This window comes from Salibaculum griseiflavum, from assembly GCF_003129565.1.
GTDB classification, from domain to species: domain Bacteria; phylum Pseudomonadota; class Alphaproteobacteria; order Rhodobacterales; family Rhodobacteraceae; genus Salibaculum; species Salibaculum griseiflavum.
The window spans coordinates 112087-227429 of the sequence record NZ_QETF01000003.1 but is presented as its reverse complement, the minus strand read 5'-3'; the positions used below and the strand labels follow the sequence as shown (position 1 = coordinate 227429).

Sequence of the window (115343 nt, the reverse complement as noted above, 5' to 3'; positions counted from 1 at the left end):
TGGTGGTGAGCATCTTGTGCACCAGGCCGCCGAAAACCCCGGTATCGGCATCATCGGGTGCGAGCCCTATATCAACGGGGTCGCCATGCTTCTGGGCAAGATCCGCAAGGCGGGCGTGGAAAACCTGGCCGTGCATCCCGGCGATGTGCGCGACCTGTTCGACGTGCTGCCCGAGGCCTCTATTTCCAAGGCCTTCCTGCTTTATCCCGACCCTTGGCCCAAGAAGCGGCATCACCGTCGCCGTTTCGTGACGCCGGAATACCTGGAAGCGCTGGCACGGGTGGTCAAGCCGGGGGCCGAGTTTCGCGTGGCCACGGACATTCCCGACTACGTGCGGCAGACGCTGGAACAGGTCCCGCGCCATGGCTTCGAGTGGTTGGCCGAGGGGCCGCAGGATTGGCGCGCGCCATGGGATGACTGGCTGTCGACCCGCTACGAGCAGAAGGCCCTGCGCGAGGGCCGGGTGCCGCATTACCTGACCTTTCGCAAGCTCTAACCGGGGCAGGGGGCGCTGCCCCCGACCGCGCGCAGCGCGCGCGGCCTCCCCCGCGGTATTTTCGACCCAAAGAAGCACATGGTGTGGACGCTAACGGCGGGCCGGTTTATCAGGCTGCGGACAGGAATTTCGGAGACTGACATGTCGAGCCATGGTGACCCTATCCCGATGACCTCCCGCAAGGGCGGACCCCTGACAGGCGAGGCGCATGTGCCGGGCGACAAGTCGATCTCTCACCGGTCGCTGATCCTCGGGGCGCTGAGCGTGGGCGAGACCCGGATCACCGGCTTGCTGGAAGGTCAGGACGTTCTGGATACCGGCAAGGCCATGCGGGCCTTCGGCGCCGAAGTGACGGATCACGGCGGTGGCGAATGGACTGTGCATGGTGTCGGGGTCGGCGGCTTTGCCGAGCCGGACCAGGTGATCGATTGCGGCAATTCCGGCACGGGCGTGCGGTTGATCATGGGGGCCATGGCCACCAGCCCGATCACCGCGACCTTTACCGGTGATGCCTCCTTGAATGCGCGGCCGATGGGCCGGGTGACCGACCCGCTGGCGTTGTTCGGGGCGCAGGCGTTCGGGCGCGACGGCGGGCGGCTGCCGATGACCATCGTGGGTGCCTCGGACCCGGTGCCCGTGCGTTATACAGTGCCCGTGCCCTCGGCACAGGTGAAGTCGGCGGTTCTGCTGGCCGGTTTGAACGCGCCTGGTGAAACGGTGGTGATCGAGAAGGAAGCGACCCGCGATCATACGGAGCGGATGCTGGCGGGGTTCGGGGCCGAATTGTCGGTTGAAGAAACCGAAGAGGGTCGGGTTATTACCCTGAACGGTCAGCCGGAGCTGGTGCCGCAGACCATCATCGTTCCGCGCGACCCGTCCTCGGCTGCGTTTCCGGTTTGTGCGGCGCTGCTTGTCGAAGGTTCGGATGTGCTGGTGCCCAATATCGGGTTGAACCCGACCCGCGCCGGCCTTTTCTACACCTTGCAGGAGATGGGGGCCGACCTGACCTTCGAGAACATGCGCGAGGAAGGCGGCGAGCCGGTGGCCGACCTGCGTGCCCGGTTCTCGCCCGAGATGGAAGGCATCGCGGTGCCGCCGGAGCGGGCCGCCAGCATGATCGACGAATATCCGGTGCTGTCGGTCGTGGCGGCCTTTGCCAAGGGCCGGACCGAGATGCGTGGCGTCAAGGAACTGCGCGTCAAGGAATGTGATCGGATCGACGCCATGGCCAAGGGCTTGCGCGCAGCCGGCATCGAGGTCGAAGAGGGCGAAGACTGGTGGGTGGTTCATGGCCGTGGCCATGGTGATGTGCCCGGCGGTGTAACTGTCGAAAGCCGGCTGGACCACCGTATCGCCATGTCCTTTCTGGTGATGGGGTTGGCGACGCAAAGCCCCATGCGTGTGGATGATGGTGGCCCGATCGCGACCTCCTTTCCGATCTTCGAAGAGCTGATGACCGGACTGGGCGCGGGCCTTACCCGGTCGAACTGAATGCGGCTGGCGCTGCGCATAACCGGCGGCCTGGCCCTGGTGAGCTACCTGATCATGGGCATGATGCTGTATTTCACGATCATCCCGGGCGCTCAGGACCATTTCCCTCCGGATTTTCGCCTGCTGGGATATGACGCGGCTGCCATCGCCCCCTTCGTCACGGCGCTCACTGAACCGGCACGCGACAGTTACGCCGCACTTCTGACCATGTGGGACAGGGTCTTTATCGTCGCACTGGCGCTGTGGCTGGCCGTGATGGGGTGGCGCGATGGTCCGTTGCGGTTCGTGATCGCCGGGTTGGCGGTGCTCTATGCGATCATCGACCTGGCCGAGAACGCCGCGATCTATCGGGCGGTATTCGTTGATATACTGGAGCCGGGCGCGGTGGCGGCGGCCTCGTCCCTGACCAAGGCGAAATTTGCATCGCTCTACCTGACCGTGCTTGTCTTGATCGTGCAATGGAGGAGGCGCACCGCATGAGTTTCACCGTCGCCATAGATGGCCCTGCCGCTGCCGGAAAAGGAACGGTGTCGCGTGCGGTGGCCGCGCATTTCGGCCTGGCTCACCTGGATACGGGGCTGCTCTATCGCGCGGTCGGCAAACGCGTGCTGGAGGGCGAAGAGCCGGTCGCGGCCGCGCGGGCATTACGCGCCGAGGACCTGGACGCCCCTGGCCTGCGGACCCCTGCGGTGGCGCAGGCGGCCAGCAGGGTGGCCGTGATCGCGGATGTTCGCGAAGCCTTGGTGGATTTCCAGAGGGCCTTTGCCCGGCGCGCCGGTGGCGCGGTTCTGGACGGGCGCGATATTGGCACGGTGATCTGCCCCGAGGCCGAGGTGAAGCTCTTTGTGACAGCCAGTGCGGAATGTCGCGCCGAGAGGCGGTTCAAGGAGCTGAAAGAGAGCGGGCACGAGGCCGAATTTGAAGGGGTTCTGGCCGATGTTCGGGCGCGGGATGCGCGGGATTCCGAGCGCGCCACAGCCCCGTTGAAGCCGGCGAAGGACGCAGTTCGGATCGATACGTCGGATATGACGATAGACCAGGCCGTTGCCTGTGCGATCTCTGCCGTGGACTCTGCGCGGGCGTAAGTCCAAAAATACGCGTTTGGTATATCCAGCGCCGGGGCGCAACACTGCTTTCCCTTGGGTCAGCACAGTTTTCCCTCGGCATTTTGGGGTTTTGCGCAGTTACGCGGCACTCGTCCGCTCGGCCCCCGCCAAATCGCGATTATCGCATGAAAATCATTGATCGGCGGGGGCGTTCTGGACCACCATTTGATGTGACGGTGCGCGGGTTTGTGTGCGCCATCACCAGAAGACGCGACACATAGAATTCGCGTCCGATAGCAACTGGGAGAAACGATAACATGAAGCTCAAGACAAAACTCGCCGGCGCCGCCGCCGGTATGGCCCTTCTGGCCAGCGCCGGTTCCGCCGTGGCCGAGGCACATCTGGACGAAATCACCGTGGCCTATTTCCTCGAATGGCCGATGCCGTTCCAGTATGCCAAGGTCGAAGGCATGTATGAAGACGCGCTGGGCGTCGATATCAACTGGGTCAGCTTCGACACCGGGACCGCCATGAGCGCCGCCATGGCCTCGGGCGACGTGCAACTGGCGGTCAGCCAGGGTGTGCCGCCTTTCGTGGTCGCCACCAGCGCAGGCCAGGACCTGCAGATGCTCGACGTTGCCGTGTCCTATGCGGATAACGACAACTGTGTCGCCCGGTCCGATCTTGAAATCGACGCCTCCAATGCCGGCGATCTGGCCGGCAAGAAAGCAGCCGTACCGCTCGGCACTGCGGCGCATTATGGCTTCCTGCGCCAGATGGACCATTTCGGCGTGGATATCAGCACCATGGAAATCGTCGACATGGCGCCGCCGGATGGGGCTGCCGCGATCGCACAGGGCTCGGTCGACCTGTTCTGCGGCTGGGGCGGGTCCCTGCGCCGGGCCAAGGAATACGGCAATGTCCTACTGACTGGCGACGAAAAGACCGAACTTGGCATTCTGGTCTTCGACGTGACGTCGGCCCCGGCCGATTTCGTTGCCGAGAACCCGGATCTCGTTTCGGCTTTCCTTGGCGTGACAGCCGAGGCCAACGCCATGTGGAACTCGGGCGAAAACACCGACATGATGTTGCCGGTGATCGCGCAGGATGCCGGTATGGACGAGGACGCCACCGCCGACACGCTCAGCACATTCGTCTTCCCGGATGTGGACACGCAGTTGTCGCAGGCATGGCTTGGCGGCAACGCCACGACTTTCCTCAAGGGCGTCGCGGACGTCTTTGTCGAGGCCGGCTCGATCGACGCCTCGCTCGATACCTACGAAGACAACATCAATACCGGCCCGCTTCAGGCTGCCGCCGAGATGTGATCGCCGATCGGGCCGCCGATCTGGCGGCCCTTTCGACATCCCGGCCCGGCGAGACCGACCGGGATGTCCAATACAAAAAGGCGTGGGGACAGCATGTCGGGACTTCATATCGAAAACATTTCCATGCGTTTCGACCTGCCCAACGGCAGCTCGGTGCAGGCACTCAAGGATGTCAGCCTGGAACTGAAACAGGGCGAATTGATGAGCGTGCTCGGCCCGTCGGGCTGCGGCAAGACCACGCTTCTGAATATCCTCGCCGGGTTCCTTGCCCCGACCGAGGGTCAGACGCGCATGAATGGTCATGTCGTGACCGGCCCCGATGCGGAACGCGGCATGGTGTTTCAGCAGGGCGCCCTGTTCGAATGGATGAGCGTGCGCGAAAACGTCAGCTTTGGCCCCCGCATGGCAGGGCAGAAGCCGTCGCAATACATGGACAATGTCGACCATCTGCTGGACGTGGTCGGACTTCAGGAGTTCAAGGAAAAGGCGATATACGAATTATCAGGCGGCATGCAGCAACGGGTGGCCCTGGCCCGCTGCCTTGCCAATGATCCGGACGTGATCCTGATGGACGAACCGCTGGGGGCGCTTGATGCGCTGACCCGCGAAAAGATGCAGGGGCTGGTGCTCAAGCTGTGGAAGGAAACCGGCAAGACAATCATCCTGATCACCCACTCGGTCGAAGAGGCCTTGTTGCTGGGTGAGCGGCTGATCGTCATGGCGCCGCGACCGGGACGCATTCACAAGGAATACCGCCTGCCATTTGCCGATCTCGGCGTTGGCGCGGACCTGCGCGAGGTCAAGAAACACCCTGAATTCGGCGAACGCCGGGAAGAAATCCTCTCCATGATCTGGGACATGGAAGAGGAAATCATGGGCCGGCAGGAGGCATCGTAATGGAACTGTTTTCCGATCTCGCCGGTGAGCTGGGCAATATACTGGCCACGCTTGCCGCTGCCGTGCCCTTCATCCTCGGCTATGTGCTGCTGATCCTGTTGCTGCTTGTCGTCTGGAAGGCGGTGAAGCGAGGCCTGACCCCGCGGCGCGATTTCGGCTCGCTCAAGACCGTGACCTTCGGGGACGAGAGCGCGGTAAATTCCAACTTTGCCGCCTCGGTCATTTCCGTGGTGCTCATTTTCGTTCTCTGGGGGGCCTTTACAGGCTCAAAACTGCTGCCCGGTTTCATGCATGCGCCGGGGGCCTATACCGGCGAAAGCAGCTTCACCTATACCGCTATGGCCGAAGACGGCAGCACCGATGATGCCACCGTTTCGGTCATCATCCATGCGGTAGGCGAGGATGTCGACGCGCCCGAAATGCCGCTTGGCGACGGGTTCGCCAAGGACGACACGATGGTGGTCGCGGCCTACCGCAGCGAATTGATGCGGTGGGACGACAATGACGAGATCACCCGCGATGACGGGGCGATGATCACCGCCGTGAACGGAACGCCGATCGAGGCGGGCAGCCCCGTTGCGGTCGATTTCGGAGAGGTCTCGCTCACCGGGCGGGGGACATTGAATGTGACGCCTGCGACTGGCTGGCAGATGGAGCCGATCTGGCTTCCGCCGCCGGAAGACGTCTGGTCGCGCCTCATGGAAATCTCGACCGAAGGGTTCCGCAATTCGACCCTGGGCGAACATCTGGGCTATTCGCTCTTCCGTGTCATCGTAGGCTTCGTGATCGGTGCCATGGTCGGCATTCCGCTGGGCTACGCGATGGGCCTGTCGGACTGGTTCCGTGGCTGGTTCGACCCGATTGTCGAATTCATGCGGCCCGTGCCGCCCCTGGCGCTGATCCCGCTGGTGATCATCTGGGCGGGGATCGGCGAAGAGGGCAAGATCATCCTTTTGTTCCTGGCCGCCCTTTGGATCATGGCGATCGGAGCAAGATCTGGGGTCAGCGGTGTGCGGATCTCGAAAGTGCACGCCGCCTATTCGCTGGGCGCAAGCAAGTGGCAGATCATGCGCCACGTCATCATCCCCAATTCCCTGCCGGAAATCTTCACCGCCGCCCGTGTCGCAATGGGCGTCTGCTGGGGCACGGTCGTGGCCGCCGAACTGGTGGCCGCGGAGAAGGGCGCGGGGATGATGATCATGACCGCGTCAAAATTCCAGAACACGGATATCGTCATCATGGGCATCATCCTGATCGGGGTGATCGGCTTCGGCATCGACATGCTGATGCGGCAGGCCGAGAAGTGGCTCGTGCCGTGGAAGGGCAAAGGCTGATCCGACCCAAAGGGTCGGCGAAAGGTCCAGTGGACCTTTCGAAGCCTTTGCGGGCGGAGCCCCGGACTTGGCTGATCCGACCCAAAGGGTCGGCAAAAGGTCCGGCTGTTTTGCGAGCGGGAACACGAAGCGGTCAGGGCGTCCGCCCCCTTGCCTATGCCGCCATAATCCCCTATACGCGCGCCTGTTGAAGCGGCGGGACAGCCGCAAGGCGAGCAGGGTCGGATCATCCGGCCCTCCTTTCGTTTTGATCGTTTCGACCAATTCACCCCAAGACCCGCGGAGACAACCGCGCGGCCGGAATACGACGCTAAAGGAAACAGACGCCACATGGCTCAGAACGCATCCATGGAGGAATTCGAAGCCCTCCTGAACGAAAGCTTCGAAATGGACACCCCCGAAGAGGGCTCTGTCGTCAAAGGCAAGGTCATCGCCATCGAGGCGGGACAAGCCATCATCGATGTCGGCTACAAGATGGAAGGCCGCGTCGAGCTCAAGGAATTCGCAAATCCCGGTGAAGCCCCCGAAATCGCCGTTGGCGACGAGGTCGAGGTTTACCTGCGCGCGTCCGAGAACGCCCGCGGCGAAGCCGTGATTTCCCGCGAGATGGCCCGCCGCGAAGAGGCCTGGGACCGTCTCGAAAAAGCCTATGCCGCGGAAGAGCGTGTCGAAGGCGCCATCTTCGGTCGTGTCAAAGGCGGCTTCACCGTCGATCTTGGCGGCGCCGTGGCCTTCCTGCCTGGCTCTCAGGTCGATGTGCGCCCCGTGCGCGATGCCGGCCCGCTGATGGGTCTCAAGCAGCCCTTCCAGATCCTCAAGATGGACCGTCGCCGTGGCAACATCGTTGTCTCGCGCCGCGCGATCCTCGAAGAGAGCCGCGCCGAACAGCGCGCCGAGGTCATCGGCAAGCTGGCCGAAGGTCAGGCCGTGGACGGTGTCGTCAAGAACATCACCGAATACGGGGCCTTCGTGGACCTGGGCGGTGTCGACGGCCTGCTGCACGTCACCGACATGGCATGGCGCCGTGTGAACCACCCCTCCGAGATCCTGTCGATCGGCGAAACCGTCAAGGTTCAGGTCATCAAGATCAACAAGGAAACCCACCGTATCAGCCTCGGCATGAAGCAGCTTCAGGACGATCCGTGGGATGCCGTCGCCGCCAAGTACCCGCTGGAATCGGTGCATACCGGCCGCGTGACCAACATCACCGACTACGGTGCGTTCGTTGAGCTTGAGCCGGGTGTCGAAGGCCTGGTCCACGTTTCGGAAATGTCCTGGACCAAGAAGAACGTCCATCCGGGCAAGATCGTCTCCACCTCTCAGGAAGTGGAAGTCATGGTTCTGGAGATCGACGAAGCCAAGCGCCGCGTGTCGCTGGGCCTCAAGCAGACCATGCGCAACCCTTGGGAAGTCTTTGCCGAAACCCATCCCGAGGGCACCGAGGTCGAGGGCGAGGTCAAGAACATCACCGAATTCGGTCTGTTCATTGGTCTGGAAGGCGACATCGACGGCATGGTGCACCTGTCCGACCTCAGCTGGGACGAACGTGGCGAGGATGCCATCCAGAACTACCGCAAGGGCGACATGGTCAAAGCCAAGGTCACCGAGGTGGACGTCGAGAAAGAGCGCATCTCGCTCTCGATCAAGGCGCTGGACGGTGACCCCTATGCCGAGGCCATCGGCGGCATCAAGCGCGGCTCTGTCATCACGGTCGAGGTCACCTCGATCGAGGATGGCGGCATCGAGGTCGAATACGAGGGCATGAAATCCTTCATCCGTCGTTCGGACCTGAGCCGCGACCGTGCCGAGCAGCGCCCCGAGCGCTTCCAGGTCGGTGACAAGGTCGATGTGCGTGTCACCAATATCGACAGCAAGTCGCGCCGCCTTGGACTGTCCATCAAGGCGCGCGAGATCGCCGAAGAGAAAGAGGCCGTCCAGCAGTACGGGTCCTCGGATTCGGGTGCGTCGCTGGGCGACATCCTCGGCGCCGCGCTGAAAGGCGACGACGACTGACACGGCCGTCATTGAAACTCGAAAGCCCCCGCCGAGATCACGGCGGGGGCTTTTTTGTTGCGAATCAATCCCTGCGCATACGGTCTCACCGCCCCCACCTGTCATGGCTGCCGGGGTCTGAGACCGTGCAGGGCGGGTCCTAAACCCTCTGTGTTGCGGCGAAATGCACAAAGAATCGCCTTCGCCGCTATTTCACGAAAGCGGCAAGCCACCTATAGTGAGGCCCTGAAAGACATGCCGCTGGAAAACCGGCGCTCCATCCGTAGGGGGGATGACCTGATGATCCGTTCGGAGCTGATCGAGAAGATCGCCGAAGAGAACCCGCATCTATACCAGCGGGATGTCGAGCGCATCGTGAACACCGTTTTCGAAAGTATCATCGACGCCATGGCTGACGGGAACCGGGTAGAGTTGCGCGGCTTCGGGGCCTTTTCGGTCAAGAAGCGCGACGCGCGCGTAGGGCGTAACCCGCGCACCGGCGAAGCCGTGCAGGTGGACGAGAAACACGTTCCGTTCTTCAAGACAGGCAAGCTGCTGCGCGACCGGTTGAACGGATATGAAGGCACTTAAATGAGCTACATCCGCTACACGTTCTGGGGCCTTGTCGCGGTCGCGCTCGTCGTTGTCGGCCTTGCCAATCGCGAGTTGACACAATTGCGCGCCATGCCCGACCAGTTGGCGGCCTTCCTGGGGCTTTCGCCGACCATTGAATTGCCGCTGTTCGTCGTGCTTTTCCTTGGCGTGGCGTTGGGCCTGATCATCGGGTTCCTGTGGGAATGGCTGCGCGAACACCACATTCGCTCGGAGGCACGGTCCAAGTCACGCGAACTGGAACGGCTTCGGCGCGAGGTCGACCGCCTGAAGGATGAAAAGCACGAAGGTCAGGACGAGGTTCTGGCACTGCTCGACAAGGCCAGCTGACATGGCTGACATCCAGGTCAAGATCTGCGGCCTTCGAACCGCAGAGGATGTTGCGGCTGCCGTTTCGGCCGGGGCGCGCTATCTCGGCTTCAACTTTTTCCCGAAATCCCCGCGGTCGGTCGATGCCGAAACAGCCCGCGCCCTTGCGGTCGACGTGCCGGCTGGCGTTGCCAAGGTGGCGTTGCTGGTCAACCCAACGGATGCGGAACTTGACCGGCTGATCGAAACGGTGCCCTTGGACATGCTGCAATTGCACGGCTCCGAGACACCCGAGCGCGTGGCTGAAATCCGCGGGCGCTACGGTTTGCCGGTGATGAAGGTGCTCGGCGTGGCCAGTGCAGAAGACCTTGATGCGATCGACAGTTACAGCGCGGTCGCAGATCAGCTTCTGCTGGACGCAAAGCCGCCAAAAGATGCTGTTCTGCCCGGTGGCAACGGGCTCGCTTTCGATTGGCAATTGCTGGCCGGGCGAAAGTACTGGACCCGGCCCTGGATGCTGGCCGGCGGATTGACGCCGGACAACGTTGCCGAGGCGATCGCACGGACCGGCGCAAAGCAGGTCGATGTGGCATCGGGTGTGGAAAGTGCGCCAGGCGTCAAGGACGCGGGCAAGATGGCCGCCTTCATTCGCGCGGCGCAGTCCTGATTGCGGCTGGTTCATGGGCACCGGCAGGCTAAATCAAATTGCATGCCAAGACGACCCTTCAAACTTTGTCTGCATGCTTTCCTAGCGCGAAGGCTTGGGCTAGAGGGGAGCAACGCAGCAGGGAGCCAGCGATGAACGACCTCTTCAACTCCTTCATGAACGGCCCGGACGAGAACGGCCGGTTCGGTGATTTCGGTGGGCGGTTCGTGTCCGAAACCTTGATGCCTCTGATCCTTGATCTGCAGGCGGAGTATGAAAAGGCCAAGGATGACCAGAACTTTTGGGACGAGATGAACGATCTTTGGACCCACTATGTCGGTCGCCCCAGCCCGCTCTATTTCGCCGAGCGCCTGACCGAGCATCTGGGCGGGGCCAAGATCTATCTCAAGCGGGATGAGCTGAACCATACCGGTGCGCACAAGGTGAATAACGTGCTGGGCCAGATCCTTCTGGCGCGGCGCATGGGCAAGACCCGGATCATCGCCGAAACCGGCGCCGGGCAGCACGGTGTGGCCACCGCCACTGTCTGTGCCAAGTTCGGCCTGCAGTGCGTCGTCTACATGGGTGCCCATGACGTGCGCCGCCAGGCGCCCAACGTGTTCCGCATGCGCTTGCTGGGCGCCGAGGTGATTCCGGTGACGTCCGGTCGTGGCACCCTCAAGGATGCGATGAACGACGCGTTGCGTGATTGGGTCACCAACGTCCGCGACACGTTCTACTGCATCGGCACCGTGGCGGGCCCGCATCCCTATCCGGCCATGGTGCGCGACTTCCAGTCGATCATCGGCAAGGAAGCCAAGGAACAACTGCACAAGGCCGAGGGCCGCCTGCCCGATACGATCATCGCAGCGATCGGTGGTGGGTCCAACGCGATGGGTCTGTTCTACCCGTTCCTTGACGACAAGGAGGTGCGGATCATCGGGGTCGAGGCCGGCGGCAAGGGTGTCGATGACCGGATGGAGCATTGCGCGTCCCTGACCGGTGGCCGCCCCGGCGTGTTGCATGGCAACCGGACTTACCTTTTGCAGGACGACGATGGGCAGATCCTCGAAGGGTTCTCGATCTCGGCAGGGCTGGATTACCCGGGCATCGGGCCAGAGCATTCATGGCTGCATGATACGGGCCGTGCGGAATATGTGTCGATCACCGATACCGAGGCGCTGGAGGCCTTCCAGCTCTGCTGCGCGACCGAGGGTATCATCCCCGCGCTGGAGCCGAGCCATGCCTTGGCCCATGTCATGAAGATCGCCCCGGACCTGCCGCGCGACCATATCATCATCATGAATATGTGTGGCCGTGGCGACAAGGATGTGCAGACCGTGGCCCGGCACCTCGGGTTCGACATGTCAGACACCGAGGAAGGCCGCGACGCGGACTGATCCCCGATTGATCCTGGAAGGCAGGCCATAAACCTGGGTTTATGGCCGACTACCTGCGGTTTATTGCGCCCTGTCTAAACCATTGAACAATGGTGCGCGCTGGCCTTTGCCGGCGATGGTGACCGCACGCCGAATTCGCGGTGCATTGTAACCTATGGAGACAGACCCATGAGAAAGACGCTCTTGACCACGACCGCCCTTGTTGCCCTTGCAACCAGCCCGCTGCATGCCCAGACCGGCCAGACCGCGCAGCAATATCTCGAAGCGCTCCAGGCGGAGGGCTACAACTACATCGAAATCAAGCAGGGGCCGACCCAGATCAAGATCGAGGCGGTCAAGGACGGCGTCAAGATCGAGGAGATCTACCTTTACAATCCTGAGGATGGGACTTTGACCATGCTGCTCAAGCAGGAGACGGAAGCGGCCGACGATGACGACGCGTCCCGCACCGGTGTCGAATTCGAAATGGATGACGAAGACTTCCTCGACGATGATGAAATGGATGATGAAGACGACGACGAGGAAGATGACGACGAAGATGATGATGAAGATGACGACGAAGATGATGACGAGGATGATGACGACGAGGATGATGACGACGAAGACGACGACGAGGATGATGACGACGAAGACGATGACGAGGGTGATGACGAGTCCGACGACGACGAAGACGACGAGGACTGATCTCGCCTGTTGACCGGATCGACCGGCTCATCATCTGGACCGCCCCTCGGTGCCGCACCGGCGGGGCGGTCATTTCTCGAAATTCGAATGCCAGGCCAGAAGACATGCTCGAAACGATCAAGAACGAAAAGCTATTCTCGACCCCGGTTTTGCGGTTCCGCGTACCCGACCACGCCGAGTTCAATGCCGAGCTGCTGGCCGAAGGAAACCGGATGCGCGCCGGGTCTGCCGGAGCATCGAAATCCAACCGGGGCGGCTGGCATTCCGAGGGGAACCTCTTCGACGAAGAGACGGACTGCTTTGCCAAGCTGCGCGATCTTGCGACCGAAGCTGTCTTCGAGGCCAATGAAAAGATCGGGGCACGCACTCCGAGAAGCGCGCTGTCCCTCAAGATGTTCGCCTGGATGAACGCCAATCCCAAGGGGGGCTTCAATGCGCCCCATACCCATCCCGGTGCCCACTGGTCGGGGGTCTACTACGTTGCCCAGCCCGCGATCGAGACCGGCAATTCGGGGATGATCGAATTCATCGACCCTCGGACGGACCTGCCCAACTGGCGCATCCTCAAGGCACCATCGTTCCGGATGAAGAAGAAGCTGCGCCCCGGCCCGGGTGAGATGATCCTGTTCCCGTCATACCTTGTGCATTGGGTCTATCCCAACGAGGCGGACGACGAACGGTGGTCCATCGCCTTCAACGCGACCTTCAAAAAGGCCAAATCATGACCTTGCCCCTGCCCCCTGCCGGGTTCCCATGCTAAAGAGACTTCCATGATCCGAGCTGCCCTGATCACCTTCGCCCTATCTGCTGCTCCGGCCTTTGCGCAAAGCGTCGAAGACCAGGTCCTGTCCCAGCTTCAGGCCCAGGGTTTTGTCGAGATTTCGATACAGCGCACATTGCTGGGTCGTTTGCGAGTGGTCGCCTCCAACGAACGGTATCGTCGCGAGCTTGTGATCGATCCCAACACCGGTGCGATACTGCGCGACTACTGGGTCGAACTTTTCGAGGATGATGACGAAGGCGACAGTATCCGAATCTACATCCCGGAGGACGAATACGAAGACGATTGGGATGACGATGACGATGAAGTCGACGACGATTGGGATGACGATGATGACGATGACGATGACGATGATGACGATGACGATGATGACGATGACAGTGACGATGAAAGTGATGATGACGATGATGACGATGATGAGCCGGATGACGACGATGAGCCGGATGACGACTGACACCGCCTGCTGACCTTTGGATGCAGGTTGACCGTTTCATCCTCGCCGCGTTGGTTGTGCAGGTTCTCTGCGCGGCATTCTTCGTCTGGACGATCCTGGAATCGTTGCTGGGCCTGCCGCCGATAGGCTGGCAAGCCTACGAATTGATCCAGATAGGGGCGGCGATTGGGCTGGCTCTCGGGATCGTCATGGGTGCACTCGCCCTCCGCCGTGCGCATCGCCGGACCACAAGGGCCGAACAGCAGCTGCGCGTGGCGTCCGGCGCCTTCCTTGACTTGATGCAGGACCGATTCGAGGAATGGGGCTTGACCCCCGCCGAGATGGATGTGGCGCTGTTCTCGATAAAGGGCCTGTCGACCGCGGAAATCGCGGCCATGCGTGAAACCTCGGACGGGACCGTCAAGGCGCAGACCAACGCGATTTACCGCAAGGCAGGTGTCAGCGGGCGACCCCAGCTCTTGAGTCTGTTCATCGAAGACCTGATGGATGGTGCGGTCAGTCTGGACCAAGCGCGTATTGACGCAGAACTTCCAGAGGCACGATCTCCAGCGCGCGCCGATGTGTCGCCGCAAGGCTGACATTGGGCGCGCAGCCTTCGTCATGGGCTTGCAGGAAGCGGCTAGCGCACAGGCACCATTGATCGCCCGGCTTTAGCCCGGCAAAGCCGAATTCCGGGCGCGGGCTGCTCAGGTCATTCCCCACATATTTCGAATAGGCCAGGAATTCCGCCGTCATGACGGCGCAGACCGTGTGGCTGCCCTGGTCCTGCGCGCAGGTATTGCAGGCCCCATCGCGGAAGAAGCCGGTCACCGGATCAAGGGAACAGGTCACCAGTTCCTCGCCCAGCACGTTCACCGCCGGATCCATTTCCATCATTCCAATGCCTCCGAAATGCGTCGAAACATTTCCACGTTCTCTTCATTCACGCCCGTCTCGCGAAAGGCCCGGTCGGCCCCGTTGACCGCGATGACGACGCCCCTTGGCCGGTCCACATAGAGGTATTGCCCGTAAATTCCACGCCCCATGAACTGCCCCGGCGCCGCGCCGACCGGAATCCACCACTGGTAGCCATAGCCGATATCGCCCGGATCGGTCGGGGCCGAGGCGCGGGTGCTCTCGGCGAGCCACGAGTCCGAAACGATGCGCCGCCCGAAGGCAATCCCGCCCGAGGCGACCATGTGCCCGAAAAGCGCGTAGTCATGGGTCGTCATGTTCAGCCCGCCGAGCACGAAGGCCACACCGTAACCGTCCGTGACGTAATAGGGCTCGACCGTCAGGCGCAACGGTTGCAGAACCTTTTCGTTCAGCAATTCGGGGACGGGACGACCCGTCGCACCCCGTATCACCATGCCGATCACATGCGTGTCGATCGACACGTATTGCCAGTCGGTGCCCGGTTCCACGAAGGTCTCGTCGAGCGCCGCGGCGAACCGATCCATCGACCGGCCAAGGGCCAGAACCCGGCCCATCCGGTTGATGTCGCTCCAGAAATCCAGGTAATCCTCGTCAAAGACCACGCCCGAGGACATTTGCAGCACGTCGCGGATGCTGGCCCCGTCATAGGCCGTGCCGGCCAGTTCGGGGGCATATTTCGTGACCGGGTCATCGAGGCTGTCGATCGCGCCCTCTTCGTAGACCACGCCGAACAGCACCGAAAGAAAGCTCTTGGCCACTGACCAGCTGATGCGGGTGCGCAGGGCAGGGTCATCGTCGCGCCCTGGTTCGGACAACGGGTAGGCCTCGTGCCGGATGACACCGTCTTTCAGCACCACGATACCGGTGACGGCGCGTTCAGCAGCCCAGGCTTCATAGCCGGCCGGCATGGTCATGGGCGCACCTTTCGGAAGGCGATTGGGCGCGGCGTCAGGCAGGGGCATGGCAACGGTCTCAAAGGCGTCGCCCATGCTGGTGAAGTTGCCCACGATTCGGCCTTCGTCGAACAGGGTAATAACCGTCGAAAGCCTCGCGATGCGTTCACGCTGCCAAAGCGCGAGGACCGCCAGAACGGCGACAAGGACAAGCAGGAGACGAAGCGCATTTTTCATGTTCGAAACAGTGTCACGCGCCTGCGGGACGGGCAAGCGTCAGCCGTTGAACCGAACCCAGCGTCCGTGGAAGTCGATCCGCCCGAGGTCCAGCGTGACATCACCCGGCCATAGCCGCAGAGTCATGACCGCGCCGGGTGAGGTGCCGTCGTTTTCCATGGTGAACCATGCCAGCGGGGACCGGTCCGTCGCGCTGCGGCTGGCTGTCTCGATCAGCGCGGTGCCACGAGCGCGGGCCGCAGCAGGGAAATACTGCCAGGCGACTGTCGAATAGATCATGTGGCAGGTGCCGGCTTGGTGGGGTAAACGGGTTTCCAGCCAATCAACCCCGTCGGCCCGGTCCACGACATGGTCCGACATGGCGATGGCGGCTTCGGTCCAGCGCAGCCGGTCCGGCTGGTCAGGCCACAGATAGGCTCGCAGGCGCAGCCCGTCGCGCAGAGGGTCAAGAGGGTTCAGGTCGACACCGCGCCGTTCGATCACATCCGGCCGGGCCTTGGGCGGCAGAGGCCCGGCCCAGTCCGGCGACAGGATGATCGGGCTGTCGGCCGGCCCCAGAACGGTGTCGTGGATCCGCAGCGCGAAGCGATCCCAGTGCAGGTTCAAGCCAGCGCTGGCACCCAGTTCAGACAAGCGCAGCGGCAGGCCGAACCGGTCTTGGACGATATGCCCCGCCGCGATCAGGGCGGCGCTGCGCCGCACCTCGTTGGTTTGGGGCGGGGTGTCGATGAAGCGATCTATGAATTCTGTCTCGGAGTCCAATGCGTGGGCGATCCCGGCCCAGAGCGTGTCATCATCGACCTTGTGCGGTGGATAGACCCGGTCCAACCCGCCTCGACCCATCAAGCACAGCGCGTGCAGCGCCCCGCAGAGGCGCAAGGGCACACTTTCGGCGCCAGGGCCGAGGTCACCGGGCCAGTCGAACAGGCGGTGTCCAATCGGATTATCCGGCGACAAGCGTTCCGCCAAAACGGTGCAAAGCTGCTCCATGAACGGCGACCCGAGCGCCGCGCAACTCTGGGCCTGCTCAGTAAAGGCCGCGCCGAGCCGTGTCGTCATTTGAACTTGTCTACCAGCTTCTGCAGCGGGCTTCTTTGGTCTTCGGGGTCCGGTTCCGCGGCGGGCTTGGCGGCGGGTTTTGACGGGGTGGTCGAGGACCTCGGCGGTGCAACCCTCAGCGCCACGGCATTGAGGAATTTGGGCCCCTCGTCCTGCGCAAGGTGGGCCGCGCCGTCGGATATGCCGCGCATCTGGTCGTCCAGCCAGTCCTGATCGGCCTTGGCGAAATCCGACAGGACATAGCCTGGCACCTTGTCCTTGTGGCCGGGATGACCCACGCCCAGACGGACGCGGTCGTAATGCGGCCCGATATGCTGATGGATCGAGCGCAGCCCGTTATGGCCCGCATGCCCGCCTCCCGATTTCAGGCGCAGCTTGCCCGGCGCCAGGTCGATCTCGTCATGGAATACCACGACATCGCTGCTGTCGAGCTTGTAGAACCGCATCGCCTCGCCCACGGATTGGCCAGAAAGGTTCATGAAGGTCTGGGGTTTCAGAAGGATCACCTTTTCGGTGCCCAGCCGGCCCTCGCTGACCAGGCCCTGGAACTTGGACCGCCACGGCGCGAAGCCGTGATCCTCGGCGATCCGGTCCAGCGCCATGAAGCCGATATTGTGACGGTTCTGCGCGTATTTCGCGCCGGGATTCCCAAGGCCGACAAAGAGTTTCATGGCCGCTCTATAACGCGGGGCGGGGGGCACGGGCCAGAACGAAAAAGGGCGCCCCGATGGGCGCCCTTGGGATAATTCGCATTGCGAGCGAGGATCATTCCTCGTCGCTGTCCTGCTCGGTGGCGGGAACCTCGTTGGCGGCGGCCTCTTCGCCCTCTTCCTCGTCCTCGGCCGCGGCCAGGCTGGAGGGTGCCTGCACGTTGGCGATCACGAAGTCGCGGTCGATGGTCGGCTTGGTGCCATTGGGCAGGTCGATCGAGGAAATGGTGATCGTGTCGCCGATCTCCAGGCCCTCCAGGGAAGCGGTCAGCTTCTCGGGGATGTCACCGGCAGTGACAACCAGTTCGACCTCGGGGCGCACGACGGTCAGAATGCCGCCCTTGCGCAGGCCGGGGCACTCGTCTTCGCCTTCGAATTCAACCGGGATGAACAGGTTGATCTTGGTGGTCCGCTTCAGACGCATCAGGTCCAGGTGCGTCGGCAGGTCCTTGACCACGTCGCGCTGGACGTTCCGGCAGATGACGCGGACATCTTCGTGGCCCTCGACCTTGAGGTTGAAGAGCGTCGACAGGAAACGACCATCCTTGAGGCGCTTGATCAGCACGTTGTAGGGGATGTTGATGGGAAGCGGATCGGCCTCGCCACCGTAGACGATGCCGGGCACCATGTGGTCGCGGCGGGCCTGACGGGCCGCACCCTTGCCGGTGCCTTTGCGTTCATGTGCGATAAGATCGGGAATCTCACCAGCCATAGGTCTGTCCTTTCAATTCGCGCACCCCGTCTTCTGTTCGGGGCCCACTTTGCCATGAGAGGGACCCCCTGATGGCAGGAGGACCCGGTGAAGCCGCGCGTATAGGACGGTTTCGCCCCGTTGAAAAGGGATTCTTTGACGCCGTCGAGCGCGAGTCGCATTCGGAAGGGTCTTGCCGGGACCGGCGCTCTGTGCTCAGTGCAAGCAATGTCGATTGTGAGCGCTATCAGGATTTCCCGGGTGCCCGGGTCCGCCTTTCTGGCTCTGGGCCTGTTCTGGGGCAGTTTCGCCGCGCAGGTTCCGGTGCTCAAGGCCGGCCTTGGCGCGTCGGACGGTCTGTTCGGGACCTTGCTGCTGGGGTCGGCTTTCGGGTTGGTGACGGCGATGCTGATCGCCCCCAGGGTGGACGCTGCCCTGGGCGCCAGGGGCATGCAGGCGGCGGCGCTGCTGATCGCGCTGGCCATGCTGCTGCCGGGCATCGTGACCGTCCAATGGGGATTCTTCCTTGTCATGATGGTCCTTGGCTTTGCGGCGGGGTTGCTCGACGTTCTGATGAATACCCGTGTCAGCGACCTTGAGGCCGCAACGGGCAAGCCGCTGATGAATGCCAATCATGCGCTGTTCTCGGTCGGTTACGCCGTGGGGGCGGTCCTTGCCGGACTGGGTCGCGAGGCCGGATTGCACTCTTTCACGATCTTCGCCGGCGTTGCGCTGATCATGGGGGCGGTGTTGCTGGGGCTGCGGATGCAACCTGCCGCAGAGGACGGCGAGGATCCGTCGGGAACACGCTCACCGTTCTGGCCCGTCATCCTTTGCGGACTGGTCGTTCTCGTGGCCTTCGGGGCGGAGGCGACGGTCGAGGCCTGGTCGGCCCTGCATATCGAGCGCACCCTGCAGGGCGGCGCGGCCGAGGGCGCTATGGGCCCGGCGACACTGGGGCTGACCATGGCGTTCGGCCGGTTCGCGGGGCAGGCCGTATCGGAAAGATTCCGCGCAACGACAGTGGTCATTGTGGCCGGCTGCGTTTCGGCCAGCGGTGCAGTGATCGCCGCCCTGGCCGCGACGCCCGTGGTGGCCTATCTGGGCTTCGGTATCCTGGGGTTGGGGGTGTCGGTGATTGGCCCCCTGGGTCTGGGAATGGTGGGCAGGCTGGTTACGCCGCGCCAGCGGGCCAGAGCCATTTCCCGTGTGGCGATCGTGGGGTTCTCGGCCTTCTTTTTCGCCCCGGTTCTCATGGGATGGTCGAGTGAGCTTTGGGGTCTGCGCGTGTCCTATGCCGGGGTCGCCGGGGTGCTCTTGCTTTCCGTGCCATTGGGACTCGCCGTGAAGGCCCTTCAAGCCCGCCGTGCGTGATCAGGCCCAGCGCCCCTCGAAATCGTTCGGCACCATCAGGATGTCACGATCCAACGAGTCCACGTTGCGTCTGCCGCACAGGCCCATGGACACGTCCAGTTCCTTGTGAATGACCTCCAGAGCGCGGGTGACGCCCGCTTCGCCCATCGCGCCCAGCCCGTTTATATAGGCGCGGCCGATATAGGTGCCCTTGGCCCCCATGGCGAGCGCCTTGAGCACGTCCTGCCCGGACCGGATGCCGCTATCCAGATGCACCTCGATCTTGTCTCCCACCGCATCCATGATCGCCGGCAGCGCCCTTATGGAGCTGATTGCGCCGTCCAGCTGGCGACCGCCATGATTGGACACGATGATCGCATCGGCCCCTACGTTCAGAGCCTCAAGCGCGTCGCGGGGATCCATGATGCCCTTGATGATCAATGGGCCGTCCCACATCTTGCGGAATTCGCGGATACGGTCCCAGTCCAAAGCCTGGTCAAAGGCCTCGGCGATCCATGTCGCCAGCGACGAGCCATCCGTCACACCCTGCGCGTGGCCGATGACATTGCCGAAAAAGCGCCGCTTTGTGCCCAGCATGCCCAACCCCCAGCGGACCTTGGTCATCATGTTGGCAACGGACTTTGCCGTCAGTTTCGGCGGGGCGGAAAGCCCGTTCTTGATGTCCTTGTGGCGCTGACCCATCAATTGCAGGTCGACGGTGATGACAGCAGCCGAACACTTGGCCGCCTTGGCCCGGTCGAACAGCCGTTGCATGAAATCATCGTCCTTCAGCGTGTAGACCTGCATCCAGAACGGTTCCTCGGTGTTCTCGGCCACGTCCTCGATGGAGCAGATCGACAGCGTGGACAGGGTGAAAGGCACGCCGAACCTTTCGGCCGCCCGTGCCGCCTTTATCTCTCCATCCGCCGATTGCATGCCGGTCATGCCCACCGGCGCCAAGCCAACCGGCATTGACACGTTCTGCCCGATCATTTGACTGGCCGTCGAACGCCCCGTCATGTCGATGGCAACCCGCTGGCGCAGATAGATCTTGTCGAAATCAGAGGTGTTTTCGCGGAAGGTCTGTTCTGTCCAGCTGCCCGACTCCGCGTAGTCATAGAACATCTTGGGCGTGCGGCGCCGGTGCAGGCGTTTCAGATCGTCGATGCAGGTTATGACGGGCATGGCGACGCCTTTTCGCTATATTGGTTAGGTTCCATTACCAATTCGAAACATTTTGCGCAATTGCATAGGAACCCCCGCGGGTCCGGACCCGCGGGCAAAGCTCCTCTTGCTGGCTGTCAAAGAGGCGTCAGGCCGAATGCGCACCGTCGGCGAGGGCTTTGACGAAGGCCAGAACATCGGTGACGCTGTCGCCCTTGGCGATGCGCTCTACGATGGCCGATCCGACGACCGCGCCATCGGCGACCTCGGCAATCGCCTTGGACCGTTCCGGCGTCTTGATGCCAAAGCCCACGATGATGGGCAGATCAGTCTGGGCCTTGATCCGCGCCACTTCCGGGCCGACATCGCCGGCCTCGGCATCCGCCGCGCCGGTGATCCCGGTGATCGAGACGTAATAGACAAAGCCAGAGGTGTTCGTCAGAACCTTGGGCAGGCGTTTGTCATCGGTGGTGGGGGTGGCCAGACGGATGAAATTCAGCCCTGCTTTCTGGGCGGGAATACACAATTCCTCATCCTCCTCGGGCGGCAGGTCGACGACGATCAGCCCATCGATTCCGGCTTCTTTGGCCTGTTCAAGGAAACGGTCGACGCCGCGCGAATAGATGGGGTTGTAATACCCCATCATGACGATCGGGGTGGTGTCATCCTCTTTGCGCAATTCGCGGGCCATCTGTAGCGTCTTGTCGAGGTTCTGCCCACCCTCCAGCGCGCGTTGGCCCGCCAGCTGGATGGTCGGGCCATCGGCCATCGGGTCGGTGAAGGGCAGGCCCAGCTCGATGATGTCCACGCCTGCACCCGGCAATCCCTTCACGATTTTCAATGACGTATCGTAGTCGGGGTCGCCCGCCATGACATAGGCGACGAAAGCCTTGCGATTGGCCGCGCGCAGCTCTGCGAATTTGGCGTCGATCCTTGTCATCTCCGGTCCCCCTGATTCAATCCAATGCGGTTTGCCCCGCGAGGCGCGGAAAATCAATGGGGCTGTGACTTGCAGGTGCAAGCCTTGCTGCGTATGACGCGCCAGGGCCAAGCGAAGGAGCGACGCAATGGGTTTCAAGATGGGTATCGTCGGGCTGCCGAACGTGGGCAAGTCGACGCTGTTCAACGCGCTGACGAGGACGGCGGCGGCGCAGGCGGCGAATTTCCCCTTTTGCACGATCGAACCCAATGTGGGCGAGGTGAACGTGCCCGACGCCCGGCTGGACACTCTGGCCGAGATCGCGAACTCTAAACAGATCATCCCGACCCGCATGACCTTCGTCGACATTGCGGGGCTGGTGAAGGGCGCCTCCAAGGGCGAGGGGCTGGGCAACCAGTTCCTGGCCAATATCCGCGAGGTGGACGCCATCGCCCATGTCCTGCGCTGTTTCGAGGATGGCGACGTGACCCACGTGGAGGGGCGCGTTGATCCGGTGGCCGATGCAGAGGTGATCGAGACCGAATTGATGCTGGCCGATCTCGAAAGCATCGAGAAACGTCGCGCCGGTCTGGTGCGCAAGCTCAAGGGCAACGACAAGGACGCCCAGCAGCAGGACCGCCTGCTCGCCGCCGCCCAGGAGGTGCTGGAAAACGGCCAGCCCGCCCGCGTGGTCGAGGTGGATGCCGAAGATGCCAAGGCCTGGAAGATGCTGCAATTGCTGACCACCAAGCCGGTGCTCTATGTCTGCAATGTCGGGGAGGCCGAGGCGGCCACCGGCAATGCCCATTCCAACGCGGTTGCAGAGATGGCTGCCGCGCAGGGCAATTCCCACGTCATCATCTCGGCCCAGATCGAAGAGGAAATCAGCCAGCTGGACGAGGACGAGGCGGCGATGTTCCTAGAGGAAATGGGTCTGTCCGAAGCGGGCCTGTCGCGGCTGATCAAGGCAGGCTACGAATTGCTGCATCTGGAAACCTACTTCACTGTCGGCCCGAAGGAGGCGCGTGCCTGGACCATCCGCACCGGAACACTTGCCCCGCAGGCCGCGGGTGTCATCCACGGGGATTTCGAAAAGGGCTTCATCCGCGCCGAAACCATTGCCTATGACGACTTTGTCGCCTGCAACGGCGAACAGGGTGCCAAGGAGGCGGGCAAGATGCGCGCCGAAGGCAAGGGCTATGTCGTCAAGGATGGCGACGTGCTGCACTTCCTGTTCAACACCTGATCATCGTGCCGGTGCCGATTCTGCCCTTGCCCCCCATCACGGGTTTGATTAGACGGGTCGGCGGAGACGTGGCCGAGTGGTCGAAGGCGCTCCCCTGCTAAGGGAGTAGGCGGGAAACCGTCTCGAGGGTTCGAATCCCTTCGTCTCCGCCATTAAGGCCCATTAAGTATCTGACAAGAAAAAATAATGTTTTGGGTCGGTTCTGTCTGCCCCCTTTTGTGCCCCCTTTTCATGCCGAGTTGTTCGCAAGAGAGAGCGGACTCACTAGGCTACACCCAACAATATTCTGAGCCATTGACTGCGGAAGTATAACTCTGTTCTGTGTCCTGTGTCCCTCCGACCTACACCGGCGCGGTATGTTTTTCTGACATACCCCACAAGCGCATAGCCGATGTTTTTCGAGCTTTTTGACAAAACAGACAAGCCAAAGCCAGCCATGGACGATTGCCACTCTGCCAGACAATGTTTCCAGTAGATCTGATAGAGACGGCGACCCAAGCCGCTACGGACTTAACATGGAGGAATATTTGCGAATTGCAAATCTCCGGTCCGAATGCCTCCGGAATTCTCGTTAGATCGCTCAGTTGGCAAAGAGCGAAGCTGCGCTGCCTGATAATCAGCTGTGCGCAGCGCCATCGACGTTATGTAACCCGTACAGCGCCACAAGTACAGTTGCGGCAAGTTCAGTCACTGTTGGGTGGTGTGATGACCGGTTCAACTAGTGGGCTGCTCCAAGTGATGGTGTCGAGCAGTTACAGGGGATTGTGACTCCTTGCCAGTTTAGAAGTGCTCTCAATCATCCAAACCGGGCAGTCCTGCGCCCGCATAGGCCATTCAACGGAGAGACGTTTAACTTCAATATTTTCGTCGGACCATGGATCCAGTTAGGGAAAACTTTCGTATCTAGAGTGTAGGCAAAAGAATAACCCATGGTGGCAGGTCTTAACGACGGTTTCTCATTACGTTTATGACTAGTGCGAAATATCAAAGATCCTCGTAGCTCACGCTCACATAGCTCTTCACGCGTCGAATGAGTTGATCGGAAAATCACATATTTGAAATGGCGCCCATGCGCCTAGAAACGGCGGCTCAAGGAACTCAATGACGAATAGCAAGAAGAACTTCGCTTATAAGGCAGAGCCGACACCGGAGCAGATTCACGTTCTCATCGCGGATGACCACCGGATGATTGCAGAAGCCTTGCGTGGCACGCTCCTCGCGCATGGTGGGTTCTTGGTCAGCCTGAGTGAAACGCTTGACGGGACACTCGGCGTGCTGCGTGCGAACAGGAAGGAAAAGATACTTGTTCTGCTCGACATCACCATGCCCGGGATGCAGGGTCTGCGTTCGGTAAAGCAGGTGATTGATGCGGTGCCCAATGGATCGGTCGTTCTTTTTTCGGGTACTAGTGATGCCGATTTCGTCTGGCGCGCGATCGACCTGGGGGCCAAAGGGTTCATCTCGAAATCGCAACAGCTGCGCAGTCTGCCGACAACGTTGCAGTTGATAAATGACGGAAACGAGTTCGTTCCGATGTCATTGTCCCGGCGTGAGACTTCTAATGAAGATTCGGGGGCGTCTTTGAATGACATCGAGCTGTTCATCCTCAGAGCCGTGGCCGACGGTAAAACCAACAAGGAAATTGCTCTGGAGATCAGCCGGAGCGAGGTCGCCGTGAAGATGAAGATGCGCACGATCTGCCAGAAGCTGCATGCACGCAACCGGGCTCATGCCGTGATCGTGGCGTCCAAAGCCAACTTGCTATGAACAGGACTTTGGCAGCTGAGTGATCTCAGTATGCCCTGTTCGAAACGCGCTTTGCTGCACTTGTGCTGACCTACCCCACCACAGACCTGAACGTAGTCAAAAAAGGAAGTGGGGCTCAGAAAACCCGATATCCGGCTTCGTACTACGCGTGCATGTAACCGATTGCCTCGTGCTGTGCGCTTTGGGCCAAGTCAGGCGCTGACGGCACAGCATCGAGGTGCTTGCGCCATTCGAGATTGTTCACCGGGGCCTGTAGAAGTGCGATTTCTAGGGAGGCGTGCAAAACGGGCACCCTCAAGGAGATGTCTCCGAGCATTTTGCGATGAGTGCCGAACTCGTCCGTCTCGAATTCCTCGGAAAGCAAAATGGTGGGGCGGTCGCAATGCGCTACGCGCATACGACTCAGGGATTCGAACTGGGAGATGACGCTATCGAAGCTGTCCAAATCGATGATAACGAAGTTGACTTCCGGATCACACCGTAGAGTACGATCAAGTGCGGTATAGTCGGTTACCTGAACGAGTTCAGCCTCGTTTTGCTCAAGAAGGTCCCGCAGGCTATCCAGTACGAATGGCCGACTGCTGAGTATAATACATTTGGCATCCGGGCCATCAAACACGTTGAACATCGCGGACCGTCCTTCCTCTCTGTCATTGACCAGCAGATGATGCCATCAACAGCGCGCCAATGTGTGCTAACTAAAGTGTCTGCGACATGTTCAGATGATTGGGAGGACCCTTTAGGCCTATGCTCTCAGGCAGGTGCGACGCGTTCGCCTGCAACGGCGAGGAACCTCTTGATATCGGTGTCGAGGACGAGCGTCATGCCGCGAAAGCCTTCTCTGTCATGCAGCCCACAGATGCGCTCCAGTTCCAGCAGCGCATGGCCGAGCCGGGCATGCCCGATGCATAGCAACGCCCCGCCTGCGTGATGCGCCAAGCGGGCCAATTCGTCGATAGAGGGCGCCTCTGCCAGATCGCCGCCCCGCGGAAGCAAGGCCAGAACCTGTTCAAGGTCCTGCGCCGACCGGGCGAGCATTTCGGGATCATTCGTCGCATCTGTCTCGTCCAGAGTGTGATCGCTCAGGGCTCGTTCCTCAAGAGCGTCTGAGATCACGGCCTCGAGTCGCGCGCTGTCGAATGGCTTGAATAGGAGTGCGTCGATGCTTCCGGCGACGATGCTCTCCTGATCGGATTCTGACATTGTCGCGCGCGCGGTCGCCGCAATGATGCAGGTGTCGCCGGCAACGCTGGAATGCCGAAGGCATCTTGCGATGGTCTCGCCGGACAACCCGGGCATGTTCAGGTCGGTCAGAATCAGATCAAAGGGTGTCTCAAGGGCGACCCGAAGTCCATCGAGGCCGTTCTCGGCAGCTGTGACAGTGTAGCCGATACTCCCGAGCATCTCAGTCAGCAGCTGACGGTTGGTCGCATGGTCCTCTACCAATAGTATATTCTTGGCCTGGCTCGGACGATATTCTGACAACAGATCGGCGCCTCGGCCTACGTGGTGCAAGTCCGACGGTGCCGCGTGGATCGTGACCGTCTCCGCAGACAGTGGGACGAGCACCCGAAAGGTTGTCCCCACGCCCGGCGTGCTGTCCACGTCAATCCGACCATTCAGGCTTTGCACCGCTTTGCGAACGATACCTAGCCCGAGCCCCGTTCCGACATTGGACTGTTTGCGAAATCCCGACACATAATCGGTGAAGATGTGACGGGCATGTTTTGCGCTTATTCCAGTTCCGGTATCCGCAACTTCCAAGAGCAGTGCGGGTTTGCTGGAAAGTTCACCCTCCAACGCTCGGATCGTCACGGTGCCACCCTTGGTCGCCTTGACTGCATTCGAGACGAGGTTGTATACGATACGGAACAGATCGCGCGGCACGCCGTGCAGTGTCGCCGGTATGGTCCAGTCAAGAATCAGCTTGTTCCCACGTGCAGCCGCGAGCGGCTGCATCTGCAGGAAAACCGTATGCGTGACAGCTCTTGCGTCGAATGTCTCCAGCGTCGTAGGGCTGACAACTTCGCTGTTCCGGGCCACTTCGAGCACCTCTTCGACCTGTGCCAGAGCGGTCCGAGTGGCGGCTTGAACCTTTGGCAGATAGCTTTTGGCCGCACTTGCAGTATCGGCCTTATCAGCCAAGTCCGCGGCCACCATGATGCTGTGCAAGGGCGTACGCATCTCGTGGCTCATTGTTGAAAGAAATCGCTGCTTGGCGGCGGCGTCGCGTCGAGCCTGCACCAGAGCGCGCCTGGTTCGACGCCGCGCGTTGCGCTCGGGGGAAAGGTCGCGAACGAAGCCGACCAGCACGCGTCGGCGTTCTCGATCTCTGACGCGTACAACGCTCAGTTCAGCAGGGAATAGCGTTCCGTCGCCTCGGCGCCCAATGACCGGCACGCGGCGCATCTCGGCGCTGGTCGCATCGTTTTGATCAAGCAGTGCGTGCAGACGTGCCGCCATCGCCGCGTGCTCACGGCGTGGCGCAAGTTCGGCCATGGCGTCGCGACCTAACACCGCCGCTCGGTCTTGCCGAAAAATCTGTTCTGCAGTGTGATTGAAGTCCGCGACCTTGAGGTTTCGATCAACAACCACAATGCCATCGTTCGATACCTCGATCATCTTTGCAAGGTAACTGGTCAGGTTCCGTTCCGACGCGTTCTTCTTCGCCAGGGACCGCCAAAGATACGATAGAAATCCGCCCAAAATCAGCAGAACGAGGACGAAAACAGACAGTGTCAAGAATGCCGCCCTTAGCGAGGTGTGAACCTGCTCCCGCTCGGCTTCCTGGTCTTCGATGGCTGCCAACATCGCGGCCAGTGCAAAATCTCGAACCGAGGGGCGGCCATCGCGGACCAGCCCTAGGATGTCATGCAACTGTTGCTCGGTGACATAGAGGCCAGCATCGATTTGGTATGTCAAGCCGTCGCGCAGGTGCTGAACCTTCCCGAGCATCTCTTCGACATCGGGGTGCGCCGTGAACTGGTTATAGCGCTCGGCTACGGTGTCCACGCGCGAATAGAATATATTGAACTGTTCCAGTATCTCGGCCTTTATCGACGTCGGCAGCTGACCCTGATCTTGAAGCTCGATCAGTCCGTCCTGAAGAGACAAATGAAACCGGTTATAGGCGACTTCGACTTGCGCAAAGTTCCAAGCGTCGCTGTCGGACCGCGCCAGGGCGAAGTGGTCCACTTTTTCTGACAGTTGATGACCCATTGCCACCAGCACGGCAAAGGCAAGGACAAGCGCAAGACCACCGGCGGCTCGGCGCATCATCTGCATGGTGTGCGGTCTCCGGGATCAGTTTCCGGCATCCGGCCCCTCGCCAGGCTGAACCAACCTGACTTCGGTCAACTGCCAGACCGAAAGACTGTAATGCAGCTCGGTCTTGTATCGGGAGTCTTGGTCGAATGGATACATTACCCAAAGTGGACCCTTTTCACGAATTGAAAAAGTCTCACCATCCAACCTGTTCGCGATGATGGGATAATCGTCGTCGATCATTTCGGGATCGAGTGTCACGGCATAGTCATTGGCGGCAACCAGTCTGACCGGCACGGACGGATCTGCCCCAACCTGTTCCAGGACCTGACGTAGCGACGGCCCGGAAAAGCTGTGTTCCTCTGAGGTCCAGAGCGTCGAGGTCACGAAGGATTTCTGGTCCATCGCCAAGAGGTCGGCATCGGTCAGCCCGATCGGTGGCGTGTCCTGTGAGACCTGAACGGACAGCAAGACAGCCGCGTCATCCGCAAGAGCTCGATCCATCGCCAGAAACGGGGTCGCGACCGTCAGAGCAATCGCGAACAATATCATGAAGCGGCGCTTTTCCATCTGTCTTTCCCTCTCGGTGCGCAAAGACTGATCCCAGATCCAAGGTCGACGTGTCCCTAGCAGGTTTCCGCGGTCTGTTATATAAAACTTTCGTTTCCACAGGGTGGTGCGGGCTTGGTGCTTCATGTCCTTTAAGAGCAGGGCTTTTTGGGGGTGCCGCTGGCTATGAAACTGGGGCAACCAACCCTCCTAGCAGTTGGGCCGTCGATCCAGAAAACCAACGTGCGGATGAAAACTTTCGAGATATTGTAACTGCCCGCCAATCACTGGAAAACTCAGATTTGGTGCTCCGCCGAGTGCCAGCTGATACGCTAGAACACAGTGCTCATGTTCCGCATTGTGGCTCCCCGTGTCGGTACCTTGTCCGGCCAGGTCTCCTTTCCCCATTAGGTTTGATCTGGCCGGATATTTTTTGAACGACACAGATGCTGGTGTTCAAATGTTGTCTTGTTCAATGGCCTTTGTCGGAGCGGACTCCCGTTATGTCCCAATCCGAATCACGCACGTGCGGCAGGATATCACAGAATGATCGAAAGACTTTCACTGAGGGGGCAGGCATGATGCAGAATGACCGCAAGCGCAAACCAGATGAAGAAGCGCTTTTGAGCTTCGTTCAAACGGCGAAACCGCGGGAATCCTATGTCTACGGCTACAGCGAAAGTCGGGCTTCAAGGTCGGTCATGGAACTTGCCCGCTACATGCAAACAAGCGGCTTTGTTAACTTGGTGCAGAAACGAGAGAAAAAAGGCTTCGCATACATGGCAATCCGAACCTCGAAATCCGCCAGAGTCAGGTAGACGCCTCCCTATCGCTTGCGGAGATTACATACAAATATTTGAAATTAAATGTTTATTTTGTGAAATACTCCTCACTTCAGGGATGAAAAGCGGTACAACTTTGCCGATGGTCGGTTCGGTAAAGCCAGCCGAACGCCTGTGCATTTTGGGGCCTCACTCCCGGAGCGCATGGTCAAAAAAGTAGAAGAAAAAAAATTCAGCCCGTTTTGTGTCGTTTCTAGTAAGCGAGTCTCCGTCGCAGGTCCTCCAAACAACGAGACATGGCACGAGTGAGCACGCTCCGGTCAATCCGCCTGATTAGTCGAGCGACTGACCACGTTTTCGCTTGTCGTCGGCCTCGTCTTCGAGCAGCGCATCGGGCGCCACAGGGGCACCCTCTTTTGCGCTCAGGGCCTTGGCTTGATCAACCTCATCAGGCAAGAGCTGCTCAAGCGTCTGTGTCACGGTGATGTAGCACCGGAGCATCTCTTGGAGCATGAGTGCAGGGCGTGACGGCTCCCCATGCTGGAAGTCTATCAAGCTCCAGCTGCCCTCCCTCGTCCGCTCTACGATCCCCAGCTGCTCAAGCTTTGCCATCTTGCGACGTACTGTCGCGCGGCTGATGCCAGTGAAGTTGGCGATCTCGTAGATCGACGTCGTGTAACCCTTGTGGCTGTTGATCATCCCGATCACCGCGTCGGTCAGGCCATGGTGCTGCACGTACTCGAACCAGTCACGCCGGGTGCGCAAGACGACCGCAAAGCCGATTAGGCCCAGCTCCAGATCATTGCCGAGATAGCGGCGCATGGTGGACAGAGAGCCAAAGCTCAGCTTGGCGACGCCAAGGGCAACCAAGTTCATGGTTCTCGGATCTGTGCTGAGCATGGTGACGGTCCCGGGTGATGAAGGGCGAGGTGGGGCGCAGTGATCCTGCCGGTCATAGGTAGTGGCCTCGGTCACCTAAGCCAATGCACACTAAAGATATGCCCATCCTGGCCATGGCCAAACCGCCCATCTGGCGCCCGCTCCGAACTCTTGGCACACCTCCCGGCAAGGAAAAACGCGCATTGGCAGGGGTCGGAATGGTGAAATCTTTCAAATGTGTCTGTTTGTGCGCTCGGCTGGACAAAACCATGCTGGCAAGGACAGCTCATAGCTGTTTGTCAGGCGCTCGAGCCTGCACAGCACTACTGTTCATCCTGGCGACAGGCTTGTTTTTTGCGACTTCAACCAAAGCTGTGGGTGAAGTCGCGGGAAACTATGATTCCTTTATCGAGAGCGGCACAATCTACAGTTCTACTGGATACCAGTATCACGGGTGGTTCATTGATGTTGCAAAGGTCATGGCAAAAGACCGCGACGCCGGAATCCTGACTATCAACTCAAATCGCTACGGTGAAGGGAACAATATCTTCATAGGCTACCGAGGCTACTATACTGCAAACTCGACTGTATGCGGGCAACTGAATGACGGATCCACGCAGTGTTTTTCTTCGGGTAGAGTTTCTGTCAACTCAGAAAAGTCCGAAAATACTAGCCTCGTTCGTGATCTGGATTGGATAGGCAGCTATCCGCTAATCTCTGGCTATAGCTCTGACAGTTTTACAAATTATGGATATGACGATAATTCCCTAAGTGTTCCCAATTGCGCTGGCTTCAATTACAGCACATACTCAGATCCTGTAGCGACCTTCGTATATGACAACGCAACTCGCGTCAATATTCGGGTCGACGATAGAGGTACGAACAGTCAATGTATATCTAATTCGTTTTCGAGTAAAGTCGACTTCTCAGCACGGGCAAGTGGTGTGCTGTACTATTCCTACAGCCCAACCTTCGAAGCGCAGTCTTTTGCACAGTCCGGCATTGATATCACCAATGGCAGTCAGGATGTCAGCGCCCAGGTTGATCTTGACACGGACCTGGCCATTTCGCTGACCTATGATGTCAATCTGGTTACTGGATCGACTGCATCGGACGTAGACGCAATCATAATCGACTTCACTGGCGGTGCTGAGGACCTCAGCAGCTGCTTTCCTTTTCAGACGTCAATTGACGGGACTGCCGCAAGTGCCGCAAGCGTCAGTGGCAAGGACCTTACGGTAACATTGCCGCACGAATGTGTTTATGAAGATACGACATATACAATCGATGTGAAAGACCAGGCACTTAAAGGGAGCGGTGACTATGATGTTGAAACAGTCTCGCTTTCGCAGCAATTTTCGGTTCCTGACGTTACACGGCCTGAGATGGCTTCTGTCTCTCTCCCTACAGATGGGTATTACAAGCTTGGTGACACGCTTAGTTTAGATGTCGTTTTCACGGAAGAGATCGGCCCTGTTGTCGGAACGCCCCGGATTCCTTTGACCATCGGGTCAACCACCGAGTATGCCGAGTATGTGAGTGGTGGTGGCAGCGATACGCTCACTTTCGAGTATACGGTCAAAGCCGGTGATCTTGACGTAGACGGCCTGACCGTTGCGTCCGATCTGGACTTGGACTCGGGAATAATCGAGGACCTCGAAGGCAATAACTTGAACGTTTTTGCCCTGCCTTTCAACGACCCTTCTGGAATTCTGGTTGACGGCATTGCGCCTGCGATCGATCCGGCCTTAGCCGAGGACGCGGATCCCGCCAATGGAGAAGTCGATGCGCTGTTGGGCGATGTGATTACTCTGTTCTTTGACGAGAGTGTGGTTGCTGGGTCCGGTAGCATCGAGATCACAGACGAAGATGCGGGTCAGTCCTTCGAGTCTATTGACGTCGCCCAGGCAACGATCAGCGGGAGCGGAGCCTCGACGGTTGTCGAGATTGACCCTGTGAGCAACTTCGACATCAACACGAACTACTCTGTCGAGATCCCGGAGGGCGCATTTGTTGACGCTGCCGGCAACCCGACCGCGGAGGTTCCGGCGTCTGACTATGTGTTCAAGACAGTAGATGCTCCCGTGGTCACAAATGTGAGCTTTGCCTCGACGGGCCCTTACAAGGCGGGGTCTGTGATTGTTGTAGATCTTCAGTTTTCCGAGTTGCTGAACAGGAGCGGTGGGGGTGGGGTCGGCCCGTCCATCAAGTTGGGGCTTGGCACTAATGCATCTCCACCTCAGGTGACTGCGGCTTTTGCTGGTCAGTCCAACGCCCCCGGCGGTAGCGATACGATGCGCTTCGAGTACACTGTTCAGCCCGGCGATACGGATACGGACGGTGTTGCGGTTATCGCGGATTCGCTTGATTTTGGTGACGCCAGTCTCATTGGTGCTTCGACAATTCAGCAGGCCCTTCCCTTTCATGACGGTCTGGCGGGCACGTCGCCTGCTCAGGAGGTTGACACGACGGCGCCTGTTGCGCCGTCTGTGCCGGATCTTTTGGTGGGGTCTGACAGCGGCGTGTCGGATGCCGACGACATCACAAATGAGACACAGCCGGAGTTTGCCGGGACTTCGGAGGCCGATGCGACGGTCGAGGTTTTTGTCTCGACGACACTGCTCGGGACGACGAGTGCGGACGGTTCTGGCAATTGGAGCGTGACCGCTGACTTTGCTCTGCCGGACGGGACACATGCGATCACGGCGACGGCGACGGACGCGGCGGGGAACGTCTCGCCGGCCTCGTCGGCACTGTCTTTGGAGATCGACACGAGCGTTGAGCTGCCTCTGTTCGGTCTGGAGAACGATACAGGCGCGAGTGACAGTGACCAGATCACGCGCGATGGAGAGGTATCGGTGACGCTGGCCGAGGACGTGGCGAGCTGGGAGTACAGCACCGACGAGGGCAGCACTTGGAGTCCGGGCAGCGGGACGAGCTTCACATTGGCCGAGGCAACCTACGCTTCTCCAAACGTGCAAGTGAGCCAGACGGATGTGGCGGGCAACACGGCCACCTCGGCGTTCGCGGTTGAGATCACGGTTGACGAGACGGCGCCGGGCGTGGCGTCGGTGACGCGGGTGGACACCAACCCGACCAATGCTGACAGCCTGAGCTGGGACGTGGCCTTTGATGAGGCAGTCGCGAATGTGGACGCGGCGGACTTCCGCGTGGCGAACACGAGTGCTGTGCTGAGTGTCGCGGATCAGGGTGGCAATATCTACCGTGTGACGGCCTCGGGGGGCGATTTGGCGGATCTGGAGGATACGATCACGCTGTCCTTCTTCTCGGGGCACAACATCACGGATATCGCGGGCAACGCGCTGGCGCCGACGCCGACGGTGGCGGGAACTGACGAGCCGGACTATCTGGTGGACAACGCGCCGCCTGCGGTGACGCAGACGAGCGTGCCGAGTGATCAGACCTACAGCTTGTCTGCGTCCTCGCGTGTGCTGCGCTTCCAGCTGTCGATGTCGGAAGCGGTGACGGTCTCGGGTGGGGTGCCGCGCATTCCCTTCGCGATGCAAAGCGGGACCAGGTATGCGGATTACAAGGCGGGCGAGAGCAGCGACCAGACGCTGGTCTTCACTTATGCCGTACAGGGCAACGATCTCGACCCTGACGGCATCGAGGTTGAAGATGCGATCGATCTGAACGGGGCGAGCGTTCAGGACGTCGTCGGCAATGACCTCGAGCCAGCGTTGTCGATCGGTACGCTTTCGGGTGTGCAGGTTGAGGCGGTACGCCCGGCGGCGATCAGCGTGACCCGTGTCGCTCCGTCATACATGAAGACGGCGGCCGATACGCTAGTCTGGGACGTGACCTTCTCGGAGCCCGTTCGGAATGTGGGTGGCGCGACGCCGGACTTCACTCTGGCGGGGACAAGTGCGACGATCGCCTCGGCCTTCAAAACGAGCGGTAACACCTGGCGGATCACGGCGAGCGGGGGCGATCTGGCGGGTCTCGACGGGACGGTCACGCTGGGCTTTGCTGCGGGCAATGATATCGTGGATCTTGAGGGCAACCCGTGGAAGACGGCGTCGATGCCTGCGCCCAACGAGGCGGGCTACACGCTGGACAATACCGCGCCGGTGATCACGGGCCCGGATGCGGCGGGCAATGGCACGACAACGGGGGCGACGGCGAATGCGGAGCTGTCAGAGAACACCCTTGGCGTGGCGCGCTTTGTGGCTGACGAGACGGTGCGCTGGTATCTAACGGATATGAGCGGCGCTGCCGGCAGCGGAACAGACCAGAGCGACTTTGAGATCGACCCGGTCTCGGGTCAGCTCTCGTTCAAGAGCGGTGAGGCACCGGACTTTGACGCGCCGCGGGGGGATCACGACGACAACGGCATTTGGCAGGTGGAAGTGTTTGCGCGCGATGTGGACGCTGCGGGCAATGTGACGGGCAACATAACCTCGCAGATGGTGAGCGTGACCGTACTCGAGGTAGACGAGGAAGCGCCGGTGCCGAGCTTCAGCTACACGCCGACGACGCCGGGCGAGCCGGAGGTCGGACCGTTTACGGCTACGATCTCGTTCAACGAGGAGGTGACGGGCTTCACGTTGTCGGACGTCCGGGTGAGCACGCGCAACGCGGCCTTGGGCAACCGGCAAGAACAGACGCCGGACAAGGTCTGGACCTTCGAGGTCACGCCAGTGGCCGATGGGGTGGTGACGCTTGATCTGGCGGCGGGCAAGGTCGCGGACAAGGCCATTGACAACGAAGGCAGACCGGTCCCGAACGACAACATTGCCGCGACCTCCTTCTCGGTTGCGGCCCGGCGTGACACGGACGGGGATGGTACGGCGGATGCGGAAGACGCCTTCCCGAATGACCCGAACGAGGACACCGACAGCGACGGTGATGGAGTTGGTGACAATCAGGAAGGCAAGGACGGTACCAGCCCGACGAGCGAAGACAGTGACGGCGACGGTCTGAGTGACAAGGAAGAGAAGGACCGCGGCACGGACCCCAACGACCCTGACAGTGACGGGGACGGCATCCCGGATGGCCGTGAGGTTGAAGAGGGCTCTGATCCCACGAACGGCGACAGCGACGGCGACGGCGTGCCGGACGGCGAGGACGACCTGCCCAATGATCCCTCGGGCGGCAAGGACAGCGACGGCGACGGCGTGAGCGATGCCGACGAGATTGCTGACGGCACGGACCCGGAGAACCCCGACAGCGACGGCGACGGGGTCTCGGACGGCGACGAGCGGGACGCGGGCACGGACCCGGGCAATTCGGACAGCGACGGGGACGGTACGCCGGACGGTGAAGACGCCTTCCCGCGGGACCCGTCGGAAGATACCGATACCGATGGTGACGGGATCGGCGACCGTGAAGAAGGGTTTGTTGGCACCAAGACAGACGACCCTGATAGCGACGGTGACGGGCTGACTGACGCCGAGGAACGCGCGGCTGGCACGGATCCGGGCAATCCTGACAGCGACGGCGACGGTATCCCGGACGGCACCGAGATTGATGCCGGCACTGATCCAGGCAACTCCGACAGTGACGGGGACGGTGTGCCGGACGGTGAGGATGCGCTCCCAAACAATCCGAATGATGACACCGATAGCGACGGTGACGGTGTTGGCGACAGCCAGGAAGTCGCTGACGGGACGAACCCCAACGATCCCGACAGTGACGGTGATGGCGTCTCTGATGGTGATGAGAAGGACGCGGGCTCCGACCCGACCTCAGGCGATAGCGACGGCGATGGCGTGCCGGACGGCGAGGACGCCTTCCCGAATGACCCGAGCGAGGACGCGGATACGGACGGCGATGGCATGGGCGACAATGAAGAGCGCGACAACGGCACGGACCCGGCGAGTGCAGATACCGACGGCGATGGTCTGAGCGACAAGCGCGAGAAGGAGCTTGGCACGGATCCCAATGATCCTGACAGCGACAATGACGGGATCTCCGACGGGGCCGAAGTGGCGGCGGGTACGGATCCCATGGCGCGGGATAGCGACGGGGACGGTGTAGACGATGCCTATGACGACTATCCCAACGATGCCGGGGCCAGCGATGGCGGCGTGGATAGCGACGGCGATGGTGTGCCGGACGGCGACGAGCGCGCCAATGGCACTGATCCAACGAAAACGGACAGCGACGGTGACGGCGTACCGGACAGTGAGGACGTCTTCCCGAACGACCCGGGCGAGAGCCATGACAGCGACGGTGACGGCGTGGGCGACAATGAAGATGCCTTTCCGTTCAATCCGCGCGAGGACACCGACACCGACGGAGACGGGGTTGGTGACGGCACGGAGACCGCGGCCGGGACGGATCCAAACGATCCTGACAGCGATGGTGACGGTGTGACCGATGCCGAGGAGCGTGCGGCGGGCACCAACCCGCTGGTCACGGATAGTGACGGCGATGGGCTTGATGACGCAACAGAGCTGACCAATGGTACCGATCCGAACAATCCCGATACGACCAAACCGACGGTGACGGTCGAAGGGCCGACCGATGTTGTCGTCGAGGACTTCACGATTACGCTGACCTTCTCGGAAGAGGTGACGGGGTTGGCCGTTGGAGATGTGACTGTGGCCAATGCGCAGGCATCCAACCTGAAGGGCAGCGGTGCGGTTTACACGCTGACCATCTCTCCTGAGTTGGGCAAAACCGTCACGGCACAGGTCCCAGCCGCCTCGGCGCAAGATGTGGCTGGCAACAATAACGTGGCCTCGAACACCTACTCGATCCTTGCGGGTTCTCCGGCTTCGGAGTTTGAGGCGCATCGTGAAGAAATCCGGGACATCGTGACGACGCAGGCGCAAAAGACGTTGCGCAGCCAGGTGGCTGCCAATGTGCGACTGGTCCGTGAGGCCCGGGACCGGTTCATGCTCAGCCGCCGGCAGATGAACAATCCTGAGAGTGGTTCGGGGCTGGCGTCACGCAACAAGATCGGCTTCGATATCGACGGCCGGGCGGAGCTGCGTGGGCAGAGCTTTGTGGCCGAGGGGACGTTCTTTGAGCAGGATGGCAACTATGCGGGGACGCAGCGGCGCCTGTTCTTCGGGGACTTTGATATCCAGCGCGACGAGGATGGCAACACATCCGGCACGCTCTCGGGCAAGATGGCGTGGGAACATATGCTCGATGCGGACCGTATGCTGGGCTATTATGTCGGGGCTGACCTGAGCACGGCCACGCTTGAGGGCAGCTTTGAAGGCACACAGGACAGCTTCGGTGTCAATCTGGGCGGCTACGGGGTCGTGGCGCTCTCAGAGACGGTGTTCGCCAGTGGGTTTGCCTCGGTGGGGCTTGGCATGAACGATCTTGAGCTGAGCAATGGCACGCTTGATCTGCAGAGCGACTACACGACGCGGACGCTGATGCTTGGCGGGTCTGTGACCGGTGTGATCGCGCGCGAGCGCTATGAGATCTGGCCTGAGTTGGCCTTCACGCATGGTTATACCGAGATCGGGGAGATGAATTTCACGGCGGATGCCTATGAGCTGACCGACGAGCTGAGCCTTGATGCCGGGCATGTGAGCCTGACAACGCTGACGCTCACGCCGCAGCTGCGGGTCCCAATGGACGGTCGTCCTATCGCCACGAGCCTCGAGACCGCGACCCTCTCCCCACGGCTGATCTGCGAGCGCACGGTTGCCGATCAGACCACCGAGGAGTGCGGCGGGGGCCTCGAGCTGGGCTTTACCTCGAACTCCGAAGATGGCCTGAGCAGGCTGAACACCATCTTCAGCGTCGACCGGGTGGGCGACACGACCCGCACAGGCGTCCAGTTCAAGATCGAACATCAGTTCTAAGACAAACAGAAAGGGGGGGCAGCCAAAGCGTTGGCCCCCACGCCCTCAGAAAAGAAAAGTCTCGACCGCCTGTCATGGCCGTAACGATCTTGCTTCTACTGTCGACGAACCAGTGGCAAAGCTAATGTGTTATGTTATAACAAGCCATGTAAGGTCTGCCTGCCAACGAGTTGAACTTGTCCGAGCGCTACTCATTCTCTGATGACGAACATGAGCGTGCCTTCGAGATCGGGCGCGCGCGGGTCAAGCGTGGAGGGCCGGACGCGCCGATCTGTGCCGCTCAAACCCGGCAGGGGAGCCTTTGCAAGAATATTCCGATCCGTGAGGGTAAGGGGCGCTGCCTGCGCCACGCGGGACCGCACGCGGCCCGTGGCACCGAGAGCGCCAATTGAAGGGGCTGGAGACAGGACGGGTCAGCCCCGAGGAGTGGAGTCGCTCGGAGGCGCGCCGTGCGGCCAACAGGCTGTCCCGCGCATGGCGCAAGAATCCATGGTTGCCGGGCACCACGATAGACCTGCAGGAGCACGAGGAGAGCTTGCGGGCGGACCTCATAGCACGGGGTGTCCCTGACGACCTGCGGGGGCTCGCTCCGGCCATTGCCGACTGGCTAAGGTGGAGGTTCCGCCGGCTCCAAGTCGACAGAACGGACGTCGCGCGTTGGGAAAGGGTGCTGAGCCACGATTTGCCCCTCCGTGTGAAGAATGCTGGACCGCCCCCAGCGTCACACAAGTTAGAGATGGAGGTTCCAGGTGGAGGCCCGGCGGGGGGCTGCCTATGGACGCCGGGCGATCACGCCGGGACAGCCTTTTCCAAGCGACAGCAGCCGGATAGGCCTAAGGCTCCCCCCAAGGCCCGAGGGAAGGGGTATCTTCGTCCGGGGCGGCCGCGGACGCGGACGGCAGACGTGGATGAGATGGCGGATTTGATGGCAGTTTACCGAAGCTGCCGGGAGACTGTCGCGCCGATGATGGAACGCTGCCGCACGTCCGGGGATCAGGTTGCCCTGTTGCGTGCCCTTCGGGATGTTGTTCGGCAACCTGCTGATCGCGCAGCTCAGGGTCGCTGGCTTGAGGTCGTCGGACGGTTCAGCCCCCGTTGAATGGTGCGGGAGTCTTGCGGGACTTCTTGTCTGCACCCGGTGACATCGCGGAAAGAATTCTAATGTCCGGGCAGGGGGGTATGGTGTTCTTCAAAACCCGATTATTCTTCTGCGGTGCGGGAGCTGCCGCCTAATAGGTAACGGTGGTCCCGCACCCCCCGCGCTTTGAGCGCGCGGGGTCCGTAGGACCTCCCTTCCCCTGTTGCCTGCGTGCGGGACCGCGCGGGAGTTTTGCGGGAGTTTTGCGGGAGTTGCGGTCTGGTATGATCGAGTATGGAACGGCCCCACTGCCGGGTCGTCCCAAGGGTGTTCGCGGCGCGCGCTGCGCCTATTCATCGTCGGCTGCGTCCAGCACGTCGCCCGGGACCGGATCCTCCCCCGCCGCGATGTGCGGGGCGTCTTTGCGGTCAGGTCCCTTTTCTTTGGTCTCGCACAGCCACCCTTCCTGCAATCCCTTGTCGATCACGGCGGACACCTCGCGGCGATTTTGGATGTGATCAGCCTCGCGCTGCTCAACTTTGATGCCATGCAGCCCGAGTTCCAGCCCCAGTTCTTCTGCGATCAAGTACCCAATCCAGCCTTGCGCTGCCGCCCTTGCGCGGCGCTGCGTCGCCGGTGCCGCTGCAACAGCATTGTGGATCTGGAGAGCCTCCTGGTGGGTGACGTTGCCACGCGGACTCGGGGGAACCCACCGTTCGACGGTTTGGACATCGTCGCCCTTCGGATAGTCTTGGGTGCCATTCCGGAGATTGACGGAAGCCAAGTGCAACCACCGCGCGTCGTCAATCGGGGCGAGGTTAGCCTTTCCGTTGTCGACCCGGATATAGAACCTGCGCTCGCCGGTGGGGATACCTAGCGTTTTGGCGTCATTCACCGTAGCAGGGCGTAGCTGGCGCACTACGCGCGCGCCATCAACAAGCGCGGAGGCGCCACGTGCTGCGCCAGCGCCTGCGGCATCCATGTCCCTAGCGGCAGCCTTGCTTGCATGGTGAACAAGACAGATCGCCACTCCAGTCCGCTCTGCGATCTCGCGAAGCGCCCCCATTAGCAGATTTGCGGCTTCGTTCGAATTTTCAGGCAGCGTGTGCATGGCACCGAGCGGATCAAGGATCAGCACCTCGATCCCGACCTTTTCCACCTCCGCTATCAGGGATTCTAAAGCCTCCTGGTTAATCGTGATCCCGTCGCGGCCGTCGCTTGCGAGCTTCAGGGGTAAATCCCGCCCTGAGGTCAGAATAAGCCGCCTGCCGAGGTCCAAATGGGTGATGCCATGATGCTCCATCGTGGCTGCGACACGCCGCAACTGCTCGTTCTTGTCGTCCTCCGCGTTGTGATACCATACGCGCAAAGCATGGTGTGGCGTGTCACCACCAATGAGGGTCTTTCCGGAAGCCATCGCGACAGCCTCTGTCATAGCAAGCGCAGACTTACCCGTTCCGCCAGGTGCGACCAGAACCGAAACATTTCCTGCGAAGTAGGCCCTGCCGTAGAGCCACCGCCTTGGAGGAAGGTTCGAAATCTGGAAGGGCTGGATGGGCTGCAATTGGAAGGCGGAGGGGATGGGCGGAAAAGCGCTTTTGGCCTCCGCTTCTTTGACACGTTTCCGTCCCGCCGGGTTGTGCTGTTCAAGCATGCCCATCAGCGTTCCCCAGCCCGTAGACGGCTGCTTGATACTATCCCACATTTTCTCGTCCGCAGCTGGGTCAACAGCGCCGATCCACTTGTCGCACCATTCCAGCCAGATCTCCCGACCTTCAGCCTCCATTTCTCCGACCCTAGCAGCGCCCTTCACGGCATAGGCGAGAGAGCACCAGTCGCCACGGTCATCAAAAGGGCCGTCGTTGGGCATTTCCTGCATCGCCAGGCGCAAGAGGTCCGCGCTCGGTGCGGCCCACCCGATCTTTGTTCCTGTCCGGTCTACCCCGGCCGCGCCACCTGACTTCCGGCCGGGCAGGGCAAGGCGATGTGCCACGTCCCTGAGGGCATCTGAAATCTCGACAACCGAATGTGGTGCATTGGACAAAGGCTCGCTTTGCTGCACAGGACGCGCCAAAATGGGGATAGCGCCACGAGCGCGTTTGCTCTTAGTGGGCAGGTTCACCGTGTAGGGCAGGCGGGCAATGCGGGGCAGGTCAGAGACGTTGTCTGACCCCAGCGCTGCCATTGCGCCCGCCAGCGGCGCAACGGATGCCTCAAGGACTTCACCGGCGACTTCTTCTACAGCGTAATGAACATGAAACCCGTTGCCAGTCTCTACAAAGAGGATCGGGCCCAGATTTTCCAATTCCGCACGCGTCCGGGTCCAGTCTACGTCGCTGTCGGGAGCGTCCTTCATATCAATGTCCACAAAGGCTGACCGGCGGCGCACGACATCCTTTGCCTGAGCTGCCTGGTTCGTCCCCGCCAGTTCGCTGGAGCGCGGGTTGACGCCGAAATACAGATTGCGGCGGCCGTTATGCGCCTGAATGAACGCGATCAGCTCCCCATGACCCACCTCAGTGAACGGGTCCGCGCAAAGGATGTGTGGCGGCCCGTCTTCGGGATCCAAAGCAGTGAGCTGCACCACGTCACCGGGGCGGAACAAGGGTTTGATTGACGCCAGAACCTTCTCTGCGACCTCTGGGGCAGCAAGCGCGCTGACGATTGCTGTCTGCATCTTGTCAGCGAAGCCAAGCGCCAACCACGCTTTCAAATTGGTGGTCAGACTTTCCGGGACCAGATTGGACTTCACAGCGCCCTGGCCGACCTTCAACCAAGCGCTGGAGTCGTCCTCGGGAAAGGCAATGATGTTGTCGGTTTCGGCAAGGTGGGATTGCATATGCTGATGGGGCATGTTATTGATTTCATTAGACATAGTTTATCTCCACGGCTCGTCTCGTGCAGGAGACGGGCCGTTTCTTTTTGGAGTTGTGAGTTTCAGACCGGGTGGAGCGCGCTCAGGCTCAGAACGGCAACTCGTCGACCGAGATACCGGCCGACTGTGCTGCGACGCGGGTCAGATGGCCGATGATGTCGCTTCCCTTCCAACGCACGGTGCGCGGGCCGATCTTCTGCGGTTTCGGGAAGTTTCCGTCCCGCATCCACGAATAGAGCGTGGAGATATGGACGCCCAGAAGGGCTGTCACTTCGCGGGCGTTGTAGAGACGGTCATGACGGAGTTCGGGAATATTATGCACTTCGTGGGGCACAATGAACCTCGTATTTGGAATACGGCGGGGTGCGCGGAGGCACGGGTTCGCGGGGCAGGCGGTCCCCATCTTTGTCGCCCTAAGGGGAGGCGAGCACCTCATTGTTTTGCGCCTATGTATAGAATACTAGCATGCGCGAAGAAATACGCAAGTATTTGTTTTCGTTGTCTGTTTTGTCAAAGATCCGAGCGTTGCTTCCCGGTTCAGCGGTCCCTTTGTGGGCTTTGACCATTCATGAAGGATTCCCATTCCTCCATCAGTTTGCGCCGCCGGTCGAAAGCGTCGCCGCGTCGGTAGGCGGCATCCACCTTGTCTCCAATCGTGTGTGCAAGGGCGGAGCGGATCGTGCCATAGGCCGCGTCGGTGCAATCTTCGGCCCAATCCCGGAAGGTGGATCTGAAACCGTGAACGGTGATGCCGGTTCGACCCATGCGTTTCAGTACGGCGGCCAGCGTCATGTCCGACATTGGTCGCCCTGCCCGAGCACCTGGAAACACCAGAGCTGCCTCACCTCTCTCGCCCGAGGGGCGGAAGGCCTGCATCTGCCGTAGGATTTCAAGTGCACGGGCCGTCATCGGCACGCGGTGGTCCCGCTTCGCCTTCATCCTGCTGCCGGGGATCGTCCAACGCGCATCGTCCATGTCGATTTCCGACCATGTCGCGCCCCGAACTTCGCCTGACCTGGACGCGTTCAGGATGGTGAACTCCAGGGCCAGCGCCGCGATCCCATAACGCGTCCGCAGGTCTTCGATGAAGGCGGGAAGGTCTTTCCAAGGCAGGGCGTTGTGGTGGCCGCGATTGGACTTGGGCACTCTGGGCAGCAGGTTGGACAGATGACCTTTCCATCTCGCGGGATTGTCCCCCGTTCGCAGTCCGGACGCGGATGCTGCGTCGAGCAATCGCTCGATGCGCCCCCGGACGCGGGTTGCTGTCTCGTGCTTGTCCATCCAGATCGGCCTGAGGATGTTCAGAACGTCTTCGGTGGTGATGTCTGATAGGGCCGTATCCCGGATCGGTGCCGCGTAGGTCGCAATCGTGTTGCGCCATTGCTGGCGGTGTTTGGGGTTGCTGTATTGGCTCAGGTTCGCGTCCAGCCAGGTGTCGGCGAAGTCGCCGAACGTTGTGGGCGCGGCCCGCAGCGCTTCGGCCCGTTGGCGCTCGGCTTCCTCGTCACGATGCTGGATCGGGTCGATCCCTTGCCGCACCAGCCGTCGGGCTGCGTCCGCGGCGTCTCGGGCATCGGCCAGCGTGACCTTGCCCCGCCCCCCTGCCGGACCAAGCCCCATTTCGCGGCGTTTGCCGGTCAGTGGTGACTTGAAACGGAGCAGCCAACGCTTTCCGCCATTTGTGGAGATGTGAAGGATCAGTCCGCCACCGTCCGTGTAGTAGCCGGTTTCGGTAGCCGTTTCGACCTGACGAGCAGACAGACGATTGATGGAGCGGGAACGTTTCGTCATGGCGTTGATGGACCTTGCTTGGGGAATGTAGGTGCCCCCGGTAGATCCCCTGCCTGAATCATTTCCTGGGCGGAAATGGAATGGAATCCAACTTTGAATGACGTCAGGACGTCAGGGATGTGCGTGGTCTCAATCATTTCGCGGAGCAAGGGGGCATATCAGGGCGTGCCCCCTTATCTGCCCCCTTAATGGGTCCGATTGCAAGAGAATTCATCCGAAGATAGAGTGAGTAATAAGAGAAAATATTACTAATAAAGAGATACATAATAACTAGATAATGGACTCTGTCAGATCATATTCTAACAAAAAATGGCGGACTTCGTCTCCGCCACTTGCCCTCGCGAAAGCGTTCTCCCGATCCGGCTGCGGCGGGATTTTTCCGTTGTATCCGAGGGTTATGCGGGGAGGGCTGAGCACTGGCTCGGGCAATCGTGGGCCGGAAGCGGTCTCTGAGAGCCGATATGACCTGCCACTGAACTTTCATCCGTTCGGAACCGGAGCCCTTTGGGTTGATACGCCGATTGGCGCGGGTGGAGCAACCGACAGCCGCGCGGAGCTTTCAGATCGCGCAGCGTGGGTGTCGGTTGCGGTGATCAGGCGCTCGGCGAACGCCTTGGGCGAGTTTCGCCGCGACGTGGGTCTGCTAGCGGTCACATCCGCCGATCGTCTCAACGCGGGATGGACGGCGGCGCAGACTGCGCGCGAAGCCGGGCAAATGCACTCGCGAAGCCATATCGAACGGCTACTGGACGGCATTCCGCCCCATTGCGCTTTCGTGACCGTTACCGACGCGCATCCGGTAACGCTGGGCTGGATCGGATCCGTCGCAGGGCATCGCACGAGATCCCTCGGAGTCGAGCATTTTGGGCAGACCGGAACGATCGCCGAGCTTTACCGCCACTACGGGATCGACAAAGACGCGATAATCCGAGCGGTCGAGGCGATGACAAAAGGTCGGCCGATGACGCACCTGAAGGCGGTCTGATGCCAATCTCGCGGCGTGCGATGGAACCCCTGATGGCCGCAAACGCTCGAGATGCGAAGCTACGCAATCCCAACAGCGCAGCAGCGCTGAGGCGAGCGGAGGAGGACGGTGCAGTCTTGCTGGCGACGGACCGCAAGACCGCGATAAATCATGACACCGGTATGGGGCCTGCCTTCGAAGCGCACCGTGACGATGGGCTCGCCACGTTGCGGACCCTGTCCGATGTCGTCATGAATCACCGAGTATAGTGCCCTAACGTCGTGGGACGTGTCATTTGTCCAACGTAAGGAAAACGTGATGCGACGTTCCAAGAAACAAGTTTGCGGCGATTAACATAGGTCTTATTGTGTCGCGCGGGAACAACTCCATCTTCCGGTCGGGGCAAGGCAGATGTTAGGGTTCGGAGTAATGCGCCATGGGTGATACAGTCTACTCGAGCACACGACGTTACGAGACTGCGGCGCCTCGCTGGGGCGACAAGATGCGGACGCTCGGTTATTACGATGCCTATCTTGGGTTCCTGACGGATCGTGACGAGAAACCTCACGCTGCGGCGCGCATTGTCGATGTCGGCGCCGGTACGGCAGCGTTCTCTGAGGCCTATGTCGCTTGCCGGGAAAGACCGGTTTCATTGACGCTCCTAGACCCTAGCCTTGCAATGCTGAAGCGCGGCGAAGCGGCCCTCCAAAACCGTGGAATGGAGCCGCAACTTGTGCAGGGGCTACTTGGCGAGACCGAACTTGAGCCGTTCGATGTTGTCCTCGCAGCGCATGTGATCGAGCACTGTAGCGACCCTGACGTGGCTTTGCGGGATATGGGCAAGCTCCTGCGTCCCGGTGGATTGCTTTACCTTGTCGTCTCTAAACCCCACTGGTGCAACTCGATCATTTGGTTGCAATGGCGTCACAGGACGTTCCGGAAAGAGCAACTTCTCGAACTCTTACAGATGGCGGGCTTCGAGGTTGAACGCACGTATTCCTTTCCTGCCGGTCCACCGTCGCGAACCAGTATGGGGGTTGTGGCAATCCGATCCACCTGACTGTGAGAAGGTCAAGCCGCTATCACGAAATTGGGGCGACCGACTACCTTCTGACTCATTCCGGCGCGGACAGCTCATGAGAGTTCTGAAACATGGTCTTGCCCCTAGTTTGATCGCTAGAGGCCGCGGCGCGTCGTCGCCTTGCTTACGGCAGTTTGGCTGACGGCCTCGCGAAGGTCAGATTTGATGGGGCAGTCTCAGCATGTGTCCATCATTAGTCGAGGCCACGTGACGCTCTACCGAAAAATGCTTCTTTAGTTGTGAAACCCTACACGGCACTCGATGCCCTTTTCCAATTGAGAGCTGACACTCCGATCATTTGGTCACGTAGTACACCCGGTTTTTTTGTCGCCGCTAAGGCGAATGGCCGCGCATGAACCCCGCGGGTCCATTACTTCAATGACTAAGTTGGTGGAGAACGTTTGATCCCAGTCCCGTCCCCTGCGCCATCCAACTTCTTCTTATACAGCCTGATCCTGTGTCCTGTGTCCTGTGAACGGTGTGCACGGTGTCTTTAGGGCTGGTGATAGCATGGCGCGGTGGCGGCCTCGTCTTGCCATATTGGAACCACATTGTTGGTGTCAGGTGCTGCAAACAATAACGAGCAGACCGAACCAGGGGGCTTCCAATGGCCTTTGTTACCGCAGCCGAAACCCCGCGCCACGCCCGCCTTGCGCCGTGGCTTTTCACGTTGACGATCTTTCTCAGCGCCGCGTTGCTGTTTTTCGTGCAGCCGCTTTTCGCGCGGGTCGTCTTGCCCGCGATCGGCGGATCGCCCGCTGTCTGGACGACGGCCATGCTGTTCTTTCAAACGGTGCTTTTGGGCGGCTACCTTTATGCGCATCTCTCGACCCGTTACCTTTCGGTTCCGGTCCAAGTCATCCTGCACCTTGCGATCTGGGGGGCGGCGCTGGCATTCCTGCCGCCTGCCCTGCCAGAGGGTTGGGAGCTTGATGCGGGGCGCCCCGTTGCCCTGCAGACCTTGGGTCTTTTCGCGCTGGGGGTCGGCGTTCCTTTTGCGCTCCTGTCATCCAACGCCCCGCTGATCCAGTCCTGGTACGCGCGCTCGGGCGGCCCCTCGGCGGAGGATCCCTATTTCCTGTATGGGGCCTCGAACCTTGGGTCCATGTTGGCCCTGCTGGCCTTTCCACTGCTGGCAGAGCCGCTCTTCGGTGCATCCGAGATCGCGCTGGGCTTTGCCGCCGGGTTCGTGGCGCTGGGGCTGGGGCTGGCCACCTGTGGCGGGCTGGTCTTTGGCCGAAGCCGCGCGAAGCCGGACGCGCCGCGTGTCGATCGCGCGGGCCCTAACCTGCCTGTCATGCTCTATTGGGCGGTGCTTGCCTTCGTGCCGTCCTCGCTGATGCTGGCTGTCACCTCGAAGATCAGCACCGATATCGGCGCGGTGCCGCTGGTCTGGGTGGTCCCGCTGGCCTTGTTCCTGCTCAGTTTCGTCCTGTCCTTTCGCAATGTCACCCCGGTGGCGGGGCAGGGGTTCACTCGTCTGACCCAGCTGGCCGGCGTCGCCGCGCTCTGCCTGATGACCGGGGCCTTCGGGGACTACCTCTCGCCCATTGCCACGGTGGTTCTGGTGCTGTGTTTCTTCGCCATTGCGATCTGGGCGCATCGGGCGCTCTACGAGGTGCGCCCTGACTCCGGTCACCTGACGACCTTCTATGTCGTGATGTCCATCGGTGGTGCGATGGGCGGTCTGTTCAACTCGATCCTTGGCCTGGTGCTGTTCACCGATCATGTCGAGGGGGTTGTGACATTGCTGGTCCTGCTGCTTCTGGTCTTTGGCAAGACATTGGGGCTGACCGGGGCCCATGCGCGGCGTGGTGTCGCGCTTGGTCTGCCTGCTGGCGTGGCCGCGACCGGCATCGCGCTTGCCGGTGCCGGGGCGCCGCTGGTTCTGGGCGGGGCAATACTGGCGGGAATCGCGGGTCTTGTCCTGATTAGGCCCGCTTTGCCGGCCCTGCTGGTGGCGGCGGGGTGCGTGGCGATCCTGCCTGTCTGGATCGCCGTCCCGGATGACAGGCTGTTTGCCGATCGCAGCTTCTTCGGCCTGCACCGCGTGATCGAGCAGGACGGGATCCGGCTTTATACAAACGGCACCACCGTGCATGGGGCGCAACGCCTTGCAGACATCGGCGCGGAGCGCCCCCTGCCCATCACCTATTATCACCCGGCTGCGCCGATGGGGCAGGTGATGCGATCCGTGGTCGGCCAGAAGGCCGAGCGTGTCGGGATCGTCGGGCAGGGCATCGGGTCGCTGGCCTGTTATGCGCGCGAAGGTCAGGAGTGGCACTTCTACGAGATCGACGCGATGGTCGACCGGGTCGCCCGTGATCCCGCCCTTTTCAGCTTCCTGTCGGCCTGCACCCCGAATGCGCCGACGCATCTGGGCGATGCGCGGGTGATCCTGGCGGGACAGTCCGATCTGGCCTTCGATGTGCTGGTGATCGACGCCTATTCTTCGGACGCGGTGCCGGTGCACCTGACCACGCGCGAGGCGATGGAGCTCTACCTCGACCGTCTGGCGCCCGGTGGCGTGCTGCTGTTCCACATTTCCAACCGGTATTACGATATCGGCCTGCCGCTGGCGCGGTCGGCCGAGGCGCTGGGCGTTCATGCCTGGCGGCAGTTGTCCTCCGATGATGCCTCCGACGACCCTGGTTACCGTCAGAGCGATGTGGCGATGATCGCCCGCGATCCGGCGGATGTGGCCGCGCTGATCGAGACGGGCGCGTGGCAGAGGCTACGCTCGGACAGCGGCCCGGTCTGGACCGATGACAAGGCCAATCCCTTGTCGATCCTCAAGCCGGGCGCCTTCACGCACTGAACGCGCAGGTCACCGGGCGACGATGACTTGCGTGCCCGCCGCATCGCAGGCTTGCGCAAGATCCGGAGTAAGCGATGCATCGGTGACGACCATGTTCATATCTGAAAGCGCGGCGATGCGGGCGGGCGCGCTGCGGGCGAACTTGGCGTGATCCGCCACCAGAATGGTCTTGCGGGCCTGCCGCAGGGCGGTCTGGCTGACGATCACCTCTTGCAGGTCGAAATCCAGCATGTCGCCGCCGGCGTCCAGCGCCGAACAGCCGATCACGGCCATGTCGAACCGGAACCGCCGCAGGGTCTCTGCGGCCAGTGTACCGACCAAGCCTCCGTCGGCGGGGCGCAGGTGCCCGCCGGTGAGGATGATTTCGCAACCGGTGTTGCTGGCAAGGATATTTGCCACGTTCATGTTGTTCGTCACCACCATGAGGTTCTCGTGGTGCAGCAATTCCTGCGCCACGGCTTCGGTGGTGGTTCCGATATTCAGGAACAGGGAACTTCCGTCGGGAATTTCGGACGCACAGGCCCGGGCGATGGCGCGCTTGCCCTCTGCATTGAGCGACCGGCGTTCCTCGTAACGGATATTGCTGGTGCCGGATGGCAGCACCGCGCCACCATGGACGCGTTCGAGCCGTCCGGCCTCTGCCAGATCCGTCAGGTCGCGGCGGATGGTCTGCAAGGTAACGCCGAAATGGTTCGCCAGGCCTTCGACCGTAACCTTGCCCTCGCGCCGCGCGATATCGAGGATTTCGGGATGGCGAAAACTCTGAGTCATGGCGCGACCTGTTCCTTGGTTCGCTGGTCAGAATTGGTGCTTTCGGGGGTCATGACAAGCGCAAAAACGAACATAAACGAATATTGTTTATGTTCGCAATCTGCGCTAGGTAACCGCACAGGAAGCAGATCGCTCATTTCAGGAGAGTCCCTTGGCGCAGACCGATCCATCCGATCTTTTCATCATCGGCGGCGGCATCAACGGCTGTGGTATCGCCCGTGATGCGGCTGGCCGTGGGCTTTCCGTAACGCTGGCCGAGATGAATGACCTTGCCTCGGCCACGTCTTCGGCATCGACCAAGCTGTTCCATGGCGGGTTGCGTTACCTGGAATATTTCGAGTTTCGCCTGGTGCGCGAGGCGCTGATCGAGCGGGAAACCCTGCTGCGCGCCATGCCGCATATCAGTTGGCCCATGCGATTTGTCCTGCCCTATCACAAGGACATGCGGTTCGAGGCGGACACGCCGACCTCGAAACTGTTGTCGTTCTTCATGCCCTGGATGAAGGGGCGGCGACCTGCCTGGCTGATCCGGCTGGGGCTGTTCCTTTACGACCATCTGGGCGGGCGCAAGATTCTGCCGGGAACCGCGACACTGGACCTGACCGCTGCGCCCGAGGGCGCACCGTTGCAGGACAGGTTTGCCAAGGCCTACGAATATTCCGATTGCTGGGTCGAGGATTCAAGGCTGGTCGTGCTGAACGCCCGCGACGCCGAGGCGCGTGGCGCCCGTATCCTGACCCGGACCGAGGTGGTGAGCGCGTTGCGTGAAGGCGATCTCTGGCGGATCGAAACCCGCGATACCGACACCGGGGAAACGGCAACCCATCACGCGCGCATGCTGGTGAATGCGGCCGGTCCCTGGGTCGGTGACGTGATCCAGACCAAGGTGCGTTCGAATTCCAGCGACGGTGTGCGCCTCGTGCGGGGCAGCCATATCGTGACCCGCAAGCTCTACGATCACGAAAAGTGCTATTTCTTCCAGGGCAAGGATGGCCGGATCATCTTCGCGATCCCCTACGAGCGGGATTTCACCCTGATCGGCACCACGGACGCGGAACACGACGACCCTTCGAAGAAACCGGAATGCACACCTGACGAACGCCGCTACCTGCTGGATTTCGCCAACCAGTATTTCAAGCAGGACCTAAACGACGACGACATCGTCTGGACCTATTCCGGCGTGCGGCCGCTCTACGATGATGGGGCCAGCAGCGCGACCGCGGCGACACGGGACTACACGCTCAAGGTGGAAACCGAGGGCGGCGCGCCAATGCTCAATGTCTTCGGTGGCAAGATCACCACCTATCGTCGACTGGCGGAAAGCGCGCTGGAAAAGATCGGCGGGCATCTGAAGGTGGCGAAAGGGCCGTGGACCGCCGGGGTTCCGTTGCCGGGCGGCGATTTCCCGGTGGACGGGGTGGCTGACCTGATCGCCGGCCTGCGCCGGGACTATCCGTTCCTGACCGAGGATTGGGCCCTGCGTCTGGTCCGTGCCTATGGCACCGAGGCCCGCACCATTCTTGGGGCCGCGCAAAGCGCCGACGACCTCGGCCGGAATTTCGGCGCGACCCTCACCGAGGCGGAACTGCGCTGGCTGATGCGCCAGGAATTTGCCCACCATGCCGAAGACGTGGTCTGGCGGCGCAACAAGTTGGGCCTTCGGCTGAGTGATGAGCAGGTCGAGGCGATCGAGGCGTGGATGCAAAGGGCGCGGGCCGAAGCCCGCTGATGCGCCTGCCTTAGCCCTTGCGACCCGACTGGATGTCGCCGGTCGTGAGCACCGGCGAGGCGTCGATGTCCTGTGCATCCAGCATGTCGGCCACCCTTTCAAGAGATGAGACAAGCTGGGCCTGTTCCCAGTCGCGCAGTCGGGCGAAGGCGGCGACATAGCGCTGTTGCAGGGCGTCCGGCGCATTCTCCAGGTGGGCACTGCCGACTTGAGTGGCCACGATATTCGTCTGCCGGCGGTCCTGTTCCGACGGAATCCGTTCGACCATACCGCGTGCAACCAGCTTGTCGACCAGCGCCGTGACGGTGGCCTGGCTGACCCCCATCTGGTTTGCCAGCGCCTTGGGGGTCACGCTGCGCCTTTCCGCGACGATCTGGAGCACGCGCAGTTGTGCGGGGCTTAGCCCGACGGCCTGCGCCAGATCCCGTGCGAACAACTCGGTCGCCCGAAGGATTCGCCGCAAGGCGATCAGGCTTTCATCTGTGCGGTCCGGGGCCGATATCGACATGGGCGGATTATTGCATAGCCGTGCTGAATCCTTCAATCGGCTAAATAACGTCGCAATACCTTCAGCAATCGAAGCAAATATATGAGAGATGACCAAGGAACACCTAAACGTTTAGGTGTTAAAATCACGCTATAAGCGGCTTTCTGGCCGTAAATATGGTTTGAAGGTTGAATTATTTGCGGGGATACCCTAGTTAGCTCATCGAACGAACAGCGAGGACACATCCGATGCCGAAAGACAGTGTGACACCCCGAACGCCAACGCCCCGTCTGCGCAAACCCGATGCGACGGACGGGGCCGCCATCTGGGAGCTGGTGAAAGCCTGCAAGCCGCTCGACGAAAATTCGATGTACTGTAATCTCGTTCAGGCCGACCATTTCCGCGATACCTGCGTGGTGGCCGAGATTGATGGCGAGGTTGTCGGCTGGATCTCCGGCCACATAATTCCTGAAAGGGATGAGCTGTTCGTCTGGCAGGTCGCGGTCAGTGATACCGCGCGCGGGCTGGGCCTCGGCCGCAAGATGCTGACCCACCTGATCGAGCGCGAGAATTGCGCCGATGCCACCCATCTCAAGACGACGATCACCAAGGACAACGACGCCTCTTGGGGCCTGTTCCGCAGCTTCGCCCGCCATATCGGCGGTGACCTGACGGACGAGCCGCATTTCGAGAAAGAGGTTCATTTCGAGGGCCGCCACGACACCGAGCACATGGTGACGATCGAGCTGCCCGCCCCGGTGCCGTTGCGCCGCGCTGCCTGATCGGCGCCCCCGGCCCCCTAATCCAAGAATTCCCTGAAAGGACGTATCATGGCCAAGGACATGACGAAGACGCATTCCATCTACGAGCGCCGCGAAAGCGAGGCCCGCTCCTACTGCCGCGGCATGCCCGCGGTCTTTACCAAGGCGCAGGGGTCCACCCTGACCGACCGCGAGGGCAAGACCTATATCGACTTCCTCGCCGGCTGTTCATCGCTCAACTACGGGCATAACGACCCGGACATGAAGGCCGCGTTGATCGAGCATATCGAGCATGACGGGATCACCCACGGGTTGGACCTGCACACCGATGCCAAGGGCGATTTCCTGCACGCGTTCGAAAGCCATATCCTCGAGCCGCGCGACATGGATCATCGCGTCATGTTCACCGGCCCGACCGGCGCCAACGCCGTTGAAGCGGCGATGAAGATCGCCCGGAAATCGACCGGGCGCACCAATGTCATCGCCTTCACCAACGGTTTTCATGGTGTGACCATGGGGGCGCTGGCGGCGACCGGCAATGGCTATCACCGGGGCGGTGCGGCCATGGATACCCATGGCGTCACGCGCATGCCCTTCGACGCCTTCGCCGAAGGCGTGGATTCCGTGGCCCTGCTGGACCAGATGCTGTCCGATGGCTCCGGCGGCATCGACGCGCCCGCCGCGATCCTGCTTGAAACCGTGCAGGGCGAGGGCGGCCTGAATGCCGCGTCGCCGGAATTCGTGCGGGGCGTGGCCGAGGTGGCCAAGAAACATGGCGCTCTTCTGATCATCGACGACATTCAGGCGGGCTGCGGCCGGACCGGCACGTTCTTCTCCTTCGAGGAAATGGGCGTGATGCCCGATATCGTGACCATGGCCAAATCCATCTCGGGTTTCGGCCTGCCGATGGCGCTGGTTCTGGTGCGCCCCGAATACGACGTGTTCGGCCCGGCCGAGCATAACGGCACGTTCCGGGGCAACACCCATGCTTTCGTCACCGCCAAGACTGCGATCTACAAGTTCTGGTCGGATGACAAGTTCCAGCAGGAGCTTGCGCACAAGACCGTCATGATCACCACGGCCCTGAACGAGATCGCCGATATGATCCCCGGTGCCACGCTCAAGGGTCGTGGCCTGATGCAGGGTGTGGACGTTGGCAGCGGAGAACTGGCGGGCCAGATCTGCGCGCGGGCCTATGAAAAGGGCCTGGTGATCGAAACGTCGGGCAGCGATGACGAGGTCGTCAAGGTTCTTGCCCCGCTGACCACGTCGATGGACACATTCCGTAAGGGGTTCAACATCCTTGTGGACGCAACCCGTGACGTCCTCGCCAATACCAAGATCGCAGCGGAGTAAGCCAAATGATCGTCAGAGACTTCAACGAGATCACCAAGAACGATCCGGACCGCGTTGTATCCGACGCCCAGTGGTCTTCGGTGCGGATGCTGCTGGCCGATGACAATATGGGCTTCTCTTTCCATATCACCTTTCTGGAGGCCGGTTCGGAACACACGTTCCATTACAAGAACCACTTCGAAAGCGTCTATTGCATGCAAGGCAGCGGCGAGATCACCGACCTGGCTACCGGCACGACCTATCCGATCCGACCGGGCGTGATGTATGCGCTTGATCAGCATGACAAGCATACTCTGAAGGCGCATGAAGAGCTGGTCATGGCTTGCTGTTTCAACCCGCCTGTCACCGGCACCGAAGTGCATCGCGAAGACGGATCCTACGCAGCCGCCGAGGAGGCCTGACATGGCCCATACTGTCGAAAAGATCGGTGGGACATCCATGTCCCGCGTCAACGAATTGCGCGATACGCTGTTCATCGGCGACCGCGATGAAGAAGACCTTTATGGTCGCGTCTTCGTCGTGTCGGCCTTCGGCGGAATTACCAACCTGCTGCTGGAACACAAGAAATCCGGAGAGCAGGGGGTGTATGCCCAGTTCGCGCAATCCGACACCGGGCATGGCTGGCATGATGGCTTGACCCGAGTGGCGGATGCCATGATCGAGGCGCACAAGGCGGTTCTCGACAATCCCGCCGATATCGACCAGGCCGATGACTTCGTGCGTGACCGGATCGACGGTGCCCGCAATTGCCTGATCGACCTTCAGCGCCTGTGTTCCTATGGTCATTTCCGCCTGTCGGAACACATGCTGCAGATCCGGGAATTGCTGTCCGGTCTTGGCGAGTCCCATTCGGCTTTCGTCACCACGCTGATGCTGCAACGTGCGGGCGTGAATGCGCGCTGTGTCGATCTTTCCGGCTGGCGTGATGAAGGGGGCGTATCCCTGGAAGAGCGGATCAAGACGGCTATGAACGGCATTGATCCCGATACGGAAATGCCCATCGTCACGGGCTATGCCCAATGTGCCGAAGGCCTGATGCGCGAATTCGACCGGGGCTATTCCGAAGTGACATTCTCGCGTCTGGCGGCCCTGACGGGTGCGCGCGAGGCGATCATCCACAAGGAATTCCACCTGTCGTCCTGCGACCCCAAGCTGGTCGGCGAGGATGCGGTGCGCAAGCTGGGCCGGACCAACTACGACGTGGCCGATCAGCTGTCCAATATGGGGATGGAGGCGATCCACCCCAAGGCGGCCAAGGTGCTGCGGCAGGCCGAGATCCCACTGCGCGTGACCAACGCGTTCGAGCCGGGCGACCCCGGCACGCTGATCGACGATCAGCCCGCCGACGACGCGGCGGTCGAGATCATCACGGGCCTCGACATCGTGACGCTGGAAGTTTTCGAGCAGGACATGGTCGGCGTGAAAGGCTATGACGCGACCATCCTGGACGTGCTGCGTCGGCACGGCGTGCGCATCGTCTCAAAGGTGTCGAACGCCAACACCATCACGCACTACCTGGACACGTCCCTCAAGACGATGCGGCGGGTGGAGAAAGACATCTCGGCGGAATATCCAAGTGCCGAGATCACGACGCGCACCGTCTCGGTGGTTTCTGCCATCGGGCGCGACCTCCGTGGCCTGTCAGTGCTGACCCGTGGCTTGCAGGCCATTGCCGGGGCAGGGCACGAGGCCATCGGTGCCACCCAAGGTCCGCGCAATGTGGATGTGCAGTATATCGTCGATCGTGACAGCCGGGACGCCGTCATCAAGGCGTTGCACGCCGAACTTATCGAGGGCGCAAGCGCGCCACTTGCCAAGGCCGCCTGACGCGGACGATTCAGGTCGTTCAGACCGGGGCCTGCCGCGTGGGGAGACGCGGCAGGCCCTTTTGCATTGTTACAAAAAATTCACTTTCCCAGCCCCATATTTCGAATATTCATGAAATATGGAAAAAGAAAGTCCCGCCCGACTCGCGACCCTTGGCCATCCGCAGCGCTTGGCCATCTTCCGGCTGTTGATGCGCCGCTATCCCGACCGGGTTCCGGCCAATGAGATCGCGCAGGCCATCGCCGCCAAGCCCAGCACAACCTCGGCTTACCTGACGGCTCTCTCCCAGGCCGGGCTCATCAGCCAGAAGCGCGACGGAACCTCCCTGCGTTACACCGTCGAGATGGACGTGGCGCAGACCCTTTTCGACGACCTGTTTCTCGATTGTTGTCGGGGCCGGGTCGATCTTTGCCTTGCCAATACCCAACGGAGGTCCGACATGGCCCAGGATACCGACCGGAAATACAGGGTGCTCTTTCTGTGCACCGGCAACTCGGCCCGCTCGATCTTTGCCGAGTCGATCCTGCGACACGTGGCTGGCGACAGGTTCGAGGCCTACTCGGCCGGCACCACGCCGCAATCCGAGCTCAACCCCTTCGCTGTCGAGGTGCTGGAACAGAAGGGCCATGACACGGGGCTTCTGCGCGCCAAACACATGAGCGAATTCCAGACCGTGGATGCGCCGAAATTCGATTTCGTTTTCACGGTCTGCAATCAGGCTGCGAATGAGGACTGTCCGGCCTGGGGCGGACAGCCCGTCAGCGCCCATTGGGGGCTGACGGATCCGGTCAAGGTCGATGGTTCGGATGCCCAGAAGAGCCTGGCGTTCCAAAACACCTATGGCGCTCTCTACCGCCGGATCTCGGCCTTTACCGCATTGCCCATTCAGGAACTGGACCGCATGTCCCTGCAACAGGCCGTTGATGAAATCGGCCAGACGAAAGACGAAATATGACTGTTTTTGCACTTAATGGCCTTGGCCGTATCGGTAAACTTGCCCTGAAACCGCTGCTGGACCGGGGAATGCAGATCGCCTGGATTAACGATGCGGTGGGCGATCCGGAAATGCATGCCCATCTGCTGGAATTCGACACGGTCCATGGCCGTTGGAATGCCGACTTCTCGTATGATGCTGACAGCCTGACCATCAATGGCACCAAACTGCCCTTCATCGGCACCCGCGATTTGACCGATTTGCCGTTGGAAGGTGTCGATGTGGTCATCGACTGCACCGGCGTCTTCAAGTCCGAGGCCGCGCTGGCCCCCTATTTCGATGCGGGGGTGAAAAAGGTGGTGGTGTCGGCCCCGGTCAAGGACGGGCCAACGGCGAATATCGTGATCGGAGTCAACGACCACACCTACGATCCGAGCCAACATCTCATCGTCACCGCCGCCTCTTGCACCACCAATTGCCTCGCCCCCGTGGTCAAGGTGATCCACGAGGGGCTGGGCATCAAGCACGGGTCGATCACCACGATTCATGACGTCACCAACACCCAGACCATCGTCGACAGGCCCGCCAAGGACCTGCGCCGCGCGCGTTCGGCGCTCAATTCGCTGATCCCCACGACCACCGGCAGCGCCACGGCGATCACCCTGATCTATCCCGAGCTGACGGGGCGGCTGAATGGCCACGCGGTGCGGGTGCCGCTGCTTAATGCCTCGCTGACCGATTGCGTGTTCGAGGTGGAGCGGCAGACCACCGCCGAAGAGGTCAACGCCATGTTCGAGGCCGCCGCCGAAGGCGAATTGAACGGCATCCTCGGCTACGAGACCCGTCCGCTGGTTTCGACCGACTACACCAACGACACGCGCTCCAGTATCGTCGATGCGCCTTCGACCATGGTGGTGAACGGCACGCAGGTGAAGGTCTACGCATGGTATGACAACGAGATGGGCTACGCCCACCGTCTGGTGGATGTGGCGCGAATGGTGGGGGCCTCTCTTTGACCTCTGCACCCGACCGGCCCGAGGGACTGAACGCCTATATCGCCGTCACGGCCGCCTATTGGGCCTTCATGCTGACCGATGGCGCCCTGCGGATGCTGGTGCTGCTGCACTTTCACACGCTGGGCTTTTCGCCGGTACAGCTGGCCTATCTCTTCGTGCTTTACGAAATCGCAGGGATGGTCACGAACCTGGCCGCTGGTTGGATCGCGGCGCGGTTCGGGTTGACCAGCACGCTTTATGTCGGGCTTGGCTTGCAGGTCTTGGCGCTGATCGCGCTGGCACAGCTTGATCCCGGCTGGGCGATCGGCGCGTCGGTGGCCTATGTCATGCTGGTGCAGGGCGCGTCCGGTGTGGCCAAGGACCTGGCCAAGATGTCTTCGAAATCGGCGGTGAAACTCCTGGCTCCCACGGAGAATGGCGGGCTGTTTCGCTGGGTTGCCCTGCTGACCGGTTCCAAGAACGCGGTGAAGGGGCTGGGCTTTCTGCTCGGCGCGGCGCTTCTGGGCACTTTGGGCTTCGTTTGGGCGGTGCTGGCCATGGCGGCGGTGCTGGCGGTGATCCTGGTGGCGGTCCTGATCGCCATGCCGCCGGGCCTGCCCAAGGGGCGCAAGGGCGCAAAATTTTCCGAGGTCTTCTCGAAATCCGCCAACGTCAACTGGCTGTCTGCGGCGCGCGTGTTCCTTTTCGGCGCGCGGGACGTGTGGTTCGTGGTGGGGATCCCGATCTATTTCTATGCCGTGCTCTCGGACGGAACCGAAGCGGGGAACCGAGCGGCCTTCTTCATGATCGGTAGTTTCATGGCGGTCTGGATCATCCTCTATGGTGGCGTCCAGGCCCTTGCCCCGCGCCTCTTGCGGGCCGCCCAGCGACCCGAGGCCGATTTGATCGGTGCGGCGCGCGGTTGGGCGCTGGCCCTGCTTGTGGTGCCGGTGATCCTGACCGGCGCGGCCTTGGCCGCCGGCCAACCGCAAAGCTGGCTTACGGTCCTGTTGGTCGTCGGTCTGCTGCTGTTCGGCGGCCTGTTCGCGGTGAATTCCGCGCTGCACTCCTACCTGATCCTTGCCTTTACCAAGGCCGAACGCGTCACCATGGATGTGGGGTTCTACTACATGGCCAATGCCGGCGGGCGGTTGCTTGGAACGGTGCTATCGGGCTTGACCTACCAGCTTGGTGGCCTGCCGTTGATGCTCGGCACGGCCTCGGCCATGGTGGCGCTGAGCGCGGTCGCGGCGGGGCGGCTCGGGCGGGCTTAGCGGCCTTTTCGCGGCCGACAATTCGTGGCATGGACAACCATGCTTCATGTGCTTCTGACACTTGTCCTGTCTGCGCTGGGCGTGGCGGGGTTCAGCCTGCTCGGCCTGCCATTGCCCTGGCTTCTGGGGCCGCTCTTCGCCTGCCTGATCGCGGCGCTGGCCGGGGCGCCTTTGCGGGGCACGCCGCGCCTGTCCACGCTGATGCGCACGATCCTTGGCGTGGCGGTCGGTGCAACGATCACCCCCGCGCTTTTCGCGCAACTTCCGACCATGATCTGGACTTTGACCATGATGCCGCTGCTGGTCCTCTGCATCGGCCTTGTCGGCTATCCGGTCCTGCGGCGCGGTTTCGGGTTCGACCATCCGACGGCCTTCTATGCGGCCATGCCGGGCGGGTTGCAGGACATGTTGCTGTTCGGCGAAGAGGCCGGCGGCGATGTTCGTGCCCTGTCGTTGATCCACGCGACGCGGGTGCTGATTGTCGTGACGGTCCTGCCTTTCCTTTTCGCATATTGGATGGGTGTGGACCTGGCCCAGGCGCCGGGCGCCCCCTTGTCCGACGTGCCCGTGCATGAATTGCTGATCCTCGCCGTTGCCGGGATCGTCGGCTGGCAAGTGGCCAAGGCCGTGGGCCTCTTCGGGGCCTCAATCCTCGGGCCGCTTTTCCTGACCGCCGGGCTGAGCCTTGGCGACGTGATCCACCATCGCCCGCCGGCCGAGGCGATCCAGGCCGCGCAGTTCTTCATCGGGTTCACCGTCGGAGTGAAATATGCCGGGATCAGCTGGCGCGAACTGCGTGTCGATGTGACCGCCGGGGTGGTCTACACGGTGCTGACCCTTGGGGTCGCCGTGGTCTTTGCCGTGGTCGCGATCCAGCTGGGCCTGCTGCCCTTCGTCGAGGCCTTGCTGACCTTCTCGCCGGGCGGGCAGGCGGAAATGGCGATCGTGGCCCTCGTCGCCGGCGCCGATGCCGCGATCGTCGTCGCGCATCACCTGGTCCGGATCGTCTTCATCATCCTGACCGCGCCGTTCATTTCGAAATGGGTGGGTGGCGACTAGTTGATGTCCAGTTCGGCGACCAGCGCGGCCCAGCCCGCGCCGTGCATGTCGCGGTCATCACGCGCACCCTGTATCGTCGGCCGTGGCAGCGAGAACTTCACCACGTTCAGCGCCGCGATATCGAAGCGTTTCACCACGGCCGGATCGGCCCGGAACAGCGCGGCGACGCGATCGGTCGAAACCCCTTTCGAAACTTGCTCGAATGCCTCGCTGCTACCGCAGAAGATGTCGATCGTCAGCCAGAACGGCCCGGCATTCTTGGACCGGACCTTCTGAACGATCTGCCCCAGTTCAGACATTGTCCACCTCCAGCCGGAACGCCTCCATCGGGTCGGACAGAGCCATCACGTGATGCAGCACGAATTCGTAGGCCGCGCCCCGGTCGATCTCGGCCGGGGAGAAGGGAAACGCGAAGGTCGGCTGTTCCTCTTCGCGGGTCAGCGGGTGGTGCAGAAGGTAGGGATTCATCAGCTTGCCAAGAGTGTTGGCGGTGGCCTGGTCGGGGCCGGTCAGGATCGCCATCACGCCCAGCTCGACCGGGTCCGCGCGTCTGTTTTCCAGCGCGCCGAGATTGGAATCCTGGCCGATCACCCTCAGCTCGGCGTGCCAGGCACCGGGGTCCAGCGTCATTCTTTCATCAACCTTGGCCCGGTGTTTTTCGAGAATATCGGCACACCAGTCATCCAAATTGGCGAGGTATCGCGGATCGCGCAGGATCGCCATGACAAGCGTCTGGTAGCCGGCGATGCGCGCGCCTTCGAGTTTCACGATGTAGGTCTCTGACGGCACCCAGACCGATCCCTCGACCCGCACCCGGCGCGTATCCAGCGCGGTGTAATGCGCCTCGTTTACGTCGAGATGCCCGCCTGGTTCATAGAGGATGAACGGGTCGGAATTCTCATAGAGCATGTGCGCCGAAACCGTATGGGGCGTGGCATTGGCGCCCTCTGCCATGGGCGTGATGGTGAAACCCGCTTCGTCGAAATCCACGAGGATCACGCCCGACTGGGGGTTGGTCGCGCAAAGGGCGCCGCATTCGCCGATCTTGGCCCCATGCCATGCCGCGCCAGCATCGCATCCGCGCGCGATAGGCAGCGCGGCGATGATCGCGGTGTCGGTGGTGCGACCAGCGATGACGATATCGGCCCCGGTTTCCAGCGCCGCGTTGATCTGTTCGGCGCCGGCCAGGGCCACAACATGCGTGCAGCCCGCGATGTCCTCGGGCGTAACCTGTGGCGCGCCGGACAGCGGCGTCAGCGCGGCTTTGGCGACTGCATCGGGGTTCTGTTCCGAGTAGAGCCGCGCAACGCGGGCGGACTGGCCCAGTTCTGACAGGATCTCGACCGTGATGTCATAGAGCCAGTCCACGGTGCTGTCGGTGCCGGAGGTCCCGGCTGTGCCGATGACCAGCGGACACCCTGCTTTCGCGCGCGCCTCGATCAGCCCGCGCCACTCGGCCTTCGTGCTCTCGCGGGCATATTTGCTGACCCCGCGGCCAAGATAGGAGGGCCCACTATCCGTGGACCCCCCGTCGATGGCGATCAGGTCCGGACCGGCCGCGATGGCGCGGTCCAGCGCCTCGGTGTCATAGCCAAGGCCAAGGGCGCCAGAGGGAACGAGAACGCGCACCATCAGTCCGTCACTGCCTGCGGTTTGCGGATCTTGTTGCGGAAGTAAACCGGCGCGATGAAGCCGGCCACGGCGAAGATCCACAGTCCGATGGCGATGGGCGACGAGAACAGGTAGGTCCATTCCCCGTCCGACAGCACCATGGCGCGGCGCAGCGCGTCCTCCATGTTCGACCCCAGCAAGATGCCCAGGATCACCGGAACCGTGGGAATGTCCATCTTGCGGAACACATAGCCCATGATGCCGAAAAGGATCATCAGCAGCAGGTCGAAGTAGCCGCCCGTCAGCGAGTAGATCCCGACGAAAGACACCATCGTTACGCCGGGCAGAAGCAACGCCGGCGGCACAGACAGCACCTTCACGAAGATCCGCACCAAAGGCACGTTCATGGCCAGCAGGACGAAGTTCGCGATCAGAAGCGAGGCGATCAGGCCCCAGACGACTTCAGGACGGTCGGTAAACAATGTCGGGCCCGGTGTGATGTTCAGGGTCATGAGCACCGCCAGCAACACGGCTGTGGTCCCCGATCCGGGCACGCCAAGCGTCAGCATGGGCACGAGGGCCCCGCCTGCGGCCGAGTTGTTGCCGGCCTCGGGTGCGGCCACGCCTTTGGGGACACCGGTGCCGAACTTGCCTTCGGGGCCGGCGATGTTCTTTTCCATCATGTAGGTCAGGAACGAGCCCAGCGAGGCTCCGGCCCCCGGCAGCACGCCCGCAATGAAGCCGACCACGCCACAGCGCAACTGGGTCCAGCGCGTGGACCAGATTTCACCCCACGGTACGCGGAACTTGTTGAGCTTGACGCCGACCGCACCACCCTTGCCGTGCTTCTCGATGAAGAAGAAGACCTCGGACACCGCGAACAGGCCGACAATCGCGACGAGGAAATCGACCCCGTCCATAAGGTGAAGGTTGCCGCCGGTCATTCGGGGCAGGCCGGAAAAGTTGTCCAGTCCGATGACAGAGATCCCCAGCCCGACACAGGAGGCGAACGCGGCCTTGGCCTGGTTGTTCGATGCGATGCCACCAAGGGTCGAGAAGGCCAGCAGGTAGAGCGCGAAGTATTCGGCGGGGCCGAACTGGTAGGCGACCCGGCTTAGGGCCGGGGCGACGAGGGCGAGCATGACCGTGGCGAAAAGCGCCCCCCAGAAGGACGCGAAGCCGGAGATCACCAGCGCCTGGCCGGGTCGGCCGTTCTTGGCCATCGGGTAGCCATCCAACGTTGTCATCAGTGCCGGTTCGTCGCCGGGGATGTTCAGCAGGATCGAACTGATGCGGCCGCCATACATCGCGCCGTAATAGACCGCTGTCAGCAGCACCAGCGCGGCGGTGGCATCCAGCCCCATGGTGAAGGTGATCGGGATCAGGATCGCGACGCCATTCGACGGGCCAAGCCCGGGCAAAGCGCCGACGATCGTGCCGATGAAACAGCCCAGAACGGCCAGCATCAACGTGTAGGGCGACAAGGCGATCGAGAAGCCGAGCGCGAGATTTGACAGGATTTCCATGTGTCAGCCCACCCTAGCCGAACCAGCCCTTGGGAAACGGCACCAGCCCCAACCCGAGAACGTATTTGAAAAGTAGAAAAAGCCCCACGGACAGGCCCAGCCCGGTCAGTGCAGACGCCAGCGGACGTGGCGTGATCTGATAGCTGAGGATTCCCGCGGTGATGGCCGTCGGGATCAGGAAGCCGAGAGGCTTGAGCGCGTAGGCATAGCCGATCAGCACCACGACCGAGATGGCCAGCGCGATGACGGCACCGAAATCCGGCCAGTCGGGTTCCTCGTCCGGTTTGAGGACCATGATTAGCCCGCACAGGCCGGCAACGGCGCCCAGGAGCACCGGAAACGTCTTGGGGCCGACGGGGTCGGACATGAAGCTGGTCGGGGTCTGAAGGGCGCTCGCGATATACGCAAACGCCCCCAGAACGACGACCACACCGAAGATGCGATCGCTTTTCAACATCACTCGATCACACCGATTTCGCGGCTCAGCTCTTCGGTGTCGGCGATCACCTGGTCGACCCAGTTCTGGAAGTCGGGACCGACCTTGGTGAAGGGGGCGAGACCATTGGCCTGGCGGACTTCGGCCCATTCGTCGCTGTCGGCGACGGCCTGGATCTTGTCGGCCCACATCGCGAAGTCCTCATCGCTGATGTCCTTGGGCACGTAGAAGCCGCGCCAGTTCACCGCGACCACGTCATAGCCCTGTTCCATTGCCGTCGGGATGTCCTCGAATCCCGGAACACGTTCCTCGGTAAGGACCGCCAGGGCCCGCACTTCGCCGCTTTCCAGGAAGCCCACGATTTCCGACATATCGCCGGTCATGGCCTGGGTGAAGCCGCCGACCGTCTGGGTGATCGCATCGGCGCCACCGTCGACACCGATATATTTCACCGAGGTGATGTCACTGAAACCGCCGGACTGAAGCACCATCAGTGGTTTCATGTGGTCGAAACCACCGGCGGCAGAGCCCCCGGCAAAGGCAACGGACCCCGGATCGGCCTTGATCGCCTCGACCATGTCGTCGAGATTCTGCATCGGGCTGTCCGCCGCCACGACGATGACCCCCGGATCGGCGCCGATCGCGCCAACCCAGCGCACCTGGTCCGCGGTCGCGTCGCCATAGGCCTGTTGAGCGAGGCGGGTGGTGGTCGCCGACGAGGCGGCGACGATCAGCTCGGCATCATCGCTGCGTTCGGCCACGGTATGGGCGAAGGCCAGGCCACCACCGGCGCCGGCCATGTTCGTGATCTGCACCGGCTGGTCGACTTCGCCCAGATCATAGAGCAGCTTGCCGACCTGGCGACAGGTGAAATCCCAGCCGCCGCCGGGATTGGCGGGGGCGATACATTCGGCGGCCATGGCACTGCTGCCGACCATCATGACGGCGGTCGTGGCGACCGCCTTCGCGGAAAAGAGTTTCATTGGTTTTTCCTCCCTTGGGGTCAAGGCTCAGCCCCGGGCCTCCCTGCCCGTTGCTTGCCAGACCAACTCTTTTGCGCTCAACCTGACACCAACCTGTCAAACGGACCCGTCACATGAAATTCCTTCTGATCGAGGACAATGCCGATCTGGCCCGAAGCGTCGCCGCGCGCCTGTCCCTGGACGGGCACGCTGTCGATCTGGCCGGGTCGCTTGCGGCGGCCGAGGATCACCTGGCCGTGGCGACCTATGACCTGATCCTGCTGGATATCATGCTGCCCGATGGCGATGGGCGAGACTTTCTGCGCACCCATCGCGCTGCCAACCGCGACACACCGGTCATCGTGATGACGGCCCGGTCAGAGGTCAGTGAACGCATCGCCATGCTGGATACGGGCGCCGATGATTACCTTACGAAACCATTTGATTTCAACGAGTTGGGCGCAAGGGCGCGGGCGGTTCTGCGGCGCCGTGACGGGGCGGCCAGCACCGAACGCAGTTTCGCGGACCTCGTCTTCGATCCGCTGACCGCGACCGTTCGGTTGGGTGATGAGACCCGCGAGTTGCGCAACCGCGAGCTGCGCCTGCTGGAGATTTTCTTTTCGGCCCCCGACCGGATCTATTCGAAGGACCAGCTGTGCGACCGGTTGTTCTCGGCCGCCGAGTCGGTCAGCGACAACGCGATCGAGGTCTATGTCGGGCGGCTCCGGCGCAAGCTGGAGGGCAGTCAGGCCCGGATCGAAACCGTCCGGGGGGTCGGCTACCGGCTGACTGCCCAATGAAGGTGCCCTTGCGGTTCAAGTCGATTCGGCAACGCCTTGTCGTCTTGCTGCTTCTGGCGGCGGCCTTGCTGTCGCTTCTGCTGTTCATCTCGGTGCGCGCCATTGCATCGGCCTCGGTGCAGGCTTCGCAGGACAGCATCCTCGGTGCGGCCACCATCGCCATTGCCGAGGAACTGCGCGGGGGCGAAGAGGGCGTGGCCATCGAGATTCCCTACGCAGCCTTTTCTATGCTGGGAAGCAGTGGAGAAGACCGGATTTTCTATCGCATCCTCGTGGGCGAAGACACGGTGACGGGCTATGGCGACCTGCCGATGCCGGTTGCGGAACTGACCGGGCTGGAACCGGTCTTCTATTCCCGCGACTACCAGGGCGATCCGATCCGGCTCGCCGCGGTCGGCCGTTCTGTCCTGGTGGAGGGCACGCCACGCCGGGTTCAGGTCATCGTGGGTCAGACGCGGACCGGGCAAGAGATGATCATCAGCCGAATGTCGAACCGGGCCGCGGCGCTGGGCATGGGCTTCTTTTTCCTGTCCGCCGTGCTGGCGCTGCTGACGGCACAGGCGGTGGTCGGGCCGGTCAATTCCCTGGCCGAGGCTGTCGGACGGCGCGGGCCGCAGGATCTCCGCGCGGTGACACGCCCGGTGCCCGAGGAACTCGCGCCTCTGGTTTCGGCGCTCAACGGCCTCATGGCGCGGCTTACGGCGGCGCTGTCCCGCACCGAGACCTTCATCGCCGAGGCCGCTCATCATATCCGCACGCCATTGGCCACGCTGCGCACACATGCAGAGATCGCGCAGCGCATCTCGGAGGAACAGGAAGTGCTTGCCCGCCTGCGCGAGATCCTGCGTGCCGCCGATGACAGCTCGCGCTCTGCCGGGCAGCTGCTGGACCATGCGACCGTTGCCTATCGCACCGATCAACGGGCCGAGGAGGACCTGGATCTGCGCGCGGTCATGGCCGACGTGATGCGCGCCGCCGAGCCGACCGCCGAGCTGAAAGACCTGCATTTCGAGTTGTCGGTGCCCGATGGCCCGGTGCCCATCCATGCCGACCGGCTGCTTCTGGAAAGCGCGGTCCGCAATCTGGTCGACAACGCGATCAAGTATTCGGACGGGGATGACGCGATTGAACTGCGCCTGACCGTCGACGGCGGCACGGCCACGCTCGCCATCCTCGACCGTGGCCGCGGGCTGGGCACAATGCAGGGCCGCGATCTGACACGGCGGTTTGCACGCGGCAGCAACGTATCGGATGTTGTGGGGTCGGGGTTGGGCTTGACCATTGTGCGGGAAGTGGCGCGGGCGTTGTCGGGCTCGTTCCGGATCGAGAACAGGGAAGGAAAGGGCGCATGCGCCATCTTGTCATTGCCATTGGCCTGAGCCTCTGGGCCGGTCTCGCCGCCGCCTTCGAGATCGAGGAGGAACGGCTGTTCGAGGCGCAGTCAGATGGGCCCGTCGTGTCGATCCTCTCGACGACGGACACGGTCGTCTTCGAGCCGGTCATCGCCGCCTTCCAGGCGCGCAACCCGGAGGTCAGCGTGCATTACACCGTCAGCTCGACCCGGCAGGTCTATCAGGCCATTGCCGAGGATGCCGCGCGGTTCGATCTCGTTGTTTCCTCGGCCATGGACCTGCAGATGAAACTGGCCAATGACGGGCTGGCGCGTGCCCATGGGTCGCAAGAGGTCGAGGCGTTGCCCGATTGGGCGGTCTGGCGCGAGCACCTGTTCGCCTTTTCACAGGAACCCGTGGTGCTTCTGCTGCGCCGCGATGCCTTCGGAAACCGGCCGTTGCCGCAGGATCGGTCCGGTCTGATCGAAATCATGCGGGACCGGCCCGCCCTGTTCGAAGGTCGCATCGGGACCTATGATCCGGCGCGCTCCGGGGCGGGCTACCTGTTCGCCACGCAGGATGCGCGCCAATCCGACAGTTTCTGGCGCCTGGCCGAGGTCATGGGGTCGCTGTCGCCCCGGCTCTATGCATCCACCGGGGCAATGATACGTGACCTGGAATCCGGCGACATCGTTGCGGCCTACAATGTGCTGGGCAGCTACGTCGCCGGGGGGTTGTCGATCGGCGATGCGGGCGCCGTGGTCGAGTTGCGCGACTTCACCCACGTGCTGCTGCGCACCGCCCTCGTGCCAGCCAGTGCGGACCAGCCGGAACTTGGCGGGCGGTTCCTCGATTTCCTTCTGTCCGAGGCGGGGCAGACGGCGCTCGACCGGGACGCGCGGCTGCCACGAATCGACGGACGGGCACTGACGACCAACCCGCACCAACGCCCGATCCGGCTGGATACCGGGCTGTTGGTGTTCATCGACCCGCTGATGCGCGACCGGTTTCTTCAGGAATGGGCGGCCGCCGTCACCCGGCCCTGAGCGGATTTGTGTTCGCCTGTCTGCGGGGCTAGGTCTCGCGATGAACCAGGAGGGAGAGGCCATGCGGACCATCATCATCACCGGGGCCGGGCAGGGGATCGGGCGCGCATGTGCCGAGGCATTTCTTGCCGAGGGCTGGCATGTCGGGCTGATTGGCCGTCGTGCCGACCTGCTGGAAGAGGTGGCCGAAGGCTATGACGGGGCGCTGGTGCTGCCCTGCGACGTGACCGATGAGAACGCTGTGGACAGCGCGTTCGACAAGGTGGTTGGCGCGTGGGGCCGGCTCGACGCCTTGTTCAACAACGCTGGCGTCTCTGCACTGGGCGCGACGATCGACGCCGTATCCGTGGAGGATTGGCGGCGCTGCATCGACATCAACCTGACAGGGGCCTTCATCTGCGCCCGCGCGGCCTTTGCCCGGATGCGTGCTCAAGATCCGCAAGGCGGGCGGATCATCAACAATGGCTCGGTCTCGGCCCATGTGCCGCGCTGGGGCTCTGCGCCCTATACCGCGTCGAAACACGGGATCACCGGCCTGACGCGGTCGATCTCGCTGGATGGGCGGCCGTTCAACATCGCGTGCGGCCAGATCGATATCGGCAACGCCCTGACAGAGATCACAGCGCGCATGGCCGACGGGGTGCCCCAGGCCGACGGCACGGTAGCGCCCGAGCCGGTGATGGACGTTGCCCATGTGGCGGATTCGGTGCTGCACATGGCCGGGCTGCCGCTGGAGGCCAATGTGCAATTCATGACCGTCATGGCGACGAAGATGCCCTATATCGGGCGTGGCTGAAGGAGACTGTGATGAAATTTCTGCGTTTCGGAGAACTCGGCGCTGAACGGCCCGGCCTTCTGGATGGTGAAGGACGGATCCGTGACCTGAGCGATGTGGTCATGGATTTTGCCGGACCGACCGTCTCGAACGAGGCGCTGGCCGAACTGGCCGCGATAGACGCCGAGACACTCCCGTTGGTCGCGGAACCCGGCCGCATTGGGGCCTGTCTGGCGCATGTGCCGAACTTCTTCTGCATCGGTTTGAACTACGCCAAACACGCCGCGGAGTCCGGGCTCGACGCACCTGACGAACCGATCCTTTTTTCCAAGGCAAGCTCCGCTCTTTCCGGGCCGAATGATCCGGTGTTCATTCCCAGGGGCAGTCACAAGACCGATTGGGAGGTTGAGCTGGGCGTCGTGATCGGGCGAGAGGCCTCCTATGTCAGCGAGGCCGAGGCTTTGTCTCATGTCTCGGGCTATTGCGTCGTCAATGACGTGTCCGAACGCAGTTTCCAGATGGACCGGGGCGGCCAGTGGATCAAGGGCAAGTCGGCGCCGACATTCGGGCCGGTCGGGCCTTGGCTGGTCTCGGCTGACGAGGTTCCCGATCCACAGGCTTTGGGGCTGAGCCTGACGCTCAACGGCGAGGTCATGCAGGACTCGACCACTGCGGACATGATCTTTTCCGTCGCGCGGATCATTAGTCACCTGAGCCAGTTCATGATCCTGCAACCCGGCGACATCATCGCCACCGGGACGCCCTCGGGCGTCGGCATGGGCCAGCGGCCGCAACGCTTCCTGCGGTCCGGCGACGTGATGGAACTCACGGTCGAAGGGTTGGGCACCCAGCGCCAGGAGGTCCGCTAACGCGCCAGCGCCTGGGCGAATTCATGATATGATGTTTTCGGCGTCCTCTTCATGGTGTCGTAGTCCACGTGCACCATGCCGAAGCGTTTCTCGTAGCCGAAGGCCCATTCGTAATTGTCCAGCAGTGACCAGTAGAAGAAGCCCTTCATGTTCGCGCCTTGCTCCATGGCCTCGGCGATCGCGCGCACATGGTCGGACACGAAACTGACCCGCGCCGGGTCGTAGACAGTTCCGTTTTCCACGCGGTCGTCCCAGGCCATGCCGTTCTCGGTCACGTACATGGGCAGGTCACCCACGTAATCGCGCGACAGTCGGACCAGGATGTCGCGCAGGCCTTGTGGATGGATTTCCCAACCCATTTGGGTTTTGGGCAGCGGACCCTCGACAGGTTCGACGGACGGCCAGGCCATGTCCGGCGCCGCGCGCAGAAGTCCGCGCGTGTAATAGTTGACGCCCAGCCAATCCAGCGGCTGTCCGATCAGCGCCATGTCGTCCTGCCAGCCCGCCGGCATGTGTGGGGCAAAGCCTTCCATCGCCTCTTCCGGGTAGCTGCCTTGCGTGATCGCCTCGATGAACCAGCGATTGAAGATCGCGTCCTGCCGCGCGGCGGCAGCGATGTTCTCGGGGGCGCCGTCCACCGGGGCACTGGCCTCGAAATTCAGCACGATTCCGGAATTCTCGAGGCCCTCTGCGCGCAGAACCTCCATCGCGGCCCCATGCGCCTTGAGCACATGGTGCATCGCCCGGGCGGCGGCACGGATATCGCGCAGGCCCGGCGCGTGGTGGCCCAGGAAATGCGACAGGAAGGACACGCACCACGGCTCGTTTATCGTTGCGGTGGCGTGCACGCGGTCGCCAATCTTGCGGGTAATGATTTGAACGAAATCGGCGAACCATTTGTGCACGTCCGGGTTGGCCCAGCCCCCAAGGTCGGCGAGGGCCGAGGGCATTTCCCAGTGATACAGAGTCTGGAACGGCTTGAGCCCGCGTTCCAGCATCCCGTCGACAAGCCGATCGTAGAAATCCAGACCTTCGGCATTCACCGCGCCGCGCCCCTCGGGCAGAACCCGCGGCCAGGAGGTCGAAAAGCGATAGGCATCCATGCCACCGTCGCGCAGCAGGTCAAGGTCGTCCTGCCAAAGCAGGTAATGGTCGCAGGCGCGGCTGCCATCTTCGGCGCCGATCACGTTGCCTGGCACCTGGGCGAAACTGTCCCAATGGCAGGAGCCTGCGCCGCCATGGGCGGACCCCTCGATCTGGTAGGCGGCCGTGGCGGCCCCGAAAAGGAAATCCTCGGGAAAGTCGGAGCGGTTGAATTCCATGATCTTCCTCAATCGGCTGGGGCCGGTCCGGTCGAGCGGCCCACCATCAATTCGGCTTCCAGCAGGACCTGCTGGGGCGGAGCATCCGGCATGCTGATCCTGTCGATCAGCATTTGCGCCACTTGTCGACCCGCATCGCGTACCGAAGAGCGTGTCGAGGTGAAAAGCGGCACATCCGCGCCGGTTGTGAAATACGACAGCGCGTCATCATGGGTGATCACGGAAACATCCGCGCCCATCCGTAGCCCGCGTTCTTCCAGGGCGCGGCGCACCCCGAGGGCACTGATCATCGACGACACCAGGAACGCCGTTGGCGGCATCGGCCGGTCCAGAAGCTCTAGCGCGCCGCGATAACCCATGGCTTCGGTCATCTCACCACTGATCTCGAAACCGGGATCGGGGTTGATGCCCCGCTCCGTCAGCGCCAGTTCGTATCCTGCCCGGCGCCGCGCGGCAAAGTCCATGGCTTCGAGCCCGTTGAGCAGCGCGATGCGCCGATGGCCGAGATCAAGAAGAAACTCGGTCGCCCTCTGGAACGACCGCCGATTGTTCACATCAAGCCAGGAATAGTCCGGGGCAAGCCCCGATGCACGGCCATGCACGACAAAGGGCAGGTCAAGGTCCTGCAGCAGGGGAATGCGCGGATCGTCCTGGCGGGGGCCATGCACGATCACGCCATCGACAACCCCGCGCCGCTTGAGCGACCGGTAGGCTTCTTCGGCCTGTTCGTCCTCGACGACCGAAATCAGCATCTCGTAGCCGCATTTCGAATAGGTTTCGCCCGCGCCGGCGATGAAATCGCCGAAGATCGGGTTGACCATCTCGTGCTTGGACGAGATCGGGATGACATGGCCGATCGCGTGGGACCGCCCTGTGGCCAGCCCCTTCGCGCGTGCATTCGGCAGGTAATTGTAGCGTTCCGCCGCATCCAGAACGCGCCTGCGGGTTTCCTCCTTGACCTCGGGATAGCCATTCAGCGCCCGGCTCACAGTGGTCTGCGAGAGGTTCAGCTTGGCAGAGAGTTCCTTGAGGTTCATGAGGCAGATTTTAAAACGCTTTGAGATTTCAGGCTGTCGTGCATCCTTTCCCGAGCCGCGCCAAAAATCAATGAAAAAACCGAAGGATACCGCGCAATCGCAGAATTATTCATGCTGCGACTGCAGCGTTGACAGGGTGCATTCTTTGCTTCATGGCTATGAAACTCAAAGCGCTTTGGGGCGAGTCGTTAGGCCGTCACAAGGCTTGTTGATGACTGCAATTCCGCGCGCATGGCGCGCAATCGGGAGGATGAAAATGAAAAAGACTTTGCTTTCAGGTGTGGCGACGCTCGCGCTCACGGCGGGAGCTGTTTCCGCTCAAGACTTTCTTTTTGAGCCTGGCGAGGGTGATTTTTCGTGGGGGTCGCTGGAAGAGTTCGCCGCGCAATATGACCTGACCGGCCAAGAGATCACGATCTTCGGCCCTTGGCTGGCTGGCGAAGGTGATGCCTTTGAAAACATGATTGCGTATTTCGAGGACGCGACCGGTGCGAGCGTGAGCTATGTCGGTTCCGACTCGCTTGAGCAGCAGATCGTGATTGACGCCGAGGCCGGCTCGGCGCCCAACCTGACGGTCTTCCCGCAGCCGGGTCTTGCAGCGAACATGGCCGGACGCGGCTTCCTGTCGCCGGTGCCCGATGGCACGTCCGAGTGGCTGAGCGAGAACTACGCGGCAGGTCAGTCCTGGATCGACCTGGGCACATATGCGGGACCCGATGGCAACGAGGATCTCTACGGGTTCTTCTTCAACGTCAACGTGAAGTCGCTGGTCTGGTATATTCCCGAGAACTTCGAGGATGCCGGCTACGAAGTGCCGGAAACCATGGAAGAGCTGAAGGCGCTGACCGACCAGATCGTGGCCGACGGGGAAACCCCGTGGTGCATCGGCCTGGGATCGGGCGGTGCGACCGGCTGGCCCGCCACCGACTGGGTTGAAGACCTGATGCTGCGCACGCAGGAACCCTCGGTCTACGACCAGTGGGTCGAGAACGAGATTCCGTTCGACTCCGAGCCGGTCGTGAACGCGATCGAGGAATTCGGTCACTTCGCTCGCAATGACGACTATGTCGCTGGCGGTGCGGCGGCCGTTGCCTCGACCGATTTCCGCGATAGCCCCGCTGGTCTCTTCGACAGCCCGCCGCAGTGCTACATGCACCGCCAGGCATCGTTCATTCCGGCCTATTTCCCGGAGGGGACGGTTCTGGGGCAGGACGCCGACTTCTTCTATTTCCCCGCTTACGAGGAAGCAGATCTCGGTAGGCCGGTTCTCGGTGCGGGCACGCTCTTCGCCATCACCAATCCCGCGCCCGGTGTCGATGAGTTTCTCGAGTTCCTCAAGACACCGTTCGCCCACGAGATCATGATGGCTCAGGACGGGTTCCTTACACCCCATCTCGGTGCCAACCCGGATAACTACAGCAACGATACCCAGCGTGGACAGGGTGAAATCCTGACCGGGGCGACGACGTTCCGCTTCGACGCTTCCGACCTGATGCCGGGCGGTGTTGGTGCCGGATCGTTCTGGACTGGCATGGTCGACTATGTCGGTGGCGCGGATGCCGAAGCGGTGGCCTCGGAAATCCAGGACAGCTGGGACGCGCTGAAGTAAGCGCACTCATCGCACCTGAAAGATCGGACAGTCCGGCCCGGTGCCGGGCTGTCCCCAAGAACCGCGACGCCGCGCACGGCGTGTCAGGGAGGGGCACATGTCACCAGCACTACAGGGACTCATCACGATCCTGATCGGGGTCGGCGGCTGCCTGGGGTATTTCTATTTCTCCAACCAGCTGCTCGATAAGGTCATCTTTCCGGCCAGGGGGCCGAAGGCGGGCCAGAACATCAACCGGGCGAACATGGTGCGCCCCTGGCTTTTCCTGTTTCCCGCGATTTTCGCGCTGGGCCTCTATCTTGCCTATCCCGTGGTCGAAACCCTTCGCCTGTCGCTGACCGATCGTTCGCAGGACGGTGCCTTCGTGGGCTTCGCGAATTATCAGCAGATGTTTTCCGAAACCAAGTTCTGGGAAGCCATGCGCAACAACATGCTGTGGCTTGTCGTGGTGCCCGCCGCCTCGACCGCGTTCGGCCTTCTGGCCGCGCAGCTGACCGACCGCATCAAGTGGGGTGCGGTGGCCAAGTCCATCATTTTCATGCCCATGGCGATTTCCTTTGTCGGCGCCTCGGTCATCTTCCGCCTGATCTATGTCGCCCGTCCTGCCGACCAGGCGCAGATCGGTGTGCTGAATGCCGTCTGGCTGCAATTCGAGGGCGGCACCGGCAGCTTCCTGGTGCTCAAGCTGCTGCCGGCTGTGATGATGCTCGGGTTTGCCGGGATCGTGGCCTACGTGGCCTACATCCTGCTGAAACCGTTCCTGGGCCAGGGGTCGTCCTACAGCACTTTCGGCACCGTTCTGCGCCTCGCGGGTGCGGCCGGCGCGGCCTATCTGGTCGTGACCTCGCTGTGGCAGATCGTTCAGCTGTTCAGCGCGCAACTGCCCTATGGCGAGCCGCAGCAATGGCTGACCATTCCGTTCTACAACAACTTCTTCCTGATGGTCGTGCTGATCTGGATCCAGACCGGGTTCGCCATGGTGATCCTGTCCGCCGCCCTGCGCGGCATCCCCGAGGAAACCGTCGAAGCCGCCATCGTGGATGGTGCCAACCCGTTCGAGGTCTTCTTCCAGATCAAGGTGCCGCAGATCATGGGGACTATCGTGGTGGTCTGGACGACGATCACGCTGGTCGTGCTCAAGATCTTCGACATCGTCTTCGCCATGACCAACGGCCAGTGGGAAACCCAGGTTCTGGCCAACTACATGTTCGACAAGCTGTTCCGGGCCAATGACTGGGGTGTCGGATCGGCCAGCGCCATCATCATCATGCTGCTGGTCAGCCCGATCCTGATCTGGAACGTCTACAACGCCCGCAAGGAGATGCGCTGATGGACAATATCGCTGGAACCAAGTCGAGCCTGACATGGGCGGTTCATATTGCCACGCTGGCGCTGGTGCTGCTGTGGATCTTCCCGACCGTTGGGCTGTTCGTGTCGTCCTTCCGGACGGTGGACCAGATCAATTCCTCGGGTTGGTGGGCCTCGCTGTCCGCGGCCGAACAGAACGAGGTGCTGCGCGCAGCGGACCCCGACGAAAACCGCGTTGCCGATGGTGACATGTTCGTGGTGTCGGGCAACCTGTTCGAAGACGGATCGGAAAAGGTGATCAGTGTCTGGGGCACCTCGTCGCGTGCGATCGACGCCTATGTTGCGGGCGAAACCGCCGATATGGGCGAAGGCGAGTCGATGACCGTCGCCGCCAATGGGGATTACGAATGGCGCGGCACGGACGAGCAGATCTCGGGGCGCGGTCAGCGAATTTTCGTCACCGCCGAGGCCCCGCCGGAATTCACCCTTGCGAACTATGAACAGGTCCTGCTGTCCGGAGACCGGACCGACAGCATGGCCAAGGCGTTCTTCAACACGCTGACCGTGACCATCCCGGCCACGATCATCCCGATCGTCGTGGCGGCCTTTGCGGCCTATGCGCTCGCCTGGATGGACTTCCCCGGCCGCGCGCTCCTGATCGCTATGGTGGTGGGCCTTCTGGTGGTGCCGCTGCAACTGGCGCTCATTCCGCTTTTGCGGCTGCATCTCGGGATCGGAATCGGCAAGGGCTATCTTGGTGTCTGGCTGGCGCATACCGGCTTCGGGTTGCCATTGGCGATCTACCTCTTGCGCAACTACATGGTCGGCCTGCCGCGTGACATCATCGAGAACGCCCGCGTGGACGGGGCGACGGAGTTTCAGATCTTCACCAAGATCATCCTGCCGCTCAGCTTCCCCGCACTGGCGTCGTTCGCGATCTTCCAGTTCCTGTGGACCTGGAACGACCTGCTGGTGGCCAAGGTGTTCCTGATCGACGCGACAGGTGAAACCACCGTCATGACCAACCAGATCGTCGAACTTCTGGGCACGCGCGGCGGCAATTGGGAAATCCTCGCGACGGCGGCCTTCGTGTCGATCGCGGTGCCGCTTGTGGTGTTCTTCGCGATGCAGAAATACCTGGTGCGCGGCATGCTGGCCGGATCGGTCAAGTAGACGCGACCTCAATAAGGAAAGACAAGACTTCGATGACGAAACTGGAGGCGCTGGTGCCCGGAAAGGTGCTGCACAAGGAACAGGATTGGTGGCGTGGCGCGGTGATCTACCAGATCTACCCGCGCAGCTTCCAGGACAGCAATGGCGACGGTATCGGGGACCTGTCCGGCATCGTTCAGCGGCTGCCCTACATCGCCTCGCTCGGGGTCGATGCGATCTGGATTTCGCCCTTCTTCACCTCGCCGATGAAGGACTTCGGTTATGACGTCAGCGACTATTGCGACGTCGATCCGATGTTCGGCACCCTGGCGGATTTCGACGCGGTGGTCGAAACTGCCCACGGGCTGGGGCTGAAGGTGATGATCGATCTTGTCCTGAGCCATACCAGTGACCAGCATCCCTGGTTCGCGGCAAGCCGCGCCAGCCGCGACAACGACAAGGCCAACTGGTATGTCTGGGCCGACGCAAAGCCCGACGGCACGCCGCCCAACAACTGGCTGTCGATCTTTGGCGGATCGGCGTGGCAATGGGACCCGCGGCGAGAGCAGTATTACCTGCATAACTTCCTGACCTCGCAGCCCGACCTGAATTTCCATGAACCGGAAGTGCAGGAGGCCCTCCTGGACGTCGCGCGTTTCTGGCTGCATCGCGGGGTGGACGGGTTCCGCCTGGATACCATCAACTTCTACGTCCACGACGCCCAGTTGCGCGACAATCCGCCCCTGCCGGCGGACCAGCGCAACGCCAACATCGCGCCCAGCGTGAACCCCTATAATCACCAGGAACACCTGTATTCGAAGAACCAGCCGGAAAACCTGGATTTCCTGCGCAAGCTGCGCCGGGTCATGACCCCGTTCAACGCCGCCGCCGTGGGCGAGGTGGGCGATGCCCAGCGCGGCCTTGAGATCATGGGCGAATACACGGCCGGCAACGACCTGATGCAGATGTGCTATGCCTTCGAATTCCTGGCCAAGGACCTGCCCACGCCCGAACGCATCGCCGATGTCATGGGCCGCGTCGACGAGGTGGCCGCCGATGGCTGGGCCTGCTGGGCCTTTTCCAATCACGACGTGATGCGCCACGCGACCCGTTGGAACCTCACCCCGGCGGCGCAGCGCGCCTTCACCTCGCTGATCATGTGCCTGCGTGGCTCGGTTTGTCTTTACCAGGGCGAAGAACTTGGCCTGCCCGAGGCAGATGTCGCCTTCGAGGATCTGCAAGACCCCTATGGCATCGAGTTCTGGCCCGAGTTCAAGGGCCGCGACGGCTGCCGGACGCCGATGGCCTGGGAGCCGTCGAACCTGCATGGCGGGTTTTCCAGCGCGCCGCAGACCTGGCTTCCGGTCAGTCACGACCACATTCATCGCGCCGTCGCCGTCCAGGAGGAGGACCCCGGCGCCTTGATCCACCACTACCGCCGCGCAATCGCGTTCCGTCATGCCCATCCGGCGCTGTCCAAGGGGGATCATGACGGGGTCAAGGTTGCAGGCGACGTGGTTCATTTCACCCGCAGCCAAGGCGACGAGGTGATCTTCTGTGCCTTCAACCTCAGCGATACCCCGTCGGAAATGTCCCTGCCCAAGGGCAAATGGACGCCGATCGGAGAGGAACTGGGCGGGGCGCATGTCTCGGCGGATAACAAACTGCACCTCGGACCGTGGCAGCCCTGTTTCGCTGTCCGCGCGTCCGGCTAGAAAAAAGAAAAGGGGAGGGGCCAGATGGCGGACCTGAAGCTGGAGAATGTCGAAAAGACCTATGGCGGCACCGTCGAGGTGCTCAAGGACATCAATCTCGACATCAAGAAGGGCGAGCTGATCGTATTTGTCGGCCCGTCGGGCTGTGGCAAATCCACTCTGCTGCGCATGATCGCCGGGCTGGAACAGATCACGGGTGGCACGCTGGAGATCGACGGGCAAATCGTCAACGATGTGCCCCCCGCCCAGCGCGGGATCGCCATGGTGTTCCAGTCCTACGCGCTTTATCCGCACATGACCGTGCGCGATAACATGTCCTTTGCGCTGAAACTGGCCAAGAAGACGCCGGAGGAGATTGACGCCGCCGTCGACAAGGCGGCCAAGATCCTGCAACTGGAACCCTATCTGGACCGCCTGCCGAAGGCCCTGTCCGGTGGTCAGCGCCAGCGTGTTGCAATCGGCCGGTCCATCGTCCGCGACCCCAAGGTCTATCTTTTCGATGAGCCGCTTTCGAACCTCGACGCCGCGTTGCGGGTCGCCACCCGGATCGAGATCGCGCAGCTCAAGGAATCCATGCCCGATTCCACCATGATCTACGTGACCCACGACCAGGTCGAGGCCATGACCCTTGCCAGCCGCATCGTGGTTCTGGCGAACAAAGGCATCGCACAGGTTGGCACACCGCTGGAGCTCTATGAGCGTCCCGAAAACGAGTTCGTGGCCCAGTTCATCGGCTCGCCGTCCATGAACCTTTTGCCGGGCGAGATCACTGGCACCGGCAAGCAGACCACGATCACGCTGGCCGGTGGCGGCACGGCGGTTTCGGACGTGCCCACGCAGGACGCGGACAAGGGGCTGAAGGTCAATGTCGGCGTCCGGCCAGAGGATTTCATCGAGACCGAGGGCGATTACGTCTACGAAGGGAAGGTGAACATCACCGAGGCGCTGGGCGAAGTGACGTTGCTCTATTTCAACCCTGAAGGTGATGCGGAACCGGTGATCGCCAAACTTCCCGGTATCCATGCCGATGTGCGCGGCCAGACCGTGCGCCTGACCGCCGATCCTGCCAAGGTGCAGGTCTTTCACAACGGCAAATCGCTCTACTACCGCTAGGGCCATCGCGAGTCACAAGGGCCAGGCCCGCCGCTTGCGCGGCGGGTCCCAAGAAAGGTGTCTACCATGACCAAGATCGTTCTCGTTGGCGCTGGAAGCCTGCAATTCGGCGCCGGCATGCTGGGCGACATTTTCCAGTCGGCCCATCTGACCGAAGCCGAGATCATCCTGAACGATATCAACGAGGACGCCGCAAAGCGCACCGAGGCGATGGCGCTGGCCTATATGGCCGAGAACGATCTGCGCCAATCCGTGCGCGTCGAGGGTGACCTGTCCCGGGCCTTGCGGGGGGCCGATTTCGTGGTGATCTCCATCGAGGTCGGCGACCGCTTCGCCCTTTGGGACATGGATTGGAAAATCCCGCAGCAATACGGCATTCCGCAGGTCTACGGCGAAAACGGTGGCCCCGGCGGCCTGTTCCATTCCCTGCGGATTATCCCGCCGATCCTGGAGATTTGCGGCAAGGTCATGGAACATGCCCCCGACGCCACGATCTTCAACTATTCCAACCCGATGAGCCGGATCACCACCACGGTGCATCGCGCCTATCCGGGCATCAAGTTCATCGGCATGTGCCACGAGATCGCAAGCCTTGAGCGCAACCTGCCACCGCTTCTGGGCCAGCCGCGCGAGAACATCCATTATCGTGCGGGTGGACTGAACCATTTCTCGGTGATGACGGAATGCACCTATGTCGACAGCGGCAAGGACGCTTACCCGGACGTGATCGCCCGGGCCGAGGCACATTTCGGCAACCAGCCGGGCTATTCCGAGATTTTGACCGAAAGCCGCCGCACTGGCACTGCCGTCGATACCGAAGGCTGGATGGAGATCGACCTAAGCCACATCTCCGAGGTGCGGCCATGGTCCGACCGCTGGCTCTTCAAGTTGATCCTCGACCGCTTCGGCGCGCTGCCCATCACCTATGACAGCCATTTCGGGGAATACATCCAGTGGGCGCATGACTGTTCCGACCACCGGGGAATCCTGGATTTCTACACCTATTATCGCACCTACCTTGGCAATGTGACGCCGAAGATCGGAGCGAACCTGCATGAACGCGTGGTCCCGATCATCGACGGGCTGATTACCGGCAACGCCTACGAGGAGGCGGCGGTCAACATCCCGAATGCGGGCTTCATCAAGGATCTGCCGGACTGGATCGCGGTGGAGGTGCCGGCCAAGGTGGGTGCCGATGGCGTGCACGGGATCGCCGTGGACGTGCCGGCAGGCATTCGCGGCCTCCTTTGCAACCAGATCGGCGTGCACAACCTGACGGCCGAGGCCGTCCTGCAAGGCAAGAAGGATCTGGTGATTCAGGCGCTGCTGGTGGATCCGGTGGTGACCCTTTCGCGCGGTATCCCCGATCTTGTCGAGCACATGATCGCCGAACAGGCGCCTTGGCTGGACTATCTCGTTTAGGACGAGATGGCGGATTTCCGCTTAAGTTTTCTGCGTTTTCAGGGGTTTCTTACGTCGGGTAAAACCGTTGAGGAGGCGACTTTCTTCGTTTCAACTCTTGCGTTCAAGCGCGACTCCCAGAACACTCGCTCCATTCCCCCGAGAGAATACGGGGGACCAAAATGAATGCTCCAAGCCGGGTCCGCCCTGTGAGGGGCTACGAAAGGGAGTTACTACATGACATTCCACAGCAAGCTTCTGGCCACCACGGCGGCCTCTGTGCTGGTGCTTTCGGGTGCCGCCTTCGCCGAGAGCCACGCGATGACCGGGCCCAATGGTGAGGCGCTCGCCGAGACCCAGGAATTCACCTATCGCGTTCTGGACGAGCATTCCTCGCTCGATCCGGGCATCGTCGAGGACGTGACCGGCTCCGAGGTCGTGCGCGACCTGTTCGAAGGTCTCTACAATGACAGCAAGTCCGGCGATACGCTGGAGCCGGGTGTCGCCCTGTCGCACGAGGTTTCCGAAGATGGCCTGACCTATACCTTCACCCTGCGCGAGGAGGCCAAGTGGTCCAATGGCGACCCGGTGACCGCCGGTGACTTCGTCTACGCCTGGCGCCGCGCGGCCAGCCCCGAACTGGCCTCGCCCTATGCTTGGTACATGAGCCTGATGTCGCTGGAAAACGTCGACGAGGTCATCTCCGGCGACGCGCTGCTCGAAGACCTGGGCGTGACCGCGATCGACGACTACACCCTTGAGGTGCGCCTGAAAGAGCCGCTGCCCTACTTCCCGCAGATGCTGACCCATGCGACCACCTTCCCGGTGCCGCAATCGGTGGTCGAGGAACATGGCGACCGGTGGACCCGCCCCGAGAACATCGTGTCCAACGGTGCCTATGTTCTGGAAGAGCATGTGCCGCAGGAGCGGTCGGTGCGCGTCAAGAACGACATGTACTGGGATGCCGAGAACACCATCGTGGAGCGCGTGACCGCTCTGGTGATCAACGACGAGAACCAGGCCCTGACCCGGTTCCTGGCCGGCGAGCTTGACCGCACCGAGGTGCCTGCCGGGCAGTTCCCGCGCCTGAAGGAAGAGCATCCCGAAGAGGCGATCAGCTTCCCGCGGCTGTGCAACTACTACTACACCTTCAACCTGCGCGAGGACGGCCCCGAAGCCTTCAAGGACCAGCGTGTCCGCCAGGCCCTGGCCCTTGCCGTGGATCGCAACGTGATCGTGGAGAACGTTCTGGCCGGCGGCCAGAGCCCGGCCTACACCTTCACCCCTGCCGCCACCGCGAACTTCGAGGTGCCGGGTGTGGAAATGGCCGCGATGACCCAGGAAGAGCGCAACGCGAGAGCGCAGGAACTGATGGCCGAGGCCGGTTATGGCGAGGACAATCCACTGTCCTTCGAAATGGTCTACAACACCTCCGACGCGCATCGTTCGGTGGCCGTTGCCATGAGCCAGATGTGGAACCAGACCCTCGGGGTGGAAACCACGCTGGCCAACATGGAGTGGCAGACCTTCCTCGAAGCGCGCAGCAACGGCGATTTCGAACTGGCCCGCGGCGCATGGTGTGGCGACTACAACGAGGCCTCGACCTTCCTCGACCTGTTGCAGACCAGCTCGGGCTACAACGATGCCAAGTACTCCAACGCCGAGGTCGACCAGTTGCTGGCCGATGCCAAGACGGCCGAGGATCCCAACGCCAACTACACGCAGGTCGAACAGATCATCGCCGAGGAAATGCCGGTGATCCCGATCTACCACTATGCCGGCGTCTACATGATGGACGAGAACCTGATCCCGTCCTGGCCCGTGGAGAACGTCCAGCAGAACTGGTACTCCAAGGATCTGTATTTCGTCGCTGACGAATAATCCCGACAACTGAAAAACCGGCCCGCGCTCCGATTCAAAGGGGCGCGGGCCAGCCCCTTTCAGGACAACTTACATGTTTGCCTATATCGTCCGGCGCCTTGCGGTCGCCATCCCCACGATCCTGATCCTTGTCGTGATCAGTTTCCTGTTGATGTATTCCGCCCCGGGTGGGCCGTTCAATTCCGAGCGCCCCCTGCCGCCCGAGGTGTTGGCCAACCTTGAGGCCAAGTACGGGCTGGACCAGCCCATGTGGCGACAGATGATTTCCTATGTCTGGGGTGTGGTGACGCAGTTCGATTTTGGCCCGTCCTTTCAGTATACCGACCGAAGCGTGAACGACGTGATCGCGCAGGGCTTCCCGGTGACGCTGACCTATGGGCTCTGGTCCGCTTTCGCCGCACTTGTGGTCGGTGTCTCGCTCGGCGTGGCCGCAGCGGTCCGTCAGAATTCCGTGCTCGACTACTTGGCCGTCGGCATCACCATCGGTGCGCAGGCGCTGCCCAACTTTGTCATGGCCCCGATCCTGGTCCTGGTCTTCACGCTTTGGCTGGGCTGGCTGCCCGGCGGCGGCTGGAATGGTGGGCAATGGGAATATGTCGTCATGCCGGTCATCGCGCTGTCGACCTCCTACATGGCGTCCATCGCGCGCATCACGCGCTCGTCCATGCTGGAAGTCCTCAATTCGAATTTCATCCGCACCGCCCAGGCCAAGGGCCTGCCCATGCGGCGCGTGATCCTGCGCCATGCGCTCAAACCCGCCTTGCTGCCCGTCCTGTCCTATCTTGGACCGGCCATGGTGGGGATGATCACGGGTTCGGTCGTGGTCGATATCATCTTTTCGACCGGGGGGATCGGGCAGTTCTTCGTGAACTCAGCCTTCAACCGCGATTATGCCGTTATCATGGGGATTACGCTTCTGGTGGGCGTTCTGACCATCACGTTCAACCTTCTGGTCGACATCCTTTACGCTTGGATCGACCCGAAGATCCGTTACTGAGGGGGCAGGGCCATGAAACTCGCACAACCCGATGCCAAGATGCTCGAAGAGGTCGGCCAACTGGCCGAGGTGCGGGGCCGGTCGCTTTGGGCGGATGCCCGGGCGCGGTTCTTTCGCAACAAGGCCGCCCTAGCCGGTCTGGTGGTGCTGATCCTGATCTTCATCTTCGCGATGTTCGGCGGCCTGATCGCGCAGTATGAACGCGATTTCGTCGATTTCTCGCTCATGGGGGCGAATGCCTATCGCGGGGTGCCCTCGATTGAGACCGGCCATTACTTCGGCGTCGATATCGACGGGCGTGATCTTTATGCGCGCACTGTGCAGGGTACCCGGATCTCGCTTTTGGTGGGGATCGTGGGTGCGCTGGTGGCGGTCTTCGTCGGCACGCTTTACGGCGCCACGGCTGGCTATGTCGGGGGGCGCGTGGATAATATCATGATGCGCACCGTCGATGTGCTCATGTCGATCCCGTTCATGTTCGTGCTGATCCTGATGCTGGTGATCTTTGGTCGGTCCATCCTGATGCTGTTCATCGGCATCGGGCTTATCTCCTGGCTGGACATGGCGCGGATCGCCCGTGGTCAGACCCTGACCATCAAGAACAAGGAATTCGTCGAAGCCGCCGTGGCCACGGGCGTCAAACCCCTGACGATCATCCTGCGCCACGTCGTGCCGAACCTGCTGGGCATCGTGATCGTCTACGCGACGCTCCTCGTGCCGCAGATGATCATCTTCGAGAGCTTCATCTCCTATCTGGGCCTCGGGGTGCAGGAACCCAATACGTCGCTCGGCGCCTTGATGAGCCTCGGCACCAAGCAGATGAACAACGGTACGCTCTGGATGCTGTTCTACCCGCTGTTCTTCTTCCTGATCACGCTTTTCGCGTTTTTCTTCGTGGGCGACGGCCTGCGCGACGCGCTCGACCCCAAGGACCGCTAAGATATGGCGCTGCTCGATGTTTCCGACCTGACGGTCACCTTTCAGACGAATGACGGCCCGGTGAACGCCGTCAACGGGCTCAGCTTCGACGTGGCCGAGAAAGAGACCCTCGCCATCGTCGGCGAAAGCGGCTCGGGCAAGTCCCAGACGGCTTTTGCCATCATGGGGCTGCTGGCCAAGAACGGCGGCGCGACTGGTCGGGTGGAATTCGATGGCGCCGATCTGTTGTCGCTCAGCAAGCGACAGTTGAACAAGGTGCGGTCGAACCAGATCGGCATGATCTTCCAGGATCCGATGACCTCGCTGAACCCTTACATCCGGGTCAGCGACCAGATGGCCGAGGTGTTGCAGCTGCACAAGGGCCTGTCGAAACGGGACGCCATCGCCGAAGCGGTGCAGATGCTGGACGCGGTGCGCATTCCCGATGCAAAGGCACGGATCAGCATGTTTCCGCACGAGTTTTCCGGCGGGATGCGGCAGAGGATCATGATCGCCATGGCCTTGCTTTGCCGCCCCCGCCTTCTGATCGCTGATGAGCCGACAACGGCGCTGGATGTGACCGTACAGGCCCAGATCATGAAGCTGCTCGGCGAGATCCGTGAGGAGTTCAATACCGCGGTGATCCTGATCACTCATGATCTCGGCATCGTCGCCGATTTCTGTGACCGGACGCTGGTGCTCTATGGCGGTCAGATCATGGAGGAAGGACCAACCGGAGATGTCTTCGCCGATCCGGCGCATCCCTATACCAAGGGGTTGCTAAAGGCCGTGCCGCGGTTGGACCGCGATACCGAAACCTTGCAGACAATTGCCGGAGAGCCGCCCGACATGTCGCATCTTCCCGCGGGGTGCCCATTTTCGCCGCGTTGCGAGATCGCCCGGGATTATTGTTCGACCCGGCCACTGGTGCTTGAACCCTTGGGCGACAATCGCACCCGTGCCTGTCATGCCAGCCTCGCCGAGATGAAGCAGGAGATGCAAGATGGCTGATCCGATCCTGTCCATTCGCGATGTATCCGTGAGCTTCGATGTGCGCCCGCAAGGCACCTGGCCCTGGACCCCGTCGCTGAAGCTGCACGCGGTCAGCAAGCTTTCGGTGGACCTGATGCCGGGCGAAACGCTGGGTCTTGTGGGTGAGAGCGGCTCGGGCAAGTCCACGCTGGCCCGTGCGGTGATCGGGACCATTCCCAGTTCTGGCGGCCAGATCATCTATGAAGGCCGCGACCTTGCCACGATGACGGCGCAGGAAACCCGCCGTCACCGCCGAGACGTGCAGATGGTGTTCCAGGATCCGCTGGCGGCGCTGAACCCGCGCATGACCGTGGGCGACATCATCGCGGAACCCCTTATCACGCACGAACCCGACACGCCCCGCAAAGAGGTCAAGGCACGGGTGGCTGAACTGATGGAAAAGGTCGGGCTTCTGCCCAACCTGATCAACCGGTATCCGCATGAGTTCTCGGGCGGCCAGTGCCAGCGCATCGGCATCGCCCGCGCTTTGATCGTCAAGCCCAAGCTGCTGATCTGCGATGAACCGGTTTCGGCGCTGGATGTCTCGGTGCAGGCGCAGGTGGTGAACCTGCTCAAGGACCTGCAGGCGGAAATGGGCCTGTCGATGATCTTCATCGCCCATGACCTGAGCGTCGTGAAGCACATTTCGAACCGGATCATGGTGATGTATCTGGGTTGTCCGATGGAGGTCGGCCCGGCCAAGGCAATCACCGCAGAGCCGCGCCATCCCTATACCCAGGCGCTTATCTCTTCGGTGCCGATTCCAGATCCGGTGCTGGAGGCCGCGCGCGAACGTCCCGTGCTGGAGGGCGACCTGCCCAGCCCGCTCAGCCCGCCATCAGGCTGCGTCTTCCGTACCCGCTGCCCCAAGGCACAGCCCAGCTGTGCCGAGGCCCGCCCCGGCATGGACAAGGTCGCGCCGGACCGATTCGTCGCCTGTCCGTTCCAGGAGGTCGAGAAGGTGCTGGCAGACGCTTAGGCGCCCGGTTCGTTACCGGACCTAGTAATCGCGTTCGTAGAAGATCCCGAGGCTGGACTCGCCTTCGGAACCGAAACTGCCACGGGCGGTCACATCGTCCGTCACATCGAGGTTCAGGTTGATCTCCGATGTGCCGTCAGACCCGATGGTGATGTCGGTATAGATATTTTCCGAGATGTATTTGCCCGCACGCACGGCGGCGTTGCCGTCCTCGTCCGTGGTGACGTCGAAATCATCCAGGTCCAGCCCTTCGCGAAACCCTTCCAGCGCCCCGCCGCCGCCACGCCCGGACAGGGTGGCGACGGCAGAGGCCAGCTGCACCGCTTGAAGCGGGCTGATCGAGGAAAGGTCGCGTCCGAACAGCAGTTGCGCCAGCACTTCGTCCTGCGGCAGTTCCGGGCTGCTTTCGAAGGACACTTGAGGGTCGTCCGCCGGACCCTCCACGATGATCGAAACATCGGTGCCCGAGCGTGCTTCGGTGCGGGCGACAAGCCGCAGGTAGGGCGTGAAGTCCCCCTGCAACTGGGCATAGCCCTCGGTCAGTGCGAACCTCTGGCCCAGAACGTCAAGCCGGCCGCGCAGCAGGTCGAAGCGCCCGATGGGAATGACATCGCCGGTGGTGCCCGACAGGCGCAAGGACCCGCCCAGCTCCGCATCCAGGCCGCGCCCGCGCACGAAGATCCGTGATGGCGCGTTGATGGTCAGGTCCAGCGGATAGGGACGGGTCGAAACCGCGCCGTCACCAGCCGCATCAGGATCGGGTCCGACACCGGCCCGGTCGAGGGTCCGGCGCACGGCAGGGCCCGGAGAGACATGGGTGACCGCAGGTAGATCGCCAAGGGTGGAAACCGGGCTTGAGGGCACCCGGATCTCGGTGCGGCCGATATCGACCTGCCCGAAGATGCGCGCCCCGCCGGCCAGCGGCCCGGCGATTTGGACCGTTCCGTCGGCACGGGTTTCGTAGAGTGCGGGTTCTCGCAGGCGGGCCCGGCGCAATTCTAGCGACAGATCCGCATTCGATGGCGGCACCAGTCCGACCGAGCCGTTGACGCCGACCTGTCCACCAGCGGCCAGGTCGCCCGAAATGTCCATGCTGGCCTGACCACTGATCAGGTCCACATTCCCCGAAATCGCCTCGATCGCCTGTCGCAGGTTCGGCGCAGTCAGTCGCCCGTCCGACAGGGTCACCCGCCCCCCGATCGACGACAGGCGCGGTGGGCCGTTCACCGACAGGTCGAAGCTGGCCAGCCCGCTGACCTGGCGCGGCGCGATGAAGGCATTGGCGAGCCCCAGCGGCGCTTGGCCGGCAAGTGAAAGGGCCAACTGTCCCGCGTCACCGACCCGGCCATCGGCGCTCAACCGCGTGCCGGCGGGGCCGGTGCCCTGACCAGAGACCTGCCAACCGCCTGCAACCTGACGTGCGGTCACATCGGCAGTGGCAGGCCCCGCGAAGTCCGGAGCCAGAAGGCCCACATCTGCCAACCGCAGTGCAAGGTCCGCCTGTGCCTGCCCGGCGTCGTCGATTACTACGTCGCCTTGCGCGGTGATGTTGGGGAACTGTGCATTGAGCCCGGTCAGCGCAATCCGACCACTGGGGCGCCGGTCAAATCCCGCGTCCAAACTGCCCGAGCCCCGCAACAGGGGGTCCAGGCCTTGCGGGCCGGCGCGCAGATCCTGGGTGAGGGTCCGCAAAGTGGCCGAGGCCGCGCCGGTTCCGCTATCGAAATCGCCCGTCAGCTCCAGCGATAGCGCCCCGCCCATCCGCACGCCCGCCAGCGCCTCGAACCGCGACAGGGTGCGGGCATCGAGCGTGGCGCGGCCGGTCATCGCGTAACCTTCACCCTGGGGCGTGGCGGTGCCGGTTGCCTCCAGCAAGGTATCGGGTGCGGCCAGGGCCGCCCGGGCGGTCACGAGCCCCGCCTCGTCGGTGCTCAGGTCGGCGCGTAGCGTGCCCGGCCCGGCCAGGTCGGGCAGGACGCGCCCAAGGTCGGTGATCCGGGCATCGACTGTTGCGCTCGCTCCCTCTCCGGTGATCTCGGCCCGGGCATCGGCGCGGATGTGGTCGCCCCGCAATGTCAGGTTTTCCAGCCGAGTGCCGGTCTCGTCGCGGGCGACGGCCAGGGCCAGGCTCGTCTGCCCTGCGAGGAGTGGATCCAGTTCGGCCAGCCCGAGGCCGAGGTCGCGCGTTTCGACACCCAGCGAGATATCGAATATCCCGTCGAACGGTTGCAGCCGGCCGTTCAGGTCGACTTGACCGTTGCCTTGCAGGTCCAGTTCGGTCAGGCCGGCAAAACGCGAGAAATCCGAGGCCCGGACCTGCGCGTCGACCAGGCTGCGGAACCTGCGTTCCGGCCCGCTGACAATAGCGTTGGAACGCACCGCCAGGCCGGCGCCGGACAGGCGGAAATCCTGAACGACAAAGGGCTCGCCCTCCAGGCGCGCGAAGTTCAGCGATCCGGTGATTGCCGGGCCGATGGCGCGCGACAGATCGGGATCTTCCAACATGATCCCATCCGCCTGGTACTCCAGCTCGGCTGCGAAGCGGCCACGCAGATCGCCCTCACCGGGGCTGATCGTTCCGGTGCCGTCAAGGGTCAGCGCCTCGATCCGCGTATCCGGCCGGGCGAACCCGGTTGCCGCAAAGCGTCCGGTCCACCCTTCGCCGTCATCGGCATCGTAGGACACCTCGATTTCGGCGCGGCGCAGTTCGGTTCGTGGCCCTGCAACGGGCAGGCGGACCGGGCGGCCATCCTGCGCGGCAAGCGTTCCGGTCAGGTCGAAGGCTTGTGGCCAACCCTCCGCGCTGACCAGGGCTGAGCCGCCAAGGGTCAGTTGCTCTGAGTCGATGGAAAGCGACGACAGGTCGATCCGGCCGTCCCCGTGGCGCACCCCCGATGCCAGCAGGCTGGACGACGGTCCGAAGAAGGCGTGATAGTCTTCTTCCAGAAGCGGGCGCAGATCCCCGCCGAGCGCAAGGTTGAACCAGGTGGCGGCAGGCGTGGTGTCCGCATTTTCGCGGCCAAGCTGGAAATGGCCGGTGATCTGGTCCTGGCCATTCGTGGCGAGCGTCAGTTCAGCGCCGAATTCCGAGATCGGCGCGTCACCGTCGACCTCAAGGCGCAGGGCCGGACGGCCGGGCAGGCCCAGCAGCCGCGCGGCGAGTCCGCTCTGCCCCTCTTCGGCGATCAGCGACAGGTCCAGCTGACCTGTCTCGTCGTCAAAAAACGTGTCTAGGCTGAATTGCCCGATTTTGTCGTCGATCCGTTGCAGCGCAAGCTCCGCGTCGGCCTGCCCCTCGATCAGCGAGACGGCGCCCTGCAGCCGGGCCGCGACGGGTTCGCCAAGGAATTCCCGCGCAATTTCGATCCGATCGGCGCGGATTTCCCCGATCTCGACCGAAACCGGCAGGTCGGGCAGGGCAAAGGGGGTGGCCTCGGCGCTGGGCAATTCGTTCCCGGCGGCTTCGGGAACGCGGTTGAGCAGGATGCGTTCGGCGGCCAGTTCCTCGATCTTGATGGCGCCGGACAACAATGCGGAACGATTCCATTGCAGGCTGGCGTCCTCCAGCCGCAGCCAGACGCCGGTGTCATCGGCGATGGTGATCGCCTCGACCGTTGCGCGCGAGGACAGCGCGCCTTCAAACCCCTCCAGCCGCACCTCGCGGCCAAGCCCCGACACGGCATCCTCGATCAGGCCGGTCAGGAAACCGCGATCGTCATCGGCCTGTTGCGCGAGGATCGGGGTGCCGATCAAGCACAAGGAAAGCCACAGATACCGCATCAGAAGGCCTGCCCGATGCCGATATAGACTTCCAGACGCTCGCCCACGTCACCGCCGCTGGCGGGTGTTGCCAGGTCCAGGCGGACCGGTCCGATCCCGGTGTCATAGCGCAGCCCCAGCCCGACCCCGGAATGCCACTCGCCGCCGCCCAGATCGAACGCGTCGGCGCCGATGAAGCCGGTATCGTAGAACCCGACCAGGCCGATCGTGTCGGTGATCCCGACCCGGGCCTCGGCCTGAAGGCCAAGGAAGGCGCGACCGCCGATTTCGTTGCCGCCGCCCAGGTCCACGGCAAGGGATTGATAGGGCTGGCCGCGCACAGTGCCGCCACCGCCGGAGAAGAAAAGGAAACTGGCGGGCACGTTTGCCGCCGCCGCACCCCAGACGCCCCCGGCTTGGCCGCGCAGGGCCACGGTGACCTGGTCATCTTCGCCGAAGCTGCGGTAGGCCCGGCCATCGGCGAAAACCCGGACGCCATTGCCGCTGCCCTCCAGTCCCAGGAACGGCATGATTTCCAGATTGGCGAAGTAGCCCGAGGTGGCATTGAATTCGTCGTCGCGCCTGTCGCGGGTGGCTTCAAGTGGCAATGTCAGCACCTGATAGGTTCTGGTGCCAAGGGCATCGCGGCTCTCGCCCGCTTGATAGCCCAGCCCGGCCTCGATCACCGCCTCTTCACGCACCCGGCGGATGAAGCCCGCCTCGGCCATGACGCGGCGTTCGAACAGCTTCGGATCGTCGCGTTGCTCCAGCTCCATGTCGGCATAGAAATCCAGGTCAGACCGAAAGGTGGCCGGGCGCAAAAAGCTGGCGGCGAGACCATAGTCAATACCGCCGGTCGTGCCGGTCAGACCAGCGATCTCGGCCTCGATGCGCAGGCGTTCCGCCCCGCCCAGAAGGTTGCGATGCAGCCAGAAGCCCGACAGTGTCAGCCCTGACACGGTGGAATACTCGGCCCCGAAGCCCAGGCGGCGCAGCGGCTGTTCGACGATCTGCAATTCCAGCGGCAACGTGCCATCCGGATTGGCGCTCTCTGCCTCGACCACCGTGGCCGAGGCGAAGGCCCCGGTGCGGCGCAGGTTGGCCTCGGCGCGGGCGATCTCGACAGGGTCGAACCGGCGTCCCGGGCGGAGCCCTGAAATGGCGCGAACGCGTTCCGGGCGGCTCCGCTCGGCACCGCTGACGGCGATCTGGCCATAGTTCAGAACCGGCCCGGGCGCGATCCGCACGGCGACATCCAGCCTCTGGTCCGGGTGGTTGGCCGAGATCGTCTGTCCGGCCGGTTCCGCCAGGGCATGGCCCTCGGCGCGCCAGCCCTCGATTGCTGCGCGCGTGGCATCACGGATCGTTTCCGTGCGGGCCACCTCGCCCGCGCGAAAGGCCTCGGGCAGGATCGTGGCGGATGTGACAGGGGTGACCTCGGTCTGCCCGAAGCGGAACTTCGGCCCCGGATCGACCCGCAGCACCACTGTTTCAACCGAGGCACGCGGCAAGAGCGGGTCCAGCGCGGCCGCTTCCTGCCCGTCGATCAGGATCGAAATCGTGCCGCCGAAATAGCCTTCCTGGTAGAGGCCGGTCAGCAAACGTTCGTAGTCGGCGCGCGCGGCTGCCACAAAGTCCTGCGGTGCCTCGGCACCGTCGCGCTCCAATGCGACGCTGAGCGACGCGTTCTTCAGGCGCGAACGCAGCGCGGTATCGTCCCCCGAAAGCTCTAGGCGCACATCCTGCGCTGCCGCCCAAAGCGGCCAGAGCCAGATCGTCACCGCAATCCATCCGGTTAGAAGGCGCACATGAACCCCCAAGCGCAGCTGCCTTTTCAAAATGTAACCCGGACCGCAGCCGGGGGAAACGCGAATTCCGAGTGCCGGCGGGCGGTCGCCGCTCAAATGCCGCCGAACGGGTCCTCGGGATAGCCGACGCCGGCAAGATATAGCCCGTCGGGCGGGCAGACCGGGCCACAGGCGGCGCGGTCGCGGGCCTCCAGCGCGGTTTTCACCTGTTCCGGGTCCCAGGCACCGGCGCCGACCCGTTCCAGGGTTCCGACGAAGCTGCGCACCTGGTTGTGCAGGAAAGATCGGGCGCGGACATGGAAGCGAAACTCGGTGCCGCCATCGACGCGGGGCTGCTGTTCGATCTCAAGTGCATCCAGCGTTTTGACCGGGCTGTCGGCCTGGCAGATCGAGGACCGAAAGGTCGTGAAATCATGCCGCCCGACCAGATGTGCCGCCCCGGCCTGCATGGCGCCCAGGTCCAGCCCATGCGGCACCCGCCAAACCAGTCCTTTCTCGAAGGTCAGCGGCGCGCGGCGCGCCACCAACCGGAACAGGTAACGGCGTTCGACGGCTGAGAAGCGCGCATGCCAGTCCTCGGCGACGCGGGCACAGGCGACGATGGCGACCGGATCGGGCTTGAGGTGGAAATTCAGCGCCTCGGACAGGCGGAACGGGTCCCAGTCCTTGTCCATGTCGCATTGGGCCACTTGCCCCAGCGCATGCACGCCGGCATCGGTGCGGCCCGCCCCGGCGATGGTATGGGCGCGCGGTTCCAGCCGTGCCAATGCGGCCTCGATCGCGCCCTGCACGGTCGGCAGGTCCTGCTGCCGTTGCCAGCCGGAAAAAGGCTGGCCGTTATATTCGACCTTGAGCGCGTAGCGAGGCATGACCGGGGGCCTTAGGGGGAGGCGGGAGCGAAATCAATCCCTACACATTGCTGGGTCGCCTGCCTATCTTGGCGCAGAACAGCACGAAGGAAGGGTGGCGGTGGTTCTTTCGACCCTCGCAGACGGAATTTCGCGGGGCGTGGACGGGGTGACCGACACTCTCTCGGCACCCTTCACCGATCCGGTGATCCGGCTTGGCGTGACGGGGCTCAGCCGCGCGGGCAAGACGGTGTTCATCACCTCGCTTGTGGCCAACCTGCTGGACCGGGGGCGGATGCCGCAGTTTCAGCCGGCGGCCCGGGGCGCGATCCGAACCGCCTATCTGCAACCTCAGCCCGACGACACGGTGCCGCGCTTCGATTACGAAACCCACTTGGCCGCTCTGACCGCGCAAGAGCCGCACTGGCCCGAGAGCACGCGCCGGATCTCCGAGCTGCGGCTTTCGCTCAAGGTTCAGCCCGGTGGACTGATCGGGTCGTTCCAGGGGCCGCGCACGGTGCATCTGGATATCGTGGATTACCCCGGTGAATGGCTGCTCGACCTGTCGTTGCTGGACAAGGACTTTGCCGGCTGGTCTGCGGATGTGCTGGCCCGGATCGAGGATCGGCCGGGCGGGGCCGACTACCTTTCACTGTTGGCTTCGAATGATCCTTCGGCCGTGCTGGATGAACCCGTGGCGCAGGCGCTGGCCCGGAGCTATACCGCGCATCTGAACGCTGCCCGAGAGGCCGGGTATTCCGATTGCACGCCGGGGCGCTTCATGTTGCCGGGCGATCTGGAAGGCTCGCCCGTTCTGACCTTCGCCCCCCTGCCACTGGTGGAAAAGCCAGGTCGCCGCAGCCTGTGGCGGGAATTCGAACGCCGGTTCGACAGCTACAAGCGCAACGTGGTCAAGCCGTTCTTTCGAGACCATTTCGCCCGGATCGACCGGCAGATCGTTCTAGTCGACCTGCTGGGCGCCATCCATTCCGGTCCGCGCGCGGTCGAGGATTTGCGCCGGGCCATGGCGGATATCCTGTCGGCCTTCCGCCCCGGTCGAAATGATTTCCTGAGCCGTCTGTTCCGGGGACGGCGGATCGACAAGATCCTGTTTGCCGCGACCAAGGCCGACCACCTGCACCACGAACAGCACCCGCAACTGACCGCCATCACAGAGGCTTTGTTGCGAGAGGCCCGTGACCGGGCGGCCTTTGCCGGGGCCGAGGTGGGGGCGATGTCCATCGCCGCCCTGCGCGCCACGGACGAGGACCGGGTGCCCCATGACGGGGTTGAGTTGCCGGTGGTGCGTGGCCGCCTGCTGGGCTCGGACAGGCGCGCGGCCTTCTATCCCGGCGCTCTGCCGAGCGATCCGGGGCATCTACTGGCCCCCGCGCGGAAGGGGGCCGAGGCCTGGTTGGACGCCGATTACGAGGTGATGCGCTTTGCCCCGCTGCCCCTGACCCTGAAACCGGGAGAGGGGCCGCCGCATATCCGGCTGGACCGGGCGGCGCAGTTTCTCCTGGGGGACAAGTTATGAGCAAAGGCCCCGTTCTGATCGAACTGGATGAAAGCGATGTGATCGCACCCGATGCCGCGCCGCCGGTGCCCGAGGAGGGCGAGACCGGCGCGGCGATGCAGACGGCGGCGCATCTGGCGGCGCGGCGCGGTTCGCGGCTGGCCCGCTGGTTCTGGGCCAGCCTTGTGGCGCTGGTCGGGTTCGCGGCCTCGGTCGCGGCCTATGACTTCGTCATCGGCCTGCTGGACCGGTCGCCGGTGCTGGGCATGGTGGCGCTGGGCCTGATCGGGATCTTCTGCCTTGTCCTGCTGCTGATCGCGCTTCGGGAACTGGCAGCGCTGTTGCGATTGCGCCGGGTGGACCGGCTGCAATCTCGGGCGGCCGATGCGCTTGCAGACGGGTCGTTGAGCACAGCGCGCGCGGTGACAGATGGGTTGCTTGCGCTTTACAAGGATCGTGAGGACACGGCCTGGGGCCGGTCCGCATTCACCGACCGCCAAGGCGAGGTCATGGATGCCGATGGACTGCTGGGTCTTGCCGAAACCGCCATGCTGGAACCTTTGGACAAACGTGCCCGGCAAGAGGTCGAGGCCGCCGCTCGCCGGGTTGCTACGGTCACCGCCGTGGTGCCGCTGGCCTTTGCCGATATCTTCACCGCGCTTTCGGCCAATATCGCCATGATCCGCCGCATTGCCGAGATCTATGGCGGCCGATCCGGCGCGCTGGGGTCGTGGCGGCTGACGCGGTCTGTTCTGACGCATCTTGTGGCCACCGGGGCCGTGGCCGTGGGCGATGACCTTGTGGGGTCGGTCGCCGGCGGCGGGGTGCTGTCCAAGGTGTCACGCCGCTTTGGCGAAGGGGTGATCAATGGCGCCCTGACCGCACGGGTCGGCGTCGCCGCGATGGAGGTCTGCCGGCCGTTGCCCTTCGGCTCTGTCCCGAGGCCCACGGTCAGCGGGCTTGTGAAACGGTCCCTGACTGGGCTGTTTTCGCGCGCCTAGCGCAGGATCGGCACCTCACCGGGGCGCTGCCGGTCCACCACCGCCGCCCGCATGCTGGCCCCGATCCGGTGTGCCAGGGCCGACCAGGACCGGGCCTGTGCCTCGGCCAGTTCCTGTGCCAGAACCAGGTCGAAAATCTCCAGCCATGTTTCGAACATGCCGGGGCGGACATTGCCGGCGGCCACATGGACCTGCACGGGGTTGCCGTCATAGACCCGTTCGTGCCGGATCGCGTTGCACCAGAAGCGGGTCACTTTTTCCTCGTGCGCGGGCCAGTCATCGACGTGAACCGCAAAGACCGGCCCAAGTTTGGGATGGGCACGGATACGTTCGTAGAACCGGGCCACGACGCGGGCGATCTCGTCTTCCGAAACATCGAATTTGGGCGGCAGGGGCATGGGCTTCGCATACGCCAAGTCCCGGCGCTGGGGAAGGGGTTGATCTGGAACAAGGTGGCGCGCCGCCCGGCGGGCCAGTCTGGCGGCATGACAGAACACGGACACAGCCAGGCCGAAGTCGAGGCCCGCATCAATGCCCCCGCCGGGCGCGGTCATGTGCGCGACATGATCTATGGCGCGATCGACGGGTCGATCACCACCTTCGCTATCGTCGCGGGCGTTGCAGGGGCGGGGCTTTCGCCCTTCATCATCATCGCGCTGGGCATGGCGAACGTGCTGGCCGACGGGTTTTCCATGGCCGCAGGCAATTATTCCGGCACCAAGTCGGAGCTTGACGAGATGAAGCGCCTGCGCGCGGTCGAGGCGCGCCATATCCGCGACCATCCCGAGGGCGAGCGGCGCGAGATTCGCGAAATCCTGCGCCAGAAGGGCCTGAAGGGGGACGTTCTGGAAGAGGCGGTGACGGCGATCGCAGCCAACCAGAAAGCGTGGATCGACCTCATGATCGAGGGCGAATACGGGCTTTCCGCCGTCGAGCCGCATCCGATGCGGGCGGCACTGGCCACCTTTGCCGCCTTTCTTCTGGCCGGGTTCGTGCCGCTTTTGCCGTTCTTTCTGGGGCTGGCCGCGCCATTCGGATGGTCCGTCGGCCTGACCATGGCCATGTTCTTTGCCGTTGGCGTCTGGAAAAGCCGCTGGTCGCTGGCCCCGTGGTGGCGCTCGGGGTTCGAAACCTTCGTGATCGGCGGTATCGCCGCCCTGATCGCCTATTTCGTCGGGACACTTTTCGCGGTCTGACGGCGCTTCGTTCCCGCGCACTTTACCCTTGTTGCCAGCGGTCCTATAAGCGGCCCTGTCATGACATATGCACGGCCCATCATTCGAATTACAACCCCGGCGCTCTGAGCCTGATCAGAGACGCCGGGCAAAGGTGTCCGAGGGATCCGCACCGCACCGAACAGCCGTGAAAAACACCGAATTTCGAAGGACGCGACACGATGTGCGCCGATACGCCTGACTACAAAGATACGCTGACCCTGCCGAAAACCGACTTTCCCATGCGCGCGGGGCTGCCCAAGCGCGAGCCCGAATGGCTGGACCGATGGGAAAAGATCGGCGTCTACGACCGCCTGCGCGAGAAAGAAGGCCGCACGCCTTTCATCCTGCACGACGGCCCGCCCTACGCGAATGGCCACCTGCATATCGGCCACGCCCTGAACAAGACGATCAAGGACATGATCGTGCGGTCCCACCAGATGATGGGCCATGACAGTCGCTATGTGCCCGGCTGGGACTGCCACGGCCTGCCGATCGAGTGGAAGATCGAGGAGAAATACCGCGAGAAGGGCCAGGACAAGGACCAGGTCGACGTCATCGACTTCCGCCAGGAATGCCGCCGTTTCGCCGAAGGCTGGATCGACATCCAGCGCGACGAGTTCAAGCGCCTCGGGATCACCGGCAACTGGGCCGATCCCTACCTGACGATGGATTTCCACGCCGAACGCGTCATCGCCGAGGAATTCATGAAATTCCTGATGAGCGGCACGCTCTACCAGGGGTCAAAGCCGGTCATGTGGTCGCCCGTGGAACAGACCGCCCTGGCCGAGGCCGAGGTCGAATACCACGACAAGGAAAGCTTCACGATCTGGGTGAAATTTGCGGTTGCGACCGATGGTGAGTTGCAGGGCGCCCACGTCGTGATCTGGACCACCACGCCGTGGACCATCCCCTCGAACAAGGCGGTGGTCTATGGCGAGGACATTTCCTATGGCCTCTATGAGGTCACGGACACGCCCGAGGAATGCTGGGCCAACACCGGCGACCGCTACCTTCTGGCCGACAAGCTGGCCGCCGATGTCTTTGCCCGCGCACGGCTGGATGATGGCATGTGGCGGCGCGTGCGCGATGTCACGTCGGATGAACTGTCTGGCCTGTCCCTCAAGCACCCGCTGGCCGGGGCCGAGGGGTCGGGCGGCGAATGGGACGACCTGCGCGATTTCCGCGCCGCCGATTTCGTGACCGACGAGGAAGGCACCGGTTTCGTCCATTGCGCCCCGTCGCACGGGATGGAGGAATTCGAGCTTTACCGAGACCTTGGCATGCTCGAACAGGTCATCACCTACAATGTCATGGACGACGGCTCTTTCCGCGAGGACCTGCCGTTCTTCGGGGGCAAGCGCATCCTGCGCGAAAAGGCCAAGAAGGGCGATTGGGAAGGCGACGCCAACGCCGCCGTGATCTCCAAGCTGACCGAGGTCGGCGGGCTTCTGGCGCGTGGAAAGATCAAGCACAGCTATCCGCATTCCTGGCGCTCCAAGGCGCCGGTCATCTATCGCAACACGCCGCAATGGTTCGCCGCCATCGACCGCCCTGTGGGCGACGGGCAGGACGAGCATGGCAGGACGATCCGCGAACGGGCGCTGAAATCGATCAACGAGCTGGTGAAATTCACCCCCGCCTCCGGTCAGAACCGGCTGCGGTCGATGATGGAGACCCGGCCCGACTGGGTGCTGTCGCGCCAGCGGGCCTGGGGTGTGCCGTTGACCTGTTTCACCAAGAAGGGCGCGCTGCCCACGGACCCGGATTTCCTGCTGCGCGACCCGGTCGTGAATGCCCGTATCGTCGAGGCCTTCGAGGCCGAGGGTGCGGATGCCTGGTACAAGCCCGACGCCAAGGCGCGGTTCCTGGGCAAAAACTACGATCCCGAGGACTGGGAGCAGGTCTTCGACATTCTCGATGTCTGGTTCGACAGCGGCTCGACCCATGCCTTCGTGCTGCGCGACCGCGCGGACGGCACCCCCGACGGGATCGCCGATGTCTATCTCGAAGGCACCGACCAGCATCGCGGCTGGTTCCATTCCTCGCTTTTGCAGGCCTGCGGCACCAAGGGCCGCGCGCCCTATCGCAACGTGGTCACGCACGGGTTCACGCTGGACGAGAAGGGCAACAAGATGTCCAAATCGCTCGGCAACACGATCGTGCCCGAAGAGGTGGTCAAGCAATACGGCGCCGATATCCTTCGGCTCTGGGTGGCGCAGACCGATTACATGGCCGACCAGCGGATCGGGCCGGAAATCCTCAAGGGCGTGGCCGACAGCTATCGCCGGCTGCGCAACACGATGCGCTTCATGCTGGGCGCGCTAGCCCATTTCGATGAAAGCGACCGGATCCAACCGGCGCAGATGCCGGAACTGGAACGCTGGGTGCTGCACCGGGTGGCCGAGCTCGACCAGGTGGTGCGCGACGGCTATGCCCGGTTTGATTTCCAGGGTGTGTTCCAGGCGCTGTTCAATTTCGCCACGGTGGAACTGTCGGCCTTCTATTTCGATATCCGCAAGGACGCGCTTTATTGCGACGGTGCAGACAGCGACCGGCGCAAATCGGCGCTGACGGTGCTGGATATCCTGTTCCATCGCCTCACCACCTGGCTGGCCCCGGTGCTGGTGTTCACCATGGAAGAGGTATGGCTGGAACGCTTCCCGGGCGAGGGCAGCTCGGTCCACCTGGTGGATTTCCCGGACACCCCGGCCGATTGGAGTGACACGGATCTGGCCGCGAAATGGGCCGATGTTCGCCGGGTGCGCCGGGTGGTGACTGCCGCGCTGGAGGTGCAGCGCCGCGAGAAGGTCATCGGTGCCTCCTTGGAGGCGGCCCCGGTCGTGCATGTTGATGCGGGCACGAAGGCGATCCTCGATACCGTCAATTTCGACGATATCTGCATCACCTCGGGCATCCGCGTCACCACCGACCCGTCCCCGGCCGAGGCGTTCCGCCTGCCGGAAGTCGAAGGCGTTGGCGTGGTTTTCGAAAAGGCCGAAGGCGAAAAATGTCAGCGCTGCTGGAAGATCCTGCCGGACGTGGGCCGGCACGCCCATGACGGCGTTTGCGGCCGCTGCGACGCGGCGCTGGGCTGAGAAGGACAGGCGCGGGCCGGCAAAGCCGCCGGCCCCGGCGCCATCGCCGGGTCAGTTGCGCGAATTGACGATCTCGTAGGCGCGCTCGGCTTCGACCGGTTCGAGTACGGCGGGCGGGAATAGGATTCCCCCGATCCGCATGAAGTTGCAGCGGAAATAGGCGACCGAACCTTCTTCGAGCGTGACCTCGTGTTCGACAGTGTTCTCGGAGTGGGCGGAAACGACATAGGTGCCGGGTGCCAATGGAACCACCATTGCACGGCGCTTCTCGCATTTGCCGATCGGGTTCCCCGCAACGCGGATATTCGGGTAATGAATGTCGCCCACGATGCCGGTATAGCCACGGTCGCCATAGACAATAACACCAGTAAAGCCAGCTTCGCCGCTACGGATAGTCTCGGGTAGAACATCGACATCCGTATGTGGAATGGTCGTCGCACCGCTGACGCTGCTTTGATCTGGAATGGAACAGGCAGAGGCGGCAAGCAAAGCCGCGATTGCAAAAAGGGGCTTCATCTGTTTCTCCATTGTCTATGGATTGAAGTTAGGCGGCCTGTCACGCTTGCAGCAACACTTTTTGCCAAGCAGTAATGCGAACCTGCAGGCGACCATGGAATCTCTTGATCCAGATCAGCGCAGGATTGTTCGGCAACTTGTCTGATACAAGGGAATGAAGCGAAGGAGATACGCGAATGGCACATCCGCCCAAGACCGAGCTGCGCGACAAGATGATGGCGCTGGAGGTCGAAGAGTTGCAGGCCGCCAGAGAGCATTACGAGGCCTTCCTCAAGGACAGCCGTCTGGTTGCGAATGAACCCCATGAACGCGACGAGATGGCCGCGGCCCGCATGGCGGCCGATCTGGCCCACGGGTTCGACGATCCTATTCATGACCACGAGGCCAAGATCGACGCGCTCGAGGCGCTGGATACCGGCCCCAATTCCGAGGTCGGGCCCGGGGCCGTGGTCACGCTGAATGGCCGCAATTTCATCGTCGCCGTGTCCACGAAGAAATTCGAGTGCGGCGGAGAAACCTACATGGGCATTTCCCAGGAAAGCCCGATCTACAAGAAGATGGCCGGTATGAGCGCGGGCGACAGTTTCGAACAGAACGGCGTCGAGATGGTGATCGACGCGGTTTTCTGAAGCCGGGCTAGCCGTCCATTCCGTGAATGGCCTGCTGCACAGGCCCCGAAAGCAACAGGTAGATCGAGGTGACGATCAGCCCGCCGGTGACGACCGGCCCGGGACCGAACCCGGTCCAGGCCGCGTATCCGGCCAGGGCCGTCCAGATAAAGGCAAGCGGCAGCGACAGGGCACGCCACCTTGCGGTGCGGACGGGGTGGATGAATTTCACAGGCAGGAACATGGCGATGGTCAGCGCCGTGACCACCAAAAGGCAGATCGCCCAGTGCGGTTCGGTTGCGAAGAAAACCAGGACGACCATGTTCCAACATCCCGGAAAGCCGGAAAACGAATAGTCCGTCGTCTTCATCCGGGTGTCAGCGAAATACATGGCCGAGCCGTAGGTGATGGCGATGATTGCCACCCAGCCCGACCAGCCATCCATCAAGCCGCTGGCGTAGAGCGCGTAGGCGGGAATGAACACATAGGTCAGGTAGTCGATGATCAGGTCGAGCAGCACGCCGTCGAATTGCGGTGCGTATTGCTTGACCTGGTAGCGACGCGCCAGCGGCCCGTCGATCCCGTCGACGGCGAAGGCCACGACCAGCCAGACGAACATCATCGCCCAATCCTGCTGGATCGCTTCCAGCATGGCGAGCATGGCAAAGACCGCACCGGTGGCGGTCAAGAGGTGAACGGCAAGGGCTTTGGATTGGGCTGTCATGGGCGTGTCATGGAGGATTTGCCCCGCGGGCGCAACAGGTGGCGGGTGCCGAACGGAGTGGCTGCGCCACGCAGCATGTCTCGTCGTCGTGCCTCCTCCTCGGGTTTGGGGGCGTTGCCCCCGTCGGTCTGCGACCGACTCCCCCACGGTATTTTCGACCCAAAGAAGCGGTTAGCCGCGAGAGCGGGGGTGGGCCTTGTCGTAGACTTCCATCAGGCGGGCCGTGTCGACAGCGGTATAGGCCTGAGTGGTCGAGAGAGAGGCGTGGCCCAGCAATTCCTGGATCGCACGCAGGTCGCCGCCGGCGTTCAGCAGGTGCGTGGCGAAGCTGTGGCGCATGGCGTGGGGTGTGGCCGTGGCGGGCAGGCCGAGTTGCATCCGCGCCTGTTCCATCACTTTCTGGATCGCGCGGGGGGACAGGGCGCCGCCACGGACACCGCGAAAGAGCGGTTCGGCCGGTGGCAGGTCATGGGGGCAGGCTTTGACATAGGTGGCTACGGCCTCGCGCGCGGCGGGCAGGACAGGGACGATCCGTTCCTTGTTGCCCTTGCCGATGATGCGCAGGGTCGCGCCGAGCGGCGCGTCCGCTCCGGTGAGTGTCAGGGCCTCGGATATCCGCAAGCCGCAGCCGTAAAGCAGCGTTACGACTGCCGTATCGCGGGCGGCCACCCAGGGTTCGCGGGCCTGAAGGTCTACCCGGTCGATCATGGCCCGGGCGGCGTCCTCGGCCAGCGGGCGGGGCAATTTCTTGCGAAACTTCGGCGAGCGGGTGGCAAGAACGGCGGTGGCTTCGAACCCCTCGCGTTCGCTGAGCCAGCGGTAGAACGATTTGACCGCCGACAATGACCGCGCCAGCGAGCGTGCCGCAACGCCGCGCCCGCGTTCATGGGCCATCCAGGCGCGCATGTCCGACGTGGTGATCCGCGCGATCGGGCCAAGGCCCTGCGCCTCGCCATGGTGCTGGGACATGAAGTCCAGGAAGGACAACAGGTCGCGCTGGTAGGCCGACAAGGTATTTTCGGACGCCGCATTCATCGCCCTCTGGTGGTCAAGCCAGTGGGCGAGGGTGTCGGACAGGGCCGGGGAGATCATGGCCTAGCTGAGCCAGCGCCGCATGACGCGCTCGAAGACGCCGGTGAAGAAGGCCAGCAGGTCGGTGCCTTGCTGGGGCGTGAATTGGTGCGGGTCCTCTGCGCCGAAGACCAGCATGCCGGGCAGGCGCCCTTCGCCGAGGTCGAGGCGCAGGCAGGCTTCGGAGCGGATGAAATCGGCCTTGTCGCCAAACAGCATCGCGTTGTCCGTGCGGACCTGGCGCAGGGTCACCTGGCGGATCGGGTGATTGCGGCCCTGGGTGATGTAACCGGCCACGAAGCCCGGTTCGGCCACGCACAGCACGTCCTGCAACTTGGCGACGGCGGGGTCCTCGGACCGGGCGGCGGATTCGAGCACCAGCCGAACCGTGTCCACACGCAGGATGTCGGCCACGTCGCCCTTGAGGTCGGACAGGAAGCTTTCGAACCGGTTTGCATCCATCATCCGCAGGATGGCGCGATGGATCTGGTTGGTCCCGGCGAGGTTCTCATAGGCCGCGGCGATGACATTGCGGTGGGTATCTTCGAGACGGTCCAGCCGGGCCTCAAGCCGTTCCATGGCAATCCCGCGCAGGTCCACGATATTGGACCCCATGGATTTCTCATTGGCGGTAATCAGGGCGCGCATGATGTCCTGATCTTCCAGCACCGCCTCGGGATCGGACAGGATGCGGTCGCGGAAATCGGTGTCTTTGCCGGGGGTGCTGCTCATGAACCACGCCATTCTTTGTGTTTGAACGGAGGTTTAGCAGAAAGAGTTCAGACCGGGCCAGAACAAATTTCTCACTGGGCGAGGTCTCGCGTCAGGTGTGGCGGCCCGGTGCGGGACCGGGCCGCTAGAACGCGATCAGACGATCTTGATGCCGGCTTTCTCGGCATCCTTGAGGAAGGCGGCGAGACCTTTGTCCGTCAGCACATGCTCGGCCATCTTGTGGATCACGGCCGGCGGTGCGGTGGCGACGTCGGCACCGATCTTGGCGGCCTCGGACATGTGGTTGGCCGAGCGGATCGAGGCGGCAAGGATCTGGGTGTCGAAGCCATAATTGTCGTAGATCTCGCGGATGTCGGCGATCAGGTCCATGCCGTCGAGGTTCAGGTCATCGAGGCGGCCGATGAAGGGCGAGATGAAGGTCGCGCCCGCCTTTGCGGCCAAGAGCGCCTGGTTGGCCGAGAAACACAGCGTGACATTGACCATGTTGCCGTCGTCCGACAGCACCTTGCAGGCCTTGAGGCCGTCCCAGGTCAGCGGGACCTTGACGGCGATATTGTCGGCGATCTTGGCCAGCTTGCGGCCCTCTTCGATCATCGCGTCGGCCTCGGTGGCGACGACCTCGGCACTGACGGGGCCGTCGACCATGTCGCAGATTTCCTTGGTCACTTCGAGAATGTCACGGCCCGACTTGGCGATCAGCGAAGGGTTGGTGGTGACACCGTCCACCATGCCCAGTTCGTTCAATTCGCGGATGGCATCGACATCGGCAGTATCGACAAAGAATTTCATTTCAAGGCTCCGGATGGTTGGGGTTGGCAGTCGTCGCGCCAGCGTTTACCCCAGATACAACAAGACGGAAACCCCCTTATGGTTGCGCTAACATGACCTCGGTAGCACGCGACTTTTTCGATGAGGGCGAGCTGGTCGGTGTTTTGACCACCCAGCCGCTGGATCGTGTGCTCGACTACAAGGCCCCCGAAGGCGGTTGCTGGTTGGGGGCGTTCGTCGAGGTGCCGCTCGGGCCGCGCAAGGTTTTGGGCGTGGTCTGGGGGCCGGGGCAGGGGGATTACGACAGGGCCAGAGTGCGGGCGGTGATCCGCGTGCTGGACGTCGCGCCGATTGCCCCGGATATGCGGGAATTCCTTGAACGGGCGGCCACGTATACCCTGACACCGATGCCGGCCATGCTGCGGCTGGCCACGCGGGCGCCGGGGCTGGGGGATGCGCCCTCGATGCGCAAGGTTTACCGCCTGGGGGGCACGTTGCCCGACCGGATGACCACGGCGCGTGAGAAGGTTTTGGGGGTGCTGCGCGCGTATGGCGGCTTGTCCTTTACCCTTGGGGAGCTTGCCGAAATGGCGGGCGTGTCCAGCTCGGTGGTCAAGGGGTTAGTCAAACAGGGGGCGGTTTGCGAGGAAGATGCGCCGCGGGACACGCCCTATCCGCGACTTGACCCCGATTATGGCGGCAAGACCCTGACCGCGGCGCAGGAACAGGCCGCCGCAGCATTGCGAAAAGGGATCAGCGCGCGGGTCTATGGCACGACCTTGCTCAAGGGTGTGACCGGGTCAGGCAAGACCGAGGTCTACCTCGAGGCCGTCGCCGAGGCCCTGCGCGCGGGGCGGCAGGCGCTGGTCCTGCTGCCCGAGATTGCCCTGACCGAGCAATTCCTGACCCGGATCGAGGCGCGGTTCGGGATGAAACCGGCGGAATGGCATTCCGGTGTCACCATGACCGAGCGGCGGCGCTGTTGGAAAATGGTGGGGCAGGGGGGCTGCCAGGTCGTGGTCGGCGCGCGCTCGGCGCTGTTCCTGCCGTTTCGCGACCTCGGCCTGATCGTCGTCGATGAGGAACACGATACCTCCTACAAGCAGGAAGACGGCGTGCTTTACAATGCCCGCGACATGGCGGTTCTGCGGGCCTCGATGACCGGGGGGCAGGTGGTGCTGGCCTCCGCCACCCCGTCGCTGGAAAGCTGGGCAAATGCGGAGGCGGGGAAATACGCGCGGCTCGACCTGACCGACCGCTTCGGCGAGGCGGTGATGCCCGAGATGGCCGCGATCGACCTGCGACTTGAGGACCTTCCGGGGGGCAAGTGGGTGTCGCCCACGCTCAAATCAGCGGTCGATCAGCGGATCGCGCGGGGCGAACAGGCGCTCTTGTTTCTGAACCGGCGTGGCTATGCCCCGGTGACGATCTGTCGGGCCTGCGGCCACCAGATCGGCTGTGACCATTGCGACGCGACCATGGTGGAACACCGGTTTCTCAAGCGGCTGATGTGCCATCAATGCGGCGAGACCAAACCGATGCCGTCGGTCTGTCCCAATTGCGAGGCCGAGGACCGCCTTGCCCCGGTCGGCCCGGGCGTGGAGCGGCTGGAAGAAGAAGCCCGGGCGTTGTGGCCCGAGGCGCGGGTCGTCGTCTTGTCATCGGACCTTTTCGGGTCGGCCCGGGCGTTGAAAGAGGCGATCGAGGGGATCGCCGCGGGAGAGGCTGATATCATCATCGGCACCCAGCTCGTCGCCAAGGGGCACAACTTCCCCAAGCTGACACTGGTCGGGGTGATCGATTCCGATCTGGGGCTGCAAGGGTCGGACCTGCGCGCGGCTGAACGCACCTTTCAGTTGCTGAGACAGGTCGCGGGGCGCGCCGGCCGGGCAGATGTGCCCGGCGAGGCGCTGCTGCAGACGTTCCAGCCGGAACATCCGGTAATCCGGGCCATTCTGGGTGGTGATGAAGAAGCCTTCTGGGCCGCAGAGGCGGCAGAGCGCAAAGCGGCGGGCGTGCCGCCCTATGGCCGTATGGCGGGGATCATCCTGTCCTCGCCCGAAGCGCAGGCCGTTTTCGACCTGGGCACGGAAATGGCCCGCAACGACGCGCCTTTGCGGCGGATCGGAGCGCAGGTCTTTGGCCCTGCGCCGGCCCCCATCGCGCGCATTCGTGGGCGGCATCGGGTGCGGCTGCTGGTCAAGGCGGACAAGGCTGCGCCGCTGCAGCAGGCCCTGGCGCAGTGGGTGGCGCAATTCCGGCTCAAGGGCGACCTGCGCCTGGCGATAGATATCGACCCGCAGAGCTTTTACTGAGGTCGGGTTTCAAATTGAGTGCTGCGCACGCTCTATTCTTGTGAAAGAGGGGGCGCTGCCCCCGTCGCGTGCGGGGCACGCGACTCCCCCGCGGTATTTCGGACCCAAAGAAGTCAGGCCGGTTGCGGCGTTGGGCGGCGCTGATCCACGAGGTAATCGGTGAGCATGCCGCCGATCCACATGGATGTCAGAGCGACCCAGGCCGTGCCCGCGAAGACCGAGCCGCCGGTGACGCCCGCGCCGATGGCGCAGCCACCCGCCAGCATCCCGCCGAAGCCCATCATGGCGGCGCCGATCAGGGCGCGGCGCATATTGGCCTCGTCTTCGAAGCCCTGGAACTTGAATTCCCGTGTCAGCACCGCGGCGAGGAAAGAACCCAGGAAGACCCCCGGCACGAGGCCTATCGAGAAGGTCAGGACCGGCGCGGGTTCGAGAAAGAACATCAGGGTGTTGGCCGAGGGGCCGGTGAAGGTCGCGCTTTCGATGGTGACCGGGTCGAAGGCGATCTGGCTCAGCGATGTGGTCAGGATCCAGCCGACGGCCACGGCAAAGCCCACGCCCGAGGCGAAGACCAGCCGCGCCGCGCCGATCCGGTTGCGCCGGGACAGGAACAGCGCCAGCCCGGCCAGCACGACACCCAGCACGAGACCGCCCCAATCGGGCAGGCGGGCGGCTGTCATCAGGTCGAGATTGCGGCCGCCCTCGGTAATCCACAGCCCTGCAAGCCGGTCGCGCAGCGGGGCCAGCCAGCCATGCAACGACATCTGTGCGACGACTGCAAAGACCAACCCGGACACCACGGACCGCAGATTGCCCGTGGCCGCCAGCACCAGCAGGCGGCCCGAGCACCCGCGTGCCAGGATCATGCCGGCCCCGAAGAGCAGCCCGCCGAGGATGGCGCCCGACCAACTGCCCGGCACGGCCATGATCCGAGCCTCGGTGACGTTGACATGGCCCAGAAGCCGCGCGCCCTGCACCCAGACAAGCGCTGTCGAGAAGGTCAGCAGCCAGACTGCCACCTTGTCGCCCCAGATGCCGCGCGCGAATTCGCTTGTCGCCGCCCGCAGGCAGAACCGCGAGCGCTGGGCAGCCACGCCGAAAATCACGCCGGTGATCACGCCGAAGAGCGCGGCGGTCTGCGCCTCGCCCAGGGTTTCGGCCAGGTACAGGATAAGGTCCATGGGGCTGTTGTCCTTGGTTGTTTGGGTGGACATGCCGCAATTTGAATGTGTCCGCTTTGACATGGATCAGGTGCGGGTCCGAAAACGACTTTGCACTGGTCGCATGTGAAGCAGAATCCCCCGCTTTTTCGTGGTCTTGGCGGAAATGAGGAAGGCGCTGTTGCAGGGAGGAAGCGATGAGCGTTCAGGACCCGTTCAAGGATATCACCATCCGCCCTGTGCCCCGGCCCAAGGGGTTGCGCCTGGAGGCTGCGCAGACGCCGCTTGAGAACGGTGAAAAGACCGGCCATGGCAGTTGCAGCTGGCGCACGCTGATCAGTGGAGATCGGACGGCCAGCACCGACATCGTCATGGGGCTGGCCGAATTCGGGCCGGGCCAGACGCTGGAAATGCACCGGCATTCCCAGGCCGAGGTCTATTTCGGGCTATCCGGCTCCGGCACGGTCATGATCGAGGGGGAGGCGCACGAGATATCGTCCGGTGTGGCGGTCTACCTGCCGCCGGGGGCCGAACATGGCGTTGTCGCCTCCGAGGCGGGGTTGAGCTTCGTCTACAGTTTCCCGGCAAGTTGTTTTTCCGAGATCGACTACACATTCTCCGCCGCCATTTGAGGAGCGTGCCTCTCGCCAAGGGCGCCAAAAAGGCGTAGAGCGCACGCCATGCGCATTGTCCCCCTGGCCGAGGCCCGGTCCCTGCCGTTCTGGCGCAGGCCCGTGACGCTTCTTTTCCTGATGGCAGCCGCCATGCCGGTGGCCTTTGCCACGTGGTCGGCGCTGCTGAACAATTTCGTTGTCGAGGCGGCGGGCTTCGATGGGTCGGATATCGGCTGGCTGCACACGGTGCGCGAGATCCCCGGCTTCCTGGCGATTGGCGTGATTGCCCTGCTGATGCTGTTTCGAGAACAGGTGCTGGGGATCGTCGCGTTGGCGCTGTTGGGTGTCGCCACGGCACTGACCGCGCAGTTCCCATCCTTGGGGGGCATCCTGACCATCACGATGCTGTCGTCCATCGGCTTCCATTATTTCGAGACGGTCAATCAATCCTTACAGCTGCAATGGATTGATCGGCAGCGCGCGCCGCAGATGCTGGGCTGGATCCTGGCGGCGGGGTCCGGGGCGACGCTGGCGGCCTATGTCCTCATCGTGCTGACCTGGGAAAGCTTCGATCTGAGCTACAATTTCGTCTATGTCGTTTCCGGTGGCTTCACGGCACTGGCAGCGCTGTTCTGCTATTTCGCATACCCGCAATTCGAAAGCCCGCATCCGCAACTCAAGCAGATGGTGCTGCGCCGCCGTTACTGGCTGTATTACGCGCTGCAATTCATGTCGGGGGCGCGGCGGCAGATCTTCGTGGTCTTCGCCGGGTTCATGATGGTGGAACGCTTCGGCTTCGAGGTTCACCAGGTGACGGCTCTGTTCCTGATCAACCTTGTGGCCAACATGATCTTCGCGCCGTTGATGGGGCGGCTGGTCGGAATCTGGGGAGAGCGGATGGCGCTGTCCTTCGAATATGTCGGATTGATCGCGGTCTTTCTGGCCTATGGCGGCATCTACTGGTTTGGCTGGGGGGTCGTGCTGGCTTCGGCGCTCTACGTGGTGGATCACATGTTCTTCGCGCTGGCCCTCGCACTGAAGACCTATTTCCAGAAGATCGCCGATCCGGGGGATATCGCACCCACCGCCGCCGTGGCCTTCACGATCAACCATATCGCCGCCGTTTTCCTGCCGGCACTGCTGGGGTATCTCTGGCTGGTCTCGCCGGCGGCGGTCTTTTCGCTTGCTGCAAGCATGGCGGGGATTTCGCTGATCCTCGCCCTGATGATCCCGCGCCATCCCGGTCCGGGCAACGAAACCATCTTTGCGCGGGTCATGCCCGCCCCAGCGGAGTAGACCATGACCACCTTTACCGCCCTGACCACCCTTGATGGCAAAGACCCGGCGCAGGCGCTGGGCGACGCGATGGAAGGGTTGGACCCCGCCCCGACGGGGGTTGGCGTTTTCGAACTGGAGGACGGCTCTGGCCTGTGGGAGGTAGGCGGCTACTTCGAGGATGCTCCGGACGAAGTTGCGCTGGCCCTTCTGGCGGCGGCGCATGGGGCTAAGCCCTTCGCCGTGTCGGAATTGCCCGAGGTGGACTGGGTCGCCCATGTGAAACGGGAGCTGGCGCCGGTGGAGGCGGGGCGCTTTTTCGTCCATGGCAGCCATGATGCGGACAAGCTGCCCGAGGGCCGCGTCGGCCTGTTGATCGAGGCGGCGATGGCCTTCGGCACCGGCCACCATGGTACGACGTTGGGATGTTTGCGCGCCTTCGATACCTTGCTGAATACGGGGCATGCGCCTTCCCGCGTGGCCGATATCGGTTGCGGCACGGCGGTGCTTGCCATGGCGGCGGCGAAATGCCTGCCCGATGCGCAGGTCATTGCCAGCGATATCGACCCCGTCGCGGTCGAGGTGGCCGAAGCCAACCTGGCCGCCAATGGCATGGCCGGTGCCGTGACCTGCGTCGAAGCTGCCGGTTTCGGTGCGGACCGGTTATCCGAGCTGGCGCCCTATGACCTGGTTTTCGCCAATATTCTGAAGGGGCCGCTTATAGAGTTGGCGCCGGAAATGTCGGCGCATACGGCGCCGGGAGGGCACGTGATTCTTTCCGGGATCCTCAATCCCCAGGCCGCAGCGGTGATTGACGCTTATTCACGAACCGGGTTCAATCTGGTCAGCCGTGATGAGATTGTCGACTGGACGACGCTGGTTCTGCAGAAAATATCCTGAATTTTCCGGGCAAATCCGCGGATTCACGGGGTTTGCCTCATTCTGGCCACATTTCGGCGACATCTTCGTCACACTGTGGTGGGGATCACAGTGAGGCTGCCATGTCTATTGATACTGGATTTGACAAGCGGGTTGACCGCATCGTTCGCACCCATGACCGGATTCGTCGTAACGGCGTGGTACACCGGGTTGGCAAGGATGGATTGATCGTCACCCGACCACGGGTCGCGCGTCCGCGCTTTCCGCTGCGGGGCGTCCTTGTCGTGGTGTTGCTGGGGTTTGCCTTCAAGGGTTTGCTCTGGGCGCAGATCGGGGCTGCTGGCTACAATGACCGTGTCGAACGGTTGCGCCAGGGAACGGTCATCGAAAAGGCCGGCGCGTGGCTGCTGCAGGAAGATGCCGTAACGATCTGGATCGGCCAGCAAACCCGCCCCTATCTACGCCGCTGACCTCACGATAAGTGCTGGCACGAAAAAGGCCGCGCCGGGCAATCCGGACGCGGCCTTCTGGGTTTTCTGCCTGCTTCGGCTCAGCGGTAGCTGCGCGCTGCGATCTGGTCGATGTCACCGGGGTTCAGGCCGATATCGTCCAGTTCACGGGCGCTGAGCTTGGACAGGGCCTTGCGGGTGACGCGGGCGTCGTTCCAGCTGGCGATCGCACCGAAAATGCGGGCGATGGAAAAGCCGGAACCGTTGAGCGGGCGGATCATGTCGATGGCGGCCATTGGGGGAACTCCTTCGGAAATGGGCGGGCGCCGTGTGTCTTTCTGACCCGCAGGTAGGGATGACCGTTATCTTTCACCAGAGCTTTTTTCGCATGGCTTTCATGCATTTTCTGCATGGCGGAATTGATGGATAAGTCGATGAAAAATAATGGTAAATTACAGCTCTGTAGAAGTCGTTTTCAGACCTCGGAGTGGCGAAAACGAACCGGATTCCGGCAATCTGTCGTGATCTGAACAGGGCGGTGTCGTTTTCGGACATTGCATTGCGCCTTGGCCAATGTTCGCCTTTTGTGCTAGGGCTGTTGCAAAACAGCAATATAACGGGCGAGGACGAGGCGCAGATGCGGGTATTGGGCATAGATCCGGGATTGCGGAACATGGGGTGGGGCCTGATCGACGTGACGGGATCGCGCCTTTCCCACGTGGCCAACGGCATCTGCAAATCGGCCGGACCGGACCTGGCGGCACGGCTTGTCACCCTGCATGACCAGCTACAGGAAATCATGGACATTCATGCGCCAGACGTGGCCGCCGTTGAACAGACCTTCGTGAACAAGGACGGCGCCGGAACGCTGAAGCTGGGTCAGGCCCGGGGCGTTGCCGTTCTGGTTGCGGCGCGCGCGGGGCTGGCCGTGGGCGAATATGCGCCCAACGCGGTAAAGAAGGCCGTGGTTGGCGTAGGCCACGCGGACAAGGCGCAGATCGCCCATATGGTGCGCCTGCAATTGCCGGGTGTCGACCTGGCCGGGCCGGACGCGGCCGATGCACTGGCGATCGCCATCTGTCATTCCCATCACCTGCAATCCGCTGGCCACTTGTCGCGCGCCGTTGAACGGGCCTCGGCATGATCGGGCGGCTTGCCGGACGGCTGGAATATCGTGCCGCCGATCATGTGCTGATCGACGTGCGCGGTGTGGGCTATGTCGTCTTCGTGTCGGACCGGACCATGGCCGCGCTGCCCGGCACGGGCGAGGCGGTCGCCCTCTATACCGACCTGCTGGTGCGCGAGGATCTGTTGCAGCTGTTCGGGTTCACCTCGCTGGTGGAAAAGGAATGGCACCGCCTGCTGATGGGGGTGCAGGGGATCGGTGCCAAGGCGTCGATGGCCATTCTTGGCGCGCTTGGGCCGGATGGTGTAAGCCGGGCGATTGCTCTTGGCGATTGGGCCGCCGTGGCCTCGGCCAAGGGGGTGGGGCCGAAAACCGCCAAGAAAGTCATTCTCGAATTGAAGGACAAGGCGCCGACCGTCATGGCGATGGGGGCAGCCGCCCCGATCAGTGGCTCCGCCGAAACCGGGGCGATCGAGGACGAGCCGGTGATCGAACCCGCTGCGCCGCATACCGCGCCCGCCTCCGATGGCGCGGCGCAGTCCGAGGCGCTGTCGGCGCTGACCAATCTCGGCTATGGCCCCTCCGAGGCCGCCAGTGCCGTCGCACAGGCCCTTGGAGACGATCCCGGCGCGGATACCGGCGCCCTGATCAAGGCGGCATTGAAGCTGCTGGCGCCGAAAGGGTAAGAGGCGCATAGCATGGCAGAGCCCGATCCCACCCTTCGCCCCGATCGCCAGCCCGAGGATGCCGACCGGGCCCTCCGGCCGCAGCTTCTGGACGAGTTCATCGGCCAGGCCGAGGCCCGCGCCAATCTGCGCGTCTTCATCGAGAGCGCAAAGCGCCGGGGCGAGGCGATGGACCACACCCTGTTCCACGGCCCCCCCGGTCTGGGCAAGACGACGCTGGCACAGATCATGGCCAAGGAGCTGGGCGTCGGGTTCCGCATGACTTCGGGCCCGGTTCTGGCCAAGGCTGGCGACCTTGCCGCGATCCTGACCAATCTCGAACCGCGCGACGTGCTGTTCATCGACGAGATCCACCGCCTCAACCCGGCGGTCGAAGAGGTGCTGTATCCCGCGCTGGAGGATTTCGAGCTGGATCTTGTCATCGGCGAAGGCCCGGCGGCCCGCACCGTGCGGATCGAATTGCAGCCCTTCACGCTGATCGGGGCCACCACGCGCATGGGGCTTCTGACCACGCCGCTGCGTGATCGTTTCGGCATTCCCACACGCCTGCAATTCTACACGACCGAGGAACTGCACGAGATCGTCACCCGCGGTGCGCGGCTGATGGGGGCGCCGGCCACGGATGGTGGCGCGCAAGAGATTGCGCGCCGCGCCCGGGGCACGCCCCGCATCGCCGGAAGGCTATTGCGGCGGGTGGTGGATTTCGCCGTGGTCGAGGGCGATGGCACCGTCACGCAGGAGATCGCGGATCGGGCGCTGACCCGGCTAGGCGTTGATCATCTTGGTTTGGACGGCGCCGACCGGCGCTACCTGTCCCTGATCGCGGAAAGCTATGGCGGCGGCCCGGTCGGGATCGAAACGCTGTCGGCGGCGCTGTCCGAAAGCCGCGATGCGCTGGAAGAGGTGATCGAGCCCTACCTCTTGCAGCAGGGCCTGATCCAGCGCACCCCGCGGGGGCGGATGCTGGCGCAGGCGGCATGGGGTCATCTCGGCCTTGAGGCACCCAGAGACCAATCCGACCTTTTCAAAACCTGACAGCGCTTTGGTCACTTGCGTTGCATTGCCCAGGCATCTGGCGCAAAACGCGCGTAAATGAAGGGGGGCGTGCATGGGCGTTTTCGAAAGGTATCTGTCGGTCTGGATCGCCGGTGCGATCATCCTGGGGATCGTCATCGGAAATGTCGCCCCGCCGCTGGTGAATGCCATCGCGGCCGCGGAATTCGCCAGCGTCAACCTCGTCGTGGCGGTGCTGATCTGGGCAATGGTCTACCCGATGATGGTGGGCGTCGACCCGGCCTCTCTGGGGCAGGTCGCACGCCAGCCGCGGGGGCTGCTGATTACGCTTGCTGTCAACTGGCTTGTCAAACCCTTCACCATGGCCGCGTTGGCGGTCCTGTTCTTCGAAGTGGTTTTCGCCCGCTGGATCGCGCCCGAAGATGCCCAGCAATATATCGCTGGTCTGATCCTGCTGGGGGCCGCGCCCTGCACGGCCATGGTCTTCGTCTGGTCTCAACTGACCCGCGGAGACGAAAACTACACGCTTGTTCAGGTCACCGTGAACGACCTGATCATGGTCATCGCCTTTGCGCCCATCGTTGCGGTGCTCCTGGGTGTGACGGATATCGCTGTGCCGTGGGAAACGCTGATCCTGTCGGTGGTGCTGTTCATCGCCCTGCCATTGGTGGCAGGGTTGATCACCCGCCGCAGGCTGGGCACACCGGATGCGATCACGGCCTTCCAGGCCCGCATCAAGCCCTTCTCGATCATCGGTCTCATCGCCACCGTGGTGATCCTGTTCGGCCTTCAGGGCCAGGTCATCGTCGACAAACCGGCGGTGATCGTGCTGATCGCGGTCCCGATCCTGCTGCAAAGCTATGGCATTTTCGCCCTGGCCTATGCCGCGGCATTCGCATTCAAGGTGCCGCATCGGATTGCCGCGCCCTGCGCCCTGATCGGGACATCGAATTTCTTCGAACTGGCCGTGGCCGTCGCGATCAGCCTTTTCGGCTTGAATTCCGGCGCGGCCTTGGCGACCGTGGTGGGCGTTTTGGTCGAGGTGCCGGTGATGCTGTCGCTGGTCGCCTTTGCCAACCGCACACGCGCCCGTTTCACCGGATGACCGGCCCAGAACCAAGGACACCGATGGCACTGACAGCCGACCAGATCGAAGCGCTTTTCACCCGTTCGGATGGCAGTTTCCTGTGTGCCCGCTGGGGCCGGCCCATCGTGCCCATCGTTTTCGGTGTCGAGGACGAAACCCTGTCGATGGTCAAGGGCGCGTTCGAGGCGGTCTGCGCCCTGTCGGGTCACAAGATGGCCGAGACCGACCCCGAACTGGGCGCCAATGTCATGGTCTTCTTCTTCCGCGACTGGGCGGAGCTCACGCAGGTGCCGGACCTCGACCGGCTGGTGCCCGATCTTGCGCCGCTGGTTCAGCGCCTCGCCGCTCAGGATGCCAACCAGTACCGCATTTTCCGCTTCGACGAGGATGGCGCGATCCGGGCCTCTTTCATCTTCATCTGCATGGATACCGAGATGATGAAGGTGCCCGCTGAGACGCTGGCGCTGTCGCAGGCGGTTCAGACGATCCTTTTGTGGTCCGACCGGGCCTTTACCGACGCCTCGCCGCTGGCGCTGGCCGATGGCGTCGCGGTGCTGCGCCCGGATATCGCCGGGGTGATCCGGGCGGCCTATGACCCGGTGCTTCCTGCCGTTGCGCAGGATGCGTCTCACGCCCTGCGCCTGTCCGCCCGCATGGAGGCCCTGCAATGACACATCGCCTGCCCATTCGCGTTTACTACGAGGATACCGACCTCGCAGGGATCGTCTATTACGCCAACTACCTGAAATTCATCGAACGGGCGCGCACCGAGTGGGTGCGCGAGATGGGGGTGGACCAGTCGCGGCTCAAGGCGGAAGAGGGCGTGGTGTTCGCCGTGCGCCGGGTCGAGGCGGACTACATGCAGCCCGCGAAATTCGACGACGAGCTGATTGTTGAAACCACCGTCGAAATGATGACCGGCGTGCGAGTCGTGGTCAAACAGGATGTGATGCGCGATGGAGTGGTCCTGTTCTCGGCCCTTGTGACGCTTGTGGCGCTGGGCTCGGAAGGTCAGCCGGTGCGGCTGCCAGCGGTATTCCGCCGAAACCTGCACTGACCGCACTCGGATTTCCGCGCCCCGGTCGGGTTTTCTTGGCTTTCGGCTTCAAATCCGGCTAAACCTGTCGTCAAAGCGAGGCCACAATCGGCCCGACAACAACGAGCAGGCAGATGGAAGCAGCATCCGACTATACGATGTGGGCATTGTTCGCCCGCGCCACGATCACCGTGAAATTCGTCATGATCCTACTGGTTCTCGCCAGCGTCTGGTGTTGGGCGGTGATCATCGACAAGTGGATCCAGTATCGCAAGGCCCGGGCCGAGGCGCGCATCTTCGACGAACAGTTCTGGTCCGGCAACCCGCTGGACGAGCTGTTCGATCGCATCGGGACCAGCCCAGATGGCCGGTCCGAACGCATTTTCGCCGCCGGAATGATGGAGTGGCGGCGCAGCCACCGGCAGGATGGCGGGCTGATCGCCGGGGCACAGGCGCGGATCGACCGATCCATGGACGTAGCCATCGCCAAGGAATCCGAACGGCTCAAGAAGGGCCTGCCGATCCTTGCGACCGTCGGGTCGACCGCCCCCTTCATCGGGCTGTTCGGCACGGTCTGGGGCATCATGAACGCCTTCATCGAAATCGCTGAACAGCAGAACACGAACCTTGCCGTTGTTGCGCCGGGCATCGCCGAGGCGCTGCTGGCGACGGGCCTTGGCCTTCTGGCCGCGATCCCGGCGGTGATTTTCTACAACAAGCTGAGTTCG

At 62.6% G+C, this 115343-nt stretch carries 101 protein-coding genes and 1 tRNA gene (2 of these 102 only partly in view); 68 read left to right on the top strand and 34 right to left on the bottom strand.

The genetic code is table 11. From position 1 onward, the window contains the following. The 16 genes from trmB to DFK10_RS04470 all read left to right on the top strand — a co-directional run. Nucleotides 1-496: the 3' portion of a tRNA (guanine(46)-N(7))-methyltransferase TrmB gene (gene trmB / locus DFK10_RS04545; RefSeq protein WP_109387028.1), read on the top strand. The gene continues 215 nt to the left of window position 1, outside the view; 496 of the gene's 711 nt are visible here — the last part of the coding sequence; the start codon falls outside the window, past its left edge; its stop codon occupies nt 494-496. Between the two features lie 141 nt (nt 497-637). Then, nucleotides 638-1987: a 3-phosphoshikimate 1-carboxyvinyltransferase gene (aroA, locus tag DFK10_RS04540; protein WP_109387026.1), complete on the top strand. Its 1350-nt coding sequence runs from the start codon at nt 638-640 to the stop codon at nt 1985-1987. Next, a complete protein-coding gene (locus DFK10_RS04535) occupies nt 1988-2467 on the top strand; it encodes a hypothetical protein (protein ID WP_109387024.1) in 480 nt (159 codons plus the stop codon). Beyond that, entirely contained in the window at nt 2464-3072 is a 609-nt protein-coding gene (cmk, locus tag DFK10_RS04530; protein WP_109387022.1) for a (d)CMP kinase, read from the top strand. Before DFK10_RS04535 ends, cmk begins: the two co-directional genes overlap by 4 nt. 278 nt (nt 3073-3350) lie before the next feature. Continuing rightward, a complete protein-coding gene (locus tag DFK10_RS04525; RefSeq protein ID WP_109387020.1) occupies nt 3351-4361 on the top strand; it encodes a taurine ABC transporter substrate-binding protein in 1011 nt (336 codons plus the stop codon). Between the two features lie 93 nt (nt 4362-4454). After that, on the top strand, nt 4455-5258 hold the full coding sequence (locus DFK10_RS04520) for a taurine ABC transporter ATP-binding protein (protein WP_109387018.1): 804 nt from the start codon (nt 4455-4457) through the stop codon (nt 5256-5258). Further along, entirely contained in the window at nt 5258-6592 is a 1335-nt protein-coding gene (locus tag DFK10_RS04515) for an ABC transporter permease (RefSeq protein WP_109387016.1), read from the top strand. Before DFK10_RS04520 ends, DFK10_RS04515 begins: the two co-directional genes overlap by 1 nt. Nucleotides 6593-6766: 174 nt before the next feature. Continuing rightward, nucleotides 6767-8605: a 30S ribosomal protein S1 gene (gene rpsA / locus DFK10_RS04510; RefSeq protein WP_328589343.1), complete on the top strand. Its 1839-nt coding sequence runs from the start codon at nt 6767-6769 to the stop codon at nt 8603-8605. A gap of 279 nt (nt 8606-8884) precedes the next feature. Further along, the gene (gene ihfB / locus DFK10_RS04505) at nt 8885-9175 is read left to right on the top strand and encodes an integration host factor subunit beta (protein WP_109387143.1); all 291 of its coding nucleotides are present in this window, start codon (nt 8885-8887) and stop codon (nt 9173-9175) included. Beyond that, on the top strand, nt 9176-9526 hold the full coding sequence (locus tag DFK10_RS04500; protein WP_109387012.1) for a LapA family protein: 351 nt from the start codon (nt 9176-9178) through the stop codon (nt 9524-9526). A gap of 1 nt (nt 9527) precedes the next feature. Beyond that, nucleotides 9528-10172 carry a phosphoribosylanthranilate isomerase gene (locus DFK10_RS04495; protein ID WP_109387010.1) on the top strand — a complete coding sequence of 215 codons (645 nt, stop codon included), beginning with the start codon at nt 9528-9530 and terminating at the stop codon, nt 10170-10172. Between the two features lie 131 nt (nt 10173-10303). Continuing rightward, nucleotides 10304-11551 (top strand): tryptophan synthase subunit beta, encoded by a 1248-nt coding sequence (gene trpB, locus DFK10_RS04490; RefSeq protein ID WP_109387008.1) that lies wholly within the window; start codon nt 10304-10306, stop codon nt 11549-11551. Between the two features lie 168 nt (nt 11552-11719). Continuing rightward, the gene (locus tag DFK10_RS16415) at nt 11720-12235 is read left to right on the top strand and encodes a PepSY domain-containing protein (RefSeq protein ID WP_217810056.1); all 516 of its coding nucleotides are present in this window, start codon (nt 11720-11722) and stop codon (nt 12233-12235) included. Nucleotides 12236-12339: 104 nt separating this feature from the next. Next, on the top strand, nt 12340-12960 hold the full coding sequence (locus DFK10_RS04480; RefSeq protein ID WP_109387006.1) for a TIGR02466 family protein: 621 nt from the start codon (nt 12340-12342) through the stop codon (nt 12958-12960). Nucleotides 12961-13005: 45 nt separating this feature from the next. Continuing rightward, complete coding sequence (locus DFK10_RS04475; RefSeq protein ID WP_109387004.1) at nt 13006-13470, top strand: PepSY domain-containing protein; 465 nt, start codon at nt 13006-13008, stop codon at nt 13468-13470. Between the two features lie 20 nt (nt 13471-13490). After that, nucleotides 13491-14048: a helix-turn-helix transcriptional regulator gene (locus DFK10_RS04470; RefSeq protein WP_109387002.1), complete on the top strand. Its 558-nt coding sequence runs from the start codon at nt 13491-13493 to the stop codon at nt 14046-14048. Here the strand turns inward: DFK10_RS04470 and DFK10_RS04465 are convergent. From DFK10_RS04465 to DFK10_RS04445, 5 genes are all read right to left on the bottom strand, one after another. Continuing rightward, on the bottom strand, nt 13966-14343 hold the full coding sequence (locus DFK10_RS04465) for a DUF2237 family protein (protein ID WP_109387000.1): 378 nt from the start codon (nt 14341-14343) through the stop codon (nt 13966-13968). The genes DFK10_RS04470 and DFK10_RS04465 overlap by 83 nt on opposite strands. Further along, nucleotides 14343-15515: a serine hydrolase domain-containing protein gene (locus DFK10_RS04460; RefSeq protein WP_109386998.1), complete on the bottom strand. Its 1173-nt coding sequence runs from the start codon at nt 15513-15515 to the stop codon at nt 14343-14345. Before DFK10_RS04460 ends, DFK10_RS04465 begins: the two co-directional genes overlap by 1 nt. A 39-nt stretch (nt 15516-15554) precedes the next feature. Further along, complete coding sequence (locus DFK10_RS04455) at nt 15555-16574, bottom strand: DUF2332 domain-containing protein (RefSeq protein ID WP_109386996.1); 1020 nt, start codon at nt 16572-16574, stop codon at nt 15555-15557. After that, nucleotides 16571-17245: an aminoacyl-tRNA hydrolase gene (gene pth / locus DFK10_RS04450; protein WP_109386994.1), complete on the bottom strand. Its 675-nt coding sequence runs from the start codon at nt 17243-17245 to the stop codon at nt 16571-16573. Before pth ends, DFK10_RS04455 begins: the two co-directional genes overlap by 4 nt. Before the next feature lie 94 nt (nt 17246-17339). Continuing rightward, a complete protein-coding gene (locus tag DFK10_RS04445; RefSeq protein ID WP_109386992.1) occupies nt 17340-17996 on the bottom strand; it encodes a 50S ribosomal protein L25/general stress protein Ctc in 657 nt (218 codons plus the stop codon). A gap of 207 nt (nt 17997-18203) precedes the next feature. On the opposite strand from DFK10_RS04445, the gene DFK10_RS04440 reads away from it, so the two are divergent. Next, nucleotides 18204-19349: an MFS transporter gene (locus tag DFK10_RS04440; RefSeq protein ID WP_109386990.1), complete on the top strand. Its 1146-nt coding sequence runs from the start codon at nt 18204-18206 to the stop codon at nt 19347-19349. Here the strand turns inward: DFK10_RS04440 and DFK10_RS04435 are convergent, their stop codons facing one another. Together DFK10_RS04435 and trpA are read right to left on the bottom strand one after the other, a co-directional pair. After that, complete coding sequence (locus tag DFK10_RS04435) at nt 19350-20513, bottom strand: alpha-hydroxy acid oxidase (RefSeq protein ID WP_109386988.1); 1164 nt, start codon at nt 20511-20513, stop codon at nt 19350-19352. Nucleotides 20514-20640: 127 nt separating this feature from the next. Further along, nucleotides 20641-21432 (bottom strand): tryptophan synthase subunit alpha, encoded by a 792-nt coding sequence (gene trpA, locus DFK10_RS04430; protein ID WP_109386986.1) that lies wholly within the window; start codon nt 21430-21432, stop codon nt 20641-20643. 127 nt (nt 21433-21559) lie between these two features. On the opposite strand from trpA, the gene ychF reads away from it, so the two are divergent. The 3 genes from ychF to DFK10_RS04415 all read left to right on the top strand — a co-directional run bounded on the left by ychF (nt 21560) and on the right by DFK10_RS04415 (nt 24424). Beyond that, nucleotides 21560-22657, top strand: coding sequence for a redox-regulated ATPase YchF (ychF, locus tag DFK10_RS04425; RefSeq protein ID WP_109386984.1), 1098 nt, complete (start codon nt 21560-21562; stop codon nt 22655-22657). A 62-nt stretch (nt 22658-22719) separates the two neighbouring features. Further along, nucleotides 22720-22809, top strand: a tRNA-Ser gene (locus tag DFK10_RS04420). 949 nt (nt 22810-23758) lie between these two features. Next, nucleotides 23759-24424, top strand: coding sequence for a response regulator transcription factor (locus DFK10_RS04415; RefSeq protein ID WP_109386982.1), 666 nt, complete (start codon nt 23759-23761; stop codon nt 24422-24424). Nucleotides 24425-24566: 142 nt separating this feature from the next. On the opposite strand, the gene DFK10_RS04410 is transcribed toward DFK10_RS04415, so the two are convergent. From DFK10_RS04410 to DFK10_RS04400, 3 genes are all read right to left on the bottom strand, one after another. After that, nucleotides 24567-25052, bottom strand: coding sequence for a hypothetical protein (locus DFK10_RS04410; RefSeq protein ID WP_109386980.1), 486 nt, complete (start codon nt 25050-25052; stop codon nt 24567-24569). A gap of 125 nt (nt 25053-25177) precedes the next feature. Beyond that, the gene (locus tag DFK10_RS04405) at nt 25178-27709 is read right to left on the bottom strand and encodes a hybrid sensor histidine kinase/response regulator (RefSeq protein ID WP_109386978.1); all 2532 of its coding nucleotides are present in this window, start codon (nt 27707-27709) and stop codon (nt 25178-25180) included. Nucleotides 27710-27727: 18 nt separating this feature from the next. Next, nucleotides 27728-28258: an oxidoreductase gene (locus DFK10_RS04400; RefSeq protein ID WP_109386976.1), complete on the bottom strand. Its 531-nt coding sequence runs from the start codon at nt 28256-28258 to the stop codon at nt 27728-27730. 557 nt (nt 28259-28815) lie between these two features. Here DFK10_RS04400 and DFK10_RS04395 point away from each other — a divergent pair. Next, nucleotides 28816-29055 carry a hypothetical protein gene (locus DFK10_RS04395; RefSeq protein ID WP_109386974.1) on the top strand — a complete coding sequence of 80 codons (240 nt, stop codon included), beginning with the start codon at nt 28816-28818 and terminating at the stop codon, nt 29053-29055. 297 nt (nt 29056-29352) lie between these two features. On the opposite strand, the gene DFK10_RS04390 is transcribed toward DFK10_RS04395, so the two are convergent. Next, nucleotides 29353-29919, bottom strand: a complete 567-nt coding sequence (locus tag DFK10_RS04390) for a helix-turn-helix domain-containing protein (RefSeq protein ID WP_109386972.1) — start codon at nt 29917-29919, stop codon at nt 29353-29355. A gap of 98 nt (nt 29920-30017) precedes the next feature. Here DFK10_RS04390 and DFK10_RS04385 point away from each other — a divergent pair, with 98 nt between their 5' ends. Continuing rightward, nucleotides 30018-37691 carry an Ig-like domain-containing protein gene (locus tag DFK10_RS04385; RefSeq protein ID WP_146193224.1) on the top strand — a complete coding sequence of 2558 codons (7674 nt, stop codon included), beginning with the start codon at nt 30018-30020 and terminating at the stop codon, nt 37689-37691. Nucleotides 37692-37867: 176 nt separating this feature from the next. Beyond that, nucleotides 37868-38083 (top strand): hypothetical protein, encoded by a 216-nt coding sequence (locus DFK10_RS16195; protein ID WP_146193223.1) that lies wholly within the window; start codon nt 37868-37870, stop codon nt 38081-38083. A gap of 1035 nt (nt 38084-39118) precedes the next feature. Here DFK10_RS16195 and DFK10_RS04375 read toward each other — a convergent pair. The 3 genes from DFK10_RS04375 to DFK10_RS04365 form a co-directional block, all read right to left on the bottom strand. After that, nucleotides 39119-41644, bottom strand: coding sequence for an AAA family ATPase (locus DFK10_RS04375; RefSeq protein WP_109386966.1), 2526 nt, complete (start codon nt 41642-41644; stop codon nt 39119-39121). An 88-nt stretch (nt 41645-41732) separates the two neighbouring features. Then, nucleotides 41733-41966 carry a helix-turn-helix transcriptional regulator gene (locus DFK10_RS04370; RefSeq protein WP_235866764.1) on the bottom strand — a complete coding sequence of 78 codons (234 nt, stop codon included), beginning with the start codon at nt 41964-41966 and terminating at the stop codon, nt 41733-41735. Between the two features lie 215 nt (nt 41967-42181). Continuing rightward, nucleotides 42182-43435 (bottom strand): tyrosine-type recombinase/integrase, encoded by a 1254-nt coding sequence (locus DFK10_RS04365; protein WP_109386962.1) that lies wholly within the window; start codon nt 43433-43435, stop codon nt 42182-42184. Nucleotides 43436-44150: 715 nt separating this feature from the next. Here DFK10_RS04365 and DFK10_RS04360 point away from each other — a divergent pair. The 3 genes from DFK10_RS04360 (at nt 44151) to DFK10_RS04345 (ending at nt 48298) form a co-directional block, all read left to right on the top strand. Further along, on the top strand, nt 44151-44420 hold the full coding sequence (locus DFK10_RS04360; RefSeq protein ID WP_217810055.1) for a hypothetical protein: 270 nt from the start codon (nt 44151-44153) through the stop codon (nt 44418-44420). Nucleotides 44421-44835: 415 nt separating this feature from the next. Beyond that, entirely contained in the window at nt 44836-45459 is a 624-nt protein-coding gene (locus DFK10_RS04350; RefSeq protein WP_235866763.1) for a class I SAM-dependent methyltransferase, read from the top strand. Between the two features lie 628 nt (nt 45460-46087). Then, nucleotides 46088-48298 (top strand): fused MFS/spermidine synthase, encoded by a 2211-nt coding sequence (locus DFK10_RS04345; protein ID WP_109386959.1) that lies wholly within the window; start codon nt 46088-46090, stop codon nt 48296-48298. Between the two features lie 9 nt (nt 48299-48307). Here DFK10_RS04345 and DFK10_RS04340 read toward each other — a convergent pair whose 3' ends face one another. After that, on the bottom strand, nt 48308-49069 hold the full coding sequence (locus tag DFK10_RS04340) for a DeoR/GlpR family DNA-binding transcription regulator (RefSeq protein ID WP_109386957.1): 762 nt from the start codon (nt 49067-49069) through the stop codon (nt 48308-48310). A gap of 151 nt (nt 49070-49220) precedes the next feature. Here DFK10_RS04340 and glpD point away from each other — a divergent pair, with 151 nt between their 5' ends. Continuing rightward, nucleotides 49221-50798 (top strand): glycerol-3-phosphate dehydrogenase, encoded by a 1578-nt coding sequence (gene glpD, locus DFK10_RS04335; protein WP_109386955.1) that lies wholly within the window; start codon nt 49221-49223, stop codon nt 50796-50798. A 10-nt stretch (nt 50799-50808) separates the two neighbouring features. Here the strand turns inward: glpD and DFK10_RS04330 are convergent, their stop codons facing one another. Beyond that, nucleotides 50809-51306 carry a MarR family winged helix-turn-helix transcriptional regulator gene (locus DFK10_RS04330; protein WP_109386953.1) on the bottom strand — a complete coding sequence of 166 codons (498 nt, stop codon included), beginning with the start codon at nt 51304-51306 and terminating at the stop codon, nt 50809-50811. A gap of 227 nt (nt 51307-51533) precedes the next feature. On the opposite strand from DFK10_RS04330, the gene ectA reads away from it, so the two are divergent. The 8 genes from ectA (at nt 51534) to DFK10_RS04290 (ending at nt 59491) form a co-directional block, all read left to right on the top strand. After that, nucleotides 51534-52067 (top strand): diaminobutyrate acetyltransferase, encoded by a 534-nt coding sequence (gene ectA, locus DFK10_RS04325; protein ID WP_109386951.1) that lies wholly within the window; start codon nt 51534-51536, stop codon nt 52065-52067. A 48-nt stretch (nt 52068-52115) separates the two neighbouring features. Next, on the top strand, nt 52116-53402 hold the full coding sequence (gene ectB, locus DFK10_RS04320) for a diaminobutyrate--2-oxoglutarate transaminase (RefSeq protein WP_109386949.1): 1287 nt from the start codon (nt 52116-52118) through the stop codon (nt 53400-53402). A gap of 5 nt (nt 53403-53407) precedes the next feature. Next, complete coding sequence (locus DFK10_RS04315; protein ID WP_109386947.1) at nt 53408-53803, top strand: ectoine synthase; 396 nt, start codon at nt 53408-53410, stop codon at nt 53801-53803. 1 nt (nt 53804) lies between these two features. Continuing rightward, on the top strand, nt 53805-55229 hold the full coding sequence (locus DFK10_RS04310; protein WP_109386945.1) for an aspartate kinase: 1425 nt from the start codon (nt 53805-53807) through the stop codon (nt 55227-55229). 118 nt (nt 55230-55347) lie between these two features. Beyond that, nucleotides 55348-56184 (top strand): arsenate reductase/protein-tyrosine-phosphatase family protein, encoded by an 837-nt coding sequence (locus DFK10_RS04305; RefSeq protein WP_109386943.1) that lies wholly within the window; start codon nt 55348-55350, stop codon nt 56182-56184. Then, entirely contained in the window at nt 56181-57179 is a 999-nt protein-coding gene (locus tag DFK10_RS04300) for an ArsJ-associated glyceraldehyde-3-phosphate dehydrogenase (protein WP_109386941.1), read from the top strand. The genes DFK10_RS04305 and DFK10_RS04300 overlap by 4 nt, the downstream gene beginning before the upstream one ends. Further along, the gene (gene arsJ, locus DFK10_RS04295) at nt 57176-58432 is read left to right on the top strand and encodes an organoarsenical effux MFS transporter ArsJ (RefSeq protein ID WP_109386939.1); all 1257 of its coding nucleotides are present in this window, start codon (nt 57176-57178) and stop codon (nt 58430-58432) included. Before DFK10_RS04300 ends, arsJ begins: the two co-directional genes overlap by 4 nt. A 39-nt stretch (nt 58433-58471) precedes the next feature. Continuing rightward, the gene (locus DFK10_RS04290) at nt 58472-59491 is read left to right on the top strand and encodes an AbrB family transcriptional regulator (protein ID WP_109386937.1); all 1020 of its coding nucleotides are present in this window, start codon (nt 58472-58474) and stop codon (nt 59489-59491) included. Here DFK10_RS04290 and DFK10_RS04285 read toward each other — a convergent pair. Genes DFK10_RS04285 through DFK10_RS04265 form a run of 5 tightly spaced genes read right to left on the bottom strand, consistent with a single transcriptional unit; the run spans nt 59488 to nt 64047 of the window. Next, on the bottom strand, nt 59488-59790 hold the full coding sequence (locus DFK10_RS04285; RefSeq protein WP_109386935.1) for a DUF4387 family protein: 303 nt from the start codon (nt 59788-59790) through the stop codon (nt 59488-59490). The two genes, DFK10_RS04290 and DFK10_RS04285, sit on opposite strands and share 4 nt — an antisense overlap. Continuing rightward, a complete protein-coding gene (locus tag DFK10_RS04280) occupies nt 59783-61123 on the bottom strand; it encodes an acyclic terpene utilization AtuA family protein (RefSeq protein WP_235866762.1) in 1341 nt (446 codons plus the stop codon). The genes DFK10_RS04285 and DFK10_RS04280 overlap by 8 nt, the downstream gene beginning before the upstream one ends. Then, entirely contained in the window at nt 61123-62628 is a 1506-nt protein-coding gene (locus DFK10_RS04275; protein ID WP_109386933.1) for a tripartite tricarboxylate transporter permease, read from the bottom strand. The genes DFK10_RS04280 and DFK10_RS04275 overlap by 1 nt, the downstream gene beginning before the upstream one ends. A gap of 13 nt (nt 62629-62641) precedes the next feature. After that, nucleotides 62642-63085, bottom strand: a complete 444-nt coding sequence (locus tag DFK10_RS04270; protein ID WP_109386931.1) for a tripartite tricarboxylate transporter TctB family protein — start codon at nt 63083-63085, stop codon at nt 62642-62644. Further along, nucleotides 63085-64047 (bottom strand): Bug family tripartite tricarboxylate transporter substrate binding protein, encoded by a 963-nt coding sequence (locus DFK10_RS04265; RefSeq protein WP_109386929.1) that lies wholly within the window; start codon nt 64045-64047, stop codon nt 63085-63087. Before DFK10_RS04265 ends, DFK10_RS04270 begins: the two co-directional genes overlap by 1 nt. 113 nt (nt 64048-64160) lie before the next feature. Here DFK10_RS04265 and DFK10_RS04260 point away from each other — a divergent pair, with 113 nt between their 5' ends. The 5 genes from DFK10_RS04260 to DFK10_RS04240 all read left to right on the top strand — a co-directional run bounded on the left by DFK10_RS04260 (nt 64161) and on the right by DFK10_RS04240 (nt 68847). After that, a complete protein-coding gene (locus DFK10_RS04260; protein WP_109386927.1) occupies nt 64161-64826 on the top strand; it encodes a response regulator transcription factor in 666 nt (221 codons plus the stop codon). Beyond that, entirely contained in the window at nt 64823-66205 is a 1383-nt protein-coding gene (locus DFK10_RS04255; protein ID WP_109386925.1) for a sensor histidine kinase, read from the top strand. The genes DFK10_RS04260 and DFK10_RS04255 overlap by 4 nt, the downstream gene beginning before the upstream one ends. Continuing rightward, nucleotides 66175-67203, top strand: a complete 1029-nt coding sequence (locus DFK10_RS04250) for an ABC transporter substrate-binding protein (RefSeq protein WP_109386923.1) — start codon at nt 66175-66177, stop codon at nt 67201-67203. Before DFK10_RS04255 ends, DFK10_RS04250 begins: the two co-directional genes overlap by 31 nt. Nucleotides 67204-67264: 61 nt before the next feature. Continuing rightward, complete coding sequence (locus DFK10_RS04245) at nt 67265-67999, top strand: SDR family oxidoreductase (protein WP_109386921.1); 735 nt, start codon at nt 67265-67267, stop codon at nt 67997-67999. Nucleotides 68000-68010: 11 nt separating this feature from the next. After that, nucleotides 68011-68847: a fumarylacetoacetate hydrolase family protein gene (locus DFK10_RS04240; protein ID WP_109386919.1), complete on the top strand. Its 837-nt coding sequence runs from the start codon at nt 68011-68013 to the stop codon at nt 68845-68847. Here DFK10_RS04240 and DFK10_RS04235 read toward each other — a convergent pair. After that, nucleotides 68844-70169: a GH1 family beta-glucosidase gene (locus tag DFK10_RS04235; protein ID WP_109386917.1), complete on the bottom strand. Its 1326-nt coding sequence runs from the start codon at nt 70167-70169 to the stop codon at nt 68844-68846. The genes DFK10_RS04240 and DFK10_RS04235 overlap by 4 nt on opposite strands. An 8-nt stretch (nt 70170-70177) precedes the next feature. Then, nucleotides 70178-71206: a LacI family DNA-binding transcriptional regulator gene (locus DFK10_RS04230; protein ID WP_109386915.1), complete on the bottom strand. Its 1029-nt coding sequence runs from the start codon at nt 71204-71206 to the stop codon at nt 70178-70180. 256 nt (nt 71207-71462) lie between these two features. Here DFK10_RS04230 and DFK10_RS04225 point away from each other — a divergent pair, with 256 nt between their 5' ends. The 11 genes from DFK10_RS04225 to DFK10_RS04175 all read left to right on the top strand — a co-directional run bounded on the left by DFK10_RS04225 (nt 71463) and on the right by DFK10_RS04175 (nt 85311). Next, a complete protein-coding gene (locus DFK10_RS04225; protein ID WP_109386913.1) occupies nt 71463-72815 on the top strand; it encodes an ABC transporter substrate-binding protein in 1353 nt (450 codons plus the stop codon). Between the two features lie 97 nt (nt 72816-72912). Continuing rightward, nucleotides 72913-74145 carry a carbohydrate ABC transporter permease gene (locus DFK10_RS04220; protein WP_109386911.1) on the top strand — a complete coding sequence of 411 codons (1233 nt, stop codon included), beginning with the start codon at nt 72913-72915 and terminating at the stop codon, nt 74143-74145. Then, complete coding sequence (locus DFK10_RS04215) at nt 74145-75296, top strand: carbohydrate ABC transporter permease (protein ID WP_109386909.1); 1152 nt, start codon at nt 74145-74147, stop codon at nt 75294-75296. The genes DFK10_RS04220 and DFK10_RS04215 overlap by 1 nt, the downstream gene beginning before the upstream one ends. 32 nt (nt 75297-75328) lie before the next feature. Further along, complete coding sequence (locus tag DFK10_RS04210) at nt 75329-76990, top strand: alpha-glucosidase (RefSeq protein WP_217810054.1); 1662 nt, start codon at nt 75329-75331, stop codon at nt 76988-76990. 24 nt (nt 76991-77014) lie between these two features. Then, a complete protein-coding gene (locus tag DFK10_RS04205; protein WP_109386907.1) occupies nt 77015-78103 on the top strand; it encodes an ABC transporter ATP-binding protein in 1089 nt (362 codons plus the stop codon). Nucleotides 78104-78169: 66 nt separating this feature from the next. Then, a complete protein-coding gene (locus DFK10_RS04200) occupies nt 78170-79525 on the top strand; it encodes a family 4 glycosyl hydrolase (RefSeq protein WP_109386905.1) in 1356 nt (451 codons plus the stop codon). A 216-nt stretch (nt 79526-79741) separates the two neighbouring features. Next, a complete protein-coding gene (locus DFK10_RS04195) occupies nt 79742-81385 on the top strand; it encodes a peptide ABC transporter substrate-binding protein (protein ID WP_109386903.1) in 1644 nt (547 codons plus the stop codon). A gap of 73 nt (nt 81386-81458) precedes the next feature. After that, nucleotides 81459-82382, top strand: coding sequence for an oligopeptide ABC transporter permease OppB (oppB, locus tag DFK10_RS04190; RefSeq protein ID WP_109386901.1), 924 nt, complete (start codon nt 81459-81461; stop codon nt 82380-82382). 12 nt (nt 82383-82394) lie between these two features. Then, nucleotides 82395-83321 (top strand): ABC transporter permease subunit, encoded by a 927-nt coding sequence (locus DFK10_RS04185; RefSeq protein ID WP_109386899.1) that lies wholly within the window; start codon nt 82395-82397, stop codon nt 83319-83321. A gap of 3 nt (nt 83322-83324) precedes the next feature. Continuing rightward, nucleotides 83325-84311 carry an oligopeptide/dipeptide ABC transporter ATP-binding protein gene (locus DFK10_RS04180; RefSeq protein WP_109386897.1) on the top strand — a complete coding sequence of 329 codons (987 nt, stop codon included), beginning with the start codon at nt 83325-83327 and terminating at the stop codon, nt 84309-84311. Continuing rightward, entirely contained in the window at nt 84304-85311 is a 1008-nt protein-coding gene (locus tag DFK10_RS04175; protein WP_109386895.1) for an ABC transporter ATP-binding protein, read from the top strand. The genes DFK10_RS04180 and DFK10_RS04175 overlap by 8 nt, the downstream gene beginning before the upstream one ends. 21 nt (nt 85312-85332) lie before the next feature. Here DFK10_RS04175 and DFK10_RS04170 read toward each other — a convergent pair whose 3' ends face one another. The 3 genes from DFK10_RS04170 to truA form a co-directional block, all read right to left on the bottom strand. Further along, nucleotides 85333-89091, bottom strand: coding sequence for a translocation/assembly module TamB domain-containing protein (locus DFK10_RS04170; RefSeq protein ID WP_109386893.1), 3759 nt, complete (start codon nt 89089-89091; stop codon nt 85333-85335). After that, the gene (locus DFK10_RS04165) at nt 89091-90851 is read right to left on the bottom strand and encodes an autotransporter assembly complex protein TamA (RefSeq protein WP_235866761.1); all 1761 of its coding nucleotides are present in this window, start codon (nt 90849-90851) and stop codon (nt 89091-89093) included. Before DFK10_RS04165 ends, DFK10_RS04170 begins: the two co-directional genes overlap by 1 nt. Nucleotides 90852-90970: 119 nt before the next feature. Then, on the bottom strand, nt 90971-91747 hold the full coding sequence (gene truA, locus DFK10_RS04160; protein ID WP_109386891.1) for a tRNA pseudouridine(38-40) synthase TruA: 777 nt from the start codon (nt 91745-91747) through the stop codon (nt 90971-90973). Nucleotides 91748-91847: 100 nt separating this feature from the next. Between truA and DFK10_RS04155 the strand changes: the two genes are divergently transcribed. Next, nucleotides 91848-93263 carry a YcjX family GTP-binding protein gene (locus tag DFK10_RS04155; protein WP_109387133.1) on the top strand — a complete coding sequence of 472 codons (1416 nt, stop codon included), beginning with the start codon at nt 91848-91850 and terminating at the stop codon, nt 93261-93263. After that, complete coding sequence (locus DFK10_RS04150; RefSeq protein ID WP_109386889.1) at nt 93260-94243, top strand: YcjF family protein; 984 nt, start codon at nt 93260-93262, stop codon at nt 94241-94243. Before DFK10_RS04155 ends, DFK10_RS04150 begins: the two co-directional genes overlap by 4 nt. On the opposite strand, the gene DFK10_RS04145 is transcribed toward DFK10_RS04150, so the two are convergent. Next, nucleotides 94240-94641, bottom strand: a complete 402-nt coding sequence (locus DFK10_RS04145; RefSeq protein WP_109386887.1) for a group III truncated hemoglobin — start codon at nt 94639-94641, stop codon at nt 94240-94242. The genes DFK10_RS04150 and DFK10_RS04145 overlap by 4 nt on opposite strands. Nucleotides 94642-94728: 87 nt before the next feature. Here DFK10_RS04145 and DFK10_RS04140 point away from each other — a divergent pair, with 87 nt between their 5' ends. Continuing rightward, nucleotides 94729-95439, top strand: coding sequence for a VIT1/CCC1 transporter family protein (locus DFK10_RS04140; RefSeq protein ID WP_109387131.1), 711 nt, complete (start codon nt 94729-94731; stop codon nt 95437-95439). Nucleotides 95440-95639: 200 nt separating this feature from the next. Then, nucleotides 95640-98555, top strand: a complete 2916-nt coding sequence (gene ileS, locus DFK10_RS04135; RefSeq protein WP_109386885.1) for an isoleucine--tRNA ligase — start codon at nt 95640-95642, stop codon at nt 98553-98555. A gap of 51 nt (nt 98556-98606) precedes the next feature. Here the strand turns inward: ileS and DFK10_RS04130 are convergent, their stop codons facing one another. Further along, nucleotides 98607-99071, bottom strand: a complete 465-nt coding sequence (locus DFK10_RS04130; protein WP_146193222.1) for a hypothetical protein — start codon at nt 99069-99071, stop codon at nt 98607-98609. Nucleotides 99072-99247: 176 nt separating this feature from the next. Here DFK10_RS04130 and DFK10_RS04125 point away from each other — a divergent pair, with 176 nt between their 5' ends. Beyond that, entirely contained in the window at nt 99248-99700 is a 453-nt protein-coding gene (locus DFK10_RS04125; RefSeq protein WP_109386881.1) for a hypothetical protein, read from the top strand. A 7-nt stretch (nt 99701-99707) separates the two neighbouring features. Here DFK10_RS04125 and DFK10_RS04120 read toward each other — a convergent pair whose 3' ends face one another. The 4 genes from DFK10_RS04120 to fsa form a co-directional block, all read right to left on the bottom strand. Continuing rightward, on the bottom strand, nt 99708-100403 hold the full coding sequence (locus DFK10_RS04120) for a CDP-alcohol phosphatidyltransferase family protein (RefSeq protein WP_109386879.1): 696 nt from the start codon (nt 100401-100403) through the stop codon (nt 99708-99710). Nucleotides 100404-100574: 171 nt separating this feature from the next. Then, nucleotides 100575-101495 carry a tyrosine recombinase XerC gene (locus tag DFK10_RS04115; protein WP_109386877.1) on the bottom strand — a complete coding sequence of 307 codons (921 nt, stop codon included), beginning with the start codon at nt 101493-101495 and terminating at the stop codon, nt 100575-100577. 3 nt (nt 101496-101498) lie between these two features. Then, nucleotides 101499-102206, bottom strand: coding sequence for a DUF484 family protein (locus tag DFK10_RS04110; RefSeq protein WP_109386875.1), 708 nt, complete (start codon nt 102204-102206; stop codon nt 101499-101501). A 135-nt stretch (nt 102207-102341) separates the two neighbouring features. Continuing rightward, nucleotides 102342-102995, bottom strand: coding sequence for a fructose-6-phosphate aldolase (fsa, locus tag DFK10_RS04105; protein ID WP_109386873.1), 654 nt, complete (start codon nt 102993-102995; stop codon nt 102342-102344). 92 nt (nt 102996-103087) lie between these two features. On the opposite strand from fsa, the gene DFK10_RS04100 reads away from it, so the two are divergent. Beyond that, nucleotides 103088-105289, top strand: coding sequence for a primosomal protein N' (locus tag DFK10_RS04100; protein WP_109386871.1), 2202 nt, complete (start codon nt 103088-103090; stop codon nt 105287-105289). Between the two features lie 113 nt (nt 105290-105402). On the opposite strand, the gene DFK10_RS04095 is transcribed toward DFK10_RS04100, so the two are convergent. After that, nucleotides 105403-106470, bottom strand: a complete 1068-nt coding sequence (locus DFK10_RS04095) for a YeeE/YedE family protein (RefSeq protein WP_109386869.1) — start codon at nt 106468-106470, stop codon at nt 105403-105405. 176 nt (nt 106471-106646) lie between these two features. Here DFK10_RS04095 and DFK10_RS04090 point away from each other — a divergent pair, with 176 nt between their 5' ends. The 4 genes from DFK10_RS04090 to DFK10_RS04075 all read left to right on the top strand — a co-directional run bounded on the left by DFK10_RS04090 (nt 106647) and on the right by DFK10_RS04075 (nt 109687). Further along, the gene (locus DFK10_RS04090) at nt 106647-107081 is read left to right on the top strand and encodes a dimethylsulfonioproprionate lyase family protein (protein ID WP_109386867.1); all 435 of its coding nucleotides are present in this window, start codon (nt 106647-106649) and stop codon (nt 107079-107081) included. Nucleotides 107082-107129: 48 nt separating this feature from the next. Next, nucleotides 107130-108359: an MFS transporter gene (locus tag DFK10_RS04085; protein WP_109386865.1), complete on the top strand. Its 1230-nt coding sequence runs from the start codon at nt 107130-107132 to the stop codon at nt 108357-108359. Between the two features lie 3 nt (nt 108360-108362). Then, a complete protein-coding gene (locus DFK10_RS04080) occupies nt 108363-109238 on the top strand; it encodes a 50S ribosomal protein L11 methyltransferase (RefSeq protein ID WP_109386863.1) in 876 nt (291 codons plus the stop codon). Nucleotides 109239-109339: 101 nt separating this feature from the next. Next, nucleotides 109340-109687, top strand: coding sequence for a hypothetical protein (locus DFK10_RS04075; protein ID WP_109386861.1), 348 nt, complete (start codon nt 109340-109342; stop codon nt 109685-109687). Nucleotides 109688-109767: 80 nt separating this feature from the next. Here the strand turns inward: DFK10_RS04075 and DFK10_RS04070 are convergent, their stop codons facing one another. Beyond that, complete coding sequence (locus DFK10_RS04070) at nt 109768-109962, bottom strand: DUF1127 domain-containing protein (protein WP_109386859.1); 195 nt, start codon at nt 109960-109962, stop codon at nt 109768-109770. Between the two features lie 341 nt (nt 109963-110303). On the opposite strand from DFK10_RS04070, the gene ruvC reads away from it, so the two are divergent. The 7 genes from ruvC to tolQ form a co-directional block, all read left to right on the top strand. Then, nucleotides 110304-110810: a crossover junction endodeoxyribonuclease RuvC gene (ruvC, locus tag DFK10_RS04065; RefSeq protein WP_109386857.1), complete on the top strand. Its 507-nt coding sequence runs from the start codon at nt 110304-110306 to the stop codon at nt 110808-110810. Beyond that, nucleotides 110807-111478, top strand: coding sequence for a Holliday junction branch migration protein RuvA (gene ruvA, locus DFK10_RS04060; protein WP_109386855.1), 672 nt, complete (start codon nt 110807-110809; stop codon nt 111476-111478). Before ruvC ends, ruvA begins: the two co-directional genes overlap by 4 nt. A 12-nt stretch (nt 111479-111490) precedes the next feature. After that, nucleotides 111491-112513, top strand: a complete 1023-nt coding sequence (ruvB, locus tag DFK10_RS04055; protein WP_109386853.1) for a Holliday junction branch migration DNA helicase RuvB — start codon at nt 111491-111493, stop codon at nt 112511-112513. A gap of 73 nt (nt 112514-112586) precedes the next feature. Beyond that, entirely contained in the window at nt 112587-113597 is a 1011-nt protein-coding gene (arsB, locus tag DFK10_RS04050; RefSeq protein WP_109386851.1) for an ACR3 family arsenite efflux transporter, read from the top strand. 23 nt (nt 113598-113620) lie between these two features. Next, nucleotides 113621-114250 (top strand): hypothetical protein, encoded by a 630-nt coding sequence (locus DFK10_RS04045; protein ID WP_408005567.1) that lies wholly within the window; start codon nt 113621-113623, stop codon nt 114248-114250. Beyond that, nucleotides 114247-114636: a tol-pal system-associated acyl-CoA thioesterase gene (gene ybgC / locus DFK10_RS04040; protein ID WP_109386849.1), complete on the top strand. Its 390-nt coding sequence runs from the start codon at nt 114247-114249 to the stop codon at nt 114634-114636. The genes DFK10_RS04045 and ybgC overlap by 4 nt, the downstream gene beginning before the upstream one ends. Nucleotides 114637-114749: 113 nt before the next feature. Further along, a protein-coding gene (gene tolQ, locus DFK10_RS04035; protein ID WP_217810053.1) for a protein TolQ crosses the window boundary here: on the top strand, nt 114750-115343 show its 5' portion. 81 nt of this gene lie beyond the right edge of the window; the window shows 594 of its 675 coding nt (coding positions 1-594); its start codon is at nt 114750-114752; its stop codon lies beyond the right edge, outside the window.

Coding starts and splice junctions, on each gene's coding strand:
- DFK10_RS04140 (WP_109387131.1), top strand. CDS start 94,729: ATGACAGAACACGGACACAGCCAGGCCGAAGTCGAGGCCCGCATCAAT.
- ruvB (WP_109386853.1), top strand. CDS start 111,491: ATGGCAGAGCCCGATCCCACCCTTCGCCCCGATCGCCAGCCCGAGGAT.
- DFK10_RS04390 (WP_109386972.1), bottom strand. CDS start 29,919: ATGCTCAGCACAGATCCGAGAACCATGAACTTGGTTGCCCTTGGCGTC.
- DFK10_RS04460 (WP_109386998.1), bottom strand. CDS start 15,515: ATGAAAAATGCGCTTCGTCTCCTGCTTGTCCTTGTCGCCGTTCTGGCG.
- DFK10_RS04270 (WP_109386931.1), bottom strand. CDS start 63,085: ATGTTGAAAAGCGATCGCATCTTCGGTGTGGTCGTCGTTCTGGGGGCG.
- DFK10_RS04120 (WP_109386879.1), bottom strand. CDS start 100,403: ATGACAGCCCAATCCAAAGCCCTTGCCGTTCACCTCTTGACCGCCACC.
- DFK10_RS04280 (WP_235866762.1), bottom strand. CDS start 61,123: ATGGTGCGCGTTCTCGTTCCCTCTGGCGCCCTTGGCCTTGGCTATGAC.
- DFK10_RS04110 (WP_109386875.1), bottom strand. CDS start 102,206: ATGAGCAGCACCCCCGGCAAAGACACCGATTTCCGCGACCGCATCCTG.
- DFK10_RS04455 (WP_109386996.1), bottom strand. CDS start 16,574: ATGACGACACGGCTCGGCGCGGCCTTTACTGAGCAGGCCCAGAGTTGC.
- DFK10_RS04125 (WP_109386881.1), top strand. CDS start 99,248: ATGGCACATCCGCCCAAGACCGAGCTGCGCGACAAGATGATGGCGCTG.
- trpA (WP_109386986.1), bottom strand. CDS start 21,432: ATGACAAGGATCGACGCCAAATTCGCAGAGCTGCGCGCGGCCAATCGC.
- ruvC (WP_109386857.1), top strand. CDS start 110,304: ATGCGGGTATTGGGCATAGATCCGGGATTGCGGAACATGGGGTGGGGC.
- DFK10_RS04255 (WP_109386925.1), top strand. CDS start 64,823: ATGAAGGTGCCCTTGCGGTTCAAGTCGATTCGGCAACGCCTTGTCGTC.
- DFK10_RS04300 (WP_109386941.1), top strand. CDS start 56,181: ATGACTGTTTTTGCACTTAATGGCCTTGGCCGTATCGGTAAACTTGCC.
- ectB (WP_109386949.1), top strand. CDS start 52,116: ATGGCCAAGGACATGACGAAGACGCATTCCATCTACGAGCGCCGCGAA.
- DFK10_RS04315 (WP_109386947.1), top strand. CDS start 53,408: ATGATCGTCAGAGACTTCAACGAGATCACCAAGAACGATCCGGACCGC.
- DFK10_RS04265 (WP_109386929.1), bottom strand. CDS start 64,047: ATGAAACTCTTTTCCGCGAAGGCGGTCGCCACGACCGCCGTCATGATG.
- DFK10_RS04525 (WP_109387020.1), top strand. CDS start 3,351: ATGAAGCTCAAGACAAAACTCGCCGGCGCCGCCGCCGGTATGGCCCTT.
- DFK10_RS04250 (WP_109386923.1), top strand. CDS start 66,175: ATGCGCCATCTTGTCATTGCCATTGGCCTGAGCCTCTGGGCCGGTCTC.
- DFK10_RS04215 (WP_109386909.1), top strand. CDS start 74,145: ATGGACAATATCGCTGGAACCAAGTCGAGCCTGACATGGGCGGTTCAT.
- ihfB (WP_109387143.1), top strand. CDS start 8,885: ATGATCCGTTCGGAGCTGATCGAGAAGATCGCCGAAGAGAACCCGCAT.
- DFK10_RS04330 (WP_109386953.1), bottom strand. CDS start 51,306: ATGTCGATATCGGCCCCGGACCGCACAGATGAAAGCCTGATCGCCTTG.
- DFK10_RS04230 (WP_109386915.1), bottom strand. CDS start 71,206: ATGAACCTCAAGGAACTCTCTGCCAAGCTGAACCTCTCGCAGACCACT.
- DFK10_RS04220 (WP_109386911.1), top strand. CDS start 72,913: ATGTCACCAGCACTACAGGGACTCATCACGATCCTGATCGGGGTCGGC.
- DFK10_RS04095 (WP_109386869.1), bottom strand. CDS start 106,470: ATGGACCTTATCCTGTACCTGGCCGAAACCCTGGGCGAGGCGCAGACC.
- DFK10_RS04085 (WP_109386865.1), top strand. CDS start 107,130: ATGCGCATTGTCCCCCTGGCCGAGGCCCGGTCCCTGCCGTTCTGGCGC.
- DFK10_RS04350 (WP_235866763.1), top strand. CDS start 44,836: ATGGGTGATACAGTCTACTCGAGCACACGACGTTACGAGACTGCGGCG.
- DFK10_RS04150 (WP_109386889.1), top strand. CDS start 93,260: ATGAGCAAAGGCCCCGTTCTGATCGAACTGGATGAAAGCGATGTGATC.
- aroA (WP_109387026.1), top strand. CDS start 638: ATGTCGAGCCATGGTGACCCTATCCCGATGACCTCCCGCAAGGGCGGA.
- DFK10_RS04415 (WP_109386982.1), top strand. CDS start 23,759: ATGACGAATAGCAAGAAGAACTTCGCTTATAAGGCAGAGCCGACACCG.
- oppB (WP_109386901.1), top strand. CDS start 81,459: ATGTTTGCCTATATCGTCCGGCGCCTTGCGGTCGCCATCCCCACGATC.
- pth (WP_109386994.1), bottom strand. CDS start 17,245: ATGAAACTCTTTGTCGGCCTTGGGAATCCCGGCGCGAAATACGCGCAG.
- DFK10_RS04520 (WP_109387018.1), top strand. CDS start 4,455: ATGTCGGGACTTCATATCGAAAACATTTCCATGCGTTTCGACCTGCCC.
- DFK10_RS04080 (WP_109386863.1), top strand. CDS start 108,363: ATGACCACCTTTACCGCCCTGACCACCCTTGATGGCAAAGACCCGGCG.
- ychF (WP_109386984.1), top strand. CDS start 21,560: ATGGGTTTCAAGATGGGTATCGTCGGGCTGCCGAACGTGGGCAAGTCG.
- DFK10_RS04145 (WP_109386887.1), bottom strand. CDS start 94,641: ATGCCCCTGCCGCCCAAATTCGATGTTTCGGAAGACGAGATCGCCCGC.
- DFK10_RS04395 (WP_109386974.1), top strand. CDS start 28,816: ATGATGCAGAATGACCGCAAGCGCAAACCAGATGAAGAAGCGCTTTTG.
- DFK10_RS04495 (WP_109387010.1), top strand. CDS start 9,528: ATGGCTGACATCCAGGTCAAGATCTGCGGCCTTCGAACCGCAGAGGAT.
- DFK10_RS04470 (WP_109387002.1), top strand. CDS start 13,491: ATGCAGGTTGACCGTTTCATCCTCGCCGCGTTGGTTGTGCAGGTTCTC.
- cmk (WP_109387022.1), top strand. CDS start 2,464: ATGAGTTTCACCGTCGCCATAGATGGCCCTGCCGCTGCCGGAAAAGGA.
- DFK10_RS04410 (WP_109386980.1), bottom strand. CDS start 25,052: ATGTTCAACGTGTTTGATGGCCCGGATGCCAAATGTATTATACTCAGC.
- DFK10_RS04185 (WP_109386899.1), top strand. CDS start 82,395: ATGAAACTCGCACAACCCGATGCCAAGATGCTCGAAGAGGTCGGCCAA.
- ectA (WP_109386951.1), top strand. CDS start 51,534: ATGCCGAAAGACAGTGTGACACCCCGAACGCCAACGCCCCGTCTGCGC.
- DFK10_RS04445 (WP_109386992.1), bottom strand. CDS start 17,996: ATGGCTGGTGAGATTCCCGATCTTATCGCACATGAACGCAAAGGCACC.
- DFK10_RS04090 (WP_109386867.1), top strand. CDS start 106,647: ATGAGCGTTCAGGACCCGTTCAAGGATATCACCATCCGCCCTGTGCCC.
- DFK10_RS04225 (WP_109386913.1), top strand. CDS start 71,463: ATGAAAAAGACTTTGCTTTCAGGTGTGGCGACGCTCGCGCTCACGGCG.
- DFK10_RS04405 (WP_109386978.1), bottom strand. CDS start 27,709: ATGCAGATGATGCGCCGAGCCGCCGGTGGTCTTGCGCTTGTCCTTGCC.
- DFK10_RS04385 (WP_146193224.1), top strand. CDS start 30,018: ATGCCCATCCTGGCCATGGCCAAACCGCCCATCTGGCGCCCGCTCCGA.
- arsB (WP_109386851.1), top strand. CDS start 112,587: ATGGGCGTTTTCGAAAGGTATCTGTCGGTCTGGATCGCCGGTGCGATC.
- fsa (WP_109386873.1), bottom strand. CDS start 102,995: ATGAAATTCTTTGTCGATACTGCCGATGTCGATGCCATCCGCGAATTG.
- DFK10_RS04400 (WP_109386976.1), bottom strand. CDS start 28,258: ATGGAAAAGCGCCGCTTCATGATATTGTTCGCGATTGCTCTGACGGTC.
- DFK10_RS04360 (WP_217810055.1), top strand. CDS start 44,151: ATGCACTCGCGAAGCCATATCGAACGGCTACTGGACGGCATTCCGCCC.
- DFK10_RS04340 (WP_109386957.1), bottom strand. CDS start 49,069: ATGACTCAGAGTTTTCGCCATCCCGAAATCCTCGATATCGCGCGGCGC.
- DFK10_RS04205 (WP_109386907.1), top strand. CDS start 77,015: ATGGCGGACCTGAAGCTGGAGAATGTCGAAAAGACCTATGGCGGCACC.
- DFK10_RS04200 (WP_109386905.1), top strand. CDS start 78,170: ATGACCAAGATCGTTCTCGTTGGCGCTGGAAGCCTGCAATTCGGCGCC.
- DFK10_RS04260 (WP_109386927.1), top strand. CDS start 64,161: ATGAAATTCCTTCTGATCGAGGACAATGCCGATCTGGCCCGAAGCGTC.
- DFK10_RS04045 (WP_408005567.1), top strand. CDS start 113,621: ATGGCACTGACAGCCGACCAGATCGAAGCGCTTTTCACCCGTTCGGAT.
- DFK10_RS04515 (WP_109387016.1), top strand. CDS start 5,258: ATGGAACTGTTTTCCGATCTCGCCGGTGAGCTGGGCAATATACTGGCC.
- trpB (WP_109387008.1), top strand. CDS start 10,304: ATGAACGACCTCTTCAACTCCTTCATGAACGGCCCGGACGAGAACGGC.
- DFK10_RS04210 (WP_217810054.1), top strand. CDS start 75,329: ATGACGAAACTGGAGGCGCTGGTGCCCGGAAAGGTGCTGCACAAGGAA.
- DFK10_RS04275 (WP_109386933.1), bottom strand. CDS start 62,628: ATGGAAATCCTGTCAAATCTCGCGCTCGGCTTCTCGATCGCCTTGTCG.
- DFK10_RS04440 (WP_109386990.1), top strand. CDS start 18,204: ATGTCGATTGTGAGCGCTATCAGGATTTCCCGGGTGCCCGGGTCCGCC.
- DFK10_RS04535 (WP_109387024.1), top strand. CDS start 1,988: ATGCGGCTGGCGCTGCGCATAACCGGCGGCCTGGCCCTGGTGAGCTAC.
- DFK10_RS04070 (WP_109386859.1), bottom strand. CDS start 109,962: ATGGCCGCCATCGACATGATCCGCCCGCTCAACGGTTCCGGCTTTTCC.
- DFK10_RS04475 (WP_109387004.1), top strand. CDS start 13,006: ATGATCCGAGCTGCCCTGATCACCTTCGCCCTATCTGCTGCTCCGGCC.
- truA (WP_109386891.1), bottom strand. CDS start 91,747: ATGCCTCGCTACGCGCTCAAGGTCGAATATAACGGCCAGCCTTTTTCC.
- ruvA (WP_109386855.1), top strand. CDS start 110,807: ATGATCGGGCGGCTTGCCGGACGGCTGGAATATCGTGCCGCCGATCAT.
- ileS (WP_109386885.1), top strand. CDS start 95,640: ATGTGCGCCGATACGCCTGACTACAAAGATACGCTGACCCTGCCGAAA.
- DFK10_RS04465 (WP_109387000.1), bottom strand. CDS start 14,343: ATGGAAATGGATCCGGCGGTGAACGTGCTGGGCGAGGAACTGGTGACC.
- DFK10_RS04130 (WP_146193222.1), bottom strand. CDS start 99,071: ATGAAGCCCCTTTTTGCAATCGCGGCTTTGCTTGCCGCCTCTGCCTGT.
- DFK10_RS04375 (WP_109386966.1), bottom strand. CDS start 41,644: ATGTCTAATGAAATCAATAACATGCCCCATCAGCATATGCAATCCCAC.
- DFK10_RS04115 (WP_109386877.1), bottom strand. CDS start 101,495: ATGATCTCCCCGGCCCTGTCCGACACCCTCGCCCACTGGCTTGACCAC.
- DFK10_RS04365 (WP_109386962.1), bottom strand. CDS start 43,435: ATGACGAAACGTTCCCGCTCCATCAATCGTCTGTCTGCTCGTCAGGTC.
- DFK10_RS04170 (WP_109386893.1), bottom strand. CDS start 89,091: ATGCGGTATCTGTGGCTTTCCTTGTGCTTGATCGGCACCCCGATCCTC.
- DFK10_RS04245 (WP_109386921.1), top strand. CDS start 67,265: ATGCGGACCATCATCATCACCGGGGCCGGGCAGGGGATCGGGCGCGCA.
- DFK10_RS04195 (WP_109386903.1), top strand. CDS start 79,742: ATGACATTCCACAGCAAGCTTCTGGCCACCACGGCGGCCTCTGTGCTG.
- DFK10_RS04175 (WP_109386895.1), top strand. CDS start 84,304: ATGGCTGATCCGATCCTGTCCATTCGCGATGTATCCGTGAGCTTCGAT.
- DFK10_RS16415 (WP_217810056.1), top strand. CDS start 11,720: ATGAGAAAGACGCTCTTGACCACGACCGCCCTTGTTGCCCTTGCAACC.
- DFK10_RS04345 (WP_109386959.1), top strand. CDS start 46,088: ATGGCCTTTGTTACCGCAGCCGAAACCCCGCGCCACGCCCGCCTTGCG.
- DFK10_RS04075 (WP_109386861.1), top strand. CDS start 109,340: ATGTCTATTGATACTGGATTTGACAAGCGGGTTGACCGCATCGTTCGC.
- DFK10_RS04235 (WP_109386917.1), bottom strand. CDS start 70,169: ATGGAATTCAACCGCTCCGACTTTCCCGAGGATTTCCTTTTCGGGGCC.
- DFK10_RS04180 (WP_109386897.1), top strand. CDS start 83,325: ATGGCGCTGCTCGATGTTTCCGACCTGACGGTCACCTTTCAGACGAAT.
- DFK10_RS04290 (WP_109386937.1), top strand. CDS start 58,472: ATGCTTCATGTGCTTCTGACACTTGTCCTGTCTGCGCTGGGCGTGGCG.
- DFK10_RS04240 (WP_109386919.1), top strand. CDS start 68,011: ATGAAATTTCTGCGTTTCGGAGAACTCGGCGCTGAACGGCCCGGCCTT.
- ybgC (WP_109386849.1), top strand. CDS start 114,247: ATGACACATCGCCTGCCCATTCGCGTTTACTACGAGGATACCGACCTC.
- DFK10_RS04100 (WP_109386871.1), top strand. CDS start 103,088: ATGACCTCGGTAGCACGCGACTTTTTCGATGAGGGCGAGCTGGTCGGT.
- DFK10_RS04310 (WP_109386945.1), top strand. CDS start 53,805: ATGGCCCATACTGTCGAAAAGATCGGTGGGACATCCATGTCCCGCGTC.
- DFK10_RS04480 (WP_109387006.1), top strand. CDS start 12,340: ATGCTCGAAACGATCAAGAACGAAAAGCTATTCTCGACCCCGGTTTTG.
- DFK10_RS04500 (WP_109387012.1), top strand. CDS start 9,176: ATGAGCTACATCCGCTACACGTTCTGGGGCCTTGTCGCGGTCGCGCTC.
- DFK10_RS04305 (WP_109386943.1), top strand. CDS start 55,348: ATGGAAAAAGAAAGTCCCGCCCGACTCGCGACCCTTGGCCATCCGCAG.
- DFK10_RS04285 (WP_109386935.1), bottom strand. CDS start 59,790: ATGTCTGAACTGGGGCAGATCGTTCAGAAGGTCCGGTCCAAGAATGCC.
- DFK10_RS04435 (WP_109386988.1), bottom strand. CDS start 20,513: ATGCCCGTCATAACCTGCATCGACGATCTGAAACGCCTGCACCGGCGC.